The sequence below is a fragment of the Microbacterium sp. NPDC058062 genome (genome assembly GCF_042885375.1).
GTDB classification, from domain to species: Bacteria; Actinomycetota; Actinomycetes; order Actinomycetales; family Microbacteriaceae; genus Microbacterium; species Microbacterium trichothecenolyticum_C.
The window spans coordinates 108385-220416 of record NZ_JBHVSC010000002.1 but is presented as its reverse complement, the minus strand read 5'-3'; the positions used below and the strand labels follow the sequence as shown (position 1 = coordinate 220416).

Here is a 112032-nt window from a genome sequence, read left to right as displayed (position 1 = left end):
GATCTTCCCGGCGGCGTCCAATCACCGGTATGACGCGTCGAGCTTCGACCGCGTCGACCCGCTGCTCGGCGGCGATGAGGCGTACGTCCGGCTGATCGAGGCGGCGCATGCCCGCGGCATCCGTGTCATCGGCGATCTCACGAGCAACCACTCGGGTGATCGGCACGAGTGGTTCCAGGCCGCGCTCGGCCACCCCGGCGCCCCGGAGGAGGAGTTCTACTACTTCACGGATGCCGCGAACACCGAGTACGCGTCATGGCTCGGCGTGCCGACGCTGCCCAAGTTCAACTGGGCGTCGCAGGAACTCCGCGACCGGTTCATCGAGGGCCCCGACTCCGTCGTCGCGAAGTGGCTGAAGCCGCCGTACTCGGCCGACGGCTGGCGCATCGACGTCGCCAACATGACCGGGCGCCTCGGGTCGGTCGATCTCAACGCCGAGGTGCGCCAGCTGCTGCGGCGCACGATGATCGAGATCAACCCCGACACGATCCTGCTCGGGGAGTCGACCAACGACGCCGCGAGCGACCTGCAGGGCGACGGCTGGCACGGCGCCATGACCTACCCGTCGTTCACGCGGCCGGTGTGGGGATGGCTCTCCGAGCCGACCCACGCGCCGTACCTCACATACGACGGCCGCGAGGCGACCGAACCGTGGTTCTTCACGCAGCCGATCGGCGGCATCCCGCGGTACACCGCCCGGCAGTTCGTCGACGCCGTGGTGCGCTTCACCGCCGGCATCCCGTGGCGCGTGCGGCTCGGCAACATGCAGCCGCTCGACACGCACGACACCGGGCGCTTCGCCACCAACGCGGCTCCCGGGACGGTGCCGGTCGCGGCAGGCCTCATGATGACCCTCCCCGGTCTCCCTGTGATCTTCGCGGGCGACGAGTTCGGCCTCGTCGGGGTCGACGGCGAGGCGAGCCGCACGCCGATCCCGTGGGGCACCGAGGGCGAGCCCGAGGTGGCCGAACGGCTCGCGCTCTACCGCGAGCTCGTCGCGCTGCGGCACGCGCACCCTGTCCTGTCGACCGGCGGCCTGCGCTGGGTGCACGTCGACGACGAGTCCGTCGTGTTCGTGCGGGAGGCCGCGGACGAGACGCTGCTCGTCGTGGCGGCGAAGGGCGACGCGGATGCCGAGATCCCGGCGGGCGCCCTCCCGGGCGCCGCTGCGGCCGAGTCGCTCGTCGGCGACGCGACCCTCGCGGTGGCCGACGACGGGGCGGTGCTGCTGTCGGCCGACGGGCCCGCATTCGCAGTCTGGCGGCTCGCGGGTGTCCAGGTGCCCGCACCCGAGCCTGACGCGGCGACGGCGGATGAGGTGTCGCGCGGCGTGGCCTCGGCCGACGAGACCACTCCCGCGGAGCAGGTCGAGTCCGCCTGACGACACCGGCGCGGGCTGTGGACAACCGTGACACGCAGTCGCATCGTTTGACACACTGAGTCCCATGTCAGCGTTGACCACCATCGGCCTGCCCGTGGCCCTCGGAATCATCATGTTCGGGCTCGGCCTGAGCCTCACCCTCGGCGACTTCGCCCGCGTCCTCAAGCAGCCGAAGGCGGTGATCGTCGCCCTGGTGTGCCAGCTCGTGCTGCTGCCCCTGATCTGCTTCGGGCTGGTGCTCGCGTTCCAGCTGCCGCCGATCCTCGCGGTCGGCATGATGATGCTCGCGGCGTCACCGGGCGGCACCACCGCCAACCTCTACAGCCACCTGTTCCGGGGCGACGTGGCCCTGAACATCTCGCTCACGGCCGTGAACTCGGTGATCGCCGTGTTCACGCTCCCGCTCATCACCAACCTCGCGATCCTCTACTTCAACCCGTTCGACGACCAGCTGGGACTGCAGTGGGCGAAGACGATCGAGGTCTTCGCGATCGTGCTGCTGCCGGTGGCGCTCGGCATGATCGTGCGCCGCTTCTGGCCGCGCTTCGCGAAGGCGATGGACAAGCCGGTGCGCATCGCATCGGTCATCATCCTCGTCGTCGTGATCGCCGGCGCCGTCGCGCAGAACTGGGCGCTGCTGCTCGAGAACTTCGGCCGCCTCTCGCTCATCACGATCGTGTTCTGCCTCATCAGCCTCACGATCGGCTACTTCGCGCCGCGCCTGGTGAAGGTCGGCAAGCGCCAGTCGATCGCGTCGTCGTTCGAGATCGGCATCCACAACGCCACGCTCGCGATCGTCATCGCGCAGACCGTCCTCGGCTCGGTCGAGCTGTCGCTGCCGGCAGCCGTGTACGGCGTGCTGATGTTCTTCATCGCCTTCGGGTTCGGCTTCCTGATCCGCGACCGATCGGGCGCCGCCGAGCAGCCCACGCCCGACGCGGTCGACGACGCCGCGACCCCGGCTGCGACGGCCTGACGACAGCGAGGGCGGATGCTGCCGCCTCCGCGTGCGCGAACACGCGGGGTGGCGGCATCCGTCGTCCTTCGTAGACTGGGCGGGCGAGGAGGTGCCATGCGCCCACTGACCGAAGATGAGCTGCGTTCCGCGTTCGTGAACGCCTCCGCCGACGAGCTGCGTCTCGTCACCCTGCCTCACGACTTCGTGCTCACCGACTGGGATCACCTCGACTTCCTGGCGTGGCGCGACCCGCGCACCCGCGGTCGGGGCTACCTGGTCGCCGAGATCGACGGCGAACCCGCCGCGATCGTGCTGCGCGGCGCCGAGGGGTCCTCCCACGCGCGCGCGGCGCTGTGCAACCTGTGCCACACGATGCAGCCCGCCGACCAGGTCACCATGTACACGGCGCGCAAGGCCGGCGAGGCCGGTGTGCACGGCGACAGCGTGGGCACCTACATCTGCGCCGACCTGTCGTGCCACGAGAACGTGCGCCTCGCGCCGCCGCTCGCGCCCAACGAGGTGCGGGCGAGCGTGGACCTGAAGATCGACGGCACGCGCCGGCGCACCGAAGCGTTCGTCGGCCGGGTGCTCGAGACGGCAGGAGCGCGGCGATGACGGTCGTGGTGGTGGGCGACGCGCTCATCGACGAGCTGCGAGACGACCACGGCGTGCGGGAGTTCGTCGGGGGAGCCGCGCTGAACGTCGCGGTCGGCCTCGCGCGGCTCGGCGTTCCGGCGACCCTCGTCGCGATGCTGGGCGACGACGAGCCGGCCTCGCGCGTCAGGCGCTACCTGGCGGACTTCGGCGTCGAGCTCCTGGCGACGCCGTCGCTCCTGGGCACCGCACGCGCCGTGAGCACGCGCTCCGGCGCCGGCGAGCCCGTGTACGAGTTCAACGAGGCGTCGCAGCGCCGGCGGATCCGCTTCGGCGACGCCGAGCGCCAGGCCTTCGCGGACGCCGACCTCGTCGTCGTGAGTTGCTTCGCCTTCGACGACGCCGAGCAGGCCGCGGAGCTGGCCGACGCGATCGCCGGGGCCGAGGCATCCGTCGCTGTCGATCCCAACCCCCGCACCGGCATGATGCACGACAAGGACGAGTTCGTGCGCGGCTTCGAGTCCCTCGCGGCCGGGGCCGCCCTCGTGAAGGTCGGCGAGGACGACGCCGCGCTGCTGTACGACGAGCGGCTCGACGCCCTGCGCGCCCGCCTGATCGATCTCGGTGGCCGCGCGGTGCTGGCCACAGAGGGCGCAGCCGGCGCCACGATCGAGGCCGGCGACGTCGTGGTGACGCGGCCGATCTCGAACCTGCCCGGCCGCATCGTCGACACGATGGGCGCGGGCGACGCCGCCTTCGCCGCGACCGTCGCCGCACTCGTGACGGGGACGCCGGAGAGTGCCGACGACTGGGACACGGTGCTGGTCTCGGCGATGGACGCGGCGGCCGCGACATGCCGTTTCGAGGGGGCGCTGCTGCGAACGCCGAGCGCGCTCGAGAGCCTCGACCTCGACCACATCGGCACCTAGACCGGGCCGATTTCAGACCTCGGGCATCTACGCGTAATATGGTGGATTGCGCCTCCGGTCGTCTGGAAAAGTCGGACGGGTGCGCACCTGGCGAGTTACCCAAGCGGCCAAAGGGATCTGATTGTAACTCAGCTGTCATCGACTTCGGGGGTTCGAATCCCTCACTCGCCACCACCACACGAAGCGCCCCGCACCGCGGGGCGCTTCGTCGTTCCGGGCGGCTAGCCTGAGGCGATGATCTGGACCGCCACCGGCACCCTCACCGCGGAGGCCGCGACGCGGCATCCCGAGCTCGTCAGCCCCGCCGTCGTGAGCGGCCTCGCGCACCTCGATCCCGCCGTCGCGGCGACGGTGGGTGTCGCCGAGATCGACGCCGCGCTCGCCGACACGGCCGCGTTCTGCGAGCGGTACGGCGTCGCGCCGGAAGCGTCGGCCAACTGCGTCGTCGTGAAGGGCAAGCGCGGCGGCGACGTGCGGTTCGCCGCGTGCATGGTGCTCGCGACGACGCGCGCCGACGTCAACGGCGTGGTGCGCCGGCGCCTCGACGTGCGCAGCGCCTCGTTCGCACCGATGGACGAAGCCGTCGCGCTCACCGGCATGGAGTACGGCGGCATCACCCCGATCGGCCTCCCCGGCGACTGGCCGATCCTCGTCGACGCCGCCGTCGCCGCCGCGCCGGAGGTCGTGATCGGCGGGGGTGTGCGCGGCAGCAAGCTGTTCCTTCCCGGCAGCGCACTGCTCGCGCTCCCCGGCGCTGAGCTCGTCGAGGATCTCGGACGCGCCGTGGGCTGAGGCATCCGTTCGGATCCGGGTTCGCGACCCCGCCCGCGATCGCCCGCACGCGCCGCCGGGCGGCATGTCAGGATGGGCGGTGCAGGCACTCCGCCCGCGTCACGAGAGGATCGCCATGACCGCGCCCGACCCGTATGCGACGCCCGCTCCGAGAGCGCAGGACGGGCGGACGGATGCCTCGCCCTCGCCGCTGCTGCGGATCGCGATCTGGGTCGCGATCGGCGCCCTCATCGCCGCGGCGCTGGTCTGCGTCGTCTGGGTGCTCATCGGTGGGCAGAACGGCCTCATCGGACGCGCGTTCCTGACGATCCTGCTGCTCGTCGCGTTCGCCGGGGTGGCCATCCTCGACGCCCACCTCGCACCGCGGCGTCCGGCCTGGTTCGCACTCGCGAGCATGGCCTCGTGGATCATCGCGCTCCTGCTCGGCGCCATCATGATCTGGATGCCGGAGCGGTACTTCTGGATCGGGTTCTCGAAGTTCGTCCAGTTCCTGCTGATCGTCCTGATCCTGCAGCTCGTCCTGCTGCACGTGCGCCTCTACATGAAGGCGCTCCAGCGTCACGACACGGCGTTCACCCGCACCGTGGCGATCATCACGATCGCCCTCGTGGTCGGCCTCGCGGCCCTGCTGATCATTCCGCTGGCGTTCGGCGAGTGGCTCATCCTGGCCGACCTCTACTGGCGCATCGTGGTCGCCGTGGCGATCCTTGCGGCGGTCGGCACGGCGCTCCTGCCGCTCGTGAACGTGCTGCTCGCGCCGAAGCAGCCGCGCGCCCACGTCGCGTACCCGGTCCTCGCGGCCCCGGTCGGCCCCGCCGCCATCGCCGCGCCGGTCGGCGGCCCGGCTTCGCACGAGCTCCTTCCGTGGCCGACGTACGTCGACGGCGCCACGCCGTTGCCGATGCTGCCTGACGGCTCGCCGGACTGGAACGCGTACTACACGGGCTACCCGTCGCCGGGCGCGCACGTCTTCACGCGGATCGAGCCGGCTCCCTCCGCGCAGCTGCCCGCCCCGCAGGCTCCCGCAGCCGCCGAGCCGGTCGCGCCGCAGCAGCCCGCGACGGCGCCGGGGTACGAGGGCTACCCGCCGCCCCCGCCGCTGCCGCCCCGCCCCTGAGCGACGGACCCGCTGCGGGTCACAGCATCCGCCTCCTTCTCCTTCCACAGGTCAACCGGGGTTCTGCCGGGGGTTTCGCGCCGATTCCGTCCTGTGGAACCGCGGTTGACCTGTCGAAGCCAGGTGCGACGCGCTGAACTCGACCTCGGCGTCGCAGGATCAGCGGGGGAGCAGCTCGAGCGCGGCCATGGCGGCGTTGTGGCCGCCGAGGCCGCTGACGGCGCCGCCACGGCGCGCTCCTGACCCGCACATCAGCACGGTCGGATGCTGCGTCGCCACGCCCCAGCGCGCGGCAGGCGTGTCGAGCGGCTCGTCGTCTCCCGCCCACGGCCACGAGAGCGGCCCGTGGAAGATGTCGCCGCCCACCATGCCGAGCGAGTGCTCCAGGTCGGCGGTGGTCCGCGCCTCGACGCACAGCGTGCCGTCGGGAGCCTCGTAGAGGCAGTCGGCGATGGGCTCTGCCAGCACCGCGTCGAGCGAGCGCTGGGCCGCGTCGAGGAGCGCCGCGCGCGCAGCATCCGTATCCCGTCCGTCCACGAGGCGGTGCGGCACCTGGAGGCCGAAGAGCGTCAGGGTGTGCGCGCCCGACGCGCGCAGCTCGGGACCGAGGATGGTCGGGTCGGTGAGGGAGTGGCAGTAGATCTCGGCCGGCAGGGGATCAGGGATGCTGCCGCCCACCGCCGCCCGGTACGCGTCGTCGAGCTGGGTCATGGTCTCGTTGACGTGGAAGGTGCCGGCGAACGCCGCCTCGGGAGCGACGCTGTCGTCGCGCAGACGGGGGAGCCGCTTCAGCAGCATGTTGACCTTCAGCTGCGCGCCCTCGGGCGCCGGCGCGTCGGCGAGAGGGGCGTCCGCGCCGCCGGCGGCGAGCAGTCGCGAGAGAACCGCCGGTCCGACGCCGCTCAGCACCAGCTGCGCGTGCACGACGCCACCGCCGGCGAGCGTGATCTCGCCGTCCGGCGTCACGGCGGTCACCTCGGTCTCGGTACGCAGCTCGGCACCGGCCTCGGTCGCGGCGCGCGACAGTTCGGCCGTCACACGGCCCATGCCGCCGACGGGCACGTCCCAGTGCCCGGTGCCGCCGCCGATCACGTGGTAGAGGAAGCAGCGGTTCTGACGCAGGCTCTCGTCGTCGGCGGAGGCGAAGGTGCCGATGAGACCGTCGGTGAGCGCGATGCCGCGGGCGATGTCGGTGTCGAACGACGACCGGATCACGTCGCCCAGGGGCCGCTCGAAGAGGTCGGACCAGAGCCGGTCGTCGCCGAGCTCGGCCCGCACCTCTCCTTCGCGACGGAGCGGCTGCGTCATCGAGGGGAAGAGGAGCCGCGCGACGGGCTCGATCCGGTCGGAGAAGTCGCCGAAGCGGGTCGCTTCGCCGGTGCTCCCGGTGACGCGCGCGAACGAGTCGGCGGTGGCCGCGGCATCCGCCGTATCGATCAGGATGCCCCGCGGCGGAGCCGCCGGATCGGGCGTGTACGAGGAGTAGCGGCGGCGCAGCAGGCGGATGTCGAGGCCCAGGTCGTCGATGATGCCCTGCGGCAGCAGGCTGACGAGATAGGAGTAGCGCGAGAGCCGTGCGTCGACGCCCTCCCACGGCCGCTCCGACACCGCGGCGCCGCCGACGTGGTCGAGCCGCTCGAGGACGACGACCGAGCGTCCGGCTCGGGCCAGGTAGGCGGCGGCGACGAGGGCGTTGTGACCGCCGCCGACGATGGCGACGTCGTAGCGGGAGGAACGGGCGGCAGCGACCATAGGCTCCACGCTACCCAGGCGTCTGCTCGAACAGCGCGCCGCTTCGTTACCGTGGAGGCATGAGCCTCGAGCACGACCTCGAATCCCTTGCCATCGACATCGCCCGCGAAGCCGGGGAGCTGGCCCGGACGCGGCGCGAAGCGGGCGTCGCGATCGCGGCGACCAAGACGGCCCTCGCCGACATCGTGACGGAGGCCGACCGCGAGGTGGAGGCGCTGATCCGTGCACGGCTGTCGGCTGCCCGCCCCGACGACGGGTTCCTCGGCGAGGAGACCGGCGGCGACCGCGGCGCGAGCGGCGTCACGTGGGTCGTCGACCCGATCGACGGCACCGTGAACTACGCCTACGGCATCCCGTCGTACGCCGTGAGCATCGCCGCCGTCCAGGGCGAGCCCACGCCCGGCGAGTGGGAGGCCCTGGCCGGCGTCGTCTACACCCCGGTGCTCGGCGAGATGTTCCACGCCGCCCGCGGCGAGGGAGCGTGGCTGGGTGTGAACCGGCTCGCCGTCAACCCGGAGGTCGGGGGAGCGGGCGCCCTCCTCGCGACCGGGTTCGGCTACGACCCCGCGACCCGGCCCGGAGACATCGAGCTCATCGGCCGCGTCATGCCCGCCGTGCCCGCGCGCGACCTGCGTCGCGGAGGGTCGGCCGCCAGCGATCTGGCGTTCGTGGCCGCCGGGCGCCTGGACGGCTACTTCGAACGCGGGCTCGCCCCGTGGGACCTCGCTGCGGGGTCGCTGCTCGTCACGGAGGCGGGTGGCAGATTCGGCCGGGCGGAGCCCGACGGCGGTCCGCGCGCCCCCCTCATCGTCGCCGCGACTCCGGCGATCTTCGACCGCCTGGCGGAGGCCGCGGGACTCGCGTGAAGACGCGGTTCTCATCGAATCCTCACCAAACGCGCGTCATGAAATCCGAGCCGCACATGGCATTCCCAGGACACCCGGGGTAGGGTTTACCCGATCGTTACCTTCGCCACCCGAACGGCGGAGGGGTCCTTTTGCCCGAAGACCGCCTTGTCGCGAACACCCCCCTCGCGGCACGACCTGAGAGCCTACTTCCGCTTTGCCTTTCGACGCCCCCCAGGCCGGATCTGCGCCCACGCGCCGCTCCAGCCGACCCTCCGCAGCGCCTGCTCAGGCGACGCCGGAGGCACCCGGGGCAGGCCGTGCGACCGTACGGCGGCAGGTGGCGAGCACCGCTCCCGAGCGTCCCGCGGTCGTATGGGGTCGTCCGGTCGAGTCGAAGCGAACGGATGCTGCCGCCACCCCCGCGGTGAAGCCCGAGGCGACGTCGTACGTCGCGTCGACCCCTGAGGTCGCGGCTCCGGCGACTCCGGTCGCTTCCGTCCCTGTGGCTCCGGCTCCGTCGGCGACGCCGGTCGAGCCCGTCGCCCCGGCGCCGTCCTCTGTCGAGCTTCCCGCGGCGTCCGGCCGCGTCATCGAGCCGGTTGCGCCCCGCGCACGTGCCCGTTCGTCTGCTGCTGCTGCCGCCGCACCCGTCGCCGAGCAGGTGAGCCGACGCTCGCGTCGCTCCCAGACCGCCCCGCAGCCCGTGACCGTCGTGCCGCCGATCGCCCCTGTCGCTCCCGCCGAGCCCGAGCGTCCGACCGCGGCGTTCGAGGCCGGACTGCCGACCCGCGAAGAGCCGGCACCGCTGCTCGATACCGTCCTGGCCCCCGCCGAGCCGTTCGAGCTCCTGGAGCCCGTCGCGATCGCGGAGTCGCCGGCCTCCTCCACCGCTGTTCCGGCGCCCGCCCAGAGTGCGACGCCGGCCGAGGGTGCGTCCACGTGGATGGCCGACTCCTTCGCGAGGCTCCTCGCGGCCGAAGCCGCTGAGACGGTGGCCACGACGGCGCCCGAGGTCGAAGCGGCCGCACCGCAGCCGACCGCGGCCCCCGCTGAGTCTCCGGCACCTGCCCCGACGCAGGCCGAGCCCCGATCGACGGCCGCGCCCCGGGCTGCCGCGCCGTCGCACACGGCGACCACGGCCCAGCCGGAGCCGGTCGCCTCCTCCGGTGCCTCGCAGACCGCCGAGCCGCAGGCGCCGCGCGGACGCAGCGAGCGCCCCCGCACCGAGCGCATCGAGCCGCTGACCGGCCCGATCCCCGCTCCCGCAGCATCCGGAGTCGACGAGTTCGAAGCCGCATCCCGCCTGTTCGCCTTCACCGGCGAGACGCCCGTTCAGCAAGCCCCGGCCGAGGCGGAGCCCGAGGCCGAAGCGACGCCGCACGCGGCGCCGCGCCGTGCGCAGACCCGTCGTGGCTCGGCCTTCAAGCGCGTCGCGACCGCGTCGTTCTCGGTGGGCGTCTTCGGCATCGTCGGGCTGATGGCCGTCGGCATGACGACCCCGGCCGAAGCGGTCGCCGCGGTCAACGGCACGGAGTCCTCGCTGTCGGTGCTCGCCGCAGGCGACGAATCGGTGCCGCTCATGGACGAGGCCGAGATCCAGGCGTACGTCGCTCCTGGCGACGCGCAGAGCGACACCCTCCAGCGCACCGAGAACTACGCGACGACCACCACGGCGCAGCTCGCGTCGGAGGCGGGGATCAAGAACTTCTCGAACCTCTTCCACAACAACCCGAACTCGAACATCCAGTGGCCCTTCGCGGTCGGTGTGACGATGTCGTACGGGTTCGGCATGCGCTCCGGCCGCATGCACGAGGGCATCGACTTCACGCCCGGCAACGGAGCTCCGGTGCAGGCGATCGCCGACGGCACCGTCCGCATCGCGTCCGAGGCCGGCGGCGCCTACGGCGTGCACGTCACCATCGACCACATCGTCGACGGCCAGCTGGTCTCGAGCCACTACGCGCACATGCAGTACGGCTCGCTGCAGGTCACCCCCGGCCAGCACGTCACCGTCGGCACGGTCATCGGCCGCACCGGCAACACGGGCCGCTCGTACGGCGCCCACACGCACTTCGAGATCCTCAAGAACGGCACCACCGCCATCGACCCGTGGCCGTGGCTGCAGGAGTACACCGACGGGACCCACACGGTGGGTTGAGTGGTTCGGAAGGGTGCCACGCCTCTGGTATCCTCTTCTAGTTGCCTGCTTGCAGGCAGCACGCCCCGATAGCTCAGTGGCAGAGCACTTCCATGGTAAGGAAGGGGTCGTCAGTTCAATCCTGACTCGGGGCTCGCAGCATCCATTTCGTGACCGTTGGATGCGTATGGCAGGGTAGCTCAGTTGGTGAGAGCGCACGACTCATAATCGTGAGGTCGCGGGTTCAAGCCCCGCTCCTGCTACAGATCAAATCCTCGGCTCAGCCGGGGATTTTTTCGTGGGCGCGGGCCGGCGGGCCTCCGGCCGCGGGAACGGAGTCAGGAGATGACGAGTCTCACGAACTCCGCGACCCCGTCCCCGTCGTTGACGTAGCTGTACGAGGCATCCGTCGGGTAGGTGGCGTGGCCGCCCGCTTCCAGGGCGATGTCACCGTCGGCGCGCTGGATGATCAGACGGCCGCCGGTGACCAGCACCATCTCGTGCCAGCCGGCGGGGTCGGGCTCCGCGTCGTACCGATCCCCGGGTTCCAGCGCCCAGGTCCACAGCTGCGCCTCCATGGTCGCCGGCGCCGCACCGCACAGGACCGCGATGCTGCCGGGCCCGGCTCCGCGCCACATGACCTCGTCGATGCGGGTGGATGGTGAAGAGGGTTCGGCCACCAGTCGACTGAAGGTGGTGCCGAGAGCTTCTGCGAGGCGATCGACGGCCGACAGGCTGACGTTGGCTTCCCCTGCCTCGAGGTTGATGACGGTGCGCCGGCTGAGCCCCGAGGCTTCGGCGAGGGCCGCCTGGCTCATCGCCACCCGGGTGCGGGCGGCGCGGACGTTCTCACCCACGTGGCGGAGGACGGCCGACTCTCGCTCGATTTGCGTGTGCACAATTCTGCACACTAACATGTGCAGAATGTTGCACAGGCGGTGGTCGGTCTCGCTCAGCAGACAGGAGTGGGCACTCGTCGGCATCACGGCGCTGTGGGGGTCCACCTTCCTCATCGTCCACATCGCCATGCAGCACAGCGGCCCCTGGTTCTTCGTGGGGCTCCGCTTCCTCGTCGCGGCCGTCGCCGCGGCGGTCGTCTTCCGGTCCGCGCTGCGCGGGATCCGGGCGATCGATGTCTGGGCGGGCGTCGCGATCGGGACGACGATCTATCTCGGGTACGGGCTTCAGTCGGCCGGCCTGCAGACGATCAACAGCAGCACGTCCGCCTTCATCACCGCCTTCTACGTGCCGCTCGTTCCGCTTCTCCAGTGGCTGGTGTGGCGCAAGGCCCCGGGGAAGATGACCTTGATCGGGGTCGGACTGGCTTTCATCGGACTCCTCCTGGTGGCCGGGCCGGGCGCACACGGGACCGGTCTCGGCGCGGGCGAGCTCCTCACGATCATCAGCACGCTGGCGATCGCGGGCGAGGTCGTGCTGATCAGCCTCTTCGCACGACGGGTCGACCTCGGCCGGGTCACGATCGTGCAGCTGGCGGTCGCGGGGCTCCTCGCCCTGCTGACGATGCCGGTCGTGGGAGAGGCCGTGCCGGCGTTCTCGTGGGGATGGCTGATCCCCGCGGTCGGTCTCGGCGTCGCGAGCTGCGTCATCCAGCTGACCATGAACTGGGCGCAGAAGTCGGTCTCGCCCACTCGCGCCACGATCATCTACGCGGGGGAGCCGGTGTGGGCGGGCGTCGTGGGCAGGCTGGCCGGCGAGCGCATGGCCCCGATCGCGCTGGTGGGCGCTGCCCTCATCGTGATCGGCATGGTGGTGAGCGAGCTCAAACCCGCCCGGACGCCCTCCTCAGACGTGGTCCCGCCATCCGAGTCCGGTGAGGCGGATGCTGCGGAAGAGGCGACAGCGCGGCCCTGAGGTCGTGCCGGATCACGCTATCTATGTGGTGCGTCGACGACCGCCGCAGTGTGGACTTGGGGGAACATTCTGCAGCTCGTTCGCGAAGGTGGGAGACCGGCGTTGGATGGACCTGAGCTTCTCCGGCGGTTCTGCATCGGCGACCCATCGCTCGCCGACGGTTCCGGCGAACTGTGGTCGCGATGTCTCGACCATCGCACGCGAGACCTCATCCGGATCGGTGCGCTGATCGCGATGTCGGCCCCTCATGTGTCGCTGCAGACCGCCATCGACGATGCGCTCTCGGCGGGCGTCGCACCCCAGGAGATCATCGCCGTGATGGATGGGCTCGTCACGATCGTCGGCCTGCCCCGCGCAGTCGCGGCGGCCCCCCGCATCGCTTCCGCGCTCGGGTACGCCGAGGACCTGCAGGACGACGAGCGCTGAGGCTCTCCGGCAGCGGCCTGTGGCTATCCGCCCAGCAGGCCGATCGCGACGGCGCGCTCTACCGCGCCCCCTCGGGTCGTCACCCCCAGCTTGCGGTAGACCGAGCTGAGCTGGGAGCTCACGGTGTTGCGTGAGACGTAGAGGCGCTGGCCGATCTCGGCGATCGTCAAGTGCGTCTGCAGGTACGGCAGCAGGCGCAGTTCGGCAGGCGAGAGCGGCACCGTTCCTTCGACGTGCGGTTCGACGGCGAGCCCGACCCGGAACTCCTCGATCTGCGTGGCGATGTTCCCGACGTCGGGCCGCTTGCTCAGCAGGCGGTCGCATTCCGCGAGGAGATGGAATGCCGCAGAGCGGTCGCCGAGCATGACATGGGCCTTGGCCAGCTGGAGGCGCACGCGCAGGGACAGCCAAGGGAGCAGATGGGTGCACCCGATCCGAGCCCGCATGCCGCGGGCGAGGAGGCGCTCGCCGCGCTCACGGTCGCCGCTGTGCACCGCGACTCGCGCGGCGACGGCAAGAGCGAGGGCCGTCGTCGGGTACCCCTCCATATGGCTCGCATCGATCGCGTCGACACCGCGCTGGGCGTGGGCGGCAGCGGCGACCCAATGGCCGTCGTCGATCGCGATCAGTGCGAGCTCGGGCTCGCTCAAGATCACGGTGTCGGGGTTCTGCATCTCGGCCGCCAACTCGACGGCTTGCGCGAAGACGTCGCGTGCGGCGCCGACGTCTCCTGACAGGATGAGGGCGGAGCCCCAGAGGTGCAGGGCCTGGTCCCGCCACGGGCTCGTCAGCGGCTCGTGCTCCATGGCGTAGGCGGCATCGACGACGACCTGCCGGAACCCGTGGACGCACATCGCCGCACGCACCATGGCCCGCGCGGATTCGAACAGCACACGGTCCTCGTCGGGGAAGGCGCTCGCGTCGACCTCGTCGAGCAGCCGCGCCCATTTCTCCCCTTCCCGCACCTCGCCGAGCAGGACGGCGGTCCACGCCCTCGACACCACGAGCGCAGGATTCGCGGTGAGCACGTCGTCGCCCAGATCGTCCAGCCACCGCCGCGTCGTCATGACCTGGCCCTGTCCGTACATCGCGAGGCCGAGGTCGGCGACGAGCGCGGCCGCCCGTTCCGATTCGTTCGCCTGGAGGAGGTGCTCGACTGCGAAGGCGGGCGCACCCTGCTCCTCGTGCCAGGTCGCTGCGCGCCGGTGCAGGCCCGCGGCCGCCTCGGAGCCTTCGACGCGTTCCAGTTCGGCGAGCAGGTACTCGCGGAACAACGCGTGGAAGCGGAACCAGCTGCGTTTCCGGTCCATCGGGACGAGGAACAGGTTGGCCCCTTCGAGTTCGTTGAGCCGGCTCCGCGCGTCGTCGATCTGCAGCACGGAGTTGCACGCCTCCGGCGAGACCCGCTCGAGGACGGCGCTGCGGCGCAGGAATCGCTGGGTCGTCTCGGGAAGCCGCGAGATGCACTCGCGGTAGAGGTAGTCCGCGACGTAGCGTTCGTCGCCGGTCACGGTCGTGGCGTCCCCGCCGGCACGCGCGACGAGAGCGCACAGGTACAGACCGGTGGGCCAGCCTTCGCACTTCGCGACGATCCCGGCGAGGTCGGTCGCAGCGACGCCCGACGCGCCGGCCTCCTCGAAGAGCACGCGGGCATCATCGACATCGAGAGACAGATCCTCGGCCGAGATCTCCCAGACGACGCCCTGCGTCCGCAGCCGCGCGAGAAGCGCAGGCGCCTGACGGCCCGCGAGGACGACCTGCGAACCGGCCGGCACTCGCGTGAGGATCACTTCGAGCGCGTCCTGGCATGCCGTCGAGCCGACGAGGTGAAGGTCATCGATGATCAGGACGAAGTCGTCGGGTGCCGAGGCGACGGCTGCCGCCAGAAGCGGGGCGGAGCGACCGAGCGCCGTCGCGCCGATGCCGCGCATCTCGTCGACGACGGCCGCCGCGACCGACGAGAAGCTCGAACACGCCGACGCGACGATCGGCAGCAGGGTCGCGGGGTCGTCGTCGGTGCGCTCCAGTGAAGCCCAGGCGACCTTTCGCGTCTCGGTGGCGGCCCACTCCGCGAGCATCGTGGACTTGCCGTACCCGGCGGGAGCGGCGATGGAGACGACTCGGGCAGCACTGGCGCGGGCGCGGGCGATCTGGCGTTGTCTGCTGACAGCATTCGTTCGCCAGGGTGGAACCCTGGTCTTGCTCTCGAGCAGCACCGCCTGCAGATCGCGTCCCCCCAGGGCCGAGTCTCGGAGCATGTCCGGCACGGTGGGCATCCTATGGGGCCCGGTGAAACCACCACAAACCGGCCGCCCGCGAATGACGACTCGACGAGACCGATACGGTCGTAGTCGGTTGCGGAGCACCTGCTCCGGCCGGAGAACTGAGGGGGAACGATGACGTCCACGCTGCCCGTAGGAGGACTGCCCGAGCTGGAGTGGACGCACCGCCCATCCGAGGCGCGGTACGACGAGCAGACCCGTGCCCTCGAGCTGACCTGCGCCGCCGGCGTCGACTGGACGAACGACGCGGCCGGCGCACCGCCGCAGCACGAGGCATCCAGTCTCTCCTTCGTCGCCCCGGCGTCGCCGTTCACGCTGCAGGCGCGCGTCGAGGTGGTCGGTGAACGCACGACATTCGACGCCGGTGCGCTGACGATCTGGCGCGACAGCGACCACTGGGCGAAGCTCTGCTTCGAGTTCTCCCCACAGGGCGAGGCAATGGTCGTCAGTGTGGTCACGCGCGGCCTGTCGGACGACGTGAACTCTGCGGTCGTCGCGGACCGGGCGGTGTGGCTGCGGATCGCCTCGCTGGGCGGGGATGCCTGGGCCTTCCACGCCTCTCAGGACGGCGTCCGGTGGGACTTCGTCCGGCTGTTCTCGCTCGCCGGCGGCTCCGCGCCCGTTCGGGTCGGCTTCATGGCGCAGGCACCGCTCGGCGACGCTTGCACCGCAGTGTTCGACCAGATCGATCTGCGCGAGACCCTCGTCTCGGATCTCCGCGACGGATCGTAGACGGATGCTGCGCCTATGAGCGGGCGCGCGTGCCGCCGCGTCGGGCGGCCAGGTACTCGGCGGGCATGCCGGGGCCGATGCGGATCGCGACCTCGTCCGCCGGCACGGCTCCGCACTGGTCGCACGTCGCCGTGGCGTGGATCGAGTTGTCGCACACCGAGTGGCGGTAGAGGATCGGGGGATCGATCGGCGACGCCCACTCGTCGCCCCACTCCGTGAGCGCGATGAGCGAGACGGCCAGTGCCCGGCCTTTCGGCGTGAGCACGTAGTCGGCGGCGCCGTCGCGCTGCATGATGCCCGCCCCGACGAACGACTCCAGTCGCGAGGTGAGGACGTTCGTCGCGATGCCCAGGTTGTGCTGGAAGTCGCCGAATCGCGTCACGCGCGCGAACAGCGCGTCGCGGATGATGAGCAGGCTCCAGCGTTCCCCCACCATCTCGAGGGAGCGTGCGATCGAGCACACCTGTGTGTCGTACGTCTTGCCGAGCATGGGTCGAATCTATCACTTGCGTGATGCAAGCAGCAGGGCTATGGTCGCTTGCATCACGCAAGTCATCGATCCGATCGGGTCGCGAGCAAGGGAGCAGGAAGCATGACCGCGAGCTTCACCACGACGATCACCGTGGACGCCTCGGCACAGGACGCGTTCGACGCGATCAACGACGTCTCGGGCTGGTGGGGCCGCACCACCGGTTCGACCACCGAGGTGGGCGGCGAGTTCGTCTACGTGGTCCCGGGACTGCACTACAGCGGATTCCGGGTCACCGAGCTGGAGCCCGGCCGCCGTGTGGCGTGGCTGGTCACCGGCAGTCACCTCGACTTCGTCGCCGACAAGCAGGAGTGGAACGGCACGACCGTCCGCTTCGACATCCTCGAGGGGGAGGGCGGCACCCGCGTCGTCTTCACCCACGACGGGCTCACGTCCGACGACGACTGCTACGACATCTGCACCAACGCGTGGGGGATGTTCGTGAACGGCAGCCTCAAGGCGCGCATCGAGACGGGCGAAGGTGCGCCGTACGTCTTCGGCGGAGACGAGGAGCTCACCGCCGCGGACCACGACGAGCTGCACAGCCAGGTGGCGGCGGCCAAGGCGCGTGTCGGGGGTGCCGTTTAGAGTGCGCCCATGCCGGAGCGGGTGGAACTGTGGTGGGCGAGACGCCAGTTCTCGAAGGGCGTCGACGTGCCGTACCCGGTGGGCACCTACCGGACGCAGTGGGCGGCGTATCCCGCGCTGATCCGGCAGTACCACCCCGATCTGAATGCGGGCATCACCCTCACCCAGGTGCCGCCTGCCGCTGATGTGCTGCTGCTGTGGCAGTGCGAAGCGGGGCACACGTTCGCCGCGACTCCGTCGGAGCAGCGAGACCGGCCAGGCCGCGAGAGACGCCGGTCGGCCTGGTGTCCGGACTGCTCCGCGCTGGCCAGCCCGCCCCGCATCGTCCCCCGGGCGGCGCCCGGCGCGGAACGCGCACCGCGTCGCAAGCCTCCGCGCACACTGTGCGCCAAGACGCCGGATCTTCCCGTGGGGGAGCCGTTCGTGAGCGTGTGCGCGCCGAAGCCGGCGTCGGCGGTGGAAGCGCGGATGCGTGCGGATGTCTTCGCGATGCTGGCCGTGACGCCCGGCTTCACCGCGATCCGGACGCTGCGGCCCTTCTTCGATCACCTCGAGGTGTGGCCCGACATCCTCTTGCCGGAGCTCCGGATCGCGCTCGAGTACGACACCGTCGGCAAGCACGGTCTGGAGCACGTCGGCAAGCGCGAGGAGGCCGACCGGCGCAAAGACCGGGCGGTGCGCGCCGCGGGGTGGGAGATGGTCCGCGTGCGCACCGGCAAGCTCGAGCCGCTCGGTCCGCACGACATCGTGATGTCGGCGTGGACCACGCGAAGCGGGCCGGTCCTCCTCGATGCGCTGCGCGGCATCCGCGGTGCGCTCTTCGTCGATGCCTACCTGAAGTGAGTCCGCGCGTTCGGCGCGCGGGTGTCGGAGGTCGTCGTTACGGTGGTGGGCGGAGGGGACATGAAGACGAAGAGACTCGCCCGCACCGCATCGCGTCTGCCGCGCCGGGGCCACGTTCTGGTGACCGTGTCGGTGGTCGACGAGAACGGGTTCACGTCCCAGTACGAGACCGTCGAGGTGCCCGTCGGGGCGCTGCGCGACGGCGTCGCCGCGATCCATCTCGCCGCGGTCGATGCTGCGGCTGAGGCCGACAGCCGCAGCGCGTAGCCCGAACGCATCCACTGTTGCGCCGGTGCTTCTCGCGTCCTAGAATCGAACATAGATTCGATGAAGGAGGGGCATCATGCGGATGGTGGCACGTGAGGATGTTCAGGTGTGGTGCGAGCATGGGCGGCCGGTGCGACTCGTCGTCGACCATGAGCGGTGGCGCATCATCGACACTCCGACCCGCAGCGACGGCGGCCGGCTCTTCCAGAGCTGGCGGTTCACGGCGCGCAGCGACGTCGACCACCGCACGCGCGTGATGGACGTCGAAGAGGTCGACGGTCACTGGATGCTCGTCGCCGCGTGGGAGTGAGCACAGGCGCCCCGCCACGCGTCAGTCTGCCGAAAGCGAGAAGATCCGGCGAACTTCACTGCTCGGCCTGAGTCAACCCCCTTGAAACCTGAATCGTCCGTCAGGTAACGTCCCGCAGGGCGGTTCCCCACGAGCCGCTTCCGCGCTCTACAAGGAGGTACCAGCGCATGGCATCACCCCAGACACCCCCGGCCTCGATGAAGCAGTCGAGTCTGCGGCGGGTCGTCACGGCCTCGATGGCGGGCACCGTCGTCGAGTGGTACGAGTTCTTCCTCTACGCCACGGCCGCGACGCTCGTCTTCAACAAGATCATGTTCCCGCCGTCGGACGACCCATACGCCCCCATCATCGCGGCGTTCGTCACCTACGCGGTGGGCTTCATCGCCCGGCCCCTCGGCGGCATCGTGTTCGGGCACTTCGGCGACAAGTACGGGCGCAAGAAGCTGCTGCAGTTCGCGATCATCCTCGTCGGCGTGGCGACCTTCCTGATGGGATGCCTCCCCACGTTCGACATGATCGGCTACTGGGCGCCCGCGCTCCTGGTGGCACTGCGCTTCGCGCAGGGCTTCGCCGTCGGCGGCGAGTGGGGCGGGGCCGTGCTGCTCGTCGCGGAGCACTCGCCGAACAAGACGCGCGGTTTCTGGGCATCGTGGCCGCAGGCCGCCGTGCCGATCGGGAACCTGGTCGCGACCGTCGTCCTGCTCGTGCTCAGCCGCACGCTGACCGAGGAGCAGTTCCTCGCGTGGGGCTGGCGCATCGGCTTCTGGCTGTCGGTCGTGATCGTCGCGATCGGCTACTACGTCCGCACGCGGGTGACCGACGCCCCGATCTTCCTCGAGGTCCAGAAGGAGGTCGAGCAGTCCAAGGCGCTGCGCTTCGGCGTGCTCGAGGTGATCAAGCGCTACCCGCGCGGTGTGCTGACGGCGATGGGCCTCCGCTTCGCGGAGAACATCATGTACTACCTCGTCGTGACCTTCTCGATCACGTACCTGGCGGTGGCGCTCGAGGTCGACACGGCAGAGATCCTCGGTCTCCTGGTCATCGCGCACATCGTGCACATGATCGTCATCCCGCTCATCGGCGGGCTGACCGACAGGATCGGCCGCATGCCCGTGTACCTCATCGGCACGCTCGGCGCGGCGGCGTGGGGTTTCGTGGCCTTCCCGATGTTCGACACACGCAACCCGGTGATCATCGTCGCCGCGATCTGCCTCGGCCTGTTCATCCACGCCTTCATGTACGCGCCGCAGCCCGCGATCATGTCGGAGATGTTCCCGACGCGCATGCGGTACTCCGGCGTCTCGCTGGGCTACCAGGTGACGTCGATCGTCGCCGGCTCGCTGGCGCCGATCATCGCGACCGCGCTCCTGGCCAGCACCGGCTCGTACATCCCGGTCGCGGTCTATCTCGCGATCGCCGCCGCGATCACGCTCATCGCGGTCATCTCGATGCGCGAGACGAAGGGGTCGTCGCTGCACGAGCTCGACCGTATCGACGAGGAGAAACTCGCCGCCGAGAAGGAGTCGGTCGGCGCGTGAAGCCCACCCGGACCGCCTCGCCACGTTGTGGCGGGGCGGTCCGCCGTTCCCGCCGGCAGGGCGGCGAGTCGTGCGTCGCTACGCGCCCTGCGGGCTGCGGCGCACGCCCGGCATGGTCTGCGGGCGCAGCACCATCGCGGTCGTGATCCCGAGGAGCACGATGCCGATCGACTCGACGATCACGGTCTGGGGCACGAGGGTGAAGTCCCAGGTCTCGTGGATGCCGAACAGCCCCACGGTGAGCGCGAGGAAGAGCGCCCCGAGCGTGGCGATGAGGAACAGCAGGCTCAGCACGGTCACGAGCTGCAGGAGCCGACCGCGCAGGAGCAGCATCCCCGCCGCGAGGACGAGCCCGGCCACGGCGTTCAGGATGAACATCACCCCCAGCAGGCCTCCGACGCCGTTCAAAGCGAGATAGAGATGGATGCCGCCCGTGGCGAGGAGGGCGATCGCGCTGAGGATGCGCATGGTCCAGAGCGCCCGCCCGCTGGATTCGGTCATGGTCCTACCTGCTCTCTTCCGGAGGCGAGGTCGACGCCTTCTCGAGGGAAACGAGCGGGGCGCCGGCGAGGTTCAAACGCACGAGCCAGAGCACGTCGCGGCCGAAGGACTCGAGGATCAGCAGCAGCGCCGCGACAGCGACGAGGATGTTCAGCGCGGGCGGCAGCAGCTGCGACGCGACGAGGGCGAGAGCGACGCCGCAGGCGGCCGTGACGACCTTTCGCCAGTACCGCGGCGGCAGCGTGTGGTTCATCCACGGCAGCGCGAACCCCGCGACCACGAACGCGTACCTGAGCAGGCCGATCGTGAGCACCCACCAGCCCAGGTATCGCACGTCGTACACGCACAGCACCAGCAGCAGGAACGCGTCGACCTCCATGTCGAAGCGCGCACCCAGTTCGCTCTCGCTGCGGGTGCGGCGCGCCACGTAGCCGTCGACGCCGTCGAGGGCGAGCGCCACGGCGACGAGCGCGACGAGCAGAGCCGTCGGCACCGCGCCCGCGAAGGAGGTCACCACCAGGGCGGTCACGAGTCCCACGAGCATGGACCGCGTCGCGGTGACCGCGTTCGCCGGGCCGAAGCGCTCGACCCCACCTCGACGGATGCCCCTCATCAGGAGCGCCGTCGACACGATGAGGTAGCCGACGCCTGCCGCCCACGCCGCAGCGGGCAGCCGGACCGTCGTCCCGATCGCCGCCAAGCCGGCGATTCCGGCCGCGACCCACCACCAGGGCACCCACTGAACTTTTCCCATGCGCGCTCCGTGTACTCCTCATGGCGGTCACGGGGAACACGACACAGGGACCCGCTGAGGTTCACCGCGAGTTTCCGGATGCAGCGACCGCCTGGTGGACGGTCGGCGCCGGGCGGGGGGAGTTCCGACGCGAGCCGCTGCCCGGCGTGGTCGACGGCGAGGCGTCGGTGCGCACCCTCTTCACCGGCGTCAGCCGCGGCACGGAGGCCCTCGTCGCCCGGGGCGAGGTGCCCGCGTCGGAGCACGAGCGCATGCGCGCACCCTTCCAGGCAGGGGACTTCCCCTTCCCGGTGAAGTACGGGTACCTCAACGTCGGAACCGTCGAACACGGGCCCGCCGCGCTTCGAGGCCGCACCGTGTTCTCGCTGTTCCCGCACCAGTCGCACTTCGTGGTCCCCGCGGAGGCGCTCCATCCGGTCCCCGACGCCGTCCCGCCGCGCCGGGCGGTGCTCGCGGGCGCGGTGGAGACCGCGGTCAACGTGCTGTGGGATGCCGCCCCCCTCGTCGGCGACCGGGTGGTCGTCGTCGGCGCGGGCATGATCGGGTGCGCGATCGCGCGCGTGGCGCGCGGCATCCCGGGTTCCGATGTCACCCTCGTCGACGTCGACCCGGCGCGCGCGGCGACCGCCGCGGCGCTCGGCGTCGGCTTCTCGCTCGCGACGGAGGAGATCGCACCCGCCGACGTGGTGATCGAGGCCAGCGGCGCCGGCGCCGGACTGCAGCTGGCGCTCGGCCTCGCGCCCACCGACGGCGAGGTGATCGTCGCCAGCTGGTACGGCAGCCGCCCGGTCTCGCTGGAGCTCGGCGCCGACTTCCACTCCCGCCGCATCGCCCTCCGGCCGAGTCAGGTCGGTGAGGTCGCCGCACGCCGGAGAGGTTCCCGCACGACGCGCAACCGCCTTGCGCTGGCGCTGCGACTTCTGGAGGATCCTGTGTTCGACGAGCTTCTGGCGGGCGCCTCGACGTGGCGGCAGCTGCCCGAGGTCACCGCCGCGCTCGCCGACGGCACCGCCGGCGAACTGTGCAACACGATCGATTGGACTGCCGAATGAGCTTCAGCGTCACCGTCCGCGACCACATCATGATCGCGCACAGCCTGCGCGGCGACGTCTTCGGCCCCGCGCAGCAGCTGCACGGCGCGACGTTCCTCGTCGACGCGACGTTCCGCGCCGACGAGCTCGACGCGCACGGCGTCGTCGTCGACATCGGCCGCGCGAGCGAGGTTCTTCGCGACATCGTCGGCGCGCTGACCTACCGCAACCTCGACGACGACCCCGACCTGCAGGGGATGAACACCACGACCGAGCGGCTGTGCCAGATCATCGGCGATCGCCTGGCCGCGCGTGTGAAGGACGGTGGCGTCGGCGAGGCCAACCTGAGCGGCATCGTCGTGACACTGCACGAATCGCACGTCGCGTGGGCCTCCTACGAGGTTTCGCTGTGACGGATGCCCCGTCCCTCCGTTTCGTCGTCCCCGCCGGGGTCGACGACCCCCGGCGCGTGAGCGGCGGCAACGTCTACGACCGGCACATCCGAGACGGTCTCCGCCGCCGCGGCTGGGACGTCGACGTGCGTGAGGCGGCGGACGCGGGGGGCGCAGCATCCGTCCTCCGTGACGCGCCCGACGGATCGCGGGTGCTGGTCGACGGACTCGTGGCCGGATGGGCGCCGGCCGCGGTGGAGGAGGCGGCGGGGCGGCTGCGACTGACGGTGCTCGCCCACATGGTGACGGCGGCCTTCGCGGACGCCACGGATGCTGCGATCGACGCCGAACGGCGGGCCTTCGCGTCCGCACACGACGTGATCGTCACGAGTGACTGGACGGCGGACGAACTCGCCCGACGTGGGCTGGCGAACCCGGATCGCACGGTGGTCGCCGTTCCGGGAGCCCGCCCGGCAGAGCCGTCGACGTCGGCCGCCGACGGTGAGCTGCTGTGCATCGGCGTGATCGCCCCGCACAAGGGGCAGGACACGTTGCTCGCCGCGCTCGCCCGAGTGGCCGCCGACGACTGGAACTGCACGATCGTCGGCTCGACAGAGGTCTTCCCTGAGTTCGCGGCGAGGATCGCGCGACAGGCGGCCGCCCTCGGTGGCAGAGTTCGACTCGCCGGCGTGCTCGACGGCCCCGCCCTCGCCGACGAGTACCGGCGCTGCGCACTGCTGATCGCCCCGTCCCGCGTCGAAAGCTCCGGCATGGCGATCGCCGATGCGCGAGCACGGGGGATCCCCGTGCTCGCCGCCGAAACCGGCGGCATCCCCGATGCGCTCGCCGGCGGGGGAGGACTGCTCGTCCGTGCCGGCGACCCGGCCGCCCTCGCCGAGGCGCTGGACGCGTGGCTCTCGGACCCGTCCCTGCGTGCGCGCCTGCGCCGCGAGGCGCTCGCCGCGCGCGCGACCCTGCCGACGTGGCGCGACACCGTGAGTCGTGTGGCCCAGGCACTGGAGGCGGCATGACCACGATCTCGACGGCGACGGCCGGGTGGCTCGCGCTTCGGGCGCCCGCCGACGACGATGCGCGCTCGGCCGACCTCGCCCACGATCTGGCGCGGCTGATCGTGCCTGGCCCGGAGCCGGCGCCGGTCGTGCTGCACGACCTCGGCGCAGGCACCGGTTCGATGACGCGGTGGCTCGCTCCGCGACTGCCGGGGCCCCAGCGGTGGGTGCTCCGCGACGGCGACGCCGACATCGTGGAGCATCTCGACCTGCGCACCGTCGTCGACGAGGTGGGCCGCCCCGTCGCCGCGGACGTGGTCGTCGAGCATCTCGCCTCGCTGCCGATCGACGCCTTCCACGGTGCGGCGGCGGTGACGGCATCCGCTCTCCTCGATGTGCTCACCGAGGCCGAGGCCGCCCATGTCGTCTCCGCCTGCGTCGCCGCGCGTACTCCGGCGCTGTTCAGTCTCACCGTGACCGGCTCCGTGCGGCTCCGTCCCGCCGAGCGTCCGGACGAGGTCGAGCGGGCCATCGAGTCCGCCTTCAACGACCACCAGCGGCGTGACGCGTCGGGGCGACGGATGCTGGGACCCGACGCGGTGGCCGTGGTCGCGGGTCTCTTCGCCGACGCCGGCTGGAACGTCCGCACAGCGGTGACCCCCTGGCGCCTCGCGCATCGCGACACGGCGCTCATCGGCGAGTGGCTGGACGGCTGGATCGAGGCCGCGGCCGAGCAGCGTCCCGAACTCGTGTCCGATGCCGGCGCGTATCGCGAGCGTCGGCTGGCGCAGGCCGCGGCCGGGCGGCTGCGCGTGACCGTCTCCCACCAGGATCTGCTGGCATGGCCGGGCTGAGCAGGATCCCCCCGCGTGTGCGGTCGTGGCTCCGGATCGCTGCGGCGCTGGCCGTCGTCGCCGGCACGATCGCCGTCGTCGGCGTCGGACCGTTTCTGCACGGGCTGGCGTCGATCTCGCCGGCCACGATCCTCGTCGCGGTGGCGCTCGCCGCCGTCGCCACGGCGGCCGCCGCGTGGCGCTGGCGCATCGTCTCGGCGGGCTTCGGCCTGCCGCTCCCGTGGAGCGAGGCCTTCACCTCGTATTACCGGTCCCAGTTCCTGAACACCGTCCTGCCCGGGGGAGTCGTGGGTGACGTCCACCGGGCCTACGTCCACGGACAGCACCACGAACGCGTCGACCTCGCCGCCCGTGCCGTCGCGGCGGAACGCGTGGCCGGGCAGCTCGTCCAGGTCGCGCTCACGCTCGCGATCCTGCTGCCGCTGGGGCTGGCGTCGCCGCTGGCACCGCTCGCGTGGATCAGCGGTGCGATCGTCGTGGTCGCGATCGCCTTCCTGGGAGTGGTCGCCGCGACCCGGCGCGGTCGCGCCGCACTGTCGCGGGAGTACCGGATGCTGCGCCCCGTGCTGACACGGCCCGCCGCGCTGTGCGCGATCGCGGCCGCATCGATCGTCGTGGTCGCCGCGCACGCCACCACCTTCGTCGTCGCGGGGTATGCGGCGGGGGTGCACGCCGGCGCGGACGAGCTCGCCGTCGTGGCGCTGATCGTGCTCGGCGCGGCCGCGATCCCCGTCAACGTCGGCGGCTGGGGGCCGCGCGAGGCGGTCGCCGCCTCGGCGTTCGCGCTCGCGGGACTCGGCGCGGGTGCCGGCGTCGCCGTGTCGACCGCGTTCGGCGTGCTCACCGTGGTCGCCGTCCTGCCGGGCGCGCTCGCGCTGGTCGCCGACCGCTTCCGATCGGTGCCCGCGAGGAGCATCATCGGGAAGAGGAGATCCGCATGAGCGAGCGCCCGTACGTCACCCTCAGCTGCGCGATGTCGATCGACGGATACCTCGACAGTGCCGAGCCGCACCGGCTCGCGATGTCGAACGCCGCCGATCTCGACCGCGTCGACGACGTGCGCGCTCTTCACGACGCGATCATGGTCGGCGCATCGACCGTGCGACGTGACAACCCCCGCCTGCTGGTGCGGGATGCCGCGCGCCGCGCGCGACGGCGGGCTGCGGGGCGTCAGGAGTCCCCGGCGAAGGTGACGGTCACCGCGAGCGGGGACCTGTCGGCCGACGCCGCGTTCTTCACGACGGGCGAGGGGCCCCGCATCGTCTACTGCCCGCGCGAGCGCGCGGCGGAGCTCTCCGCCCGGCTCGGCCATCGTGCGGTCGTGGTGGGGATCGGCGACGAGTGCGTCACGATGGACGCTCTCCTCGACGACCTCGGCGCCCATCACGGGGTGCGCAGCCTCATGGTCGAGGGCGGCGGCACGGTGCTGACCCAGTTCCTCGGTGCCGACCTCGTCGATGAGCTGCACCTCGTGGTCGCACCGTTCTTCGTCGGCGAGACCGGAGCTCCGCGGGTGGTCGGACCCGCCGCCTATCCCTGGACGGCCTCACGTCGCGCGCATCTGGCCGACACGCGTCAGATCGGCGACGTCGTCCTGCTGCGCTACGCGCTGTCCGACCGCTTCGGCATGCTCGACCCGGATCCGGATCCCGAGCCGACGGGAGCCGGACGCGTCGCCGTCGAACACCCGTGAGCACGATGTCCCGCCCGCAGGTCGCCCCGGTCTGGCGCAGACGGCTCGCGCTCGGCGGCGCGATCGCCGCCCTGGTCGTGCTTCCCCTCATCCCGGGTGCCCTCGCGACCGGGTCGGTCGTCGACCTCGTCCGCATCCCGGTCGAATCGATCGTGGTGCTGCTCGTGCTGGCGCTGATTCCGCGCCGGATGCTGCGTCGCGCCGTCGCGGCGGCCTTCGGGGTGTTCGTGGCCGTCGCCGTCCTCCTCGCGAGCATCGATCGCGGCTACGAGGCGGCGCTCGGCATCCATTTCGTTCCGCTCGACTGGCTGCAGCTGGGCGACGCATACGGCGTCGTCGCCTCGGCGATCGGGCCGGCGCCGGCCAGTGCCGTGTTCACCGCGGCCGTCGCCCTGATCGTCGCCGTGGGGTTCGCTGCCGGCTGGGCTGCGCTCCGCGTCGACGCCGCGCTGCGACGTCAAGGCGATCGCGGGCGCACCGTGCTCGCCGCCGTCACCGCGGCCTGGATCGTGATGGCGGCGGTGGCGCCGCCCCTGCGGATCCAGGATCCGGTCGCGGCTGCAGCATCCGCCACATCCGTCGGCTCAGCGGTGTCGCGCACCGTGTCGGCGCTCGAGACCAGGGCCCGGGTCGCCCGCGACGTCGCCGACGATCCATTCGCCGCGGTTCCGGCGCCGGAGCTGCTGACCGCATTGCAGGGCAAGGACGTGCTGTTCGTGTTCGTCGAGAGCTACGGGCGCGTCGCGCTCGAAGGCGACGGCATCTCGGACGGGGTGAACGACGTCCTGCGCCGTGGCGACGAGACGCTCCGGTCCGACGGGTATGCGACGCGGAGCGCCTGGCTGACGTCGCCGACGTACGGCGGAGTGAGCTGGCTGGCGCACTCGACGCTGCAGACGGGGGTGTGGGTCGACTCCCAGGCGGTCTACGACCTGGTGGTGCGGACCGATCGGCTCACGCTGAGCGCGGCGTTCGGCCGCGCGGGCTGGCGCACCGTGAGCGACGTCCCGTCGAATCGGCATCCGTGGGACGTCGGGACGTCGTTCTACCACTACGACACGCTGCTCGACGCGACGAACGTCGGCTACCGCGGCCCTTCGTTCGGCTACGCGCGCATCCCCGACCAGTACACGCTCAAGCACTTCGCCGACCAGGTGCTCGCGCCTTCGGACCTGCCCGTCATGGCGGAGCTCGACCTGGTGTCGTCCCACACGCCGTGGGCGCCGCTTCCCGAGCTCGTGCCGTGGGCCGAGGTGGGAGACGGATCGATCTACGACGACCAGCCCGCGCGGAGTCAGCAGGCGAGCGAGGTCTGGAAGGACCCGAAGACGGTCCAGCGCTACTACGGGAAGTCCGTCGAGTACACGCTCGGGTCGATGCTCTCCTTCCTCGAGAACGTCGACGATCCGAACCTGGTCGTGGTCATGCTCGGCGACCATCAGCCGGCCGCGATCGTGAGCGGCGAGGGCGCCAGTCGCGACGTGCCGATCAGCATCATCGCGAAGGACCCGGCGGTCTTCGACGCGATCGCCGACTGGAACTGGACTGCGGGCCTGCGACCGTCGGACGCGTCGCCGGTGTGGCGCATGGACGCCTTCCGCGACCGCGTCTTCACGGCGTACGGCTCTGCCGGGTGACGCCCCCTGTCCGCGTGCCCCGCCCGCTGGCAGGATGACGGCATGACGTTCACCCTGCGCGTGCCCGAGCCGCGCGACGCGGCCGAGATCGCTGCGCTCCACGTGGCGACGTGGCGAGAGACCTACACCCACCTCCTGCCCGCCGGCTTCTTCGACGACGAGTTCGTGCACGGGCGGCAGAGCATGTGGACGCGCATCCTCGACAACCCCCGCGACGAGTGGCGCGTGTGGATCGCCGAGAGCGAGGGTCGCATCATCGGCTTCGCGACCTCGGGACCGGGCCTGGAGTTCGACGGGGCGCCGGCGCCCTGCGAGCGCCAGCTGTACATGCTCTACGTCGCGGCCGCCGATCACGGCGGAGGAGCAGGGCAGGCGCTGCTCGACGCGGTGCTCGACGAGGGCCCTGCAGTCCTGTGGGTGGCGAAGGAGAACCCCCGCGCCATCGCCTTCTACCGGCGCAACGGCTTCGACTTCGACGGCGCCGAGCAGACCGACCCGATGGTGCCGTCGATCATCGACGTGCGCATGCTGAGGTGACCTGCGGGCGCTCGACCTCAGCCTGAGAAGTCCGAGTCGTCGGTCCAGGCGGCGATGTCGACGCCGTGGTTGTCGGGTGACGTGAGGGTCCACCACTCCGGAGCGTGGGAGTCGTCGGCCATCCGCCCGCCGGCCGCCAGCGCCGCCGCGACGCGCGCCTCGACCTGGTCGCGCGGTACGGAGATGTCGATGTGCGTGCGCCCGCGGCCAGGCTTGGGCGGTTCCAAGGGATGGAACCACACGTGCGGGTTGCGGCGCAGCGGGTCGATCGCGTCTTCGCCCCCGAGCGGGTCATAGCCGAGCGCGGCGCTCCAGAACGGCCGGACGTGGGTATCGGGCCCCTGGGCCACGGCGATGCCGACGACCGTGAGCACCGACGGATCGGCTTCCAGGCCCAGCTCGCGGGCGGCGCGTGACACGGATGCCGCGAGGTCGGCATCCGTCCGGCTCAGCGCCCCGTCGCGGCGGCTGAAGGTCTTGACGAAGACGCCCTCGGGGCGGAGGTCGATGTCGGGATAGTGGTCGAGGCCCTCGGCGATGGCGGCGACCTCGGCGACGAGGCGCGCGCCGTGGGAGAGCGATTCGGCGCGGAAGAAGGCATGAGCGCCCCAGTACAGGACCCGCCAGTCCGCCACCCCCTCGGACGCATGGAAGGCGACCGGGCTGATCGTCTCGACCTCCGGGGCGATGGTGCCGTCGCCGAGCGGCGGCTGCGCGAGGATGATGCGCGCCAGCTGGTGCGGACGCGTCAGCTGCGGCCAGTGCCCGGTCGGCAGGTCGACGTAGGTCACGTCGCGCAGGCGCGCGAACTCCTGCACCGGCGGAGCGCCCGCGTCGATCCAGCTCTGGAGGTCGGCGACCGTGTACTCGGTCGCGATGGCCGTGACGGGGATGTCGAGGCGGCGGTCGTCGCCGAGGCGCTGGATTCCGGTGACGACGCCGGCGGGCGAGGGGATCGCGTACGTGCGGAACGCCGTCATGCCGCCGTCGCCGAGGTCGCGCAGATCGGCCTCTTCGAACTCGTTCCACGGCGGCAGCGGGAGCTCGCCGCCCTCCGTCGCGAACCCGTCGAGGAGCGGATCGCCGTCGGCCGTCGGGAAGCCTCCGATGAGGATGAGCCGCGCCACACGGTCGGGGCGTGCGTCGGCCGCCGCGTACACGATGCCCGCGCCCGCGGAGTGGCCGACGAGGACGACCCGCTCGCCGGGCGCCTCGTCGATGGCGGCCACGACCGCCGCGACGTGGTCGGCGAGGGTGATCGCCGAGCGGTCGGCATCGGCCGATCCCATGCCGGGGAGGGTCAGGGGCACGGGCCGATGCCCTTCACGCTCGAGGGCCGGCGCCACCTCGTACCACGCCCACCCGCCCATCCACAGGCCGGCGACCAGGATGATGTCCATTCGTGCTCCTCGCGACTCCAGGGTGATGTCAGTGTCGCGCGCTCCGCCGACATCCGCCACGATTCGGCGCGAAGGGGAATACCAGCATCGCGGGGTCGATTGAAGTTTATACCCCTAGGGGGTATAACGGAGACGTACTTCGACGAGGAGAACACCGTGACCGATCCGCATCGCGACCATGACCACTCCGGGGACGACCACGCGGGACCTGACCACACTGACCACGATCACGCTGCTCATCAGGCCATGAGCGCGACCGCCACGACGGAGCCCACCCACGCGGCGCACGCCGACCACGCCGGCCACGCTGATCACGCCGATCACGCCGACCACATGGGTCACGGCGGGCACTCCGGCCACGGCGCGGACCACGTCGCCCGCTTCCGCCGGCTGTTCTGGATCAATCTCGCCCTCGCGGTGCCCGTGGTCGCGTTCTCGGGCATGTTCGCGATGGTGCTCGGCTACACGCTGCCCGACGCCCCGTGGGTCCGCTGGATCTCGCCTCTGCTGGGCACCGTCATGTACTTCTGGGGCGGCTGGCCCTTCCTGTCGGGCGCCGTATCGGAGCTTCGCTCCCGCAAGCCCGGCATGATGCTCCTCATCGGCCTTGCGATCACTGTCGCGTTCTTCGCGTCGTGGGGCGCGAGCCTCGGGCTGCTGCACCATGAGCTCGAGTTCTGGTGGGAGCTGGCCCTCCTCATCGTGATCATGCTGCTCGGCCACTGGATCGAGATGCGCTCCCTCGCCCAGACGACGTCGGCGCTGGACTCCCTCGCAGCGCTCCTCCCCGACGAGGCCGAGCGCGTGGAGGGCGACAGCATCGTCACCGTGGCACCGTCCGAGCTGCGGCTCGGCGATGTCGTCGTGGTGCGACCCGGCGGCAGCGTTCCCGCTGACGGCCGCATCGTCGACGGCGGCGCCGACATGGACGAGTCGATGGTCACGGGCGAGTCCCGGCCCGTCGCCCGCGGCGTCGGCGACCACGTGACCGCCGGCACGGTCGCCACGGACTCGGGACTGCGGGTCGAGGTGACCGCGATCGGCGACGACACCACGCTCGCCGGCATCCAGCGGCTCGTCGCCGAAGCGCAGAGCTCGACGTCGCGGGCACAGCGCCTTGCCGACCGTGCCGCCGGCTGGCTGTTCTGGTTCGCCCTCGGCGCCGCGGCGCTGACGGCGATCGTGTGGACCGCGTTCGGTCTTCCCGACGAGGCGGTCGTGCGCACCATCACCGTGCTCGTCATCGCCTGCCCCCACGCACTGGGCCTGGCGATCCCGCTCGTGGTGTCGATCGCCACGGAACGTGCCGCGCGCGGCGGCGTGCTGATCAAGGACCGCCTGGCGCTCGAGAGCATGCGCACGATCGGCGCGGTGCTGTTCGACAAGACGGGCACCCTCACGAAGGGCGAGCCCACCGTGGTCGACGTCGCCGCGATCGCCGGCATCGACGCGGACGGCGTGCTGGCGCTCGCCGCGGCGGCCGAGGCCGACAGCGAGCACCCGCTCGCGAAGGCGATCGTGCGCGCCGCCCAGGAGCGCGGCCTCGCGGTCGCCTCCGCGTCCGGGTTCCAGTCGTCGCCGGCGGTCGGTGTGACCGCGACCGTCGACGGGCACGTCGTGCGGGTGGGCGGCCCGCGCCTCCTCGCCGAGATCGAGGCTGCCGACATCGCCGCTGCGGGCGCGTGGCGCGACCAGGGCTCGATCGTGCTGCACGTCGTGCGCGACGGCTCCGTCGTCGGTGGCCTCGCGCTCGCCGACGAGATCCGCCCCGAGTCGCGCGAGGCCGTCGACGCGCTGCACCGGCTGGGCGTCCAGGTCGTCATGATCACGGGCGATGCCGAGCCCGTCGCACGGTCCGTCGCCGAGGCGCTCGGCATCCGTCGCGTCTTCGCCGGCGTGCGCCCGGAGGACAAGGAGCGGAAGGTCGCGGAACTGCAGAGCGAGGGCCTCAAGGTCGCGATGGTGGGCGACGGCGTCAACGACGCCCCCGCGCTCGCGCGGGCCGACGTCGGCATCGCGATCGGCGCCGGAACCGACGTCGCGATCGGATCGGCGGGAGTCATCCTGGCGTCGAGCGATCCGCGCTCCGTGCTGTCGGTGATCGAGCTGTCGCGGGCGAGCTACCGCAAGATGACGCAGAACCTCTGGTGGGCCGCGGGCTACAACCTCATCTCGGTCCCGCTCGCGGCCGGCGTCCTCGCGCCGATCGGCTTCGTCCTGCCGATGTCGGTGGGCGCGATCCTGATGTCGCTGTCGACGGTCGTCGTGGCGCTCAACGCGCAGCTGCTGCGCCGTCTCGACCTCAGCCCCGAACGGAGCGCCCGCGCCGTCCTCGACCGCTGATTCCCTGAACCGGATGCTGCGCCCCGGCGCCGGGGCGCAGCATCCGTCGTCCGTCTCCCGAGAGGTCGCGGGGATAGGGTTTGAGGATGACGACGACTCCTCCCGGCTGGTACGACGACGGTCACGGCGCGATGCGCTGGTGGGACGGCACGCAGTGGACGGAGCACGTCGCTCAGCCCGACCCGGAGGCGTCGCCGGCCCCGACCGAGGCCGAGATCGTCGCCGGGGCCGAGGCCGTTGAGCCGGGCGCGCCGGAGCTGTTCGCGACGGAGCCCGCCTCCCCGGCGGCGCCGCCGTACGCGGTGCAGGAGGGGTACGCGTCGGCCGAGGGGTATCCGCAGGGCGTGTACCCCGGAACGCCCGCAGGCATCGCCCCCGCCGGCGGCGGCTTCGCCGCGGCGACCGAGCCGCGAAGCACCTCGAAGCTCTGGATCGTGTGGGTGGTGCTCGGCGTGGTGCTGCTCGGCATCGTGATCGCCGCCGCCGTCGTGATCCCGCTCCTGCTGCTCTCGGCGTCGACCGCAAACAGCGCCGGTCAGTCCGATGACGAGCGCGCCGCCGTCGCGACCGTGGGCCTGTACGACGACGCGTGGCAGGAGGGCGACTGCGACTCGTTCACCGCCGCCACGTCCGAGGACTTCCGCGACACCGTCGGGCTGCTCGACTGCGCCACCTTCGAATCCCAGGCGACCGCCTTCGACGAGAACTTCGACGACTACGAGATCAAGGTCACCGACGTGGAGACCATCGGCGACCAGGTCGCGGTGACGACGAACGAGACGTACACCGCACTCATCGACGAGAACGGCCAGCCGACCGACCCCGCGCCCGGCGCCACGGTGTACCACTACACGCTCGTCCAGGCAGACGGCGAGTGGGTCATCGACGACCTGTCGTACGAATGACTCCGCCCGAGACGGCGCGCCCTCTCCACGACGCTCGGTTCTACCTCACCTGCATCGGCATCGGCCTGCTCGCAGGGCTGCTGTCGGGCCTGTTCGGCGTGGGCGGCGGCACGGTCATCGTGCCGTTCCTGGTGCTGTTCCTCCGCTTCGACCAACGGCTCGCCGCAGGCACATCGCTCGCCGCGATCGTCCCCACCGCGACGGTGGGCGTCATCTCGTACGCCGTGCACGGCTCGGTCGCCTGGATCCCCGCGCTGCTGCTGGCGGCGGGTGCGGTGTTCGGCGCCCAGATCGGCACGTGGCTGCTCCCGCGGCTCTCGCTGACGGTGCTGCGGTGGGCGTTCGTCGGCTTCCTCGCCGCGGTGATAGTCAGCCTCTTCATCGTGATCCCGTCGCGCGATGCCGAGTTCTCCCTCACCTGGCTGAGCGGAGTCCTGCTCGTCGTTCTGGGTGTGGTCACCGGCATCCTGTCGGGACTGATCGGCGTCGGCGGAGGGATCATCGTGGTCCCGGCGCTCATGGTGCTGTTCGGCACGAGCGACCTCGTGGCCAAGGGCACGTCGCTGCTCATGATGATCCCGACGGCGCTCTCGGGCACGGTCGGCAACATCCGGCGGCGCAACGTCGACCTCGTCGCGGCGGCGGTCGTCGGGGTGGCGGCGTGCACCACGACGGCGCTCGGCGCGTGGGCGGCGACGCTCATCGACCCCTTCGTCGGCAACATGCTCTTCGCCGCGTACCTCGTGATCATCGCGGTGCAGATGGGCCTGCGGGCCTGGCGCGGGCGCCCTCGCCCGGAGGCCGGCCCGGCCGGGTCGGGGGATGCCGCTCGGTAGGATGGCCTGGTGCCAGTGAACCCCGAGCTCGTCGGCCGCGACTTCCCGCCGACGACCCCCTACCTCGTGGGTCGGGAGAAGGTGCGCGAGTTCGCGCGCGCCGTCTTCGCCGATGACCCGCAGCACACCGACCTCACCGCCGCGCAGGCGCTCGGCTACGCCGACGTCGTCGCGCCGCCGACCTTCGCGATCGTCGTGACCGACGCGACGCTCCAGCAGCTGCTGGGCGAGCCCGACTCGGGCATCGTCCTCAAGAACGTGCTGCACGCCGAGCAGAAGTTCCGCTACTCCCGGCCGATCGTCGCGGGCGACGAGCTCACCGCGAAGCTCTCGGTCACCGGCATCCGTGCCATGGGCGCGGCCGCGATGGTGACGAGCGAATCCGAGATCACGGATGCCGCGGGCGACCACGTCGTCACGACGACGTCCGTCCTGCTCGTGGGGGAGGGCGAGGCATGAGCGCGCTCGAGAACCTGACCGTCGGCGACGTCGTCGCCGAGCGGACCGTGCACCTCACGCGCGAGTCGCTCGTGCGCTACGCCGGCGCCTCCGGGGACTTCAACCCCATCCACTACCGCGATGACGTGGCGTCTGCGGTGGGCCTGCCGGGCGTGCTCGCCCACGGCATGCTCACGATGGGGCTCGCCGTCGGCACGATCGAGTCGTGGGTCGGCGACACCGGCCGCATCCTCGAGTACGGCGTGCGCTTCACCAAGCCCGTCGTCGTCGACCCCGAGACCGGAGCCGACGTGACCGTCGTCGCGAAGGTCGGCGCGGTCGACGAGGAGTCCGCCCGCATCGACCTGACCGTGTCGTTCGAGGGTGCCACCGTGCTCGTCAAGGCGCAGGTGCGCGTCCGGACCATCTGACGCATGCCCGACGTCACCCCCATCCCGCTCGCGCGGCTCACGACGCTGCGCACCGGCGGCACGCCGGAGCGCATGATCGACGCCCACACCGCCGAGGAGCTCGTCGCCGCCCTGCGCGACGTCTGGGCCTCCGGCGACGAGTGGCTCGTGCTCGGCGGCGGGTCGAACCTCTTCGTCGGCGACGAGCCCTTCGACGGCACCGTCGTGCGCGTGCTCACGCAGGGCATCGAACGGATGCCGTCGCCCCTGCCCGGACGCGTGCGGCTCACGGTGCAGGCGGGCCACGACTGGGATGACCTCGTCGGGTTCGCGGTCGCCGAAGGGCTCGGCGGCATCGAGGCGATGTCGGGGATCCCCGGAACCGTCGGCGCCGCCCCCGTGCAGAACATCGGTGCGTACGGCCAGGAGATCGTGCAGACCCTCAGTGAGGTCGAGCTGCTCGACGAGTCGACCGGCGAGGTGTCGACCGTTCCCGCGGCCGAGCTGGGCCTGGGCTTCCGGACCTCCGTCCTCAAGCACCACTACGGCTCGGTGCCCGCGCGGCGCGCGGTGATCCTCTCGGTGACGCTCGACCTCCCCGACATCGGCCAGGGCGCCCGTCGCATCGCCGGCGATCAGCTCCGTACGGCGCTGCGCCTCGGTCCCGACGACGAGACGACCCTCGCGTGGGTGCGTGAGCGCATCCTCGGGACCCGGCGCACCAAGGGCATGGTGCTCGACGCCGACGACCCCGACACGTACAGCGCCGGGTCGTTCTTCCAGAACGCGGTGGTGTCGGCATCCTTCGCCCGCACCCTCCCCGAGGCGTGCCCGCGCTGGCCGGTGCATCCCGACCTCGACCCGGTGCTCGTCATCCCGCTCGCGAACTTCGACGGCTACGTGCCCGCGCCGACCACTGTCGAGTCCGACGTCAAGGTCAGCGCCGGCTGGCTCATCGAGCACGCCGGCGTGCGCAAGGGCTTCAAGCTGCCGCGCTCGCGCGCCGGCCTGTCGACGAAGCACGCCCTGGCGCTCACGAACCGCGGCCATGCGACCGCCGCCGAGCTCGCCGAGCTCGCCCGCTTCATCCAGGGCCGCGTGCAGTCCGAGTTCGGCCTGATCCTCCAGCCCGAGCCCGTCCTGGTGAACGTCGAGCTCTAGCCCCGGGCCGAGGCATCCGCCCGTCCCCTCGTTGGCTCGAGGGTTCGCGGGCGCAGCCAAACTCGAGTCGCCAAGACACGCCGAGCGGGTCGTCCGTTCCTCGGCGTGTTCTGGCTAGTGGCCTCCCGCGCGACCAGGTCCCCGACAGCCGAGTGCGCTCGTGCGCACGGGCGCTCGCGCGCTCCACCGGCGACCCTCAGCATCGTCGGTCGCCAAGACACGCCGGCTCGTCGATCATCATTCCGGCGTGTTGTGGCGACTCGTCGGCGAGGTCGGACCGTGACGTGAGGAGCGACAGAGGGGACGAGGGCGACGGTCAATTGGCGAGATGACGCCGGATGCGCGCAATCACTATGCTCGGGTCGTCGAAGTCTCGCGCGGTCACGACCGTCACGCGATAGCCAAGAGACTCGAGCTCAGCGCGCCGCATCTGGTCCCGGCTCCACTGACCCGGCGTGACATGGTGTTCGCCGTCGTACTCGACCACGACTCGCTCGGAGCGGTACAGCATGTCGACACGCGCGATGAAGCGTCCACGGTGGTAGATCTCGACGTTCGTCTCGGGCATGGGAAGTCCGGCCAGCACGAGTATCGTGCGCAGTTCGGACTCCCGCGGCGACTCCGACCCAGGCGAGCATAGGGACAGGGCCTGCGCGCGGGCGCGGGCACCACTGCCTCGTCCCGCCCGGCTATGCGCCTGCTCGAGCCGCTCGAGCGAGACGACGGGTCGGCGGCGCGAGATGAGATGGTCGGTGACCGCCACGAAGCGAGGCAGGGAGACCGACGTGGCGAGGTCGACCCACGTCCGAGCGGGTGACGTCGCTGGAAGGCCGGCCTTCTCGCACAGGTCGTCGCGGCCGACCTTGAGTGCGCGCCCGGCGACTCCGGCCCGTCGGACCCGATTGGAGGGAAGCGCAACCCCGATCGTCGGCCGCTCGATGGCTTGCCATTCGAGGGCCAAGGGCAGCGGCATCCGGTGAAGGAATGCTGCCGTCGGTCCGCAGGCGAAGGCGTGCATCGGAAGCACCGAGAACAGCAGCGCGAGGCGTTCCAGCTCTGAGAGGGACCGCTGGGCGCGCGCCCCGTGGAAGGGCTTGGCGAGCCGCTTGGCCTGTAGTCGACCGGAGGAGACCCCGAGGCCTCTCGCGCGACGCACGGTGAATGCGTTGCCCAGCTCGGGTGGAAGCTCGCGACTCATGCAGCCAGATTGACGCGCTCGCTGTCCCACGTTCGGCCTGCTCCGGGAAGTCCGTGCAGAGCCCTTCCTTCTCCCCGACTGTGGAGGAGAGCCCCGTCGCGCGCACGTCCTCAGCCTGGGTCTCGCGAGTCGCCAGAACACGCCGGAAGGAGGCCGGACCATACGGCGTGTTGTGGCGATTCGAGGGGCGGCCGAGCCCGGCGGGCGAGGGGGCCGGGTGGGAGGGGCAGGACACAGGACGGGCGGGCGGACAGATAGGAAACGCGGATGCCTCGAGCCCGAGGCATCCGCGTTCCGAAAGGGTTTTACGAGGCGAAGAGGCGCTGCATGCGCTGCACGCCCTCGAGGAGGGCGTCGTCGCCGAGGGCGTACGAGAGGCGCAGGTAGCCGGAGGGGCCGAAGGCCTCCCCGGGGACAACGGCGACCTCGGCCTTCTCGAGGATGAGGTCGGCCAGCTCGAGGGAGGTCGTCGGCGTGACACCCGCCCACTCGCGGCCGAGGAGTCCGCGCACGTCGGGGTAGGCGTAGAAGGCGCCGAGCGGCGTCGGCACCTCGACGCCGTCGATCTTCGACAGCTCGGCGACGATCAGCTGGCGGCGGCGGTCGAAGGCCTGTCGCATCTGTTCGACCTCGTCCTGGGGTCCGGAGAGGGCGGCCAGCGCCGCGCGCTGCGCGATGTTGTTGACGTTCGAGCACAGGTGCGACTGCAGGTTGCCGGCGATCTTGATGGCGTCCTTCGGGCCGACCATCCAGCCCAGGCGCCAGCCCGTCATCGCGTAGGTCTTCGCGACGCCGTTGACGAGGATCGTCTGGCCCGCGGCCTCCGGAACCGCCTCCACGATCGACACGGCGCGCGTGCCTTCGTAGACGAGGTTCTGGTAGATCTCGTCCGAGATGATCCAGATGCCGTGCTCAACGGCCCAGCGGCCGATCGCCTCGGTCTCCTCCAGCGTGTACACCGAGCCGGTCGGGTTCGACGGCGACACGAACACGAGCGCCGTGGTCTTGTCGGTGCGGGCGGCCTCGAGCTGCTCGACGGTGACCTTATAGTCCTGGTCGGCACCGGCGAAGACCTCGACGGGGATCCCGTCGGCCAGGGCGATCGCCTCGGGGTAGGTGGTCCAGTACGGAGCCGGCAGCAGCACCTCGTCGCCGGGGTTCACGACGGTCTGGAAGGCCTGGTAGACGGCCTGCTTGCCGCCGTTGGTGACGATGACCTGCGACTGATCGACCTCGAGACCCGAGTCGCGGAGCGTCTTCGCGGCGATCGCCTCGCGCAGCACGGGAAGACCGGCGGCGGGCGTGTAGCGGAAGTTCGCGGGGTTGTGGAGGGCCTCCGCGGCCGCGTCGACGATGAACTGCGGCGTCGCGAAATCGGGCTCGCCCGCCGCATAAGAGATGACGGGGCGGCCGGCGGCCTGCAGAGCCTTCGCCTTGGCATCGACCTTCAGGGTCGCGGACTCGGCGATGGCGGAGAGCTTGCGGGAGAGCGGTGCGCGTTCTGTCACGGTTCGAGCGTAGTCCGCGTGACGGGAGGCTTCAGCGCCGATTGCGGACGTGTGGCCTGCTCGTGTGCGGGATGCACGTGCGACGCGACGGATCGTCCGATGGGTAAGCGCTCTTCCGGATCGGCCCGGCGACGCGGTACCCTGTGCGTCGTGGACGCCTGGATCTGGGGAGCCGTCGTGCTCGCCATCGTGCTCGTCATCGCCGGTGGGATCGCCTGGTGGCTCGCGCGCGGGTGCGTGCTGACCATCATCGGCGCCACGGGCGCCATCCTCGGCGGCCTCGTCGCCCTGATCAGCCTCGTGCTGCTGCTCGACCCCGACGTCGGTCTGCGCGTCGCGTTCATCGTCACGGTCGGCTCGGGGGTGTGGCTGCTCGCGTGGGCCCTGGCGGGAGGCATCCGCGGTCAGCGCATGCTCCGTGCCGAACAGCGAGCGGATGCCGAGGCTCGCGCAGTGCCGGTCCCGGTGATGGTCGCCTCGCGCCACTGATCCGCGTCACGCCGCCGCGCGGCAGCGAGGTGGACGGTGGCATCCACCGAATGGGGGATGCCGTCTCCTGCGGATGACCGCTGGGCGCAGCATCCGTCATCCGTGACGCTGGAAGCATGCAGACACAAGCGGTGCGGGTGCGGAACCTGCGCAAGACGTACGGTGACCGCACGGTCGTCGACGGGGTGTCGTTCGAGATCGAGCGCGGCGAGACCTTCGCCCTCCTCGGGCCGAACGGCGCCGGCAAGTCGACGACCGTCGAGATCCTCGAGGGGTACCGGCGCCGCACGGGCGGCGACGTCGAGGTGCTCGGCGTCGACCCGGCCACGGGTGGGCTCGACCTCAAAGCCCGGCTCGGCATCGTGCTCCAGTCGACCGGCCAGTCCGGCCTCGTCACCGTCCGCGAGCAGCTGCGGCAGTTCGCGGGCTTCTACCCGGACCCGCGCGACGTCGACGAGGTGATCGCGGCCGTCGGCCTCGAGGCGCAGGCGAAGACGCGCATCTCGAAGCTCTCGGGCGGGCAGCAGCGCCGCGTCGATGTGGCCCTCGGCATCATCGGTCGCCCGGAACTGCTCTTCCTCGACGAGCCCACGACGGGCTTCGATCCGCACGCGCGTCGCGAGTTCTGGGAGCTCATCCGCCGACTGCAGGCCGAAGGCACGACCATCGTGCTGACCACGCACTACCTCGACGAGGCGGCGCAGCTCGCCGATCGGGTCGCGGTGATCGCGGACGGGCGGCTGCGCGCGATCGGACCCGTCGCGGGGTTCGGCGGCGCGGCCGCCCGCGTTCCCATCGTGCGCTGGGTGGAGGACGGGATGCTGCGGCACGAGCGCTCCGAGGACCCGTTCGCGTTCGCGACCGCCCTGGCGGCGCGGCTGGGCGAGGCGCCCGCCGAGCTCGAGATCGTGCGGCCGAGCCTCGAGGACGTCTACCTCGAGATGGTCGGTGACACCACCGCGGATGCCGCCGCGGGTGCGGCCGTCGAGAAGAAGGGAGCGGTGCGATGAGCGCCACCGTCGAGAAGACCCGCGCCGCGGGCGCGCGTCGGCGGCGCGCCCGCCGCAACGTCCTGAGCGTGGGCGTCTGGCGCACCCGGTTCGAGCTGATGCAGTACTTCCGCTCGGGCGACACGCTGTTCTTCACGTTCCTCTTCCCGGTCTTCATGCTGGGGCTGTTCAGCGTCGCCTTCGGCTCGGACGGCGACGTGCAGATCGCCCCCGGCGTGCCGCCGATCTCGATGGCCGAGCTGTACCTGCCCGGCATGATCGCCGCGGGCCTGCTGCTGTCGGGGTTCCAGAATCTGGCGATGGACATCGCGATCGAGCGGTCCGACGGCATGCTCAAGCGTCTGGGTGGCACGCCGCTGTCGCCGGTGAGCTACTTCATCGGCAAGATCGGTCAGGTGCTGGTCACCGGAGTGCTCCAGTCCGCCCTGCTGCTGGTGTTCGCGTCGACCGTGCTCGGGGTCGAGCTGCCCACGGAGCCGGCGCGCTGGGCGACGTTCGCGTGGGTGTTCGTCCTCGGCATCACGACGTCGGCCCTGCTCGGCGTCGCGCTGTCGTCCGTGCCGCGCACCGCGAAGAGCGCGACCGCCGTGGTCGTGCCCATCGCCCTCGCGCTGCAGTTCATCTCCGGCGTGTACCTCACGTTCTCGCAGCTGCCGGAGTGGCTGCAGAACGTCGCGGGCCTCTTCCCGCTCAAGTGGATGGCGCAGGGCATGCGCGCGGTGTTCCTGCCCGAGGACTACGCGACGCTCGAGCAGAACGGCGAGTGGAACCTCGCCGGCGTCGCGATCGCGCTCGGCATCTGGCTGATCGTGGGTCTGGTGCTCTCGCGGATCACCTTCCGCTGGATCCGGCGCGACGCGTAGCCTGCGGGTGGGCCGAGGGGAAGAGGGACGATGCTGACGAAGCGCGGGTGGGACGCGATCGTGTCGATCGTGTCGGCCGTCATCGCGATCGCGCTCGTCTTCCTCTTCCCACCGGTCACCCCGGCCCGCACCGTGATCGCGCTCGCCGCCATCGGCCTCTTCGCCCTGGGCTACGCCCTGATCGGCCGCGACGCGATCGAGCCGCCGCGCGCGGCGTGGCGGTACCCCGCCTTCCTGTCGGTGGCGGCCGTCGCGGCCGGGATCGGCGCCGGTGCGGCACCCTTCATGGCGATGCTCCAGACCCTGGCCTACCCGCTGGTGTGGGTCATCGGCGATTCGCGCAAGCGCGGAATCGGCGGCTCGGCCGTCATCGCCGGCAGCGTCTTCGTCGGGGCGAGCTTCGGGTACGGACCGAACCTTGACTCTCTCCTCGCGGGTGCCACCACCGCGGTCTTCTCGCTCTCGTTCGCGATCGCCATCGGCCTCTGGATCGCCCGCATCGCCGAGTACGGCGAGGAGCGCGAACGCCTGCTCGCCGAACTGACGGCGGCGCAGACCGAGGTCGAGGCGCTCAGCCGGGAGCGCGGCGCCTCCGCCGAGCGCGAGCGCCTGGCCCGCGACATCCACGACACCCTGGCGCAGACCCTCGCGGGGCTGGTGATTTTCGCCGAGCGCGCAGGCCGTCAGTCTCGGGAAGGCCAGACGGATGCTGCGGCCACGACGATCGCGACGGTCGAGCAGGTCGCCCGCGACGCCCTCGCCGAGTCCCGTGCGCTCGTCGCCCGCACGGCGGCCGTTCCCCGCGAGGCGGCCTTCGGCGCCGCGGTCGAGCGCCTCATCGAGCGGTTCCGGGAGCACGGGACGGCGCGCATCGCCCTCGACACCGCCGGCGTGGAGGGCGAGCTCGACCGCGAGGCCCAGGTGGTGCTGCTGCGCTGCCTGCAGGAGGCGCTGTCGAACGTGACCAAGCACGCGGCCGCGGCGGAGGTGACGGTGCGCGTCGAGGTCGCGGCGGACGGCGCCGCCGTGCTCGACGTGACCGATGACGGACGCGGCTTCGACACCTCGCGGCCCACGAGCGGGTTCGGGCTCGACGGCATGCGCGAGCGTGTGGCGCTCGCAGGCGGCACGTTCGACGTCGCTTCGACCCCTGGCCACGGCGCGACCCTGACGGTCAGGCTTCCGGCGGTGTCGCAGGACGAACGGGGTGCCGGAGCGCCGGTGCCGGTCATGCCCGCCACGATGGGAGATGCGCCGGCCGAGGCCGTGCGGACGAAGGGAGATCGCCTGTGATCCGGCTGCTGATCGCCGACGACCACCCGGTGGTGCGCGCCGGCCTCGCCGGACTGCTCTCGGATGAGCCCGGCTTCGAGGTCGTGGCCGAGGCATCCGACGGCGATGAAGCCGTGCGTCTCGCGGGCGCGACCCGCCCCGACGTCGTGCTGATGGACCTGCGGATGCCGCACGTCGACGGTGTCGCCGCCACCGCCCGGATCGCCGGGGGAGAGGCGGGCGACCCGCCGCCGCGCGTGCTGATCCTCACCACCTACGAGTCCGACGACCAGATCCTCGCCGCCATCGAGGCCGGAGCGACGGGGTACCTCCTGAAGGCCGCACCGCAGGCCGAGATCGTCGCCGGCATCCGCTCGGTGGCGGCGGGGCAGTCGGCCCTCTCGCCCCAGGTGGCGGTGCGGCTCGTCGAGCGCATGCGGCGGCCGGAACCCGAGACGGTGCTGACCGCGAGGGAGCTCGACGTGCTGCGGCTGGTCGCGACGGGCCACAGCAACAAGCAGATCGCGGTCGTCCTGGGCATCGGCGAGTCGACGGTCAAGACGCACCTGCTCAAGGTGTTCGAGAAGCTCGGCGTCGCCGACCGCACGCGCGCCGTGACCCTCGCGATGGAGCGCGGACTGCTCGTCCAGCGCTGACGACGCGAACGACGGATGCTGCGACCCGGCCGGGTCGCAGCATCCGTCGTTCTCCAGGCTCAGCCGAACTGGTTCATCGTGTTGTGCTGACCGCCGGCCTTGAGGGCGGCGTCGCCGGCGAAGTACTCCTTGTGGTTGTCGCCGATGTCGCTTCCCGCCATGTTCTGGTGCTTCACCGTGGCGATGCCCTCGCGGATCTCGCGACGCTGGACGCCCTTCACGTAGGCGAGCATGCCCTCGTCCCCGAAGTAGCCCTTCGCGAGGTCATCGGTCGACAGGGCCGCCGTGTGGTACGTCGGCAGGGTGATCAGGTGGTGGAAGATCCCGGCGCGGGCGGCGCCGTCACGCTGGAAGGTGCGGATCTTCTCATCGGCCACCCGCGCGAGCTCGGTGTCGTCGTACGCGACGTTCATCAGGTCGCCACGGTCGTAGGCCGAGACGTCCTCGCCCTGCTCGGCCAGGAGGTCGTACGCCTGCTGCCGGAAGTTGAGCGTCCAGTTGAACGACGGGCTGTTGTTGTAGACGAGCTTCGCGTTCGGGATGACCTCGCGGATCGCGTCGACCATGCCGGCGATCTGCTCCACGTGCGGCTTCTCGGTCTCGATCCACAACAGGTCGGCGCCGTTCTGCAGCGACGTGATGCAGTCGAGCACGACGCGCTCCTCTCCGGTTCCCGGACGGAACTGGTACAGGTTGCTCGCGAGCCGCTTCGGGCGCAGCAGCGTGCCGTCGCGCTTGATGACGACGTCGCCGTTGCCGAGGTCGGCGTCCGAGATCTCCTCCACGTCCAGGAACGAGTTGTACTGGTCGCCGAGGTCGCCGCTCTGGTGCGTGACCGCGAGCTTCTGCGTGAGCCCGGCGCCGAGCGAGTCGGTGCGGGCCACGATCACGCCGTTCTCGATGCCGAGCTCGAGGAAGGCGTAGCGGACCGCGTTGATCTTCGCGATGAAGTCCTCGTGCGGGACCGTGACCTTGCCGTCCTGGTGGCCGCACTGCTTCTCGTCCGACACCTGGTTCTCGATCTGGATGGCGCACGCGCCCGCCTCGATCATCTTCTTCGCCAGCAGGTACGTGGCCTCGGGGTTGCCGAAGCCCGCGTCGATGTCGGCGATGATCGGCACCACGTGGGTCTCGTAGGTGTCGATCTGCGACTGGATGAACTCGACCGCGGTGTCGTCGCCGGCGGCGCGCGCGTCGTCGAGCTGCGTGAAGAGCAGATCGAGCTCACGGGCGTCGGCCTGACGGAGGAACGTGTAGAGCTCCTCGATGAGCGCCGGGACCGCCGTCTTCTCGTGCATCGACTGGTCGGGAAGCGGCCCGAACTCGGAGCGGAGCGCGGCGACCATCCACCCCGACAGGTAGAGGTAGCGCTTGTTCGTGGACTTCAGGTGCTTCTTGATCGAGATGAGCTTCTGCTGCCCGATGAAGCCGTGCCAGACGCCGAGCGACTGGGTGTAGACCGACGAGTCCGCGTCGTACTCGGCCATGTCGCGGCGCATGATGTCGGCCGTGTACTGGGCGATCTCGAGTCCCGTGCGGAAGCGGTTCTGCGCCCGCATGCGGGCGGCGGACTCGGGGTCGATGGCATCCCAGCTCGAGCCGTGCCGCTCTTTGAGCGCCCGGATGGCTTCGATGTCGTCCTGGTAGGCAGTCATGTTCGTTTCCTTGTTGGTCTCGGGGAGCGGGGGATCAGTCGGTCTCGACGAGGTACTTCGCATAGGCGGGGAGCGTCAGGAACGCCGGGAAGTCCTGGCCGAGCGCGACTTCGCGGAAGATGTCCGCGGCGTCGTCGAACCGGTCGCCCTCGCGGCGATCCGCCTCGGCCAGCACCTGCGTGACGAGTGCCTCGATCGACTCCCGCGTGATCAGCGTGCCGTCCTCGGTGGTGCGGTCCTGGTGGATCCACTGCCAGACCTGGCTACGGCTGATCTCGGCGGTCGCGGCATCCTCCATGAGGTTGTCGATGGCGACGGCGCCGAGGCCGCGCAGCCACGCCTCGATGTAGCGGATGGCCACCGACACGTTGCCGTGCACGCCCGCCGTCGTGATCGGGCGTCCGATGTGGACGTCGATCAGATCGGACGCCGCCACCTCGACCTCGGGACGCTGACGGTCGAGCTGGTTCGGGCGATCGCCCAGCACGGCGTCGAACTCGGCGCGGGCGACCGGGATGAGGTCGGGGTGCGCGACCCACGTGCCGTCGAAGCCGTCGCCGGCCTCGCGCTTCTTGTCGGCCGCGACCTTCTCGAACGCGCGCTCCGTGACCTCCGGGTCGCGGCGGTTCGGGATGAAGGCGCTCATGCCGCCGATCGCGAAGGCACCGCGCTTGTGGCACGTCTTCACGAGCAGCTCGGTGTACGCCCGCATGAACGGAACGGTCATCGTGACCTCGCTGCGGTCCGGCAGCACGAACCGGGCACCGCGACCGCGGTAGTTCTTGATGATCGAGAAGATGTAGTCCCAGCGACCCGCGTTCAGGCCCGCGATGTGGTCGCGCAGCTCGAAGAGGATCTCCTCCATCTCGAACGCGGCCGGCAGCGTCTCGATCAGCACCGTCGCGCGGATGGAGCCGTGGGGGATGCCCACGTACTGCTCGCTGAACGTGAACACGTCGTCCCACAGCTTCGCCTCTTCGCTCGACTCGAGCTTGGCGATGTAGAAGTAGGGGCCGCGGCCGTTCGCGATCAGCTGCTTCGCGTTGTGGAAGAAGTACAGGCCGAAGTCCACGAGCGAGCCGGACGCGGCCATCGTGCGGCCGGTGCGGTCGGTGAAGCGGATGTGCTGCTCGGGCAGGTGCCATCCACGCGGACGCATCACGATGGTGGGCGTCTCGGTCGCCGTGACCTCGTAGCGCTTGCCCTCGGGGCTCGTGAACGACAGCTCGCCGCGGATCGCGTCGCGCAGGCTCAGCTGGCCCTCGATGACGTTCTTCCAGGTCGGGCTGGTGGCGTCCTCCTGGTCGGCGAGCCACACCTTGGCGCCCGAGTTCAGCGCGTTGATCGTCATCTTCGGGTCGGTCGGGCCCGTGATCTCGACGCGACGGTCCTCCAGGCCGGGGCCGGCGCCGGCGACCTTCCACTCGGCATCCTCGCGGATGTGGCGCGTGTCGTCGCGGAACTGCGGGTCGTGGCCGTTGCCGATCTCGAAGCGGCGGCGCATGCGGTCGGCGAGCCGGTCGTGGCGGCGGGCGCCGAAGCGGTGGTGCAGCTCGGTGAGGAATGCGAGCGCCTCGGGCGTCAGGACCTCGTCGTAGCGGGGGCCGAGGCGGCCGGCGATCTCGATCGAGGGCTCGTGGGTCTGGGTGGGGATGGGGCCGGTGCGCGTACGCATCGGGGTGGCGGTCGCAGGTGTCATGTCCCTGCCTTCCTGTGATCGACGGCGTTGAGTGTGTGGGGGATGCCTCTGCCCGGCGTGTGGGCCGGGTCGAGGCATCCGGTGATCCGCGTTCTGTGTGGATCGGTGGTGGGGCGTGAGACCACTTTGGGGTGAAGTTCGGGGGTGTACCCGACGAATCGGGGTGTGAAGTTTTCCGGTATTTCTGCTTTCGTGACAGAATCGCCGCATGACGACGACGTTGACCTCGGATGTGCGCGGTGAAGTCCCGGACGATGAGGAGGTGGATCCCCTCACCATCGGACGCCGCATCCGGCAGCTGCGCACCGACCGCGGCATGACGCTCGAAGAGCTCGCTTCCGCGGTAGACCGCGCCCCGAGCCAGCTGTCCATGATCGAGAACGGACGCCGCGAGCCGAAGCTGACGCTGCTGCAGGCGATCGCGCGGGCACTGGGTTCGTCGATCGACGCGATCCTCGAGTCCGAGCCGCTCGACGAGCGTGCGACGCTCGAGATCTCGCTCGAGCGGGCGATGCGCGGGCAGACGTTCCAGGCGCTGGGCATCCCGCCGTTCCGGATCGGCAAGACGGTGCCGACCGAGGCGCTCAAGGCGATGCTGGCGCTGCAGGGCGAGATCGAGAGGCTGCGCGACGAGCGCGCGGCGACTCCCGAAGAGGCGCGACGCGCGAACGTGGCGCTGCGCAAGCTCATGCGCACGCAGAACAACTACTTCGCCGAGCTCGAGCAGCAGGCTCGCGGCATCCTCGATGCGGTCGACCACCCCGGCGGTCCGTTGACCCAGCGCACGGCCTCCGACATCGCCGCGCACCTCGGCTTCACCCTGCACTACGTGCCCGATCTTCCGCAGACGACGCGGTCGGTCGCCGACATCAAGAACGGCCGGCTGTACCTGTCGAGCCGTCTCGCCACCAAGGGCGACCCGCGCACGGCGGTGCTGCAGGCGCTGTCGAGCCGCATCCTCGGGCACCGCGAGCCGACCTCGTATGCGGACTTCCTGCGTCAGCGCGTCGAGACGAACTACCTCACCGGCGCGCTGCTCATCCCGGAGGCGCACGCCGTGCCGTTCCTGCAGGAGGCCAAGGCGGACCGCTCGCTCTCGATCGAGGACCTCCGCGACGCGTACTCGGTGTCGTACGAGACGGCCGCGCACCGCTTCACGAACCTCGCGACCGTGCACCTGGGCCTGCCGGTGCACTTCCTGAAGGTGCACGAGTCGGGCGTCATCACGAAGGTCTACGAGAACGACGACGTGAACTTCCCGACCGACCGCCTCGGCGCGATCGAGGGGCAGATGTGCTGCCGCAAGTGGACCTCGCGCGTCGTCTTCGACGTCGACGACCACTTCAACCCGTACTACCAGTACACCGACACCGGCAACGGCACCTACTGGTGCACGGCCCGCGTCGAGCTCTCGAGCGAGGGGGCGCACTCGATCAGCGTCGGCGTGCGCTTCGACGACACCAAGTGGTTCCTCGGCCGCGACACCCCGAACCGCGGGGTCTCGAAGCACTCGGTCGAGGTGTGCTGCCGGCGCGCTCCCGCCGAGCTCGAGGCGTCATGGCGCGAGCAGTCGTGGCCCAACGTGCGCACGCCGCGCACGCTGCTGGCGACGCTGCCGACGGGTTCCTTCCCCGGCGTCGACACGACCGACGTCTACGAGTTCCTCGAGGCCCACGCCCCGCGCTGAGCACCTGTCAGTGGCGGCCCGCGACGACGTCCGCGACGTGGGCGGGCCACGCCGTGCGGTCGGACGATCCGGATGCCTCGACCCGGTCCGCCATCCGATACGCGGTGTAGATCGCGTTCACGGCGGTCCACCGTAGCGGCTCGACCTCCCAGCGCCGCGCGCGGTGGCCGACCCAGGGGAGACGGGTGAGCTCGGTGTCGCGCTCCAGCACGAGGTCGGCGAGCGTGCGGCCGGCGAGGTTCGTCGCGGTGACGCCGGTGCCGACGTAGCCGCCCGCCCAGCCGAGGCCCGTCGCCCGATCGTGGACGACGGTCGCGGCCCAGTCGCGCGGGACGCCGAGCACGCCGGCCCAGGCGTGCGCGATGGGCGTCCCCGCGGCATCCGGGAAGAACTCGCGCAGCAGCCGCGTGAGCGAGGCGATCGTGCGCGCCTGCGTCGTGCCCTCGGTGTCGACGCGCGACCCGTAGCGGTAGGGCACGCCGCGGCCGCCGAAGGCGATGCGGTCGTCGGCCGTGCGCTGCGCGTACATGTACACATGGGCGAAGTCGCCGAGCGTCTCGTACCCGTCCCAGCCGACCGCGTCCCAGAACGAGGCCGGCAGGGGCTCGGTCACGATCATCGACGAGTTCATCGGCAGCCACGTGCGGTGCTCGCCGCGGAGGTCGGCGGTGAAGCCCTCGGTGGCGCGCAGCACGTGGGTCGCGCGCACGGTCCCTCGGTCGGTGAGCGCACGGCCGGGCGCGATCTCCCGCACGTGCGTCGCTTCGTAGATCGGCACGCCGAGCCGCTCGACGGCGTCGGCGAGCCCGCGCACGAGCTTTGCGGGGTGCACCCGGGCGCAGTGCGGATGCCACGCGGCGCCGAGTGATCCGGCGATCTGGATACGGGATGCTGCAGCCGCAGCATCCAGCAGCTCCACATCCGTGTGCGGCCAGGCCTGTTCACCTGCGACGGACGCCCGCAGGCGCGCGAGCTGGGCCGGCGTGCGGGCGACGCCGTACTCGCCGCCCTTCACGATGTCGGCGTCGATGCCCTCGCGCGCGGCGACGGCGATGACCTCGTCGACGGTGTCGTTGAGCGCGCGCTGCTGCGCGATCGCCGCATCGCGGCCGTGCGTCTCGGCGTAGCGCTCGCGCCCGCCGGTGACGGTGTTGGTCAGCCACCCGCCGTTGCGACCGGACGCCCCGAACCCGGCGAAGCGCTGCTCGAGCACGACGATTCGGAGGTCGGGCTGCGCGCGCTTCAGGTAGTACGCGGTCCAGAGTCCGGTGTAGCCGCCGCCCACGATGGCCACATCGACGTCGAGGTCGCCGGCCAGGGGAGCGCGCGGGGTCGGCGTGCCGCCGAGGCTCCGCCACCACCACGAGACGTCGCCGTTGGGCACGTCGGCATTGTCTCGGGCGGTGGTCGACACGGGCCACAGGCTATCGCCGCACCCTGTCCCCGGCATCGGGCGGGATGCGTCGATTCGTCCGATCCTCGTGTTCGTTCGTCACAGATGTACGGCGGATGCCCGCAGGTGCGTACCTCTGTGGCGAACGAACGGCAGGGGGTGGGGTTCTCAGGAGGCCAGGGCGCGCAGCGCCGCCCACAGCTCGGCGCGGGTCGCGAACGACGAGAGATCGCGGCTGAGCACGCGCTCGATGAGGGCGAGGCGCGTGCGCACGGTGTGGCGGTGCACGCCGAGCGCCTGCGCGGTGGCCTCGTGCGAGCAGTCCTCGTCGAGCCACACCTTCAGCGTGTCGACGAGGTGCGTGCCCTGCGCGGCGTCGTGGTCGTACAGCGGTGCGAGCTCCGCTCGCGCCAACGCGCGGGCCTCGTCCGTGAGCGCCGAGAGGACGCCGGCGCGGGCGACCTCGGCGAACTCCGTCACCGGACGGATGCCGCGGTCCCGCGCGACGCGGGCCTGACCGAGCGCGGCGGCGAAACCGTCGTAGCCGGTCGGGTCCGACAGCCCGACGCGCACCTCGAAGCGGGCGACGAGCTCATCGACGCTGGAGCGGTCGCCCTGGGGCACGACCAGCACGAGGCCGTCCTCGCCGCGACCGAAGAACAGCGCGCCGCGGCGCTCGTCGGCCCAGAGCTCGAGCAGCTCGGCGATGCCGTCGACACGTGCGGCCGCGGCATCCGTCACCCCCACGACGACGGGGGCGGAGGGAAGCGGTCCCCACAGCTCGCGCGAGGTGCGGCGGGCGAGGGCGGGGTCCCCCGTGAGCAGCGACTGCACGAGGCCGGCGCGCAGCGCGTTGCGTGCGCGGCCGAGCCCCTGCTGCTGCTCGAGCGCAAGACCTGCCATCGCGATCACGGCGGTGACGACGACGCGGCCCTCCTGGTCGAGGTCTCCGGCGGCGATCGCGATGACGCCGCGCAGGTGGCCGCCGCGGCCGAGGGTCTGCAGCGAGAACGGCGTCTCGCCGATGTGCAGCGACGAGCCCGCCCGCGCACCGCGGTGCAGCACGCCGGTCACCTCGCGCTGGAGCGCCGCGGCCGTCTCGCCGTCGAGCCCGCCGACGGGGTGCTCACGGGAGAGTTCGCCCGCCGCGTCGAACATCCCGACCCACGTGTCGAGCTGCTTCGCGAGCTCCGCGACGGTGGCGCCGAGCCCGTCGGGCCGCAGGGCGGCCAGCGCGATCGCCCGCTGCGCGGCGAGCGCCCAGCTGCGCCGCGCGTACGCTTCGGCGGCGATCGCCTCGGCGTTGGCCCGGGCCACGGCGATGAAGGGCGTGCGGTACGGCACCTCGAACAGCGGCATCCGTTCGTCCCGGCACGCGTCGACGAGAGCGGGCGGGATGCCGGCGCGGACGACTTCGGTGCCGAAGCCGAGGCCCACGACGCCCCGGGTCGCGAGGCGATGGACGTACGAGCGGTAGACCGCCGCCGCGTCGGCGTCGTCGCCCTGCGGGAACTGCGTGCCGGTGGTGAGCAGCACCAGGCCCTCGGAGAGGAACGGCGTCGGGTCGGCGAGATCCGAGCTGTGGACCCAGCGGATGCCGCGGTCCAATGCCTGCGGACCGAGGTCGTCGCCGGCGAGCGCGAGCTTCAGATCCCGGCGGGCGAGGAGGGCGCGAAGAGTGGGGGCGTCGGCGTCCATGATGCTCCGAGTGTACGGCCCGTACAGCGGGCCGGACAGAATGTACACGGGGGCGGGTGCGGGCGTTCCCGGCGACGAAATACGCTCCCCAGCATGAGCAGCGCAGCCGACACCCTCACTGAAACGCCCCTCGGCGGTCCGACCCTTCCGCAGGAGCGCCGCCTGGTCACCAGCATCCCCGGTCCCCGTTCGCAGGAGCTCCTCGACCGCAAGGCCGACGCTGTCGCCGCCGGTGTCGGCCACACCGCGCCCGTGCAGGCCGTCGCGGCCGGCGGAGGCGTCATCGTCGACGCCGACGGCAACTCGCTCATCGACCTGGGCTCGGGCATCGCGGTCACGACGATCGGCAACGCGCACCCCAAGGTCGTCGCGGCCGTGCAGGCGCAGGTGGCCCAGTTCACCCACACGTGCTTCATGATCGCGCCGTACGACTCGTACGTCTCGGTCGCCGAGGCCCTCAACCGCATCACGCCGGGCGACCACGCCAAGAAGAGCGCCCTGTTCAACTCGGGCGCCGAGGCGGTGGAGAACGCGGTCAAGATCGCCCGCAAGTACACCGGCAAGCAGGCCGTCGTCGCGTTCGACCACGGCTACCACGGCCGCACCAACCTCACGATGGCGCTCACCGCGAAGTCGATGCCCTACAAGAGCGGCTTCGGACCGTTCGCGTCGGAGATCTACCGCGCCCCGCTGTCGTACCCCTACCGCGACGGGCTCGACGGCGGCCTCGCGGCCAAGAAGGCCATCTCGATGATCGAGAAGCAGGTCGGCGCCGACAACCTCGCCGCGATCATCATCGAGCCGATCCAGGGTGAGGGCGGCTTCATCGTCCCCGCCGACGGCTTCCTGCCCGCCCTCGTCGAGTGGTGCCGCGCCAACGATGTGGTGTTCATCGCCGACGAGATCCAGACCGGCTTCGCTCGCACGGGGGAGATGTTCGCGAGCGACCTGTTCGGCATCGTGCCGGACCTGATCACGACCGCCAAGGGCATCGCGGGGGGCCTGCCCTTGGCGGCCGTGACGGGCCGGGCCGAGATCATGGACGCCTCGCATGCGGGCGGCCTCGGCGGAACCTACGGCGGCAACCCGATCGCCTGCGCCGCCGCGCTCGCCGCCATCGACGTGTTCGAGAACGACGGGATGCTCGAGCGCGCCCGCGAGATCGAGACCATTCTGAAGGGCCGCCTCAAGGACCTGCAGGCCGCCGACCCCCGCGTCGGCGACGTGCGCGGCCACGGCGCCATGATCGCCGCCGAGTTCGTGGACCCCGCGACGGGCGAGCCGGACGCCGCGCTCACCGCTGCGGTCGCGAAGGCGTCCATCACACAGGGCGTCATCGTGCTCACCTGCGGCACCTACGGGAACGTGATCCGCTTCCTCCCGCCGCTGTCGATCACCGACGACCTGCTCCACGAGGGCATGGACGTCGTCGCCGCAGCACTCGCGGCTTCTTGATCAGGGATGCTGCGACCGCCGCACGCGCGGCGGTCGCAGCATCCGTCTCCCGCACTTCACAGAAGACCAACGCAACCTCGCCTGACGAAGGAGTCCGAATGACCGAGCTGACCCGTGACGTCGTCATCGTCGGCGCCGGCGCCGCCGGCACGACCGCTGCCAACGAACTGAAGAAGGCGGGCCTCTCGGTCGTCGTGCTCGAGGCGCGCGACCGCGTCGGCGGGCGCCTGTGGACCGACGTCGTCGACGGCGCGATGCTCGAGATCGGCGGGCAGTGGGTGTCGCCCGACCAGGACGCGCTCAAGGAGACCATCGCGGAGCTGGGGCTCGAGACGTACAGCCGCTACCGCGAGGGCGACTCGGTCTACATAGGCCAGGACGGCGAGCTCACCCGCTTCACGGGCGAGATCTTCCCCGTCGCTCCGGAGACCGAGAAGGAGATCGTGCGTCTCATCGAGGTGCTCGACGGCCTCGTCGCGCAGGTCGACCCCGACAAGCCGTGGGAGCACCCCGACGCCGAGGCGCTCGACCGCATCTCGTTCGAGGCGTGGCTCGAGGAGCAGACCGACGACCAGGAGGCGCGCGACAACATCGCCCTCTTCATCGCGGGTGCGATGCTCACCAAGCCCGCCTACGCGTTCTCGGCGCTTCAGGCCCTCCTCATGGCGGCCAGCGCCGGCAGCTTCTCGCACCTGGTCGACGCGGACTTCATCCTCGATGAGCGCGTCGTCGGCGGCCTGCAGCAGGTTCCCCTGCTCCTCGCCGAGCGGCTGGGCGACGACGTCATCCTGGGTCAGCCGGTGACCGAGGTGCACTGGTCCGAGGACGGCGTCCGCGTCGTCACCGACAACGGCCTCGAGGTGCGCGCCCGCTTCGTGATCCTCGCGCACGCGCCGATCCTCTACCCGTGGATCGAGTTCGCGCCGCCGCTGCCGCGCCTCAAGCAGCAGATGCACCAGCACATCTCGATGGGCTTCGTCATCAAGGTCCACGCGGTCTACGACCGCCCGTTCTGGCGCGAGCAGGGCCTGTCGGGCACCGCCTTCAGCCCGTACGAGATCTCGCACGAGGCATACGACAACACCAACCACGACGACGAGCGCGGCACCCTGGTCGGCTTCGTGTCGGACCGCAACGCCGACGACCTGTTCCGCGTGTCGGCGGAGGAGCGCAAGGCGCGCATCCTCGAGTCGCTGTCGCACTACTACGGCCCCGAGGCCAAGACCCCGCTCGTCTACTTCGAGAGCGACTGGGGCGCCGAGGAGTGGACCCGCGGCGCGTACGCCGCGAGCTTCGACCTGGGCGGCCTCGCCCGCTACGGCGCGGACCTCCGCACCCCCGTCGGCCCGATCCACTTCGCCTGCAGCGACATGGCCGGCGCCGGGTACCAGCACGTCGACGGCGCCATCCGCATGGGGCGCCTGGTCGCCGCGAACATCGTCGAAGCGGCGCGGCGATGAGCGACCGCATCGTCGTCGGGTACACCGCGACGGATGCCGGCGCCGACGCCGTCGCCCTCGGCGCACGTCTGGCCGCGGCCATGGACGCTCCGCTCGACCTCGTGCTGGTGCTCCCCGCCGAGGACCGCAGCGTCATCACCCCGCCCGACGCGGGCTACGACCGCTTCCTCGTGACGCAGGCCGAGGCCTGGCTCGCCGAGGCGGCCGCGAAGATTCCGGATGCGGTGACCCACGCGTCGCACGTGCGGTTCGGCGACTCCTTCGCGGAGGGCCTGATCGTCGCCGCGCACGAGCTCTCGGCATCCCACATCGTCGTCGGCGCCGCCAACGGCGGACTCCGTGGGCGCCACCGTCTCGGCACCGTCGCCAACGAACTGCTGCACTCGTCGGACGTGCCGGTCGTGCTGGCCCCTGAGGGCTCGCGACGTCTCGAGCCGTCGACGGGCATCACGCGGATCACCGCCGCGATCGGCACGCGTCCCGGCGCCGACGTCCTGCTGGAGGAGAGCGTCGCCCTCGCCGCCGCGACCGGGGCGGGCCTGCGGCTGCTCTCGCTCGCCGCGGTGGACATGCCGCCGAGCCTCGAGGCGATGGAGTTCGGCGCCCGGCACGCGGACGACGTCTTCGTGCACGTGCGGGCCGCCCTCCCGAAGGACATCGAGACCGACGCGGTGGTCGGTCTCGGCGACAGCGTCGAGGACGCCGTCTCGCACCTGAGCTGGGAGCCCGGCGAGCTCGCCGTGGTCGGCTCCAGCCGGCTGGCCCGCCGCCGCCGTCTCTTCCTCGGCTCGACGGCGGCGAAGATGCTGCACGAGCTTCCCGTACCCATGGTCGTGGTGCCCCGCACGCGCGGCAAGAAAGGCGCACGCTGATGAGCGCTTCCGAAAGCCGCGGCGCAGCGCCGCTGGCCCCGTCGACCGGCGCGCACGCCGGTGAGCTGTCCAAGAAGGGCCTGAGCGCCGGCGCCGTCGGCGTGCTCGGCGCCGTCGTCATCGGCGTCTCGACGATCGCGCCCGCCTACACGCTCACCGCGTCGCTCGGGCCGACCGTGTCGGTGGTCGGCACCCAGGTGCCCGCGATCATCCTCGTCGGCTTCATCCCGATGCTGCTGACGGCGTTCGGCTACCGCGAGCTCAACCGTGCGATGCCCGACTCGGGCACCTCGTTCACGTGGGGCGTGCGGGCCTTCGGCCCGTGGATCGGCTGGATGACCGGCTGGGGCCTCGTCGCCGCCACCGTCATCGTGCTGTCGAACCTCGCCGGCATCGCCGTGGAGTTCCTGTTCCTCCTGATCTCGCAGCTGAGCAACAACCCCGAGATCGCGGAGCTCGCGTTCAACCCGTTCATCAACGTGGTCGTGTGCCTGCTGTTCATGCTGGGCGCCACGCTCATCTCGTACCGCGACATGCAGACCACCCAGAAGTTCCAGTACATCCTGGTGACGTTCCAGGTCGCCGTGCTCCTGCTCTTCGCCGTCGTGGCCATCGTCAAGGCGGTGTCGGGCGACGCCCCCGACCCGACGGCGTTCTCGTGGTCGTGGTTCAACCCCTTCGAGGTGCCGACGTTCAGCGCGTTCGCCGCGGGGCTGTCGCTGTCGATCTTCATCTTCTGGGGCTGGGACGTCGTCCTCACCATGAACGAGGAGACCAAGAACCCGGCCAAGACGCCGGGCCGCGCGGCCATGCTCACCGTCGTGATCGTCGTCTCGCTGTACCTCCTGCTCTCGATCGGCCTGATCATGTTCGCGGGCGTCGGCGACGGTCCGCTCGGACTGGCGAACGAGGACATCTCCGCGAACGTCTTCTTCGCGCTGTCGGACCCGATCCTCGGGCCGCTCGCGTTCCTGGTGTCGCTCGCGGTGCTGTCGAGCTCGGCCGCGTCGCTGCAGTCGACCGCGGTGGGACCTGCCCGCACCCTCCTCGCGATGGGGCACTACGGCGCCCTGCCGGCGAAGTTCGCCCGCGTGAGCCCGCGGTTCTTCACGCCCGGCTACGCCACCGTGGTGTCCGCGATCGTCGCGTCCGTGTTCTACGCCGTCATGCGCGTGATCAGCGAGAACGTCCTCACCGACACGATCCTGTCGCTCGGCATGATGATCTGCTTCTACTACGGCCTCACCGCGTTCGCGTGCGTCTGGTACTTCCGCAAGCAGTGGTTCGACTCGGTGCGCAGCTTCTTCTTCACGTTCCTGTTCCCGCTCGTCGGCGGCGCGATCCTCGCGGTGCTGTTCGTCACGACGCTCATCGACTCGATGGACCCGGCCTACGGCAGCGGGTCGAGCATCGGAGGCCTGGGCCTCGTGTTCGTGCTGGGCGTCGTCGTCATCCTGGCGGGCGTCGTGATCATGATCTGGCAGGCGATCAAGCGTCCGGCGTTCTTCCGCGGTGAGACACTCAGTATCGACGCTCCCGAAAGCCTTCGTCGCGCCCGCCGCCGGCAGGCAGACTGACCCCCAACCATCCCGATCGGAGAGTAAGCATGACCGACTACGCCGTCGTCAACCCGGCCACGGGCGAGACCCTGGCCACGTATCCGACCATCACCGACGAGGCCCTCGAGGCCGCGCTCGCGGGAGCGGATGCTGCGTACCGCACCTGGCGCGACCGGCCGGTCGTCGAGCGCGCTGCGGCCATCCGCAAGGTCGCGGAGCTGCATCGCGAGCGCCGCGATGATCTCGCCGCGATCATCGTGCGCGAGATGGGCAAGCCGCTCGAGGCCGCGCTCGGCGAGGTCGACTTCGCCGCCGACATCACCGAGTACTACGCCGACCACGCCGAGAAGATCACCGGCGACCAGCCGATCGACATCGACGGCGACGGCACGGCGGTCATCCGCCGCTCGCCCCTGGGCGTGCTGCTGGGCATCATGCCGTGGAACTTCCCGTACTACCAGGTCGCCCGCTTCGCGGCGCCCAACATCGTGGTCGGCAACACCATCCTTCTCAAGCACGCCCCGCAGTGCCCGGAGTCGGCCGCCGCCATCGCGGCGATCTACGCGGACGCCGGCCTCGAGGGCGTCTACACGAACGTCTACGCGACGAACGACCAGGCGGCGACGATCATCGCCGACCGCCGCGTGCAGGGCGTCTCGGTGACCGGCTCGGAGCGCGCGGGCGCCGCCGTGGCCGAGATCGCGGGCCGCAACCTCAAGAAGGTGGCGCTCGAGCTCGGCGGGTCCGACCCGTTCATCCTGCTCTCGACCGACGACCTCGACGGGGCCGTGGAGGCCGCGGTCGCCGCGCGCCTCGACAACACCGGGCAGTCGTGCAACGCCGCCAAGCGCTTCATCGTGGTCGACGGCCTGTACGACGCGTTCCTCGAGAAGTTCACCGCCGCGATGTCGGGCGCGAAGGTCGGCGACCCGTTCGCCGACGACACCGTCCTCGGCCCGCTGTCGTCGCTCACCGCGGCGGAGCGCCTCGCGGAGCAGGTCGACAAGGCCGTCGCGCAGGGCGCGACGCTGGTCGCCGGCGGACAGCGCGACGGCGCCTTCTACCCGGGAACCGTCCTCACCGACGTCACGAGCGACATGGACGCCTACCGCGAGGAGTTCTTCGGCCCCGTGGGCGTCGTCTACAAGGTCGCCGACGAGGACGCCGCGGTCGCTCTCGCCAACGACACCAGCTACGGCCTCGGCTCGTACGTATTCACGACGGACGAGGAGCAAGCCAAGCGCGTCGCCGACAAGATCGACGCCGGCATGGTCTACGTCAACGTGGTCCTCGCCGACGAGCCCGGGCTGCCCTTCGGCGGCGTGAAGCGCTCCGGCACCTCGCGCGAGATGGGACTTCTGGCCGCCGACGAGTTCGTCAACAAGAAGCTGATCCGCGTCGGCGCCTGACGATCACCCCTCGCCGAGCGCCTCACGGGCCTCGGCGAGGGCTTCGTCGGCCCACTGGACCTGCTGCGGCGTGCCCCAGCGGGTCGCAGCATCCCGCGCCGCCTCGAACTCCGTGATCGCGCCCTCGACGCGGCCGGCGTCGAAGAGCCGCCAGCCGGCGTTGTTGTGCAGGGAGACGTTCCAGCGGAGGGTGCGGGGATCCGTGGCGCCTTCGAGCGCGCCGAGGGCCGCGGAGGTCCACTCCTCGGCCTGGTCCGGCTCTGCGATGGCGAGCATGTGCAGCGCGTCGACCTGCAGGAATGTCAGTCCGGCTCCGGACGCGGCATCCACGGCAGCGAGGAAGTACGGGACCGCCGCCTCGGGGTCGCCCTGGGAGTTCCGCACGCGACCCCGCTCCAGCGCGGCTCGCGCCGCGACGGCGGCATCCTCGATCGCGACGGCGTCGAGCGCCGCGTCGGCCTCGTCGAACCGCTCCTGCAGGCCCAGAGCCCGCGCGACCTGCGTCTCGAGCTCGGCGCGGGCGGCAGCATCCGTCTCGACGGCCGCCGCCGCGCGCAGGCGCGCCTCGGAGCCGGCCGCGTCGGAGAAGTCCCAGAGCTCGTCGAGCCGGGTCTGCGCAAGAGTCATGCCGGAATGGTAATGCCGTCATCCGGGGGTGTCGCGGACGGAGCGCGAGCGCAAGGATGGAGTCATGGCAGACACACCGGACCCCGTCGTCTCCCTGTCCGATGAAGAGTGCTGGGAGCGCCTGCGCACGCAGGAGCTCGGCCGCCTCGTCACGCATGTCGGCGACGTGCTCGACATCTTCCCCGTGAACTACGTCGTCGACGGCGAGAGCGTGCTCTTCCGCACCGCGCAGGGGAGCAAGCTGTTCGAGCTCACGGTCAACGACGAGGTGCTCTTCGAGGTCGACGACCACACCGACACCGACGCGTGGAGTGTGATCCTGCGCGGTCGCGCGCATCCGCTGGACCGATCTGCGGACGTGGAGCGCGCCGACGGCCTGGGCCTTCGACCCTGGATCCCTACGCTCAAGTACACCTATGTGCGGGTCGAGGCGACGTCGCTGTCGGGGCGCGCCTTCGAGCGCTCGGCCGAGCCCGACCGGTACGGCGTGCAGCAGTACTGATCCCGTGTGCGCGCGTGTGCGGAGCCGCCTCGGTTCGCGGGGCCCGCGGGCATGCCGTACACTGGATCGTGCAGTCGAAGTCTGCATTCTTTCGCTGTGCCCGGTCCTCGGGTACGGATCCTCAAGCCGCGGTGAGAGGGGAAGAGTGCGGGTTCCGCGAGACCTCCGGGTCTCTAGGGCGGTAGCTCAATTGGCAGAGCAGCGGTCTCCAAAACCGCAGGTTGCAGGTTCGATTCCTGTCCGCCCTGCGCGTCAGCGCAACGCCGGTGACATGCTGGTGGTTGACAACACAGTGTGCCGATCCGTGTCGGCTCACGGAAGGTAATCAGGTGGCATCGATGGTTCAGGACGAGCCGAAGGGCGAAGTCGTCCCCGCAGAGGGAACGGCCGCGCCTCGCGAGAAGAAGCCCAACGTCTTCGCTCGTATCGCCCTGTTCGTCCGTCAGGTCTTCGCCGAGCTTCGCAAGGTCGTCACGCCGACGCGCCAGGAGCTGCTGAAGTACACGGCGGTGGTGCTGGGCTTCGTCGTCGTGATGATGGCGCTCGTCTACGGTCTGGACGTGCTGTTCGTGTGGATCACGTCGTACGTCTTCGGAGTGCCCGGCGCCTGATCCCGAGCGCCTCCGGCTCGCAGCGGAGGCATGACACGGGCGGACCGCAGGTCCGGCAGCGGACGGAACGGAAGAGAACTCACGTGACTGAAAGATATGTCGACGACGCCGATTGGGCGACGGCCGCAGAGCAGTCGTCGGAGGACGACGAAGCTCAGGAGGGCAACGTCCTCGCCGCGGAGGAGCGGTCGGTGGAGGCCGCCGAGCACGTCGCGATCCACATCGTCGACGACTCCGATGAGGACGACGCCGACCTGGACGACATCGACATCGACGACCCGGAGGCGGACGCCATCGTGAACGACGCTCTCAACCTGGACGAGACCGCAGAGACCGAGGCCGCGGCCGAGGTCATCAACGACTCCATCGCGGAGGAGGTCGCCGAGCGCGAGGCCGAGGCCGCCGACGAGGTGACCCCCTACGACGGTCCCGACGTGAACGGCGATGAGGACGAGCCCGAGCTCGACGAGGACTTCGTCGCAGAGGTGGACGCCGCAGCCGCCGTCGTCGACGACGTCGAGGCATCCGTCTCGCCGGCCGACGCCGCAGAGGCCCCCGAGAGCGACGACGAGGACGACGACGAGGACCCCTTCGAGGCGTTCCGCGCAGACCTGCGCACCCTCCCGGGCAAGTGGTACGTCATCCACTCCTACGCCGGCTTCGAGCGCAAGGTGAAGGCCAACATCGAGCAGCGCAAGTCGACGCTCGAGGTCGAGGAGGAGATCTACCAGATCGAGGTCCCGATGGAGGACGTCGTCGAGATCAAGAACGGTCAGCGCAAGATGGTCACGCGCGTCCGTATCCCCGGCTACGTGCTCGTGCGCATGGAGCTCAACGAGGACACCTGGTCGGTCGTCCGCCACACGCCCGGTGTCACCGGCTTCGTCGGCAACGCCCACAACCCGACGCCGCTGCGCTTCGAAGAGGCCTTCAACATGCTGAAGAGCCTCGTCGAGGTCAAGGAGGTCGCCGGCGCCAAGGGCGGTGCGGCCAAGAAGGGCGCCGCCGCCGCGGCCCGCGTCATCCCCGCCGAGGTCGACTTCGAGGTCGGCGAGACCATCACGATCAAGGAAGGCTCGTTCGCGGGCCTGCCCGGCACGATCAGCGAGATCAAGCCCGAGAGCGGCAAGCTCACGGTCCTCGTCTCGCTCTTCGAGCGCGAGACCCCGGTCGAGCTGTCGTTCGACCAGGTCACCAAGCTCTGATCTACCACCTGGTAGACTCTGCAGGTTTGCGCGCGCCTTGAGCGTGCGCGTCTGACACCGCGTTCCGGAACCGCCGGATTCGCGGGAGAACCGGCTGCTCCGGCAGCCGTCGTTCGACGAAAGGAAGAAGAATGGCACCGAAGAAGAAGGTGACCGGCCTGATCAAGCTTCAGATCAACGCCGGTGCAGCCAACCCGGCGCCGCCGATCGGCCCCGCGCTCGGTCAGCATGGCGTCAACATCATGGAGTTCTGCAAGGCGTACAACGCCGCGACCGAGTCGCAGCGCGGCAACGTCATCCCCGTGGAGATCACCGTCTACGAGGACCGCAGCTTCACGTTCATCCTGAAGACCCCGCCGGCCGCTGAGCTCATCAAGAAGGCTGCGGGCGTCCAGAAGGGCTCCAAGACCCCTCACACGGTCAAGGTCGCCAAGCTCACCAAGGAGCAGGTGCGCCAGATCGCAGAGACGAAGCAGCCCGACCTGAACGCGAATGACATCGAGGCCGCCTCGAAGATCATCGCCGGCACCGCCCGTTCCATGGGCATCACGGTCGAGGACTGAGGGGGATAGGAAACATGGCTACCAAGTCCAAGGCCTTCCGGGCCGCCGCCGCCAAGATCGAGGCGGACAAGTTCTACAGCCCCACCGAGGCCGTCGCGCTCGCGAAGCAGACCGGCTCGGCGAAGTTCGACTCGACCGTCGAGGTCGCGCTCAAGCTCTCCGTCGACCCTCGCAAGGCCGACCAGATGGTGCGCGGCACCGTCATCCTCCCGCACGGCACCGGCAAGACCGCCCGCGTCATCGTGTTCGCGACGGGTCCGGCCGCTGAGGCCGCGATCGCCGCGGGTGCGGACGAGGTCGGCGGCGCCGAGCTCATCGAGAAGGTCGCCGGCGGCTGGACCGCGTTCGACGCGGCCGTCTCGACGCCCGAGCTCATGGGCCAGGTCGGTCGTCTCGGCAAGGTGCTCGGCCCCCGCGGCCTCATGCCCAACCCGAAGACCGGCACCGTGACCCCCAACCCGGCCAAGGCCGTCGAGGAGATCAAGGGCGGAAAGATCGAGTTCCGCGTCGACAAGCACGCCAACGTGCACTTCGTCGTCGGCAAGGCCTCGTTCTCGGCCGAGCAGCTGGACGAGAACCTGAAGGCCGCGCTCGAGGAGATCGTCCGCCTCAAGCCGTCGAGCTCGAAGGGCCGTTACATCCAGAAGGGCGCCGTGTCGACCACGTTCGGCCCCGGCATCCCGCTGGACGTGAACAGCATCGTCTGACGCTTCGACAAGCTCAGCGACCCAGAGTCGCCGAAGGCCCCACCCGTCCGGGTGGGGCCTTCGTCGTTCCCGCGTAACTCCGAGCCGCGGGAGCTCGGGGCGGGAGTAGCGTCTGAGGCATGTCGAAGACGCTCCAGGACCTGTTCGGAATCGACGCGCCGATCGTGCTCGGCCCTTTCGGGGGACTGTCGTCGATCGAGCTGACGGCTGCGGTGAGCGAGCTCGGCGGACTCGGCTCGTACGGGCTGTACGGCTATTCCGCCGACCGCATCAGCGACACCATCGCCGCGCTCCACTCCGCGACGCGGCGTCCGTTCGCCGTCAACCTCTGGCTGCCGACGGGCGACGAGGTCACGCCGGGCGACGTCGACCTGGGGCCGGCGATCGAGGCGGTCGCGCCCCTGTACGACGAGCTGGGTCTCGCCCACCCGACGCCGCCGATCGAGTTCCTGCCCGATCTCGACTCCCAGCTCACGGCGGTGATGGATGCTGCGCCCGCGGCGTTGAGCGTGGTCTTCGGCGTGCCGTCGGAGCACGTGGTCGCGGCGGCGCGGAGCCGAGGCATCCGTATCATCGGCACCGCCACCACGGTCGCGGAAGCCGTCGCGCTCGAAGCGGCCGGGGTGGACGCCATCGTCGCGACCGGGGCCGAAGCGGGCGGTCACCGGGTGTCGTTCCTGCGGCCCGCCGAGCAGTCGCTCGTGGGCACGTTCGCGCTCGTGCCGCAGGTGGTCGACGCGGTGGAGGTGCCGGTCATCGCGGCCGGCGGCATCGGAGACCGACGTGGCGTCGCGGCGGCGTTCGCCCTCGGCGCGTCGGGGGTGCAGGTGGGCTCGGCGTTCCTCCGCACGCGCCAGTCGGCCGCCACCGACGTGCACCGGCAGGCCATCGCCGACGCCGCCGACACCGCCACCGTGCTCACCCGCGCGATGAGCGGGCGCCTGGCCCGCGGCATCCCGAATCGGGCGATGCGCGAGATCGAGACGACGGGGATCATCGCCCCGTTCCCGGCGCAGAACTGGCTCACCGGCCAGTTCCGAGCCGAGGCCGGGCGCCGCGGCGACGGCGACCTCGTGTCGCTGTGGGCCGGACAGGCGGCCGGGCTCGCGCCCAGCGACGACGCGGCCGAGGTGTTCGCCGAGCTCGCGGCCGGCCTCCCGGACTGACCCCTTCGCCGTTCACCTGTCACGAAGTGTCGTCGCGGGCGACGGATTGCGACAGGTGAGCGGGTGCGTCACTGGGTGGGGCGCACCTCGAAGCCGCGTTCGCCGGTGGTGGCGGCATCCGTCACCGTCGCCTGCGCAACGCGCGAACCGGGCGGGCCCTCGGCCATCCACGCCAGCACCTCGTCGACCTGACCGGGGGTGCCCTCGACCTCGGCTTCGACCGATCCGTCGCGGCGGTTGCGCACCCAGCCCGCCGCGCCGGCCTCACGCGCGACGATGAGCATGGTGTAGCGGTAGCCGACGCCCTGCACGTCGCCGCGGACCGTCACGTGCACGCGTCTCATGCCGCCCATCTTGCCGCCGCACGCGCCTTGCCGCGACCTGGGGAAGTCGGCCAGGATGCCGACATGGGTACCGTCGACGAACTCCTGGAAGAACTCGACGCGGCCGACCGGCCGTCGGTCGAGCGGATCTACGCCATCGCGCGAGAAGAGGCGCCCGACGCGGAGCAGGGCCGCGGGTACGGGATGCCGGCGCTGGTGTACCGCGGCAAGCCGCTCCTCTCGGTGATGCGGGCGAAGAAGCACATCGGCGTGTACCCGTTCAGCCCCGACGCGGTGTCGGCGGTCGCGGATGCGCTCGCCGGGCACCCCGGCATCGGCCTCGACAAGGGGACGATCCGCTACCAGCCGGAGCACCCGCTCCCCGACGATGTCGTGCGCGCCCTCGTGCTCGCCCGCAAGGAGCAGATCGACGGCTGACCGGCCACGGCCTCGGTCAGTGCGGGAGCACGAGCGAGACGCCGAGTGCGATCATCACGACCGCGATCACCGCGTCGAGGATGCGCCAGGCGCGGGGGGTCGACAGCCAGCGTCCGAGCAGGCGCGCGCCGAACGCGAGGCCGAAGAACCAGATGACGCTCGCGGCCATGGCACCTGCGGCGAAGAGCCAGCGGGAGTCGCCGTGCGTGTTCGCGACGGTGCCGAGGAGGAACACGGTGTCGAGGTAGACGTGCGGGTTGAGCCACGTCAGCGCCAGGCAGGTGAGCAGCACCGGGATCAGCCGGGCGTGCGCCGCGGGCGTGGCGGCGGTGCGGATGTCGCTGCGCACCGCGGAGGCGGACGCGTCGGGTTCGAGCGCCTCACCCGTGTGGGTGTGCGCGGGGGGTGCGGGCGCGGACGCACCCGAGGATGCCGACGGGTCCGAGTCCGCAGCGCCGGCACCGAGCGTCTCACCCGACGGGCGCCAGGCGCGCCGTGCCGCCAGCACGCCGTACGCCACCAGGAACAGCGCACCCGCCCACCGCACCACGTCGACGAGCCACGGCACGGCCTGCAGCACGAACCCGATGCCCGAGACGCCGAGCGCGATGAGCACGGCGTCCGAGATCGCGCAGATCGCCGCGACGGCGAGGACGTGCTCGCGGCGCAGGCCCTGGCGCAGCACGAACAGGTTCTGGGCGCCGATCGCGATGATGAGGGAGAAGCCGAGGCCGAGGCCAGCGAGGACGGGGGAGAGCACGAGTCGACGCTACGAGCCGCAGCATCCGTAGTCCAGCTCATGGATCTTCAGTACCATTAGCCCTACTTAATATGAGGATCCCGTTCGAGCTGGCTGAGACCCTCGCCGTCGTCGTCGACGAGGGCACGCTCGACGCTGCCGCACGCCGCCTGCATATCACGCCGTCGGCGGTGAGCCAGCGGATCAAGGCCCTCGAGGAGCAGCTCGGGCGGCTGGTGCTGGTGCGCTCCAAGCCCGTACGGCCGACGGAGGCCGGCATGTCGGTGATCCGGCTCGCGCGGCAGACGGCGCTGCTCGAGCACGACGCGCTCGCGGAGCTCGGCGCCGGCGACGACGAGGCCGCGCTCGCCGTCGTACCGCTCGCCGTCAACGCCGACTCGCTGGCCACGTGGTTCCTCGAGCCGCTCGCGCGGCTGGCGGAGCAGCATCCCGTCGTCTTCGATCTGCACCGCGACGACCAGGACTTCACCGCGGGACTGCTCGAGTCGGGGACTGTCATGGGCGCCGTCACCTCGCGCGCCGCGCCGGTCGCCGGATGCCGCAGCTCGGCGCTCGGGGCGATGCGCTACGAGGCGGTCGCCACGCCGGCGTATGCGGCACGGTGGCTCGGCGGGGACCGCGCGACGGCACTCGCGCACGCGCCGCTCGTGGACTTCGACCGCCGCGACGACCTGCAGAACGAGTGGCTGGCTCAGCAGGGCGTCGACCCGGCCGTGCCGCCGCGGCACTACGTGCCCGCGTCGAGCGACTTCGCGTCGGCGGTGCGGCTCGGCCTCGGCTGGGCGATGCTGCCGCGATTCCAGTCCCACGAGGCCCTCGAGCGCGGCGAGCTCGTGCTGCTGGGCGGCCCGCCGGTCGACGTCGCGCTGCACTGGCAGCAGTGGAATCTCCGCTCACCGCTGCTCGACGCCATCGCGGACGCGATCGTCGCCGAAGGAAGGCGCGTGCTCGCGCCTTTGCGCTGACGGGGCCGACGCGGGTCAGCCGTCGCTCACGCGGAGCACGACTTTGCCGCGCGTGTGTCCGGTCTCGATGGCGCGATGCGCGGCGGATGCCTCGGCGAGGCCGAACACCTGCTCGATGTAGACCTGCACCGAGCCGGAGTCGAGGAGGCGCCCGATGGTCGCCAGCGCGCCGCCGTCGGGGATCACCTTGTACGAGGTGGTGCGCACGCCCGCCTCGGCCGCCGCTTCGGCATAGCCCGGCCACGAGCCGGTCGGCACCAGCACGTAGAGCCCACCGGGTCGCAGCACCTCGAGCGAGCGCGTCCCGGTCTCGGCGTGGACGTTGCCGACCAGGTCGATGACGACGTCCACTTCGCCGACGACCTCTTCGAACCGCGTGGTCGTGTAGTCGATGACGACGGCGGCACCGAGTTCGCGCAGCCATGAGGCGTTGCGGCCGGAGGCTGTCACGGTGACGTGCGCGCCGAAGTAGGCGGCGAACTGCACCGCGAAGTGTCCGACGCCGCCGCTTCCGGCGTGGATCAGCACGCGCTGCCCCTCGTGCGCGTGCGCGGTCTCGACCACGAGTCCCCAGGCGGTGAGCGCGGCGAGCGGCACGCCGGCGGCCTCGACGTGCGACAGCGACGCGGGCTTGCGTGCGACCGAGAGCGACGGCGCCACGACGTACTCGGCGTACGAGCCGCCGGTGCGCGGGAAGGAGGCCATGCCGAACACCTCGGTGCCTGGGGCGAGCGGGTGCGCCTCGTACGGGCTCTTCACGACGATGCCGCTGAAGTCGTACCCGAGGGTCGCGGGGTACGCCGCGATGGCTCCCGACACGCCCCGGCCGCTGCGGGTCTTGGCGTCGATCGGGTTCACCCCGGCGGCGACGACGCGCACCAGCACCTCGCTCAGCACGGGGGAGGGGACGGGAACGGATGCTGCGTGCAGCGCGTCCGCGTCGCCCGGGGCGTCCACCACCATCGCCTGCATCTCGGCGGGCGGCGCCTCGACGGGGGCGAGCGGGGTCTCGGGTGCCGATCGCAGCGGTCGGATCCTCATCGTGCGCTCCTTCCGCGGGTGTGCCGCCTTCGGCACCAGAACTGAACTCCCGTGGCTACAGTCAACCCTGCCTTCGTCTCGCCCGTGTTACGCGGGTGCTACCGCTGTCGCAAAACGTCGAGCCGGCGATCAGGCTCGGGCGGCGCGGAGTTCGACCGCCGAGGGCGAGAGCACCTGCTGGGTGACCATGATCGCCGCCCCCAGCACACCGGCCGTCTCGTCGGCCTGGGACTGCACGATGCCGAGGTGCTGCGTGGCGAGCGGGATCGAGCGGCGGTAGACGACCTCGCGCACTCCCGCGAGCAGGTGCTCGCCGGCGCGGGCGACGCTGCCGCCGATCACGATGACCGACGGATTGAGCATGTTGACGACGGTCGCGAGCACTTCGCCGACCTCGCGGCCGGCCTGCCGCGTCGCGGTGATGGCGGCCTGGTGCCCCGCGCGGACGAGGGCGACGACGTCCGCGCTCCCGGCGGCGTCGATGCCCTGCGCGCGCAGGTCGGCCGCGATCGCGGTGCCGCTCGCGATCGCCTCGAGGTCTCGCTGGTCGCCGGGCGGCCGCGGCGAGTCGTGACTGTAGGGCACCTGCACGTGCCCCATGTCGCCGGCCGACCCCTGGGCGCCGCGCTGCAGCGCGCCGCCGGAGATGATGCCGGCGCCGATGCCCGTCGACACCTTGACGAAGATCAGGTCGGCGACGCCGGGCCAGCTGAGCGCCTGCTCGCCGAGCGCGAGGATGTTGACGTCGTTGTCGACGAGGACCGGCACGTCGAAGGTGCGCTGCACGTAGTGCGGCACGTCGAAGCGGTCCCAGCCCGGCATGATCGGCGGGTTCGTCGGACGCCCCGTCGAATGCTCGACGGGCCCCGGCACGCCGATGCCCACGCCGACGACGTGGGAGGCGGCGATGCCCTGCTGCTCCAGCAGAGCCGCGCCCTCCGAGATCACGGCGTCGAGCACCGCCTCCGGGCCGTCGGCGATGTCGAGGGGATGCGTGTTCGATGTGAGGATGCTCGCGGCGAGATCGGCGACGGCGATCGTCGCGTGGGTCGCGCCGAGGTCGACCGCGATCACGACCCCGGCCGACGGATTGAAGGCGACCCGCGCCGGCGGGCGCCCGCCGGTGGACACGGCCTCGCCCGCGGGGCGCAGGAGTCCGGCGGCCAGCAGGGTGTCGACGCGACCGGAGACCGTCGACCGGGCCAGGCCCGTCAGGGTCGCGAGCTCCGCTTTGGTGCGCGCATGGCCGTCGCGGAGGATCTGGAAGATCTCGCCCGCGCCGTTGCTTCCGACGGCTCCGCTGCCGCGCACTGCATCGACCATGGCGACAGTAAAGCACGGCCTTCTGACTGAAGTCAGCAGGACTTAAGATCACGGCACGATTACTTTTGACGAAGGTCTAGCAAAAGTCGGATGCTGCGTGCCATGATCGCCGCATGACTACGGAAGTCATCGACACTGTCGTCGGCACGGTCCGCACCGGACTCGTCGGCGGCGGATTCATGGGGCGGGTCCATGCGGCCGCCGCGCGGCGGGCAGGTGCCCGACTGGCGTCGGTGGCCTCCTCCAGCCGGGACCGCGCCGAGGCGGTGGCTCGAGAGCTCGGCGTCGCGCGTGTCGAGGACGACGCCGCCGGCGTGATCGCAGCATCCGATGTCGACGTGGTGCACATCTGCACCCCCAACGCCACCCACGCGGCGCTCGCCGAGGCGGCCCTCGCCGCCGGCAAGCACGTCGTATGCGAGAAGCCGCTCGCGACCTCCGTCTCCGACGCGCGGGCGCTCGCCCGGCACGCCGCCGCGACCGGCGTCGTCGCCGCGGTTCCCTTCGTCTATCGCTACCACCCGATGGTCCGCGAGGCCCGCGCGCGCGTCGCCTCCGGCCGGATCGGAACCCTGCTCTCGCTCGACGGCTCGTATCTGCAGGACTGGATGCTGCGGCAGAACGACGACGACTGGCGAGCCGATGCCGCAGCCGGCGGTCCGTCGCGCGCCTTCGCCGACATCGGCTCGCACCTGTGCGACCTGGTCGAGTTCGTGACCGGGGAACGCATCGCCCGCATGGCCGCCCGCACCCGCCGGGTGTTCGACGAGCGCGCGGGCCGGTCGGTCACGAACGAGGATGTGGCCGCGCTGCTGGTCGAGACCGAGTCCGGCGCGCTGGGCACGCTGCTCGTGTCGCAGATGGCCCCCGGCCGCAAGAACGCGCTCGTCCTCGAGCTGCACGGCACCCGCCGGAGCCTGCGCTTCGACCAGGAGCGCCCCGAGGAGCTGTGGGTCGGGGCGCGCAAGGGCTCCCGGCTCGTGCTGCGGGATCCCGCCGCCGACCACCCCGACTCGGCGCGGCTGCAGACCGTGCCCGCCGGGCATCCCATGGGATACCAGGACGCCTTCGACGGGTTCGTCGCCGACGTCTACGCCGCCATCGGCGGGGCACGGCCGGACGGGATGCCGACGTTCGCCGACGGCCTGCGCGCGGCCGTCCTGACCGCGGCCGTGCTCGAATCCGCCCAGACCCGAACCTGGATCGAGGTGCTGGCATGACCGACACGATGCTCGCCGACACACCGGTGCCACCGGGCGGCTCGGACGTGGTGCTCCGCGCCCGCGGCATCTCGAAGTCGTTCTTCGGCGTGCGCGTGCTCTCGGACGTCGACCTCGACGTGCGCCGCGGAGAGGTCCACGGGCTCGTCGGCGAGAACGGCGCCGGCAAGTCCACGCTCATGAAGGTGCTCGCCGGCGTCCACCACGCCGACGGAGGGTCGGTCGAGTTCGAGGGGCAGCCGGTCGCGTGGGGCCACCCGCGGCAGGCGATGGACGCGGGCCTCGTGACGGTCTTCCAGGAGTTCAACCTGCTGCCCGAGCGCACCGTCGCACAGAACGTGTTCCTCGGTCGCGAGCCGCGACGCGCCGGCTTCATCGACAAGAAGGGCATGCAGCGCCGCACGCGCGAGCTGCTCGACGGTCTCGGCGTCTCGTTCATCGATCCGGGCGCCCGCATCTCGTCGCTGACGGTCGCCGAGCAGCAGATCGTCGAGATCGTCAAAGCCCTCTCGTTCGACGCGCGCGTGATCTCGATGGACGAGCCGACCGCGGCGCTCAGCGACCACGAGGTCGAGCTCCTCTACGCGATCATCCGTCGGCTCACCGCACGGGGCGTCGCCGTCATCTACGTCTCGCACCGGCTGAAGGAGATCTTCGACCTGTGCGATCGCATCACGATCCTGAAGGACGGCGCGCTGGTGTCGACGGATGCCGCGACCGACCTCACCGACGCGGAGCTGGTCCGTCGGATGGTGGGCCGGCCCCTGCAGTCGTACTTCCCGGGCCCGGTCGAGGGCACGACGCTCGGCGGCCCGCGGCTGGAGCTGACCGACTGCGGCAACGAGTACGTGGACGGGGTCTCCCTCACTCTGCGCGCCGGCGAGATCGTGGGACTCGCCGGACTTCAGGGGTCGGGTCGCACCGAACTCGTCGAGGGCATCTTCGGCGTGCACGGCTTCACGCGCGGCGGCATGACCCTCGACGGACGATCGGTGCGCTTCACGAGCCCGCGAGCGGCGGTCCGGGCGGGACTCGCGCTCGTGACCGAGGACCGGAAGGCGCAGGGCCTCGCGCTCGGCCAGTCCGTGCTCGACAACTCCCTGCTCGTGGTGCGCAGCGTCTTCGCCGGACGCACCGGCACCTCGCGCAGGCGCGTGCCGGGCATCCTGAGCTCGCTCGAGGTGTCGTCGCGCGGCGTCGATCAGGAGGTGCGGTTCCTCTCCGGTGGCAACCAGCAGAAGGTCGTGCTCGCGAAGTGGCTCGTCACCGACCCGCAGATCGTGCTGTTCGACGAGCCGACGCGGGGCATCGACGTCGGCGCGAAGGTCGCGGTCTACCAGCTCATGCGTCAGCTCGCCGCCGAGGGGAAGGCCGTGCTCATGGTGTCGAGCGAGCTGCCCGAGGTCATCGGGATGAGCGATCGCATCCTCGTCATGCGCGACGGCGAGCTGGCCGCGGAGCTCGCGGCGGGTTCCGCCGAGCACGAGGTGCTGGCGGCCGCCACCGGCTCCGCGGACGCGGAGGACCTGCCCGACGATCCGCGCACCGACGACGAGGGGAGCCGCCCGTGAAGCGCATGCGTGTCGACTCCACCGTGATCGTGCTCGGCATCCTGATCCTCGTGATCGCGATCGGCGCGATCCTCGTGGCGACGGTCGGCCGCAGCTTCTTCAGCCCCGGCAACATCCGCGACATCCTCACCGGCATGAGCGTCCTGGGCCTCGTCGCGATCGGGCAGACGCTCGTCATCCTCGGCGCGTCCCTCGACCTCTCGGTCACCTACGTCATCAGCCTCGCGAGCCTCATCGCAGCCACCACGATGAACGGGAATCCGGCGAACATCCCCTGGGCGGTGACGCTCACGCTGCTGGTGTGCGCCCTCATCGGCCTCGCGAACGGGCTCATCGTCACCGTGCTGAAGGTCAACGGGTTCATCGCCACTCTCGGCGTCGGGCTCATCCTGCAGGGGGTGCTGAACACGAACTTCCAGGGGAGCGCCGGATCGGTGCCGTGGGCGTTCCAGCTCATCGGCGCGACGGGCGTCGGGCCGGTGCCGGTGTCGACGATCATCATGATCGCGCTCGCCGCCCTGGTCTGGTTCCTGCTCGACCGCACCCGCACCGGCGCGCACCTGTTCGCAGTCGGCGGCGATCCCGAGGTCGCCCGCCTGTCGGGCGTGCGCACGCGTCCGCCGCTCATCGCGGCACACGTGATCTGCTCGGTCTTCGCCGGGCTCGCCGGGCTGCTGCTCGCGAGCAGGCTCGGCGTCGGCAGTCCGACCGTGGGCCAGCAGGGCGGCTACGCACTGCTGTCGATCGCGGCGGTCGTGCTCGGGGGGACCCTGCTCCTGGGCGGCCGGGGGTCGGTCTGGGGCACGATCGGCGGCGTCGCGATCTTCGCGGTCGTCGACAACGTCATGAGCGTCATGCAGGTGAACCCGTTCCTCAAGGACGTCGTGCGCGGCGTCGTCATCGTCGCCGCGGTCGCCGTGTACAGCCGCCGGGCGATCGTCCGCCGGCGCACGCGGTTCGGCCCGGGCGGGACGAGGACCGGGGGCGACGCCCAGGCCGAGGCCGCCGCCCCGGCGATGGTCGCGGCATCCCACGCCCTCGAGGCGGATGCCGACGCGGCCGAAGGCGGCGCCGCGACCCAGGGAGGTGTGCGATGAGGTTCCTGAAGGCGCTCGTGAGCCCGCGCGGTGCGGTGTTCCTGCTGCTCGTGATCCTGCTCGTGGCCATCATGCTGCTGAACCCGAACTTCGCCGAACCCGGCCAGATCATGCGGTACATCCAGCGGGTCGCGCCCGTCGCGATCGTCGCGATCGGTCAGTACTTCGTCATCATCGCGGGGGAGTTCGACCTCTCGCAGGGCTCGCTCATCACCGCGCAGGTGATCGTGGCGGGCAACCTCGTCGGCCAGGACGACTCGCGCACCGTGCCGGTCCTCGCCCTCATGATCGTGCTCGGCCTGTTCGTCGGGCTCGTGAACGGCTTGCTCACGACCCTCCTCAAGGTGCCGTCCTTCATCGTGACGCTCGGCATGAAGCTCGCCCTCCTCGGCCTGGTGCTGTGGTGGACGGGCGGGGCGGCGACGGGCAATCCGGCCGACAGCTTCCGTCAGATCGGCCGCGGAGGCCTCCGCGATCTGCCGGTGATCGACTTCCTGCCGTGGTCGGTGCTGGTCCTCGCGGTGTGGCTCGCTCTCGGCATCTGGACCACCAAGCGCCCGCTGGGCAAGCTCCTGATCGCGATCGGCGACAACGCCCGCGCGACGCGTTACTCCGGAGCGCGCGACTGGTGGGTCACGACGCGCGCCTTCATGATCTCGTCGCTGTCGGCGACCGTCTCGGCCGTGCTGCTCGTCGGCTACGCGGGCGTCCACCCGTCGGTCGGACGCGGCTACGAGTTCGTCGCGATCACCGCCGTCGTGCTCGGCGGGGTCGTGCTGGGCGGCGGTCGTGGGTGGATCGTCGCCGCCGTGGCCGGCGCCTTCGTGCTCGAAGCCCTCTTCCTGCTGCTCAACATCGCCGGAGTGCCGTCGTCGCTGCGCGACGCGGTCCAGGGCGTCATCATCATCGCCGCCGTCGCCTACTCGGGACTGGTGTTCCGGTCCCGGCGGCGCAGCGGCCCACAGACCCCTCCCTCACCGGGGAAGGAACCCGACGCGCCCGACGGCGCCGAGGAGTCGTCCGCAACACCGGCCCTCGCAGGCGAGGGCGCAGCACACAACAACAGGAGCTAGCAATGCGACGATCAGTGAAGATCGCCACCACCGCGGTGGCGCTCGTCGGCCTCTTCGCCCTGGCAGGGTGTACGACCGACCCGAACGTGGCCCCGCCGGACTCGTCCGCCGCGCCGACCGAAGAGGGCGGCGCCAACGAGTGGTTCGACCAGGCGCTGTTCGACACCCAGATGGCCCAGCGCGAGGTGGTGCCCGAGGGCCCCGAAGACGAGCCGTACCTGCAGTACATCGACGCGGAGATGGTCGACACGTCGCAGTACGCGAGCAGCGGGCCGAAGAAGGCGTGCTTCGCGAACGCGTCGATCTCGAACCCCTGGCGCCAGACGGGCTGGATCACGATGAACCAGCAGCTGAAGGTGCTGCAGGAGTCGGGTGCGATCAGCGAGATGGAGACCCGCGACGCCCAGGACTCCGACGACACGCAGATCGCCGACATCGACTACTTCATCTCGGACGGCAACTGCGACGTCTTCATCATCTCGCCGAACAGCACGGCGGCGATGACGCCGGCCGTCGAGCGCGCGTGCGACACCGGCAAGCCGGTGATCGTGTTCGACCGCGGTGTCGAGACCGACTGCCCGGTGACGTTCATCCACCCGATCGGCGGCTTCGCGTGGGGCATCGACACGGCGGAGTTCCTCATCGACAACCTCGAAGAGGGTGACAAGGTCGTGGGCCTCCGCATCCTCCCGGGCGTCGACGTGCTCGAGCAGCGGTGGGCCGCAGCCGAGAAGCTGTTCGCTGACGCGGGCATCGAGGCGGTCGACTACTTCACCGGCGCAGACCCGGCCGAGATCAAGAGCATCATCTCGGACGAGCTCGCCAAGGGCGACGTGGCGGGCATCTGGATGGATGCCGGTGACGGCGCCGTCGCCGCCATCGAGGCCTTCGAGGACGCCGGCGTCGACTACCCCGTCATGACGGGTGAGGACGAGATGAGCTTCCTGCGCAAGTGGAAGGAGACGGGCCTCACCGGCCTCGCTCCGGTCTACTCGAACTTCCAGTGGCGCACCCCGCTGCTGGCGGCGCAGAAGATCTTCGCGGGCGAGGAGATCCCGAAGGAGTGGGTGCTCCCGCAGAGCCCGATCACGGCCGAGGAGGTCGACCAGTACCTCGAGGCCAACGACGGCATGCCCGACGGGCACTACGCCAAGTTCGGCGGCGAGAACCTGCCGGGCTACCCCGAGGTCTGGCAGCAGCGCCAGATCCCGTAAGCACCGATCCGATCCCGTCCTCCCCGCGAGGGGAGGACGGGATCATCCCTGACAGGAGAGTCATGCAGCGCACGATCGGCGTCAACACCTGGGTGTGGACCTCGCCGCTGACCGACGAGTCGCTCGCCGAGCTCGCGCCGAAGATCGCGCGCATGGGCTTCGGCGCGATCGAGCTGCCCCTCGAGAACGCGGGGGACTGGGATGCTGCGCGCGCGGGCGATCTGCTCGGCTCGCTGGGTCTCGTTCCCGTCGTGATCGGCGCGATGGGCCCGGGGCGTTCGCTCGTCGATCGGGCGGGCAACGTCGCCGCGACCCAGGCGTACCTGCGCACGTGCCTGTCCGCAGCGCGCGGGGTCGGGGCATCCGTCGTCGCCGGGCCGTTCTATGCGCCCACGGGAGTCACCTGGCGCATGACGGCGGGCGAGCGGACCGAGGTTGTCGCGCAGCTGCGCCGCAACCTGCAGCCCCTCGTCGACGAAGCGGTGGAGGAAGGCCTCGCGCTCGCCGTCGAACCCCTCAACCGGTACGAGACGAGCGTCATCAACACCGTCGAACAGGGACTCGAGGCGCTGGCGCCGCTGTTCGGGCCGGGGCTCGGCCTCGCGCTCGACACCTATCACCTCAACATCGAGGAGAAGCGACCGGATGCTGCGATCCGCGCCGCCGCCGGGAACATCGCGCACGTCCAGGTCTGCGGGAGCGATCGCGGGCCGGTCGGCGACGATCACACCGACTGGCCGGGGACTCTCGCCGCCCTCGACGACGCCGGGTACGCCGGCATCCTGGGGCTGGAGAGCTTCACCGGCGAGAACGCCACGATCGCGGTGGCCGCGTCGGTGTGGCGGCCGCTCGCGGCGAGCCAGGACGATCTGGCCGAGCGCTCGCTCCGGTACCTGACGGCACTGCAGGCGTCGCGCTGAGCGCTCACGGGCGAACCTGGGCGTCCGCCGTGGCCCCGGGCCGCCGATGATGCGGAAGACTCGGAGCATGCCGATTCAGCACACCGTCGTCTTCCGCCTCGCCCACCCCGCCGGTTCGCCCGAGGAGACGGCCTTCCTCGCCGACGCGCGCGCGGCGCTCACGTCGATCCCCGGCGTCGAGGATTTCCGCATCAACCGGCAGGTGAGCGCGAAGAGCGAGCTCGCGCACCAGTTCTCGATGGTGTTCCAGGGCGACGCCGAGTACCAGGCCTACAACGACCACCCCACCCACGTCGCGTTCGTCGCCGAGCGCTGGGTCCCCGAGGTGGCGGAGTTCCAGGAGTACGACTTCGTCGAGGCCTGAGCCGCGTCAGGAGGCCGGGCGCTCGCCGATCGTGAGCGCGTGCAGCAGCCGCGTGAGGTTGAGGATGTCGTCGACGGGCCACTCCTCGAGCGCGTCGACGAGCAGGCTCTCCTGCGGAGCGCGCGCCTCGGCCAGGCGCTCCAGGCCGAACTGCGTGGGGGAGAGCAGGCTCGACCGGCCGTCGTCCGGATCGGGCGTGCGCTGGATGAGACCGAGCTGCTCGAGCTCGCGCACCGTGCGGCTGATCTGGCCCTTGTCCGACATGAGCGACTCGGCCAAGCCCGAGAGCGTGATGCCCTCGCGGCGCACGATGGTGGTGAACACCTTGTAGGCGCCCGGCAGCATGCCGGGGCTCACGCGGTTGGCGTTCTCGGTGATGATCCGCCGGAAGCGGTTGATCAGCTCCCCGAACTCCGCCTCGAGGGCGCGCACCGCCTCGGTGCGCGCCGCTCGGGTGTCGTCGGAGGTCATCATGTTCGACATTAGCGTCGGGTGACGGTCCCCACGGCCCCTCCACGAGCCGCTGGCGCGTCTCGCGGAGCCTCCGGCCGCGTGGGCCCAGCCTCGTCCGCGGCGTCTGCGGCCGGGGCCGCAGCATCCGTCTCCGCCGTCGCTGCCGGCGCGAGCGTCTCCATGCCCTCGGCGACCGAGACGGTCGCGAGGTCGGCCTCGCTCGCCTGCACGCGCTCGCTCGTCGTCATGCGGGTGAGCGGCTTGTTGGGCAGGAAGATGATCGCGATGAGGCTGACCACGGCCAGGGGCACGGCGATCAGGAACGAGTGGGCGATGGCCTGCGCGTAGATGTCCTCGACGATCACGCGGATCGACTCGGGCAGCGCCGAGACCTGCGGGATGGTGCCCGATGCGAGCTGCTGGCCGATGGCCGCGCCCTTCTCGCCGAGCGCCATGAGCGCGGCGCCGATGTCGTCCTTGCGGTCGGTGAACAGGTTCGTCGCCGAGGTCGCGAGGGCAGCACCCATCACCGAGACGCCGATCGTGCCGCCGAGGCTGCGGAAGAACGTGACCCCCGAGCTCGCGACGCCGATCTCCGACGGCTTCGAGGTGTTCTGCACGATGAGCACGAGGTTCTGCATCGTCATGCCGACACCCGCGCCGAGCAGGAACATGTACAGCGAGACCAGCACGAAGTTCGTGTCGTAGTGGATGGTCGACAGCAGGTACGAGCCGGCGATCAGGAGCACGCCGCCCACGATCAGGTACGGCTTCCAGTGCCCGGTGCGGGTCACGAGACCGCCGATCACGATCGAGGCGAGCAGGAGTCCGCCGATCATCGGGATCGTCATCAGGCCCGCCTCGGTCGGGGTCGCGCCGCGCGCCAGCTGCATGTACTGGCTGAGGAACACCGACGTGCCGAACATCGCGATGCCGATGGAGATCGACGCGATGACCGCGAGCGTGAAGGTGCGGTTGCGGAACATCGTGAGCGGGATGAGCGGCTCCTTCGAGCGCAGCTCGACGATCACGAAGAGCACGGCTGCCAGCAGCGCGCCGCCGACCATCAGGATGGTCTCGGTGCTCCACCAGTCGTAGTCCTTGCCCGCGTTGGTGACCCAGATGAGCAGCAGCGACACGGCCGTCGACAGCAGCACGATGCCGAAGTAGTCGATGCGCGCCTTCTTCTTGGGCCGCGGCGGCAGGTGGAGCGTCCGCTGCATGATGATGAGGGCGGCGACAGCGAACGGCAGCGCGATGAAGAAGTTCCAGCGCCAGTCGATCGTGTCGGTGATGAAGCCGCCGAGGAGCGGGCCGCCGACGGTCGCGACCGCCATGACCGCGCCGAACAGGCCCATGTACCGGCCGCGCTCGCGCGGGCTGATGATGTCGGCCATGATGACCTGGCTGAGCGCCGCGAGACCGCCGGCGCCGATGCCCTGCACCGCGCGGAAGGCGATGAGCGTGCCCGGATCCTGCGAGAAGCCGGCGGCCGCAGTGGCGAGCACGAAGATCACGATCGCGATCTGGATGAGCAGCTTGCGGTTGAAGAGATCGGCGAGCTTGCCCCAGATCGGGGTCGAGATCGCGGTGGTCAGCAGGGTCGCGGTGACGACCCACGTGAACGCCGCCTGGTCGCCGCCCAGGTCGTGGACGATCACGGGGAGCGACGTCGACACGACGGTCGACGCGAGCATCGACACGAACATGCCGAGCAGCAGGCCGGTGAGCGCCTGCAGGATCTTGCGGTGCCGGCGCTTCTCGTCGGTGCTGATTCTGCTGCCAGCGGCTTGGGTGGCGACCGACCCGGTCGCGGGGGTGGACGTGGCCATAGGAATCCTTAGAGCGTGCAGTTTTGCGGATGCGCGGCGACGTTGGCGCGGAAAAGTTGACATGAGTCAACAGTTGATTTGGGTCAACTATACGTCAATGGTTGACGTGCGTCAACTATCAGTCGGAATGAAGGATGCGGCGGCCCGGCCGGGCGGCCCGGCGGCTGCGCCCCCGGCGGCCACATCACGTGTTCTCACCGAGACCACCCGTTGTGCGCGTGCAGAGCGTGTGGTCTCGGTGAGATCACGTGATCTGAACGGGGTGGGGAAGGGGATGCCGGTGGCCGAGGCATCCGCTCCTCCACAGGTGGGGGTGGGCTGCGGCCGTGCACAGGTGGGCGAAGGGGAGGCGCAGCGCAAGAGTGGCAGGGGCGAGGGTGAGGCCATGCAACGACACTTGGACTTCGATGAGGCGATGGCCGCGGTGCGCAGCCGCGACGATCTGCGCGCGGGTGGGATGACCGCCCGCGCGATCGGCGACGCGGTGGCGCGGGGAGACGAGCGACGGCTGCAGCGCAACCGGTACGTCCCGGGGCCGCTGTGGAAGGACCTGTGGCCGGAGTCGCGCCACCTGCTCCAGGTGTGCGCCGCCGTCCTCGAGATGCGCGAACGGCGCGACGGCGTCGTCGCCTCGTACGAGTCGGCCGGCGTGCTGGCGGGGCTGCCGCTCTATCGTCACGAGCCGTCGGCGGTCCATGTCATCACGCCCGAGAAGGCCCGCGCGTCCAGCCGCGCGGGGCTGCGGCGTCACACGGATCGGCTCGCAGACGACGACATCACGGTGGTCAACGGGATCCGGTGCACGACTCTGGAGCGGACGGTCTTCGACATGGCCCGCACGCTCAGTCTGGAGGCGGCGATCGCCGTGGCCGACGCAGGGCTGCGGCGCGAGGCGATGCAGGGACACGAATACGACGAACGCGCGGCCGAGCTCTGGCGCGAGCGGATGCTGCAGCGCTGCGCGGCCGACCCGGGCGGGCGGGGCATTCGCCAGGCAGAGGCCGCGATCCGCTTCGCGGACGGGCGTTCGGAGTCCCCGGGCGAGTCGGTGAGTCGCCAGCAGTTGAGCCGTCTCGGCTTTCGCGAGCTGCGGCTCCAGGTTCCCGTGGCCGGACCCGAAGGGCGGAGCTTCCGCGTCGACATCGGCATCGAGGACGTGCGGAGCTTCTACGAGTTCGACGGGCTGAGCAAGTACACCGACCTCGCGATCGCGACGGGCAAGACCGTCGAGCAGGTCGTGCTCGAAGAGAAGCGCCGCGAGGATTGGATACGAGGCACGACGCAGCGCCGCTTCGTACGCGCCGAAGCCGCGCACATCCTGACCCCGGCTGCTCTCGGTCGCCGCCTCGCGTCCTTCGGGATCACCCCGCCCCGCGCATGAGCCCGCGTGTCCACATCACGTGTTCTCACCGAGACCACACGTCATGCGCGGGCAGAGCGTGTGGTCTCGGTGAGATCACGTGATCTGAACGGGGCGGGGAGGGGGATGCGCGGCGCCGGCGTCAGGCGGGCTGGGCCACGCGCTCGGCGGAGCGGATGACCGCCTCGACGCCGAGCATGAAGAGCTCGCGGTCCTTCAGGTCCAGGAGCTGCGCGGACATCTGCGCGATGTGGGGGTGCTTGATCGGGTCGACGAGCAGCGGGCCCTCGAACCACGGGCTGGAATCCGCGGGGGCCGTGGTGGCGCGCTCGGCCCGCGCGCGGGCGACGCCGGCGGCGATCGACAGCACGTGGGTCGCCATGAGCGCGTAGTGCTGCACCAGGGCATCGCCGGTGAGGCCTGCTCGCGAGAACGCGTCGAGCATCAGCTCGATGGCGTCGAGCTCTCCGGGGCCGTGGGTGGTGAGGACGATCGCCTCCTGCCCCACGGCGGGGTAGCGGGCGAACTCGGTCAGCGTCGCCGACGCGAGCTGGCGGAGGCGCTCCTGCCACTCGTCGGGGTCGGCGGTGACGGCGGCCAGGCTTCGCAGGGTGAGCTCGTCGAGCAGCGCCCTCATCAGCTCTTCCTTGCCGCGGAAGTGGCGGTAGACGGCGGTCGGGTCGGTGCCGAGCTTCGCGCCGAGGTCGCGGATCGAGAGGGAGGCCGATCCGGTCGTCTCGGCGAGCTCGAGGCCCGCCGAGATGATCGTGGCCCGGTCCAGGCGCTTCGCGCCCGGCTTCTCGGGCGTCGCCCCGGTGCGTGCCGCCATGATCCCCGCTTTCGCCGTCGCGTCCATCGTGCCACGCACCCCTTGTCTCGGCGTCGTGACGTCCCGAGCCTAGTCGGTGTGTCATCACTTCTGTCAACACTGTTGACAGGGTTGATGACAGCGGTCTATCGTCAAGCGACCCGTTCGACGACGAAGGAGAGGTCCCGTGGCCGCTGCCGTTCCTGCAGATGCAGACACCCCGTACGCAGACACCGTGTTCATCCGAGGCGCGCTGTTCAGCTCCGACCTCATGCGGGCGGGAAGCGCCGAAGCAATCAGTGACGTGGCCGTCGCCGTGCGCGGCGGACGCATCGCGGCGGTGTGCGCCGAGGACGAGGCATCCGTGTTCATCGGTCCCGACACCGAGGTCGTCGACCTCGCGGGGGCGCTGCTCGCTCCGGGGTTCCAGGACGCCCACGTGCACCCGATGTCGGGCGGCGTCGAGCTGCTGCAGTGCAACCTCACCGGCTCGGAGGACGCCGCCGATACGCTCGCCACGATCGCGCGCTACGCCGCCGAGAACCCCGACGTCGAGTGGATCGTGGGCGGCGGATGGTCGATGGACCACTTCGCGGGCGGTGCACCGCTCCGCGGCGCGCTCGACGCGATCGTGCCCGACCGCCCGGTGCTGCTCGCGAGCCGCGACCACCACTCCGCGTGGGCGAACACCGCGGCGATGCGCGCGGCCGGCGTCGACGCGGCCACGGCCGACCCGGCCGACGGGCGCATCGAGCGCGAGGCCGACGGGTTCCCGGCCGGCACCTTCCACGAGGGGGCGGCCGACCTGTTCGCCGAGGCGCGTCCGAAGGTCTCGGAAGACCTCGCCTACGCAGGGCTGCTGCGCGCGCAGGACGACCTCATCGCGCAGGGCATCACGGGCTGGCAGGACGCCCTCGTCGGGAACTTTCCCGGGATCCCCGGCGGGCTCGCCTCCTACCGTCGTGCGCTCGCCGAGGGAACGCTCAAGGCGCACGTCGTCGGGGCCCAGTGGTGGGAGCGCGGCGAGGGGATCGAGCAGCTCGAGGGCATGATCCGCACCCGCGACGAGGTCGCCGCGCTCGGCCGCCCGGACCGCTTCTCGCTCGGCTCGATCAAGTTCATGGTCGACGGCGTCGCCGAGAACCACACGGCCGCCATGCTCGAGCCGTACCGCGACGGGCACGGGCACTCGACCGACAACCGCGGCCTGTCGTTCATCCCGGCCGAGCGCCTGCGCGAGTACGCCATCGCCGCCGATGCCGCGGGCTTCCAGCTGCATTTCCACGCTCTCGGCGACCGGGCCGTGCGCGAAGCGCTCGACGCGGTCGAGGCGGCGGCGGAGGTCAACGGCGCGACCGACGGGCGCCACCACCTCGCCCACATCCAGGTGGTCGACGCGGCCGACGTGCCGCGCTTCGCCGCGGCCGGCGCCGTGGCGAACATGCAGCCCCTGTGGGCGTGCCACGAGGACCAGATGGACGAGCTCACGCTGCCGTTCCTCGCCGAGTCCGCCGCGTCGCGCCAGTACCCGTTCGGCGATCTGAAGAGGGCCGGGGTGCGCCTCGCCGGCGGCAGCGACTGGCCGGTCTCGAGCGCGGATCCGCTCGCGGGCGTCCACATCGCCGTCAACCGCGTCGCCCCGCTGTCCGACGACGAGCCGCTGGGCGGCCCCCACCAGCGCCTCGACCTCGCCACCGCGCTCGCCGCCTACACGTCGGGCACGGCGTACGTGAACCACCGCGACCACGACACCGGTTACGTCCGCGCCGGCTACCTCGCGAACCTCGTCGTCGTCGAGCCGAACCCGTTCACCGTCCCCGTCGAGGACCTCTACCTGTGCCGCGTCGCCTCGACGTGGATCGACGGCGAGCGGGTCTACGCCCGCGCCGACGCCGACGCCGACGCCGACGCCGACGCCGACGCCGACGCCGACGCCGGCGCGGACGCCGAGGCCGAGGCCGAGGCCGCAGCATCCGTCCTGTCCTGAGTTCCTTCTCCACCACCCGACACCGTCGTCAGAACCCGAGGAGCACCATGATCCGCACCCGACGCACCGCCCGTCGCCTGCTCGCCGTCGCGGGCGTCGGCGTGGCCGGCGCGCTCGTCCTGTCCGCGTGCAGCGCCGACACGTCGAGCCCCGACGCCACCGCCGCCCCCGAGTGGGAGTACACCGCCCAGACGGCCGCGCCGTCGGGCGACATCGACTCGTACTCGTGGGTGAGCTACTCCGAGCCGTACTCGCTCGACTACGCCTACGCGTTCGACTACGCCGACAACCAGGTGCTCGCCAACGTGTGCGAGTCGCTGCTGCGGCTGAACCCCGATTTCACGCTCTCGCCCGGACTGGCGGAGGCGTTCGACCACCCGACGCCCGAGACGTGGGTCTACACGATCCGCGACGGTGTGACGTTCCACGACGGCACGCCGCTCACGGCTGCTGACGTCGTGGCGTCCATGAGCCGCCATCTCGACCCCGAGGTCGGCTCGTCGTGGTACTCGGTGTACCAGAACGTCGCGTCGATCGAGCAGACCGGCGACCGGCAGGTCACGGTGACGATGAACGGCCCGGACTCGCAGTTCAACCTCGCGATGGGCGGGTCGGCGGGTGTCGTCGAGTCCGCGGCGACCCTGGCCGAGAAGGGTGCCGACTACGGCAACTCGACGGGGCTCGTCAACTGCACCGGCCCCTTCGCGCTCACCGAGTGGAAGTCGGGGGAGTCGGTCACGCTCACCCGCTACGACGACTACTGGGACGACACGCTGCACGCCCGCGCCGGCGAGGTCGACATCCTCTTCATGACCGACCCCAACGCGCGTGTCAACGCGCTGAAGTCGGGCGAGGTCGACGGCGGGTGGATGATCCCGGCCGACGCGATCGGGCAGCTGCAGGACTCCGGCAAGGGCGACATGTACTTCGGCCTCAACACCGCGGTCGGCAGCCTCATCGTGAACAACCTGGAGGGTCCGCTCGGCGACGAGCGCGTGCGCCGGGCGCTACTCATGGCGATGGACCGGCAGGGGATCCTGGATGCTGCGGCCAAGGGCTACGGCGATGTCACGAACGCGCTCACCACCGAGTCGGTGTGGGTCGGCGCGAGCGACGCGGGCGTGAAGGAGGCGTTCGACGGGCTCGAGGAGTATCCGTACGACATCGAAGCGGCCAAGAAGCTCATCGACGAGGCGGGCGTCGCGGGCGAGGAGATCGTGATCGCCACCGCGCCGATCAGCAACGACTTCACCGTCATCTCGCAGGGCGCGGCCGCCGCCGCACAGTCGATCGGCCTCAAGGCGACCATCGAGACGGTGAGCCCGAGCGCGTACACGGCGCTCTTCTCCGACCCGACCGCGCGCGAGGGCATCGACCTCTTCTACACCTCGTGGTACCTGTCGAGCCCGGATCCGCTCGAGATGTACAGCGTGCTGCGCACCGGCGAGTTCAGCAACTACGGCAACTGGAGCGACCCCGAGTTCGACTCCCTCGTGAACGAGGCCGTCACCATCGATGACCCCGCGGCGCGCAGCGAGGTCACCGCTCAGGCTCAGCGCATCGCGAACGAGCAGCTGCCGTGGCTGCCGCTGTTCCAGGGCCCGATGACGCTGTTCCTCGGCGACCGGGTGACCGGCGTCGCCCCGTCGGTGGCGTTCATGTACTACCCGTGGGCGGCGACCATTGGCTCCCGTTGACGTGAGCGCGGGCCCGGCGGTCGCCGCCGGGCCCCGCCCGGATCGGCGGCGGGCCGGAGGGGGCGGAGGAGCGATGATCGCCGTCCGCCGGATCGCCGGCAAGCTCGGCGGGCTGCTGCTCACGCTGTTCCTGGCATCCGTGCTCGTCTTCTTCTCGCGCTTCCTGGTGCCGGGCGATCCGGTGGCGTTCCTGCTGCGGGGGCGCAAGCCCAGCCCCGAGGCGGTGGCCCAGGTCACCGCGCAGTACGGTCTCGACCTGCCGCCGTGGCAGCAGTACCTCAACTGGGTCGCAGGGCTCCTCCACGGCGACCTGGGCCGGTCGCTGCAGTACCGGCAGGACGTCACCGTGGTGCTCGGCGAGCGGCTGCCCGTCACCCTCGGGCTGGTCGTGATGGCGGGCACGATGATCGCGGTCGTCGGCCTCATCGCCGGCGCGGTCGCCGCCCTCCACCGCGGACGCCTCGCGGACCGCTCGATCCTCATCGGGCTCACCGTGCTCGGCGCCATCCCGTCGTTCGTCGGATCCATCGTGCTCATCGCGGTGTTCGCGGTGCAGCTCGGCTGGTTCCCGTCGTTCGGGTCGGGCGAGGGGTTCTGGGACACGGTCTACCACCTCGTGCTTCCGTCGATCGCCCTCGCGATCGTGTTCGTCGTGCTGGTGGGCAAGGTGACGCGTTCGTCGATGATCGACCAGCTCGACCGTGAGCACGTCGAGGTCGCGATCAGCCGTGGCATCAAGCGCGGCACCGTGATCCGCCGTCACGTGTTCCGCAACGCCGTCGGGCCGATCCTGACGGTGAGCGGGATGCTGGTGGCCGGCCTCCTGGTCGCCAGCTCCATCGTCGAGGCGGCCTTCGGCCTCGCCGGCATGGGCTCGCTGCTCGTGCAGTCGGTCGACCGCCTCGACTTCCCGGTCGTGCAGGCGATCGTCCTCCTCGTCGTGACCGCGTTCGTGCTCGTGAACGCCGTGATCGACGTCCTCGAACCCTGGATCGATCCGCGATCCGCTGCCGGAGCCGGTGCCCGATGACGACAACGCCCACCCTCGCCGTGAAGGTGCTGCGCGCACCACGGCTGCCCCGCACCAGCCTGACGTTCGCGATCGCACTCGGAGTCCTCGCCGCGATGACGCTGGCCGCGATCTTCGCCCCGTTCCTCGCGCCGTACAACCCCGACGCCGTCGACTTCGCCGCGGTGAACGCGCCGCCGAGCGCCGCGCACTGGCTGGGCACCGACGGCCTCGGCCGCGACACACTGAGCCGCCTCATCTACGGTGCGCGCACGGCCCTGCTCGGTCCGCTCCTCGTGGTGATCGCGTCGACGGTGCTCGGCATCCTCCTCGGGCTCATCGCCGGCTGGCGCGGCGGCTGGATCGACTCCGTGCTCGGTCGCCTGTTCGACGTGCTGTTCGCCTTCCCGTCCCTGCTCATCGCGATCATGGCGGTCGCGCTCTTCGGCAAGGGGCTGGTCGCTCCCGTCATCGCGATGAGCATCGCGTACGCGCCGTTCGTCGCGCGCCTCACGCGCTCGCTCATCGCGGCCGAGCGCACCCGGCCCTACGTCGCGGCGTATCGCGTGCAGGGCTTCGGCGGTGCATGGATCGCGCTGCGGCGCGTGCTGCCGAACGTCACGCCCATCGTGGGCGCGCAGTCGACGCTCAACTTCGGGTACGTGCTCGCCGAGCTCGCCGCCCTGTCGTTCCTCGGCCTGGGCGTGCAGCCGCCCACCGCCGACTGGGGCGCGATGATCAACGAGGCGCAGGCCGGGCTCATCGGCGGGCACTTCCTGCCCGCGATCGTCCCGGCGGTGGCCGTCGTCGTGGTCGTCGTGGCCGTCAACATCATCGGAGAAGAGCTCTCCGACCGCATCGGTGGGGAGATCCCGGCATGAACGCAACCGAGACCGTCGCCGATCCTGCCGTGGCGCCGATCGCGCCGAATCCGGCACTGCTCGACATCCGCGACCTCACGCTCGACCTGCCCGACGGCACGCGGCTTCTGGACGGCATCACGCTGTCGGTGGCCGCGGGCGAGACCGTCGGCCTCGTCGGCGAGTCCGGGTCGGGCAAGTCGCTGACCGCCCGCACCGTGCTGGGGCTCGTGCCCGACCGCGCCTCGATCACCGGCGAGGTCGTGCTGGACGGCGCCGGAGTGCTCACCGCCCCCGCACCCGAACTCCGGCAGCTGCGTCGCCACGGCGCGGCGATGATCTTCCAGGATCCGCGGGCGGGCATCAATCCGATGCGGACGATCGGGGATCACCTCACAGAGGCGCTCCGCCTCGCAGAGGGATGGTCGACGGATGCTGCGCGCGCACGCGCCGTCGAGCTGCTCGAGGCGGTGCGCCTGCCCCGCCCCGAAGACCACCTGCGCCAGTATCCGCACGAGTTCTCGGGCGGGATGCTGCAGCGCGTCATGATCGCGGGAGCCCTGACGACGTCGCCGAAGCTCCTCGTGTGCGATGAGCCCACGACCGCCCTCGACGTGACCACCCAGGCCGAGATCATCGGCGTGCTCGCCGAGCAGCGCGCGAGCCGCGGCATGGGCATGCTCTTCATCACGCACGACCTCAACCTCGCCGCCTCGCTGTGCGACCGCGTGTATGTGATGAGCGGCGGGCAGGTTGTCGAGCAGGGCCGCGCGCACGACGTGCTGCGAGCCCCGCGGGCCGAGTACACGCGGCGCCTCGTCGCCGCGACCCCGACGCTGGTCGGCGCCGCACCGGGCGCGACCGCGGGTCACCGCATCGGAGGCTCTGCGGAACACGCCGGGCCGCAGCATCCGTCCACCGGCGTGTCGTCGGAAATCTCCGATTCTGTGCACGGCGAGCGGGGGACGGATGCTGCGCCCCCGGCGGGAACCGCAGCCGCCATGCTCGAGGCGGCAGGGGTGTCGAAGACGTATGTGCGCCGGGGCAAGGAGCCTGTGCGCGCGGTGATCGACGCGTCGGTCGCGGTGCCCCGCGGCGGCGCGTTGGGGGTGGTGGGGGAGTCGGGGTCGGGCAAGTCGACGCTCGCGCGCATGATCGTGGGGCTCGAGGCCGCCGACACGGGCGACATCCGCATCGACGGTCGCGAGCGCACCGCGGTCCCTCGCAACAGGCGCGAGCGGCTGGCCCACGCACGCAGCGTGCAGATGGTGTTCCAGGATCCGTACCTGTCGCTCGACCCGCGCATCACGGCGGGCCGGGCCATCGAGGACGCCCTGCGCCTGCACACCCGGCTGAGCGCGACCGAGGCACGGTCGCGGGTGCTCGACCTGCTCGCCCAGGTCGGACTGGGGGAGAAGCACGCCGCCGCGCGGCCGCGGACCCTCTCGGGCGGTCAGCGGCAGCGCGTCGCGATCGCCCGTGCCCTCGCGATCGAGCCGGACGTGCTCGTGATGGACGAGGCGACGAGCGCGCTCGACGTCTCGGTGCAGGCGCAGGTGCTCGACCTCGTCGACCGCATCCGGCGGGAGCGCGGACTCACCGTGCTCTTCATCAGCCACGACCTCGCCGTCGTCCGGCGCGTCTGCGACGAGACCGTCGTGATGCGCCGCGGCGAGATCGTCGAGCGCGGTCGCACGGCGGAGCTCCTTGCCGCCCCGCAGCACGAGTACACGCGGCTGCTCATCGACTCGGTGCCGAAGCCCGGGTGGGACGCCGAGGCGGCAGGTGCCGAGGTCGAGGCCGCGGGTGTCGACGGCGGCGCACCGGACGCGGGTGCGGACGACGGCGATGCGGAGGCCGCAGCGGTGGAGACGGCGAAGGCCGAGGCGGCCGGGCAGGCACGGTGACCCGCGTCCGGCGCAGGACGCCGGCGCGCGGGAGGATGGAGGGGTGTTCAGCGTCGAACTGATTCCGGATGCCGAGATCGACCGCGTGGTGCGGGAGGACTGGGACCGGCTGCTCGGCGCGGACCTGCCGAGCTCGGGACGCAACCCGGCGCCCAGCAACCGCCCCCACGTCACGCTCGCGGTGCGGGAGCATCTCGAGCCGTCGGCCTTTGCCGGAATCGCCGAGATGCTTCCCGTTCCCCTCGAGCTCGGAGGAGTGCTGCTCCTCGGCCACCGGGATCGGTACGTGCTCACGCGGCAGGTCGTCGCGACCTCCGCCCTGCTGGAGGTCCACCGCGTCGTGGCCGAGCTCGCCGGCAGACCCGAGCCCCGCTATTCGACCACGCGCATCGACCACTGGACGCCGCACATCACCCTCGCGCGCGGGCTGACCGCGGTGCGGCTGGCGACGGCGATGCGCACGATCAGAGCCCCGCACATCAGCGGCGAGGCCGTCGGCGCGCGGGTGTGGGATGCCGAGAACCGGCGCGTCATCACGATCCGGTGAGAGCGGTGCCCGCTGCGCGAGCGGTCAGTCCGCGAGGGCGAGCGCGCGGAACGGCTCTCGCGGCGCGGCGGGCGGCTGCGGGGTCCGTGCCGGCTGCTGCCGTGCGCGCATGGTGCGCAGGTAGAGCTCGTCGATGAGAGAGGTCGCGAGGCGCACGAGCTTCGCGATCTCGGCGTCGTCGCGGTCGACCCACGCGCACCGGGGCTCGTCGTCGACGGGTACGAAGCCGTCGTGCTGCTCCCACGCGACCAGCGTGCGCTCCGCGCCCAGCACGTGCTGCTGCCACCACACCTGGCGGAGGTAGCCCCGCGGGATGCTGCGCCACGCCTTGTTCGTCGTCTTGATCTCGGCGAGGGTGATGCGGCCCACGCTGTCGACCGCGATGCCGTCGGGGGTCGCGAGGTGGCGCTTCTCGACGACGGCGTGGAAGAGCGCGGACGACGGCTGGATGCCGTGCGTCGCCGCGACCCACGCCGCGATCTCCGGCTCGCGGGCACGTCCGTGTGCGGTGTACGCGTTGCCCGAGAAGCCCGAGCCGAGGAGCTTCGCATCGGCCGCGCGGGCGATCGCCCTGTCGGAGGTGAGGGTGGCGACGTCCGTCGCGGTGATGCCCCGGGACCGCGCGCGCACCCAGGCCACCCGGTCGCGGGAGTCCGCGACGATGCGGGCGGCCACCTCCGGTGCCTGCTCCGCGAGCCCCGACGGGTGCGCGACGGAGGGAACGGGATTCACCCTTCGAGGCTACGCCGCCGATGAGACATCCGCCGCCTGCGACGCACCGCGGCCGACGGACCTGCGGCGCGCAAGGGGGGGTTGCGGTCGGCGGTCACGGTGGCATCCTCGGGGCATGGACACCATGACGAGAGACGAGTTCCGCGCGTTCCCCGGTGTCGAGGACTGGCATCCGCGCGTGACCGGGGCGTTCGCGCTGTTCCGCACCGGCACGTTCGCCGCGGGGGCGCAGTTCTTCGGCGCGATCGCCGAACTGGCCGAGGCGGCCGACCACCATCCCGACGTCGACGTGCGGTACACGTCCGTGCGCGTGCGGCTCATGACGCACTCGGCCGGGGGGCTGACGGAGAAGGATGCCGCGCTGGCCGCGCAGATCTCGCAGGCCGCGCGCGAGCTCGACATCCCGGCCGACACCGGGCGCATGCTCGACGTGATGCTCGCCGTCGCCACACCCGACCCGGGGGCGGTCGTGCCGTTCTGGAAGGCGGCGACCGGCTTCTCGGAGGTGCGCGACGGCGTCCTCTTCGACAAGGACGGCCGCGGCCCGCTCATCTGGTTCCAGCCGGTCGACAAGCCGCTGCGGGGTCGGTCGCACCTCGACGTCAACGGACCCCGCGACATCATCGAGAAGCGGCTCGACGCCGCGCTCGCCGCGGGCGGCGTCATGGTCGACGACTCGCACGCGCCCGAATGGTGGACGCTCGCCGACGCCGACGGCCACAAGGTCGACCTCTGCCCCTGGCGCACCTGACGTCGCCGCGGCGCCGCCTGGCGGCCGAGGTGTCAGAACGCCGCGGCGCCGGCCTCCGCGACGGTCTGGTCCTGCTCGCCCGAGCCTCCGCTGACGCCCACCGCACCGACGACCTTGCCGTCGCGGCTGAGCGGCACACCGCCGGCGAAGATCGCGACGCCGCGGCCGTGCGCGTTGGTGGTGTGGATGCCGAAGAACTGCTGCGTCGGCTGCGAGTTGTCGCCGAGGTCCTTCGTCGAGATGTCGAACGCCTTCGACGTCCAGGCCTTGCTCATCGAGATCTCGATGCTGCCGATCCAGGCGCCGTCCTGGCGCACGTGCGCGACGAGGTTGCCGCCCGCATCGACGACGGCGATGTTCATGGGCTGGCCGATCTCGTCGGCGCGCTTCTCAGCGGCTTCGATCACACGACGGGCGTCTGCGAGGGTCACGGACATGGGGAGTTCCTTTCATTGCGGGACGGATGCCTCGGGCCGAGGCGCGGTCAAGCGGTCTGGATGTAGCCGTTGGGGTTGAGCACGTACTTCTTCGCGGCACCGTGGTCGAAGTCGGCATAGCCCTGCGGGGCGTCTTCGAGGCCGATCGGGGTCGCACCGACGGCGTCAGCGATGTGGACCTTGTCGTGGAGGATCGCCATCATGAGCTGCCGGTTGTACTTCATGACCGGGCACTGACCCGTGGTGAACGACAGCGACTTGGCCCAGCCGAGGCCGAGGCGCAGCGACAGGGAGCCGACCTTGGCGGCCTCGTCGATCCCGCCCGGGTCGCCCGTGACATAGAGCCCGGGGATGCCGAGTGCGCCGCCGGCCGCAGTGAGGTCCATCAGCGAGTTGAGCACGGTCGCGGGCGCCTCGTGCGAGGCATCCGATCCGTGTCCTCTCGCTTCGAAGCCGACGGCGTCGACGCCCGAGTCGACCTCGGGGACGCCGAGGATCTGCTCGATCTGGTCTTTGGGGTCGCCCTGGGAGACGTCCACGGTCTCGCAGCCGAACGAGCGGGCACGGGCCAGGCGGTCGGCGTTGAGGTCGCCCACGATGACGACGGCCGCACCGAGCAGCTGCGCCCCGACGGCGGCAGCCAGCCCGACAGGTCCGGCGCCGGCGATGTAGACGGTCGAACCCGGCCGGACGCCGGCGGTGTAGGCACCGTGGAAGCCGGTGGGGAAGATGTCGGAGAGCATCGTGAGGTCGAGGATCTTCTCGAGCGCCTGGTCGCGGTCGGGGAACTTGAGGAGGTTCCAGTCGGCGTAGGGGACGAGGACGTATTCGGCCTGTCCGCCGACCCAGCCGCCCATGTCGACGTAGCCGTAGGCGCTGCCGGGGCGGTCGGGGTTGACGTTGAGGCAGATGCCGGTCTTGCCCTCCTTGCAGTTGCGGCACCGGCCGCAGGCGATGTTGAACGGGACCGACACGATGTCGCCGACCTTGATGAACTCGACGTCGGGGCCGACCTCGACCACTTCGCCGGTGATCTCGTGGCCGAGCACGAGGCCCGCGGGTGCGGTCGTGCGGCCGCGCACCATGTGCTGGTCAGAGCCGCAGATGTTCGTCGACACGGTCTTGAGGATCGCGCCGTGGGGCACCTTCCTGCCGACGTTCGCCGGGTTGACGCCCGGTCCGTCCTTCAGTTCGAACTCGGGGTAGTCGGTGTCGATCACTTCGACCTCGCCCGGCCCCTTGTAGGCCACCGCTCGGTTGGCAGACATCGTCGTCCTCTCCGTCGCTCGAGACACGGTCGTGCGACTCTCGTGCTGCAGGCTCGCTGAGAGCCTTCTCCTTCCGGAGTGCTCGCGCAATGGGGCCGGGCATGCGGACGGTTCTGGCGCATCCCGCTCGATTTGGCGGAGACGCCGGGATCACGTACCCTTGTCGGAGCCGAAGACCGCCGGTCATCGACGTGCGTGCGAACGCATCGAGATCGAAGCACTGCTTACGCAGAGGCCCGCGCAGGTGTCACGAACGATTCTCCTGGATCAGGAATCCCGCTCCGTGCGCTTGCGCCGGAGCTTTTTTGTTGCCGTGACGAGAAGATGAGCGGATGCCTCCGGCCGGCGCCCCGCCACCGCGGAGCGTCTCACACACACAAGGAGTGACCATGGCGCAGAAGGACGCATCGGTTGCCGAGCTCACGAAGAACTTCGAGGACTCGAACGCCGTTCTGCTGACCGAGTACCGCGGTCTGACGGTTGCCCAGCTCAAGCAGCTGCGCAACAGCATCCGTCAGGACGCGGAATACGCCGTGGTGAAGAACACGCTGACCAAGATCGCCGCGAACAACGCGGGGATCACGTCGCTGGACGAAGACCTCAAGGGTCCGTCGGCCATCGCGTTCGTGCACGGCGACTTCGTCGCCACCGCGAAGGCTCTGCGTGACTTCGCCAAGGCCAACCCGCTTCTCGTGATCAAGGGCGGCGTTTTCGAGGGCAACTCCCTCAGCGCCGACGAGGTCAACAAGTACGCCTCGCTCGAGAGCCGTGAGGTTCTGCTGGCGAAGGCTGCGGGCATGATGAAGGCGACGATGGGCAAGGCTGCCGCGACCATCGACGCGCTTCGCGAAAAGCTGGAGACCGCCGAGGCCGCGTGAGCGACCGGCGATCTTTTCTCACAACCCCATCTATCTAGGAGATACATCATGGCGAAGCTCACCACTGAGGAACTGCTGCAGCAGTTCGCCGACCTCACCCTCGTCGAGCTCAGCGAGTTCGTGAAGGCGTTCGAGGAGAAGTTCGACGTCACCGCTGCTGCTCCCGTCGCCGTTGCCGGCGCCGGTGGCGCGGGCGCCGAGGCTGCTGCCGAGGAGGAGAAGGACTCGTTCGACGTCATCCTCGAGGCTGCCGGCGACAAGAAGATCCAGGTCATCAAGACGGTCCGCGAGCTCACCTCGCTGGGCCTCGGCGAGGCCAAGGCCGTCGTCGACGGTGCTCCGAAGGCCGTCCTCGAGGGCGCCAACAAGGAGACCGCCGACAAGGCGAAGGCCGCTCTCGAAGAGGCCGGCGCGACGGTTACCCTCAAGTAATCCCGCGCTGCTTCTGCAGCGATTCCACGAAGGCCCCGGATGCTCGGCATCCGGGGCCTTCGTCGTATCGCCGGCCCGCCTTCGTCCATGAGACTGCGCATTCTGTGAAACCCCTTTCTCGGGCTTCTGGCGCAGATTCCGGTTGATTTCACGGAAGCACTTGCGCTTCCGCATCCGTTCTGACAAGAATGAGAAAGCGCATTCCAGAAAGCGCATTCTCACCCTCGAAGACGAGACCGGAGGATACGGTGACGACGACGCACCGCCCTAGAACGCTGCCGCCGGGCCGCGCACGCGGAGGCACCGCATGAGCGCGATCGGCGAGCTCGGCAAGCTCAAGTCCGCGAAGAGCGACGGCAAGAAGCAGAACAAGGCCGCCTACCTCTTCCTCGCCCCCTGGTTCGTCGGGCTGATCGTCATCACGATGGGGCCGATGGTCGCCTCGTTGGGCCTCTCGTTCACCCGCTACAACCTGCTCAGCGCCCCGAAGTGGATCGGGCTCCAGAACTACGCCCGCATGTGGGAGGACGAGCGGCTCCACTCGGCGCTCCAGGTCACCTTCACGTATGTGTTCGTGTCGCTGCCGCTGCAGCTCGCCGTCGCGCTGTTCCTGGCGATCGTGCTCGACCGGGGCCTGCGCGGTCTGGCGTTCTACCGCTCCGCCTTCTACCTGCCGTCGCTGCTCGGAGCGAGTGTCGCGATCGCGATCCTGTGGCGCCAGATCTTCGGTGTCGACGGCCTCGTCAATCAGGTGCTCGCGGTCTTCGGCATCCAGGGGCAGGGGTGGATCTCGAACCCCGACACCGCACTCGGCACGCTCATGATCCTGAACGTGTGGACCTTCGGCTCGCCGATGGTGATCTTCCTCGCGGGCCTCCGTCAGATCCCGACGATGTACTACGAGGCGGCGGACGTCGACGGCGCCAGCCGGCGGCAGCAGCTGTTCCGCATCACGATCCCGCTGCTCACCCCGATCATCTTCTTCAACGCCGTGCTGCAGCTCATCGGCACGTTCCAGTCGTTCACGCAGGCGTACATCGTCTCGGGCGGCACCGGCGGGCCGGTCGACTCCACGCTCTTCTACACGCTGTACCTGTACCAGCAGGGCTTCACGAACTACAACATGGGCTACGCGTCGGCCATGGCGTGGCTGCTGCTGGTCATCATCGGCATTCTGACCGTCCTGATGTTCTGGACCTCGAGATTCTGGGTTTTCTACGATGACCAAGATTGACGACGCCGCCGCCACGACGGCCCCGCTCGCGACCGAGACGATCGTCACCGGCCGCCCTCCGCTCGCCCGCCGGCGCAGTCCGTTCCGCAAGCCCATGGCGAGCGTCGTGCGACACGTCCTGCTCATCGCCCTGGCGCTCGCGATGCTCTACCCCGTGATCTGGATGGTCGTCAGCTCGCTGCGGCCGAACGACGAGATCTTCCGCGATCCCAGCATCATCCCCGACAGCTTCGAGGTCTCGAACTACACCGACGGGTGGAACGCGCTCGCGTATCCGTTCAACGTCTACATGTGGAACTCGGCGCTGATCGTGATCGGCTGCATCGTCGGCAACCTGGTGTCGTGCTCGATGGCGGCCTACGCGTTCGCCCGCCTGTCGTTCAGCGGCAAACGGTTCTGGTTCGCGGTGATGCTCCTGAGCATCATGCTCCCGATCCACGTCATCATCGTTCCGCAGTACGTGCTGTTCTCCCAGCTGGGCTGGGTCAACACGTTCCTGCCGCTGATCGTGCCGAAGCTGCTGGCCACGGATGCGTTCTTCATCTTCCTGATGGTCCAGTTCATCCGGGGCATCCCGAAGGAGCTCGATGAGGCCGCGCGGATCGACGGGGCGGGCCACCCGCGGATCTTCCTGCAGATCATCCTCCCGCTCATGGTGCCGGCACTGGCGACGACCGCGATCTTCACCTTCATCTGGACCTGGAACGACTTCTTCTCCCAGCTGATCTTCCTGACCAAGCCCGAGCTGTACACCGTGCCCCTGGCGCTGCGGTCCTTCGAGGACGCGCAGAGCTCGACCAACTACGCCCAGATGTTCGCGATGAGCGTCGTGTCGCTCATCCCGATCTTCCTGATCTTCCTGTTCGGCCAGAAGTTCCTCATCAAGGGGATCGCGACGACCGGGATCAAGTGACGCTCGCGTCACGCACCTCTTCGCGGGCCGCAGGGCCCACCCTCATCACACCGCACCAACACCACTCACCGACTTCGGTCGAAAGGATGCAAGACATGCGACGCACCACAACCGCACCGCGCTGGTTGCTGCTGACCTCCGTCGGCGCAGCGACGATGCTGACGCTGACCGCGTGCGCGGGTTCGACGGAGACCCCCGCCACCGGACCGACCCTGTCAGACGAGCCCGTGACGCTCAGCTTCACCTGGTGGGGCAACGACGTCCGCCACGGCATCACGGAGGAGCTCATCGCGGCCTTCGAGGCCGAACACGAGAACATCACCATCGAACCGCAGTACACGGATTGGGCCGGCTACTGGGACAAGCTCGCCACCACGGTGGCTGCCGGCGATGCTCCCGACATCATCCAGATGGACGAGAAGCAGCTGTCGACGTACGCCGCCAATGGCGTGCTGCTCGATCTCGGCACCCTCGGCGACCAGCTGCCGACCGGTGACTTCCCGGAGTCCGTGCTCGGCACCGGCGCGCTCGACGGCACGCAGTACGGCATTCCTGTGGGCATCAACACCTACACCTACATGGCGAACGTGGATGTGCTGGACAGCCTCGGCATCGAGCTGCCCGACGACGAGACGTGGTCGTGGGACGACCTCAACAAGGTGGCCGAGGAGGTGACCGCCGCCAGCGGCGGCGCGGTCGTCGGCTCGCAGTCCTGGGGCTTCGAGGACGGCGGCCTCAACAACTGGCTGCGTCAGCACGGCGAGTCGCTGTACGCCGACGACGGCTCGCCCGAGGTGACCGCGAGCGAGAAGACGCTCGCCGCCTGGTGGCAGAACCTGCTCGACGTGACCGAGGCGGGCGGCACGCCCGTCCCCTCCGCGACGATCGAGCGCGAGTCGGCCGGACTCGCGGAGTCGTTCACGGCGACCAACCAGTCCGCCTTCGGCCCGTGGTGGTCGAACCAGGTCGCCGCCCTCCGCGACGCGAGCGGCCAGAACCTCGTCCCGCTCATGGTGCCGACACCGGACGAGGGCGACGACGCCGCCGCGTACTACAAGCCCTCGATGTTCTGGTCGGCGTCGGCCAAGACCGAGCACCCTGCCGAGGTCGCACTGTTCCTCGACTTCCTCGCCAACAGCGAGGACGCGGCGGACCTGCTGCTCGCCGAGCGCGGCGTGCCCGCGAACGACAAGATCCGCGCGTACATCACCCCGAAGCTCGACGAGGTCAATCAGGAGGTCGTCGACTTCCTCGACAAGATCGCGCCGCGGGTCGGCGACGCGCCGCCGGCGACCCCTCCGGGCGGCGGTGCGATCGAGACGATCATCGACCAGCACACGCAGCGCGTGCTGTTCGGTGAGGTGACGCCCGAGGACGCGGCCGCCAGCTTCATCGCGGAGCTGCAGCAGGCGCTCGACGACGCGGCGATCTAGCCGACGCGGGGTCGCGACACCGAGCGCGCGACCCCGTCGTCCCCAGGACTGTCCGGGGCCGGACCGAAGTGATGAGGGGTCCGGTCCCGGGCGGGCGCGCCGCGATGACGGAAGTCGTGCGGTCGAATGCGCCCCACCGCGCCCGTCGGCGCCCAAGATTGAGAGAGGAGGGGGATTCCTTGAGCGAGGTCACGTCGCGCCCGATCACGATGGCGCAGGTCGCACAGTATGCGGGTGTGTCGCAGGCATCCGTGTCGCGCGTCCTCAACGGCGTCGCCACCGTCGATCCCGCCATCGTGGCGAAGGTCAACCGCGCGGTGGCTGCGCTGAACTATTCGCCGAGCGAGGCGGCGCGCAGTCTCGTGCGGGGGAGCAGCCACACCATCGCGCTGCTGGTTCCCGACCTCGAGAATCCGATGTTCCAGGGCGTGCTGAAGGGACTCACCGTCGCCGCAGCGCGCGACGGCTACCGCGTGCTGGTCGCCGACAGCGCCGAGGCGGTCGGCGTCGAGGCCGACATCGCGAGCGAGGCGCGGAGCAAGTGCGATGCGCTGGTGCTAGTGTCGCCACGGATGCCGGACGCCGAGCTCCGCGACCTCATCCAGCGCACCACGCCGGTCGTGGTGGTGAACCGCCGCGTCGACGACACCGCGGCGGCGCAGCTTTCGGTCGACTACGCCACGGCTGTCAAGGAGCTGGGGATGCACCTGCGGGGCTTCGGCCACCGCCGCATCGCCTACGTCGCGGGTCCGGCCCTCAGCTACGCGAACGAGCAGCGGGCGCTGGGGCTCGGGGAGCTGGCGCGGGACCACCCCGACCTCGAGTTCCTCACCATTGCGGCGGGATCGAGCATGGAAGCGGGCTACGACGCCGCCGACGCCGTCCTCGAGACCGGGGCCACCGCCGCCATCGCCTTCAACGACCTCGTCGCGCTCGGGCTCATGTCGCGCCTGCGCGAGGTCGGCGTGGAGGTGCCCGAACAACTCTCCATCGTCGGGATCGACGACATCCCGCAGTCTCGTTTCGCCGCCCCTCCGCTGACGACCATGTCGGTCCCGCGGATCGAGATCGGGCGGCAGGCTTGGAATCGCATGCGTCACGCACTGGACGGCGAGAGCGCCGACCACCCCCTGTTCTACCGGCCCGTCCTCGTGGCGCGCCGGAGCTCCGGTCCGGCATCCCACGCCAGCGGCTGGGTGGGTCCGGCCCGTCCGGTCCTGCGGCTCGGGTCCACCGTCGTCGCCCAGTACGAGGAGGGCGTGAACGTCGACTCGGTGCTGTCGCCGCGCCCGTACCTCGACGCGGTGATCTCCCGTACCGGGACGCCGCTCACGGTGACCGAGCCGACCGACCACCCTCACCACCTCGGTGTGAGCCTCGCCATCGCCGACGTCAACGGCACGTCCTACTGGGGCGGGCGCACGTACGTGCGTGGCGAGGGGTCGGTCATGGTCCCCAACCACGGACGCCAGCGCCGGGACCGCCTGCACATCGAGGGGCACGCGCTCGACGAGCGGCTCAGCTGGGTGGACGAGCACGGCACGACGCAGCTCGTCGAGGTGCGGGAGCTCCGCTCCGCCGAGCTGGCGAACGGCTGGGCGCTCCGGTGGCGCAGCCACCTCAAGGCGACGCTCGACGCGATCACCTTCGGGTCCCCGGCGACGAACGGGCGCGACGGCGCCGGGTATGGCGGCATCTTCTGGCGGTTCGCCCCCGAGATCGCCCGGGTCTTCAGCCCCGCCGGCGACACCGAACGGGACGTGCACGGGGCGGCGACGCCGTGGATCGCCTTCACCTTCCCCGAGCGGGGCACCACCGTCGTGCTGACGCAGGGCGACGAGCGGCTGCCGTGGTTCGTCCGATTCGCCGAGTATCTCGGCGCCGGGCCCTCGGTGGCCTGGGACGAGCCGCGCACGATCCCCGAGGGCGGCGAGCTCGACCTCGAGCTGACGGCATACGTGCTCGACGAAGAGCTCGCCGACGCCGCGGCCGTCGAGGCCGCGCTTCCCGCGCTGCGCGCCGAGGCCGGCCTGTGACGGAGCGCCTTCGCGTGGGCGTCGCCGGCGTCCACGGCCACGGGCGCGGCCACGTCGACGCGGTGCTGGGCGCCGCGGACCTCGAACTCATCGCCGTCGCCGACCCCCGGGGCGGCGGCGACGTCCCCTCCGCGACGCGGGCGTTCACCGACGCCGTCGCGATGATCGACGCCGTCGATCTCGACGTCGTCGTGCTCAGCACCCCGATCCCCACCCATGCGGGCCTCGCGGGCCTCGCGCTCGCTCGTGGCGCCCACGTGCTGCTCGAGAAGCCGCCGGTGGCATCGGTCGCCGATCACCACGCGCTGGTCCGGGCGACGGATGCCGCCTCCCGCGCCGTGCAGGTGGGATTCCAGTCGCTCGGCAGTGCCGGAGTGGCGGCGACGACGGACGCCGCGGCGTCCGGGGTCATCGGCGAGGTGCTCCACTACGGCGCGGTCGGGCTCTGGTCACGGTCGGAGGAGTACTGGCGACGCGCGCCGTGGGCGGGGCACCGCGTGATCGACGGGCGACCGGTCGCCGACGGCGTCGCGACCAACCCGCTGGCCCACGCTCTCGCGACGGCGTTCGCGATCGCCGGCGCCGCGGCCCCCGAGGACGTCGTCGCGATCGACGCCGACCTCCGGCGCGCGAACGACATCGCCACCGACGACACGTCTTCGCTCGTCGTCGGACTGCGCGGGGGAGCCCGGGTGGCGGCCGGTCTGGCGGTGACCGCCGCGACACGTCACGAGCCGTACGTGCTCGTAAGGGGCACGCGCGGATTCCTCGTGTACGTCTACACGCTCGACTCGCTCCACGTCCACCGTGATGGAGCGGCGCTGCCGCGCACGTACGCGTTCGAGCGCACCGGCCTGCTCGACAACCTCGTCCGCCACGTCCGCGCCGGGGACGCTCTGCTCGCCCCGCTGGCACGCACCGGTGCTTTCACCCGCGTGCTGGAGGAGATCGTCACCGGCCCGCCGGCAACCCCGATCGCTCCGCGGCTGGTACGGGTCGAGGCATCCGCCGGCGAGACGTTCCGCACGGTGATCGGCGTCGAAGAAGCGGTCGAGCGCGTGGCGTGGGAGGCGCGCACCTTCCGCGACCTCGACCTGCTCTGACGCGTCGGCGTCAGCCGGTGCCGAGCGGGCCGACGCCGATGATCGCGGAGGCGTCGTCGTCGACCGGGGCGGTGGAATTGCGCACCACGAGCGGTGACGACTCGTACATGCGGTGGGTGGGGGCGTCGGGGTCGTCGAGCTGCCACATGAGCAGCTGCACCGCGGCGCGCCCCTGCTGGTGCGGCCGCTGCTGCAGCGTGGTCAGCGAGAACATGTCGGCGTAGGCGTGGTCGTCGATGCCGACCACGCTGAGCCGCTCCGGAACCCGGATCCCCAGCCGTCGTGCGGCGATAATCGCGCCGACCGCGACCTCGTCGCACACCCCCACGATGGCGGACGGCCGGGTGCGACGATCGCCGAGCAGCTCGACGGCCGCACCGTACCCGCCGGGCATCGTCACCTCGGACTGGACATGGCGGGCGGATGCCTCGAACCCGGCGTCGCGCATCGCCGAGAGATATCCGTCCAGGCGCCGGCCGTCGCCGAAGCTGGTGCGGCGTCCGTCGGGGTCGCCCCCGAGGAAGACGATCTCGTGGTGCCCCAGGCCGATGAGGTGGTCGGTGGCGATCCGGGCGGCCGCCTCGTCGTCGATCGAGACGGCATTGGTGCCGACGTCGTAGCCGCCGACGGCGACGACCGGCTTGCCGAAGGCGACGAGCCGCTCGAGCTCGCGCGCGCTGGGTTCGATGCCGACCGCGATCAGCCCGTCGAACCTCTTGCGGGCGAGGAAATGCTCGAACATCTCGCGGCGAGCGGCCGACTCGGGTGGCGCGCCGTAGAGGGCGAGGTCGTACCGCCGTTCGAGCAGCGCGTCCTGGATGCCTTCGAGAACCTGGGCGAAGAACCACCGGTCCAGCGACGGCATGACGACACCGACGGTCTGGGTGCGTCCTGTCACCAGGCTCACGGCGCTCGTCGTGGGGACGTAGCCCAGGGCGGTCGCAGCATCCCTCACCCGCTGGCGAGTGGCGGCGGAGACGTACCCCGAGCCGGTGAGAGCACGCGAGGCCGTCGACTTCGAGACGCCTGCCGCCCGCGCAACATCGGCGATGCCCGCCATCGGGTCCTCCTCGCGCCCCCGGGGACGCCGCCGTCACCCGGGATTCTGGAACCGGTTCCAGGGGTCATCATGCCGTGATCGCGCATCCGGCACCAGTCCCGGTGGCGGTGTTTACCGAGTTGTGACCCCGGGTCATTGTGCGCTCTGGCGGCATCCCCTAGTTTGAGCATGGAATCGGTTCCCGATCTCACATCTGTGGAGCCCGAGAGGCGTGGCTCCGCGAACTCAAAGAGGAGGCAGACACATGACTGCACTGCGATCACGTCGTCGACACGGCTACATCGCGCTGGGACTGACGGCCGTCGCGGCACTCACACTCGCCGGCTGCGCCGAGGGCGGCGACGACGGTGGCGACAGCGGCTCGGTCGAAGGAGAGACCGTCGAGATCGCCGGTGGCATCACCGGCTCGGAGGCGGAGAACCTCCAGAAGACCTTCGAGCAGTTCGAGAAAGACACCGGCATCACCGTCAACTACACCGGTGACAAGGGATTCGAGGGCAACATCGTCACCAAGGTGGCGGGCGGCTCCGCTCCCGACATCGCCATCGTTCCCCAGCCGGGGCTCTTCCGCTCGCTGGTCGACACCGGCGAGGTGAAGGAGGCCCCCGCCGACGTCGAGGCCAACGTCGACCAGTACTGGTCCGAGACGTGGAAGAAGATCGGCACGGTCGACGACACGTTCTACGCGGCGCCCATGCTCGCGAACCTGAAGGGCTACGTCTACTACTCGCCCAAGAGCTTCGCGGAGTGGGGTGTCGAGATCCCGACGACGTGGGACGAGCTCATCACGCTGACCGACACGATCCGCGAGAAGACGGGCACCACGCCGTGGTGCGCGGGATTCTCTTCGGAGGCTGCCTCGGGCTGGCCGGGCACGGACTGGGTCGAGGACCTCGTCCTGCGGCAGGCCGGACCGGACGTCTATGACAGCTGGGCAGACGGCGACACACCGTTCACCGACCCGGACATCGAGGCGGCGTTCGACTCCGTCGGCGAGATCCTGCTCAACCCCGACTACGTCAACGCCGGATTCGGCGACGTCAAGAGCATCAACTCGACCGCGTTCGGCGACCCGATCGCCGCGGCCGTGGCCAACGGCACGTGTGCGCTGACCCACCAGGCGTCGTTCCTGACGGCGAACTTCCTCACCGCGCAGACGGCGGACGGGCAGACCCCGACGGTCGCGCCTGACGGCGACGTCTACGCGTTCATCCTTCCTGGCCCGGAGGCGGGCGAGCTCGCGGTCGAAGGTGGCGGTGAGCTGGTGACGGCGTTCTCGGATGACGCGGCCACGCAGGCGGTGCTCGAGTTCATGTCGACGCCGGAGTTTGCCGACGCCCGCGTGAAGCTCGGCGGTGCGATCTCGGCCAACACGGGCGCCGACCCGACGCTGGCATCGAGCGAGTTCCTCACCGAAGCCATGAAGATCGTGCAGGACCCGAACACCGTGTTCCGGTTCGACGCCTCCGACCTGATGCCGGCGACCGTCGGTTCGGGTTCGTTCTGGCGCGGCATGGTCGACTGGATCGACGGCAAGCCGACGCCGCAGGTGCTGGAAGACATCCAGGCGGGGTATCAGGACTGATCCACCGCATCCTGGTGCCGGGTCCGCGCGTCCGCCGCGCGGACCCGGCGCCGGGGTGATTCATCCGTCGACGTCGACGGGGGAAGGCAGAACATGTCTCAGACCACAACATCGGCGGCCGATGAGGCGCAGGGGACGCCGCCGCCGGAACGCGGAGGAAGGAAGCCTCCGTCACGGAGGACGACGCTGCTCGTGGTCACGATCGGGTTCATCCTGATCGCGGCACTGGTGGTCTTCCTCCTGCTCAGCCCCGCCAACCCCGACGCCAGGCCGGTGTCACTGGGGTTCTCGTACAACTCCTTCTTCCAATGGATCGGCAACCTGGGGCCGATCGTCCAGATCCCGATCATCCTGCTGGTCTTCGCCGCCGTGGTCGCGATCCTGCTCGTGCTCATCGAATTCGCGCCCCGCCAAGGCAGGGGCTACTTCTGGCTGCGGCTCATCTCGTGCTTCGCCATCCCGTTCCTCGCCTTCATGCTGCTGCGTCCCTATCAGGGGGCGGTCATCTACGTGATCGCCATCGCCCTGATCGCGGGCGGCCTGTTGTTCTGGGCAGACCTGCGGGCCCGCGAGGGAGCCGGCTACCTCTACCAGCTCACCCTCTTCATGGCCCCGGCGGCGATCGCGATCCTCGTCGGTCTCGTCTATCCGAGCATCGCGACCATCATCCAGTCGTTCTACGACAAGACCGGCGAGAACTTCGTCGGCATGGAGAACTACGTCTGGGCGTTCACCAACCCGCAGGGGTTCTGGTCGATCATCAACACCCTCATCTGGGCGATCTTCGCCCCGATCTTCGCGACGATCGTGGGTCTGGCCTACGCCGCGTTCATGGAGCGGGCGCGCGGTGAGCGGCTGCTCAAGGTGCTGGTGTTCATGCCGTTCGCGATCGCGCCGGTGAGCATCAGCCTGATCTGGAAGTTCGTCTACGACTACCGTCAGGGCGACCAGATCGGCATCCTCAACGCCGTCGTCGTCGCCTTCGGCGGCGAGCCGGTCCGGTGGCTCGACACCTGGCCGCTGGTGAACACGTTCTGTCTGCTCTTCGCGTTCGTGTGGGCGCAGACCGGGTTCGCGATGGTCGTGCTCTCCGCGGCGATGAAGGCGGTGCCGGTCGAACAGCTCGAGGCCGCCCAGCTCGACGGCACGTCGGCCTGGCAGCGGTTCATCAACGTGACGGTGCCCGGCATCCGCACCTCGATCATCGTCGTGCTGACGACCATCACGATCGCCGCGCTGAAGCTGTACGACATCGTGGCCGTGATGACCGGTGGCCGGTCGAACTCGACCGTGCTCGGCTTCGAGATGGTGAACCAGCAGCAGCGGTTCCAGAGCTACGGTCACGCGGCGGCGCTCGCCGTGCTGATCTTCGTGTTCGTGACGCCGCTGATCGTCTACAACGTCATGCAGCTGCGCAAGCAGAGGGAGGTGCGATGATGACCGCCGTCGACTCCAAGACCACGCCGCAGTTCAGCAAGGCGGACGCGCGGAAGGTGGCGCGCGAGACGCGTCGCAACGAGGCGCTGGCACACAAGCGGCTGACGTCGCCGGTCGCCACAGTGATCGCGATCGCGATCGCGTTCCTGTGGACGATCCCGACGCTGGGACTCTTGATCACGTCGTTCCGGCCGGGCGCCGCCTCGGCGACGACGGGCTGGTGGACGGTCTTCACCAATCCCGACTTCACGCTCGGCAACTACCAGGACGCGCTGACGTCCGGTGGCACGGCGCTGACGCTCGGCGAGTCCTTCCTCAACTCCCTGGCGATCACGATCCCGGTCACGATCTTCGCCCTGGCTGTCGCGTCGCTCGCCGCGTACGCGTTCGCCTGGATGGACTTCAAGGGCCGCGGGTTCCTGTTCGTCGCGGTGTTCGCCCTGCAGATCGTCCCGATCCAGATGGCACTCGTGCCGCTGCTGAGCCTCTTCTCGAGGGGGCTCCAGATCGGCGACGTGCAGATCTTCCCCGGCCTCGAGATGCGCGACGTCGATCACAGCTTCGCGACGGTGTGGATCGCCCACGTCATCTTCGCGATGCCGCTGGCGATCTTCCTCCTGCACAACTTCATCTCGGAGATCCCCTCCGACGTGATCGAGGCGGCTCGCGTCGACGGCGCCGGGCACGGGCAGATCTTCTTCCGGATCATCCTGCCGCTCGCGACGCCGGCGCTCGCGTCGTTCGCCATCCTCGAGTTCATCTGGGTGTGGAACGACCTGCTCGTCGCGACGATCTTCGCCCCGACGACATCGCTGCCGATGACGCAGACGCTGAATTCGTTGTCCGGCACGTGGGGCAACCAATGGTTCCTCGTGTCGGCCGGAGCGTTCCTGGTGCTGTTCGTCCCGATCATCGTGTTCCTCGCGCTGCAGCGGTTCTTCGTGCGCGGACTCATGGCCGGCGCGACGAAGGGCTGATCGACCACAGATGACGGATGCCGCGAGCCTGCGTCTCACGCAGGGTCGCGGCATCCGTTTCTGGTGCTGTCGTCGCTCTCCGCGGTCAGCCGGTGCAGCCGAGGCGGGTCTGGATCGATTCCATCGCGTCGATCTCGGCGGTCTGGCCGTTCTTGATCGCGGTGGCGACCTCGAGGGCGCGCGGGTCGGTGCCGAGCTCGAGGAGAGCCTCCGCCATCGGGATCGCGCCCTCGTGGTGGCGGATCATGAGCGTGAGGAACTGGCAGTCCGCCGCAACACCCGTCGCCGCCTGGAGCGCGGCGATCTCGTCGGCCGACGCCATCCCCATCGCCGCGTGTGCCTCTTCGTCGGTCATGGGCTTGGCGGACGAGCCACCGTGCGCGTGGCCCGCGTCCGAGGCATCCATCCACTGCATCATCGGCCCGCCGGACTGGGAGAGCCCCCACTGGACGAGCCAGTCGAACATCTCGCCGCGCTGGCCGGCCTGACCGGTGGCGATGTCGTATGACAGCACGCGGAGCTCGTCGTCGTCGGTCTTGCGATAGATCTCCATCGCCATCTCGATCGCCTGCGCGTGATGCACCTGCATGTCTCGCGAGAACCCGGCCTCAGGCGAGTTGGTGCCGGGACTCGACGCAGCCGCCTGTGAGCCGAACGTCGAGAAGCGCCCCACCGCGAACGCGAGGCCCGCGATGAGGATGAGCGCCACGGCGACGACGAACCATCGCCGGGAGCTTCCCGTCGAGGGCTCGTCCGACACGCCGCGACCTACTTCTTGCCGGGAGCGTCGTACGCGCCGGTGCAGGCGGCGTTCGGCTCGGGGGCGTTGGTGCTCTTCCAGTACGCCTTGATGAACTCCTCGATGCGCGCGTCGTCCGCCGAGTCGACCTTGAGCTGGGCGTTCCACGCGCTCAGCGCGATGGGGGTGTCCATGTCGTCGTAGGGCGAGAGCACCGTGTAGGTCGAGGGCAGTTCGCCCTCGAGCTTGGCGATGTCGTCGGCGGACACCTGCGCGGGGTCGTACGTGACCCACACCGCACCGTGCTCGAGCGCGTGCACGGCGTTCTCGTTCGGGACGGGCTCCGTGTACACGCCGCAGTTGAGCCACATGGCGTTGTGGTCGCCGCCGGCCGGGGGAGTCTGCGGGTACTCGACCGCGCCCTCGACGTGGTTCGCCGTGTTCGTGAAGGTCTCGACGCCCTCGATGCCGCTGCCGTCGCTGTCGCCGCGGGCGTACGACGGGGCGGGGGCCGGCGCGAAGACGATCGAGGCGACGATCGCCGCCACGACCAGGACGGCGGCGGTCGAGCCGACGATCCACCACACGAGCTTGCTGCGCTTGCGCTTCGCGAGCTGCTTCTGGTACTCGGCGAGCTTCTCCTGGCGCTTCTGCTCGCGCTGCTGCTTGACCGTGAGGTCGATCTTGGCCTGGGTGGCGGGGTTGCCGCTCTTGCGCTGGTCGTCGGGGGTCGGGGTCATGCTCGTGATCTCTGCCAATCGATGAACAGGGGTCTGGGCGCCCGGCGCGCACCGCTCGGGGGCGGCTGACGGGTTGTCCTCATCCTATGCGAGTGCATGAGTCGGCCCCCTGGGAAGGAGCCGACAGCGGCGCCTCGGATGGCTGGCCGCCACAGCCGCGGGATACCGCTTGCGGGCGGGCCGGAGGCATCCGTTATCATGGAAACTCGAATCGATTCGACCTCCACGGTCGATCGTGCGGGCCCCGGTGCCGATCGGCAGCGCTGGACGACCCGCGTCATCTCGGTCCGTTCCTCCCTGCGCGCCGAGACCGGCTCAGCCGGTGTCGACGCCGTTCCGCCTCGCCCGCCGCCCGTCGAACCCCTTGCCACGAAACGAAGTCCACTGTTGCTCGACACCGCCTCCATCCCCACGCAGAAGCCCGAAGCCCACCTCCCCGCCGCGCCGAAGCCCCAGCCGACGTCCACGGGTGCCATCCGCACGCTCGGCAGCAACCCGGCCACCGCGCCGATCGTCCTCCACCCGGGCGACTCGATCCCGCACCGCCGTCGCGTCCTCTACATCGTGCTGCTCGGAGCGCTCACCGCGCTCGGCCCGTTCACGATCGACCTCTACCTGCCGGCGTTCCCGGTGCTCGAGGCGGACTTCCAGACCACGGCCGCCATGATCCAGCTGACCCTCACGGGCACGATGATCGGCTTCGCCCTGGGACAGCTCATCGTCGGCCCGCTGAGCGACAAGGTCGGTCGGCGCATCCCGCTGCTGTCGGTGACCGCGCTGCACGTCGTGGCCAGCGTCGGGGCAGCGCTCGCGCCCACGCTCGAGCTGCTGTCGGTGGCCCGCGTGCTCCAGGGCGCCGGCGCCGCGGCCGGTGGTGTCGTCGCCGCCGCGATCGTCCGCGACCTGTTCGGTGGGCGCCGCCTGGTGGTCATGCTCTCCCGACTCGCGCTCGTGTCGGGTGTCGCGCCGGTGCTCGCGCCGCTCGTCGGCTCGGCGCTGCTCGCGGTCATGCCGTGGCGTGGGGTCTTCGTCGTGCTCGCGGTGTACGGCGCGGTCATGCTCGTCGCCTCGATCTTCCTGCTTCCCGAGACGCTGCCGCCCGCGCGTCGCCACGACAAGGGCGCCACGACCGTCTGGCAGCGCTACCGGAGCGTCTTCAGTGACCGCGTCTTCATCGGCGTGCTCATCATCGGCGGCATGACCTTCTCGGGCCTGTTCTCGTACCTGTCGAGCTCGTCGTTCCTCTTCCAGCTGAGCTACGGCCTCTCCGCGCAGCAGTACGGGCTGATGTTCGCCGTCAACTCGCTGGGCGTCGTCGTGGGTGTGCAGACGGCGTCGCGGCTGGCAGCGCGGTTCGGCCCGCAGTGGGTCATGGCCTGGTCGACCGCGGTGCTCGTGGTCGCCGCATCCGCCATCATCGTCACCGACCAGCTCGGCCTGGGCCTGTGGGGCACGATCGTGCCGCTCTTCGTTTTCATGACCGCGTGCGGATTCACGTTCCCCTGCGTGCAGGTGCTCGCGCTCGACCGCCACGGCAAGGCCGCGGGCACCGCGCAGTCGATCATCGGCGCGACGAACTTCGGCGTCGCCGGCCTCATCTCGCCGCTGGTGGGCTGGATCGCGAAGGACGCCGGCATCACCGCCACCACGATGGCCGCGGTCATGGTCGGGTGCGCCGTGATCGGCGTGCTGTCGCTGTGGTTCATCGTGCGCCCGCGCACCGTGGAGCGCCTCGCGCCCTGAGCCGGCGTCAGGCCGGAGGCCGCACAGGCTGCAGGCGGAAGAGGCGGACGGTGCGCCCGGACTCCCGCTCGTAGTTGCGGTAGCCGGGCCACTGGGCCTCGATGCGCGCCCACACCGCGTCGCGCTCGGCGTCCGGCACCGGCGTGGCGCGGACGGGCATGCGCCGCCCGCGCACGGTGATCGCGGCGTCGGGGTGGGCGAGCAGGTTCGCGGTCCAGGCCGGGTGGTGGACACCGGCGAAGTTGGTGCCGGCCACGATCGCGCGGCCGCGCCCGTCGGGCGTGTACATGAGGGGCACGTCCCGCGGCTCACCGGACTTCGCGCCGACGGTGTGGAGCACGAGCGACGGCACCAGCAGCGCGCTCACCTGCACGCGTCCGTGCGACACCCAGGCGACCACGCGCTCGATCGGCGGCAGGAATGCCGGACCGATCACGCGGCGGAACACCCGCGTGCGCGTGAGCGGTGCGATGAGCCTGCGCACCACGTCGACCACCGATGCCACCCGGACCTCCTCGCGCTCGCCGATGAGACCGCACGATAGCACCGGGCTGCGTTCGTACCCGGTGCGTTCGTGCGGTCCCGCGAGGATCGGCGGCCTCGCCGGACCGGTCGCGGCCTCGCCGGACCGGTCGCGGCCACGGGGCGTGCCATGCGGCGCGCCGGGTCCGCAAGGGGGTGGCGGGGATGAACCCTCCGGGCAGAATGGGTCGATGACGACAGTCCAGCGGCGCGTGGCCACGCCGGTCATCGCCTATCTCGCGGTGGGATCGGCGCTGGTCGTGCTGTCGTGCCTGTTGGGCTGGTGGATCTTCGCGCGCGGCGACGAGCCGTTCGCCATCGACACGGCGTGGAATCTGCTCGTTGCCGAGCTGTGGCATCCGGCCCTGACCGGGTTCTCACACGTCATGGACTTCCTGGGCGGAGGGTGGGTCGGCGTCCTCGCGGTGCCGATCGGCGGGGCGATCGCGCTCGTCGTGCTGCGGCGGCCGTGGGCTGCCGCGTACTTCCTCGCCGCTGAGGCGGTGTCGGCGGCGGGGGTGCAGGTGCTGAAGCACCTCTTCGGCCGCGTGCGCCCCGAAGACATCCTCGTCATCTCCGACTACGGTTCATACCCGTCGGGGCATGTGGCCAACGCCGCCACGATCGCGGTCGCTGCGGTGATCATCTTCCCGCGCGTCTGGGTGGGCGTCGTGGGTGCCGCGTGGGTCGTGCTCATGGCCTTCAGCCGCACCTATCTGCATGCGCACTGGCTGAGCGACACCGTCGGCGGAGCGCTCCTCGGCGCCGGCGCGGCGCTGCTCGTGGCGGCGGCGTTCGCCGTTCCGATGACGCGGGAGGGGATGGATGCCTCGGCGAAACGCCCGTGGCTAGGCTGAGCGCATGACCTCCGCCGTGCCCGATTCGCCCGCGTCCGATCCGGCCGTCGTCGCCGCCGAGGCGGAACTCGCGCGACTTCGCGCCGAGGCCGAGGCCGCCGAGGCCCAGCTGAAGGCCGCCCAGGCCAAGGCCGCGCTCGCCGCCGCCGAGGCCGCCGCCGCGAAGGCCAAGGCCACCGCCGCACCCGCGCCCACGGCATCCTCATCTGAGGACGAGAGCCGAAATGCGGAGGCTTCGGGCGGAACTGCTCCTCAGCTCGGCGCAGATCCTCAATCGAGGACGCAGGGGGCGGCGGGTTCGCAGGCCCAGGGGCCCGCGGGAGCGCCCGCCTCGGACGCCACCACGCGGGAACAGAATCCGAGCGAACCAGCCACGCAGCCGACGCAAGACGGCCCTCTCGCCGCACCGGAGGTCGAGAAGGTCACGGCCGGGTACACCTTCGACGCCGGCACCGCGACGCTCGATCTGGGCGCCCTTCTCAACGGGGACCCTGTTCCGTCGGCGCAGATCCGCATCCCGCTGCCGATGATGAACCGCCACGGGCTCGTCGCGGGTGCGACCGGCACGGGCAAGACGCGCACCCTGCAGGGGCTCGCCGAACAACTCGCGGCGAAGGGCGTGCCCGTGTTCGCCGCCGACATCAAGGGCGACCTGTCGGGGGTCGCGACGCCGGGGGAGCCGAGCGAGAAGCTGCTCGCACGCACCCGGGCGATCGGTCAGGACTGGAAGCCCGAGGCATCCGTCACCGAGTACTTCGCGCTGGGCGGGGTGGGCAAGGGCGTGCCGGTGCGGGCGACGGTGTCGGGCTTCGGCCCGCTGCTGCTCAGCAAGGTGCTCGGCCTCAACGACACGCAGGAGTCGAGCCTCGGCCTCGTCTTCCACTACGCCGACGCGAACGGCTTGGCGCTCGTCGACCTGTCGGACCTCCGCGCCGTGCTCACGCACCTCACGAGCGACGAGGGCAAGGCCGAGCTCAAGGAGCTCGGCGGACTGTCTGCGGCGACGGCCGGAGTGATCCTGCGCGAGCTCATCACCTTCGCGGATGCCGGAGCCGACGTGTTCTTCGGCGAGCCCGAGTTCGACGTGGCCGATTTCATCCGCACGGCGCCCGACGGCCGCGGTGTCATCAGCCTGCTCGAGGTACCCGGCGTCATCGACAAGCCGGCGCTGTTCTCGACGTTCCTGATGTACCTGCTGGCGGAACTGTTCGAGATCCTCCCCGAGGTGGGGGATGCCGACAAGCCGAAGCTCGTCTTCTTCTTCGACGAGGCGCACCTGCTGTTCAAGGACGCCTCGAAGGACTTCCTCGCCGCCATCGTGCAGACGGTGCGGCTCATCCGGTCGAAGGGCGTCGGCGTCTTCTTCGTGACGCAGACCCCGAAGGACGTGCCGTCCGATGTGCTCGGCCAGCTCGGCTCGCGTGTGCAGCACGCCCTGCGGGCCTTCACGCCTGACGACGCCAAGGCGCTGCGCGCGACGGTCGGCACCTACCCGAAGTCGGGCTACGACCTCGAGCGCGTGCTGCAGGAGCTCGGCACGGGTGAGGCGATCGTCACCGTGATGAGCGAGAAGGGCGCGCCGACGCCGGTGGCCTGGACGCGGCTGCGCGCGCCGCAGGGCCTCATGTCGCCGACGCCGGAGCCGGCGATCGTCGCGGCCGTGAACGCCTCGCCGCTGCTGGCCAAGTACGGCACGGCGATCGACCGCGAGTCGGCGCGCGAGATCCTCGCGAAGAAGATGCAGGCGGCCGACGACGCGGCCGCCGCCGAGGACGCCGCAGTCGCCAAGGCGAAGGCCGATGCCGAGTACGCGAAGCAGAAGGCGGCGATCGACAAGCAGCAGGCCGCCGCCGACAAGGCGAGCGCCGCCGCCGAGAAGAAGGCGCAGCAGGAGTACGAGCGCCTGCTCAAGAAGACCGCCGGCACGACGCGCACGTCGCGGTCCTCGCAGAAGTCGCCGATCGAGCAGATTCTCAACTCGAAGTCGACCCAGACGATACTGGGTGGGGTGATCCGCGGGATCTTCGGCACCGGTAAGCGCTGACGCATCCCGACCCCGGCGGGTCGCTCCCGATCCGGAGGTCTCGCGTGCGCCGCAGAGTGGTTCTCGTCGCCCTGCTGACGCTCGCCCTGGCGACGGCGGCGGTCGGTGTGTGGCTCGCGATCGCCGCGACGGCCGGGAACACGGATGCTGCGCCTTCGGCGCCCGCGTCACCCTCGGCGTCGGCCGGGGCCCCGGTGACCGCCGACGACTATTGCTACGTCGAGGCGATGATCTACTACCGCGTCAAGGAGCAGGAGCTCGCGGAGACGCTGCTCCGCAAGGACGGCATCGACGCCGGGGCGCTGGGATTCGCCACCGGCATCGCCGCCCGGAACGAGGACGAACTCGACGATCTGCGCGCGTGGTACCTCTCCTGGGCGGACGCGCGTCCGGCCGAGCCGCCGACGGACGGCCCGTGCGGCGGCCACGGATCCGACCACGCGCAGATGCCCGGCATGCCGTCGTGGAGCACGCTGCAGGGATTCGTGGACGCGCAGCACCCCGATGCCGAGCGGCGGTTCGCCGAGATCCTCCAGGCTCAGAATGCGGGCATGATCGCGCTGGTCACGCTCATCCTCGAGGGCGATCCGCATCCGGCGGTGGCGGAGTCCGCCGAGGATGTGCTGAAGCAGGCCGAAGCCGACCAGGAGACGCTGCAGGGGATCCTCGACGCCCTGCCGTGACCTGCGACCCCGCCGGCGTTGACGGATGCCGCGGTCGCAGCATCCACATCCCCCTCCTTCGACAGGTCAACCGGGCTTCGGCCGGAATGGGAAGCGCGATCCGGTCCGGCGGAAGCCCGGTTGACCTGTTGAAGAGGAGGGCATAGGAGCACGGAGGTCACCAGGCGCGGAGAGCGGCGAGGGATCTGATGCGAGCGGAGCGCCACCAGGTGCGCTGCGAGCGGCGAGGGATGCGATGCGAGCGAGCGTCACCAGCCGCTGAGCGAGCCGAGGGGAGCGAGGGCCCGGGCTGCGTCGCGTAGCGCGCCGACGTGGCGGGCCGCCACGGAGAGGCGCGAGATCGAGGTCGAGAGCGTCACCGCCCCGACCGGGCGGGCCGCGTCGTCGTGGATCGGCACCGCGAGGCAGCCCCGATCGGAGGTGAGCAGGGCGACCTGCTCGGTGTACCCGCGCACGGCGTACGCCTCGTGGATCGCGCGCACCTCGTCCGCCGGCGGGGCGACGCGCCAGTTCGGTGCCTGCGGCAGCCGGCGGTCGGGGTGAGCGACGAGCCAGAGATGCCCGATCGCCGAGCGCGTGGGGTCGGCGAGGAGGGCGT

General features: G+C 70.7%; 107 protein-coding genes and 4 tRNA genes (2 of these 111 cut by a window edge). 82 read left to right on the top strand and 29 right to left on the bottom strand.

Annotated elements, in window-relative coordinates; translation table 11 throughout:
• The 7 genes from ACFVSU_RS05730 to ACFVSU_RS05700 all read left to right on the top strand — a co-directional run.
• Positions 1-1381 carry the 3' portion of a glycoside hydrolase family 13 protein gene (locus tag ACFVSU_RS05730; RefSeq protein ID WP_387139319.1) on the top strand. 596 nt of this gene lie to the left of the window's left edge, so 1381 of the gene's 1977 nt are visible here — the last part of the coding sequence; the start codon falls outside the window, past its left edge; the stop codon is at positions 1379-1381.
• A 64-nt stretch (positions 1382-1445) separates the two neighbouring features.
• Positions 1446-2357 (top strand): bile acid:sodium symporter family protein, encoded by a 912-nt coding sequence (locus tag ACFVSU_RS05725; RefSeq protein WP_387139317.1) that lies wholly within the window; start codon positions 1446-1448, stop codon positions 2355-2357.
• Between the two features lie 96 nt (positions 2358-2453).
• Positions 2454-2954 carry an FBP domain-containing protein gene (locus ACFVSU_RS05720; protein ID WP_387139314.1) on the top strand — a complete coding sequence of 167 codons (501 nt, stop codon included), beginning with the start codon at positions 2454-2456 and terminating at the stop codon, positions 2952-2954.
• Positions 2951-3862, top strand: coding sequence for a PfkB family carbohydrate kinase (locus ACFVSU_RS05715; RefSeq protein WP_387139311.1), 912 nt, complete (start codon positions 2951-2953; stop codon positions 3860-3862). Before ACFVSU_RS05720 ends, ACFVSU_RS05715 begins: the two co-directional genes overlap by 4 nt.
• A gap of 89 nt (positions 3863-3951) precedes the next feature.
• Positions 3952-4036, top strand: a tRNA-Tyr gene (locus tag ACFVSU_RS05710).
• A 60-nt stretch (positions 4037-4096) separates the two neighbouring features.
• Positions 4097-4654 (top strand): YbaK/EbsC family protein, encoded by a 558-nt coding sequence (locus ACFVSU_RS05705; protein ID WP_387139308.1) that lies wholly within the window; start codon positions 4097-4099, stop codon positions 4652-4654.
• A 115-nt stretch (positions 4655-4769) separates the two neighbouring features.
• On the top strand, positions 4770-5771 hold the full coding sequence (locus ACFVSU_RS05700; RefSeq protein WP_387139305.1) for a hypothetical protein: 1002 nt from the start codon (positions 4770-4772) through the stop codon (positions 5769-5771).
• Positions 5772-5930: 159 nt separating this feature from the next.
• On the opposite strand, the gene ACFVSU_RS05695 is transcribed toward ACFVSU_RS05700, so the two are convergent.
• Positions 5931-7523, bottom strand: coding sequence for a phytoene desaturase family protein (locus tag ACFVSU_RS05695; RefSeq protein WP_387139302.1), 1593 nt, complete (start codon positions 7521-7523; stop codon positions 5931-5933).
• A 59-nt stretch (positions 7524-7582) separates the two neighbouring features.
• On the opposite strand from ACFVSU_RS05695, the gene ACFVSU_RS05690 reads away from it, so the two are divergent.
• The 4 genes from ACFVSU_RS05690 to ACFVSU_RS05675 all read left to right on the top strand — a co-directional run bounded on the left by ACFVSU_RS05690 (position 7583) and on the right by ACFVSU_RS05675 (position 10771).
• Positions 7583-8389 (top strand): inositol monophosphatase family protein, encoded by an 807-nt coding sequence (locus ACFVSU_RS05690; protein WP_387139299.1) that lies wholly within the window; start codon positions 7583-7585, stop codon positions 8387-8389.
• A 319-nt stretch (positions 8390-8708) separates the two neighbouring features.
• Positions 8709-10529 (top strand): peptidoglycan DD-metalloendopeptidase family protein, encoded by a 1821-nt coding sequence (locus tag ACFVSU_RS05685; protein WP_387139296.1) that lies wholly within the window; start codon positions 8709-8711, stop codon positions 10527-10529.
• A 62-nt stretch (positions 10530-10591) separates the two neighbouring features.
• A tRNA-Thr gene (locus tag ACFVSU_RS05680) sits at positions 10592-10663 on the top strand.
• Between the two features lie 34 nt (positions 10664-10697).
• Positions 10698-10771: transfer RNA gene (locus ACFVSU_RS05675), tRNA-Met, on the top strand.
• A 75-nt stretch (positions 10772-10846) separates the two neighbouring features.
• Here ACFVSU_RS05675 and ACFVSU_RS05670 read toward each other — a convergent pair.
• A complete protein-coding gene (locus tag ACFVSU_RS05670) occupies positions 10847-11407 on the bottom strand; it encodes a helix-turn-helix domain-containing protein (protein ID WP_387139293.1) in 561 nt (186 codons plus the stop codon).
• Between the two features lie 25 nt (positions 11408-11432).
• Between ACFVSU_RS05670 and ACFVSU_RS05665 the strand changes: the two genes are divergently transcribed.
• Together ACFVSU_RS05665 and ACFVSU_RS05660 are read left to right on the top strand one after the other, a co-directional pair.
• Complete coding sequence (locus ACFVSU_RS05665) at positions 11433-12380, top strand: DMT family transporter (RefSeq protein ID WP_387139290.1); 948 nt, start codon at positions 11433-11435, stop codon at positions 12378-12380.
• 48 nt (positions 12381-12428) lie between these two features.
• On the top strand, positions 12429-12806 hold the full coding sequence (locus ACFVSU_RS05660) for a carboxymuconolactone decarboxylase family protein (protein WP_387139286.1): 378 nt from the start codon (positions 12429-12431) through the stop codon (positions 12804-12806).
• 23 nt (positions 12807-12829) lie between these two features.
• Here the strand turns inward: ACFVSU_RS05660 and ACFVSU_RS05655 are convergent, their stop codons facing one another.
• Positions 12830-15064 carry a LuxR C-terminal-related transcriptional regulator gene (locus ACFVSU_RS05655; protein ID WP_387141252.1) on the bottom strand — a complete coding sequence of 745 codons (2235 nt, stop codon included), beginning with the start codon at positions 15062-15064 and terminating at the stop codon, positions 12830-12832.
• A 138-nt stretch (positions 15065-15202) separates the two neighbouring features.
• Between ACFVSU_RS05655 and ACFVSU_RS05650 the strand changes: the two genes are divergently transcribed.
• On the top strand, positions 15203-15820 hold the full coding sequence (locus ACFVSU_RS05650) for a DUF1349 domain-containing protein (protein ID WP_387139283.1): 618 nt from the start codon (positions 15203-15205) through the stop codon (positions 15818-15820).
• 13 nt (positions 15821-15833) lie between these two features.
• On the opposite strand, the gene ACFVSU_RS05645 is transcribed toward ACFVSU_RS05650, so the two are convergent.
• A complete protein-coding gene (locus ACFVSU_RS05645) occupies positions 15834-16310 on the bottom strand; it encodes a winged helix-turn-helix transcriptional regulator (protein ID WP_387139280.1) in 477 nt (158 codons plus the stop codon).
• Between the two features lie 102 nt (positions 16311-16412).
• Here ACFVSU_RS05645 and ACFVSU_RS05640 point away from each other — a divergent pair, with 102 nt between their 5' ends.
• From ACFVSU_RS05640 to ACFVSU_RS05620, 5 genes are all read left to right on the top strand, one after another.
• Positions 16413-16937 (top strand): SRPBCC domain-containing protein, encoded by a 525-nt coding sequence (locus ACFVSU_RS05640; RefSeq protein WP_387139277.1) that lies wholly within the window; start codon positions 16413-16415, stop codon positions 16935-16937.
• A 9-nt stretch (positions 16938-16946) separates the two neighbouring features.
• Entirely contained in the window at positions 16947-17780 is an 834-nt protein-coding gene (locus tag ACFVSU_RS05635; RefSeq protein ID WP_387139274.1) for a zinc-ribbon domain-containing protein, read from the top strand.
• 60 nt (positions 17781-17840) lie between these two features.
• Positions 17841-18047: a hypothetical protein gene (locus ACFVSU_RS05630; RefSeq protein WP_310244012.1), complete on the top strand. Its 207-nt coding sequence runs from the start codon at positions 17841-17843 to the stop codon at positions 18045-18047.
• A 76-nt stretch (positions 18048-18123) separates the two neighbouring features.
• A complete protein-coding gene (locus ACFVSU_RS05625) occupies positions 18124-18357 on the top strand; it encodes a hypothetical protein (protein ID WP_045300447.1) in 234 nt (77 codons plus the stop codon).
• 167 nt (positions 18358-18524) lie between these two features.
• Positions 18525-19895, top strand: coding sequence for an MFS transporter (locus ACFVSU_RS05620; RefSeq protein ID WP_387139269.1), 1371 nt, complete (start codon positions 18525-18527; stop codon positions 19893-19895).
• Between the two features lie 78 nt (positions 19896-19973).
• Here the strand turns inward: ACFVSU_RS05620 and ACFVSU_RS05615 are convergent, their stop codons facing one another.
• Both ACFVSU_RS05615 and ACFVSU_RS05610 read right to left on the bottom strand, forming a co-directional pair.
• Positions 19974-20396 carry a hypothetical protein gene (locus ACFVSU_RS05615; RefSeq protein WP_387139266.1) on the bottom strand — a complete coding sequence of 141 codons (423 nt, stop codon included), beginning with the start codon at positions 20394-20396 and terminating at the stop codon, positions 19974-19976.
• A gap of 4 nt (positions 20397-20400) precedes the next feature.
• On the bottom strand, positions 20401-21150 hold the full coding sequence (locus tag ACFVSU_RS05610; RefSeq protein ID WP_387139263.1) for a CDP-alcohol phosphatidyltransferase family protein: 750 nt from the start codon (positions 21148-21150) through the stop codon (positions 20401-20403).
• 20 nt (positions 21151-21170) lie between these two features.
• Between ACFVSU_RS05610 and ACFVSU_RS05605 the strand changes: the two genes are divergently transcribed.
• The 8 genes from ACFVSU_RS05605 to ACFVSU_RS05570 are packed head-to-tail and all read left to right on the top strand — an operon-like array spanning position 21171 to position 28304.
• Entirely contained in the window at positions 21171-22202 is a 1032-nt protein-coding gene (locus ACFVSU_RS05605) for a zinc-binding alcohol dehydrogenase (protein ID WP_387139260.1), read from the top strand.
• Entirely contained in the window at positions 22199-22594 is a 396-nt protein-coding gene (locus ACFVSU_RS05600) for a 6-pyruvoyl tetrahydropterin synthase family protein (protein WP_387139257.1), read from the top strand. The genes ACFVSU_RS05605 and ACFVSU_RS05600 overlap by 4 nt, the downstream gene beginning before the upstream one ends.
• Positions 22591-23604, top strand: a complete 1014-nt coding sequence (locus ACFVSU_RS05595; RefSeq protein WP_387139254.1) for a glycosyltransferase family 4 protein — start codon at positions 22591-22593, stop codon at positions 23602-23604. The genes ACFVSU_RS05600 and ACFVSU_RS05595 overlap by 4 nt, the downstream gene beginning before the upstream one ends.
• Positions 23601-24437 (top strand): SAM-dependent methyltransferase, encoded by an 837-nt coding sequence (locus ACFVSU_RS05590; protein ID WP_387139252.1) that lies wholly within the window; start codon positions 23601-23603, stop codon positions 24435-24437. The genes ACFVSU_RS05595 and ACFVSU_RS05590 overlap by 4 nt, the downstream gene beginning before the upstream one ends.
• Positions 24425-25378 (top strand): lysylphosphatidylglycerol synthase transmembrane domain-containing protein, encoded by a 954-nt coding sequence (locus tag ACFVSU_RS05585; protein ID WP_387139249.1) that lies wholly within the window; start codon positions 24425-24427, stop codon positions 25376-25378. Before ACFVSU_RS05590 ends, ACFVSU_RS05585 begins: the two co-directional genes overlap by 13 nt.
• Positions 25375-26130 (top strand): RibD family protein, encoded by a 756-nt coding sequence (locus ACFVSU_RS05580; protein WP_387139245.1) that lies wholly within the window; start codon positions 25375-25377, stop codon positions 26128-26130. Before ACFVSU_RS05585 ends, ACFVSU_RS05580 begins: the two co-directional genes overlap by 4 nt.
• Positions 26127-27767 carry a CDP-alcohol phosphatidyltransferase gene (locus ACFVSU_RS05575; RefSeq protein WP_387139242.1) on the top strand — a complete coding sequence of 547 codons (1641 nt, stop codon included), beginning with the start codon at positions 26127-26129 and terminating at the stop codon, positions 27765-27767. The genes ACFVSU_RS05580 and ACFVSU_RS05575 overlap by 4 nt, the downstream gene beginning before the upstream one ends.
• A gap of 42 nt (positions 27768-27809) precedes the next feature.
• Positions 27810-28304 (top strand): GNAT family N-acetyltransferase, encoded by a 495-nt coding sequence (locus ACFVSU_RS05570; protein ID WP_387139239.1) that lies wholly within the window; start codon positions 27810-27812, stop codon positions 28302-28304.
• 17 nt (positions 28305-28321) lie between these two features.
• On the opposite strand, the gene ACFVSU_RS05565 is transcribed toward ACFVSU_RS05570, so the two are convergent.
• On the bottom strand, positions 28322-29704 hold the full coding sequence (locus ACFVSU_RS05565; protein WP_387139236.1) for an alpha/beta fold hydrolase: 1383 nt from the start codon (positions 29702-29704) through the stop codon (positions 28322-28324).
• 246 nt (positions 29705-29950) lie between these two features.
• Here ACFVSU_RS05565 and ACFVSU_RS05560 point away from each other — a divergent pair, with 246 nt between their 5' ends.
• The 6 genes from ACFVSU_RS05560 to ACFVSU_RS05535 all read left to right on the top strand — a co-directional run bounded on the left by ACFVSU_RS05560 (position 29951) and on the right by ACFVSU_RS05535 (position 35797).
• Complete coding sequence (locus tag ACFVSU_RS05560; protein ID WP_387139233.1) at positions 29951-32047, top strand: heavy metal translocating P-type ATPase; 2097 nt, start codon at positions 29951-29953, stop codon at positions 32045-32047.
• Positions 32048-32133: 86 nt separating this feature from the next.
• Positions 32134-32952, top strand: a complete 819-nt coding sequence (locus tag ACFVSU_RS05555; protein ID WP_387139230.1) for a DUF2510 domain-containing protein — start codon at positions 32134-32136, stop codon at positions 32950-32952.
• The gene (locus ACFVSU_RS05550) at positions 32949-33788 is read left to right on the top strand and encodes a sulfite exporter TauE/SafE family protein (RefSeq protein ID WP_387139227.1); all 840 of its coding nucleotides are present in this window, start codon (positions 32949-32951) and stop codon (positions 33786-33788) included. Before ACFVSU_RS05555 ends, ACFVSU_RS05550 begins: the two co-directional genes overlap by 4 nt.
• Positions 33789-33797: 9 nt before the next feature.
• A complete protein-coding gene (locus tag ACFVSU_RS05545) occupies positions 33798-34247 on the top strand; it encodes a MaoC family dehydratase N-terminal domain-containing protein (protein WP_387139224.1) in 450 nt (149 codons plus the stop codon).
• Positions 34244-34657: a MaoC/PaaZ C-terminal domain-containing protein gene (locus ACFVSU_RS05540; RefSeq protein WP_387139221.1), complete on the top strand. Its 414-nt coding sequence runs from the start codon at positions 34244-34246 to the stop codon at positions 34655-34657. Before ACFVSU_RS05545 ends, ACFVSU_RS05540 begins: the two co-directional genes overlap by 4 nt.
• A 3-nt stretch (positions 34658-34660) precedes the next feature.
• A complete protein-coding gene (locus ACFVSU_RS05535; RefSeq protein WP_387139218.1) occupies positions 34661-35797 on the top strand; it encodes a UDP-N-acetylmuramate dehydrogenase in 1137 nt (378 codons plus the stop codon).
• Positions 35798-36113: 316 nt separating this feature from the next.
• Here ACFVSU_RS05535 and ACFVSU_RS05530 read toward each other — a convergent pair whose 3' ends face one another.
• Positions 36114-37025: an endonuclease domain-containing protein gene (locus tag ACFVSU_RS05530; RefSeq protein ID WP_387139215.1), complete on the bottom strand. Its 912-nt coding sequence runs from the start codon at positions 37023-37025 to the stop codon at positions 36114-36116.
• A 275-nt stretch (positions 37026-37300) separates the two neighbouring features.
• Positions 37301-38503, bottom strand: a complete 1203-nt coding sequence (locus tag ACFVSU_RS05525; RefSeq protein ID WP_387139212.1) for a pyridoxal phosphate-dependent aminotransferase — start codon at positions 38501-38503, stop codon at positions 37301-37303.
• 150 nt (positions 38504-38653) lie between these two features.
• Between ACFVSU_RS05525 and ACFVSU_RS05520 the strand changes: the two genes are divergently transcribed.
• The 5 genes from ACFVSU_RS05520 (at position 38654) to ACFVSU_RS05500 (ending at position 42793) form a co-directional block, all read left to right on the top strand.
• Positions 38654-38992 (top strand): hypothetical protein, encoded by a 339-nt coding sequence (locus tag ACFVSU_RS05520; RefSeq protein WP_310285167.1) that lies wholly within the window; start codon positions 38654-38656, stop codon positions 38990-38992.
• A gap of 116 nt (positions 38993-39108) precedes the next feature.
• Positions 39109-40002 (top strand): ABC transporter ATP-binding protein, encoded by an 894-nt coding sequence (locus tag ACFVSU_RS05515; RefSeq protein ID WP_387139209.1) that lies wholly within the window; start codon positions 39109-39111, stop codon positions 40000-40002.
• A complete protein-coding gene (locus ACFVSU_RS05510) occupies positions 39999-40865 on the top strand; it encodes an ABC transporter permease (protein ID WP_387139206.1) in 867 nt (288 codons plus the stop codon). Before ACFVSU_RS05515 ends, ACFVSU_RS05510 begins: the two co-directional genes overlap by 4 nt.
• A gap of 30 nt (positions 40866-40895) precedes the next feature.
• Positions 40896-42158: a sensor histidine kinase gene (locus ACFVSU_RS05505; protein ID WP_387139203.1), complete on the top strand. Its 1263-nt coding sequence runs from the start codon at positions 40896-40898 to the stop codon at positions 42156-42158.
• On the top strand, positions 42155-42793 hold the full coding sequence (locus ACFVSU_RS05500) for a response regulator (RefSeq protein ID WP_387139200.1): 639 nt from the start codon (positions 42155-42157) through the stop codon (positions 42791-42793). The genes ACFVSU_RS05505 and ACFVSU_RS05500 overlap by 4 nt, the downstream gene beginning before the upstream one ends.
• 59 nt (positions 42794-42852) lie before the next feature.
• Here ACFVSU_RS05500 and ACFVSU_RS05495 read toward each other — a convergent pair whose 3' ends face one another.
• Complete coding sequence (locus ACFVSU_RS05495) at positions 42853-44448, bottom strand: isocitrate lyase (RefSeq protein ID WP_387139197.1); 1596 nt, start codon at positions 44446-44448, stop codon at positions 42853-42855.
• A 34-nt stretch (positions 44449-44482) separates the two neighbouring features.
• Positions 44483-46123, bottom strand: a complete 1641-nt coding sequence (gene aceB, locus ACFVSU_RS05490; RefSeq protein WP_387141249.1) for a malate synthase A — start codon at positions 46121-46123, stop codon at positions 44483-44485.
• 232 nt (positions 46124-46355) lie between these two features.
• Here aceB and ACFVSU_RS05485 point away from each other — a divergent pair, with 232 nt between their 5' ends.
• A complete protein-coding gene (locus ACFVSU_RS05485; protein ID WP_387139194.1) occupies positions 46356-47834 on the top strand; it encodes a helix-turn-helix domain-containing protein in 1479 nt (492 codons plus the stop codon).
• Between the two features lie 7 nt (positions 47835-47841).
• Here ACFVSU_RS05485 and ACFVSU_RS05480 read toward each other — a convergent pair whose 3' ends face one another.
• Both ACFVSU_RS05480 and ACFVSU_RS05475 read right to left on the bottom strand, forming a co-directional pair.
• The gene (locus tag ACFVSU_RS05480) at positions 47842-49248 is read right to left on the bottom strand and encodes an NAD(P)/FAD-dependent oxidoreductase (RefSeq protein WP_387139191.1); all 1407 of its coding nucleotides are present in this window, start codon (positions 49246-49248) and stop codon (positions 47842-47844) included.
• A 147-nt stretch (positions 49249-49395) separates the two neighbouring features.
• Positions 49396-50925, bottom strand: coding sequence for a PucR family transcriptional regulator (locus ACFVSU_RS05475; RefSeq protein ID WP_387139188.1), 1530 nt, complete (start codon positions 50923-50925; stop codon positions 49396-49398).
• 93 nt (positions 50926-51018) lie between these two features.
• Between ACFVSU_RS05475 and gabT the strand changes: the two genes are divergently transcribed.
• From gabT to ACFVSU_RS05450, 5 genes are all read left to right on the top strand, one after another.
• Positions 51019-52380 (top strand): 4-aminobutyrate--2-oxoglutarate transaminase, encoded by a 1362-nt coding sequence (gabT, locus tag ACFVSU_RS05470; protein WP_387139185.1) that lies wholly within the window; start codon positions 51019-51021, stop codon positions 52378-52380.
• A 98-nt stretch (positions 52381-52478) separates the two neighbouring features.
• Positions 52479-53840 (top strand): NAD(P)/FAD-dependent oxidoreductase, encoded by a 1362-nt coding sequence (locus ACFVSU_RS05465; protein WP_310285157.1) that lies wholly within the window; start codon positions 52479-52481, stop codon positions 53838-53840.
• Positions 53837-54712: a universal stress protein gene (locus ACFVSU_RS05460; protein ID WP_387139181.1), complete on the top strand. Its 876-nt coding sequence runs from the start codon at positions 53837-53839 to the stop codon at positions 54710-54712. Before ACFVSU_RS05465 ends, ACFVSU_RS05460 begins: the two co-directional genes overlap by 4 nt.
• Positions 54712-56289: an APC family permease gene (locus ACFVSU_RS05455; protein ID WP_387139178.1), complete on the top strand. Its 1578-nt coding sequence runs from the start codon at positions 54712-54714 to the stop codon at positions 56287-56289. Before ACFVSU_RS05460 ends, ACFVSU_RS05455 begins: the two co-directional genes overlap by 1 nt.
• A 29-nt stretch (positions 56290-56318) precedes the next feature.
• On the top strand, positions 56319-57680 hold the full coding sequence (locus ACFVSU_RS05450; protein ID WP_387139175.1) for an NAD-dependent succinate-semialdehyde dehydrogenase: 1362 nt from the start codon (positions 56319-56321) through the stop codon (positions 57678-57680).
• A 3-nt stretch (positions 57681-57683) separates the two neighbouring features.
• On the opposite strand, the gene ACFVSU_RS05445 is transcribed toward ACFVSU_RS05450, so the two are convergent.
• On the bottom strand, positions 57684-58307 hold the full coding sequence (locus ACFVSU_RS05445; RefSeq protein ID WP_387139172.1) for a hypothetical protein: 624 nt from the start codon (positions 58305-58307) through the stop codon (positions 57684-57686).
• Between the two features lie 64 nt (positions 58308-58371).
• Here ACFVSU_RS05445 and ACFVSU_RS05440 point away from each other — a divergent pair, with 64 nt between their 5' ends.
• The 7 genes from ACFVSU_RS05440 (at position 58372) to ACFVSU_RS05410 (ending at position 63061) form a co-directional block, all read left to right on the top strand.
• Complete coding sequence (locus ACFVSU_RS05440) at positions 58372-58809, top strand: pyridoxamine 5'-phosphate oxidase family protein (RefSeq protein ID WP_375871002.1); 438 nt, start codon at positions 58372-58374, stop codon at positions 58807-58809.
• A gap of 175 nt (positions 58810-58984) precedes the next feature.
• A tRNA-Trp gene (locus ACFVSU_RS05435) sits at positions 58985-59057 on the top strand.
• A 90-nt stretch (positions 59058-59147) separates the two neighbouring features.
• Complete coding sequence (gene secE, locus ACFVSU_RS05430; RefSeq protein WP_045300625.1) at positions 59148-59420, top strand: preprotein translocase subunit SecE; 273 nt, start codon at positions 59148-59150, stop codon at positions 59418-59420.
• Positions 59421-59503: 83 nt separating this feature from the next.
• Positions 59504-60625 (top strand): transcription termination/antitermination protein NusG, encoded by a 1122-nt coding sequence (gene nusG, locus ACFVSU_RS05425; protein ID WP_387139169.1) that lies wholly within the window; start codon positions 59504-59506, stop codon positions 60623-60625.
• Positions 60626-60756: 131 nt separating this feature from the next.
• Entirely contained in the window at positions 60757-61188 is a 432-nt protein-coding gene (gene rplK / locus ACFVSU_RS05420; RefSeq protein ID WP_045247325.1) for a 50S ribosomal protein L11, read from the top strand.
• A 14-nt stretch (positions 61189-61202) separates the two neighbouring features.
• Complete coding sequence (rplA, locus tag ACFVSU_RS05415; protein WP_310285150.1) at positions 61203-61895, top strand: 50S ribosomal protein L1; 693 nt, start codon at positions 61203-61205, stop codon at positions 61893-61895.
• A gap of 119 nt (positions 61896-62014) precedes the next feature.
• The gene (locus ACFVSU_RS05410) at positions 62015-63061 is read left to right on the top strand and encodes an NAD(P)H-dependent flavin oxidoreductase (protein WP_387139165.1); all 1047 of its coding nucleotides are present in this window, start codon (positions 62015-62017) and stop codon (positions 63059-63061) included.
• A 68-nt stretch (positions 63062-63129) separates the two neighbouring features.
• Here ACFVSU_RS05410 and ACFVSU_RS05405 read toward each other — a convergent pair whose 3' ends face one another.
• Positions 63130-63405 carry an acylphosphatase gene (locus ACFVSU_RS05405; RefSeq protein ID WP_387139163.1) on the bottom strand — a complete coding sequence of 92 codons (276 nt, stop codon included), beginning with the start codon at positions 63403-63405 and terminating at the stop codon, positions 63130-63132.
• A gap of 63 nt (positions 63406-63468) precedes the next feature.
• Here ACFVSU_RS05405 and ACFVSU_RS05400 point away from each other — a divergent pair, with 63 nt between their 5' ends.
• The gene (locus tag ACFVSU_RS05400; protein ID WP_310285143.1) at positions 63469-63822 is read left to right on the top strand and encodes a DUF1801 domain-containing protein; all 354 of its coding nucleotides are present in this window, start codon (positions 63469-63471) and stop codon (positions 63820-63822) included.
• A 16-nt stretch (positions 63823-63838) separates the two neighbouring features.
• Here the strand turns inward: ACFVSU_RS05400 and lysE are convergent, their stop codons facing one another.
• Complete coding sequence (gene lysE / locus ACFVSU_RS05395; RefSeq protein WP_387139160.1) at positions 63839-64582, bottom strand: L-lysine exporter; 744 nt, start codon at positions 64580-64582, stop codon at positions 63839-63841.
• Between the two features lie 71 nt (positions 64583-64653).
• Between lysE and ACFVSU_RS05390 the strand changes: the two genes are divergently transcribed.
• On the top strand, positions 64654-65547 hold the full coding sequence (locus ACFVSU_RS05390) for a LysR family transcriptional regulator ArgP (RefSeq protein ID WP_387139157.1): 894 nt from the start codon (positions 64654-64656) through the stop codon (positions 65545-65547).
• A 15-nt stretch (positions 65548-65562) separates the two neighbouring features.
• Here ACFVSU_RS05390 and ACFVSU_RS05385 read toward each other — a convergent pair whose 3' ends face one another.
• Positions 65563-66588 (bottom strand): NADP-dependent oxidoreductase, encoded by a 1026-nt coding sequence (locus ACFVSU_RS05385; RefSeq protein ID WP_387139154.1) that lies wholly within the window; start codon positions 66586-66588, stop codon positions 65563-65565.
• Between the two features lie 129 nt (positions 66589-66717).
• Complete coding sequence (locus ACFVSU_RS05380) at positions 66718-67911, bottom strand: ROK family protein (protein WP_387139151.1); 1194 nt, start codon at positions 67909-67911, stop codon at positions 66718-66720.
• 113 nt (positions 67912-68024) lie between these two features.
• Between ACFVSU_RS05380 and ACFVSU_RS05375 the strand changes: the two genes are divergently transcribed.
• The 7 genes from ACFVSU_RS05375 (at position 68025) to ACFVSU_RS05345 (ending at position 75370) form a co-directional block, all read left to right on the top strand.
• Entirely contained in the window at positions 68025-69131 is a 1107-nt protein-coding gene (locus ACFVSU_RS05375; RefSeq protein ID WP_387139148.1) for a Gfo/Idh/MocA family protein, read from the top strand.
• Complete coding sequence (locus ACFVSU_RS05370) at positions 69128-70702, top strand: sugar ABC transporter ATP-binding protein (RefSeq protein ID WP_387139146.1); 1575 nt, start codon at positions 69128-69130, stop codon at positions 70700-70702. The genes ACFVSU_RS05375 and ACFVSU_RS05370 overlap by 4 nt, the downstream gene beginning before the upstream one ends.
• Positions 70703-70707: 5 nt before the next feature.
• Positions 70708-71799, top strand: a complete 1092-nt coding sequence (locus tag ACFVSU_RS05365) for an ABC transporter permease (protein WP_387141246.1) — start codon at positions 70708-70710, stop codon at positions 71797-71799.
• Complete coding sequence (locus ACFVSU_RS05360; RefSeq protein WP_387139143.1) at positions 71796-72872, top strand: ABC transporter permease; 1077 nt, start codon at positions 71796-71798, stop codon at positions 72870-72872. Before ACFVSU_RS05365 ends, ACFVSU_RS05360 begins: the two co-directional genes overlap by 4 nt.
• A gap of 2 nt (positions 72873-72874) precedes the next feature.
• Positions 72875-74086: a substrate-binding domain-containing protein gene (locus ACFVSU_RS05355; RefSeq protein ID WP_387139139.1), complete on the top strand. Its 1212-nt coding sequence runs from the start codon at positions 72875-72877 to the stop codon at positions 74084-74086.
• 62 nt (positions 74087-74148) lie between these two features.
• The gene (locus ACFVSU_RS05350; RefSeq protein ID WP_387139136.1) at positions 74149-75006 is read left to right on the top strand and encodes a sugar phosphate isomerase/epimerase family protein; all 858 of its coding nucleotides are present in this window, start codon (positions 74149-74151) and stop codon (positions 75004-75006) included.
• Positions 75007-75073: 67 nt separating this feature from the next.
• Positions 75074-75370, top strand: a complete 297-nt coding sequence (locus ACFVSU_RS05345; protein ID WP_387139133.1) for a Dabb family protein — start codon at positions 75074-75076, stop codon at positions 75368-75370.
• 6 nt (positions 75371-75376) lie between these two features.
• Here ACFVSU_RS05345 and ACFVSU_RS05340 read toward each other — a convergent pair whose 3' ends face one another.
• On the bottom strand, positions 75377-75841 hold the full coding sequence (locus ACFVSU_RS05340) for a MarR family winged helix-turn-helix transcriptional regulator (RefSeq protein ID WP_387139130.1): 465 nt from the start codon (positions 75839-75841) through the stop codon (positions 75377-75379).
• A gap of 11 nt (positions 75842-75852) precedes the next feature.
• Positions 75853-77655, bottom strand: a complete 1803-nt coding sequence (locus ACFVSU_RS05335) for a DHA2 family efflux MFS transporter permease subunit (RefSeq protein WP_387139127.1) — start codon at positions 77653-77655, stop codon at positions 75853-75855.
• Between the two features lie 385 nt (positions 77656-78040).
• Here ACFVSU_RS05335 and ACFVSU_RS05330 point away from each other — a divergent pair, with 385 nt between their 5' ends.
• On the top strand, positions 78041-79036 hold the full coding sequence (locus tag ACFVSU_RS05330; protein WP_387139124.1) for a hypothetical protein: 996 nt from the start codon (positions 78041-78043) through the stop codon (positions 79034-79036).
• Between the two features lie 121 nt (positions 79037-79157).
• Here the strand turns inward: ACFVSU_RS05330 and ACFVSU_RS05325 are convergent, their stop codons facing one another.
• Complete coding sequence (locus ACFVSU_RS05325) at positions 79158-79844, bottom strand: TetR/AcrR family transcriptional regulator (RefSeq protein WP_387139121.1); 687 nt, start codon at positions 79842-79844, stop codon at positions 79158-79160.
• 250 nt (positions 79845-80094) lie between these two features.
• Here ACFVSU_RS05325 and ACFVSU_RS05320 point away from each other — a divergent pair, with 250 nt between their 5' ends.
• The 6 genes from ACFVSU_RS05320 to ACFVSU_RS05295 all read left to right on the top strand — a co-directional run bounded on the left by ACFVSU_RS05320 (position 80095) and on the right by ACFVSU_RS05295 (position 87830).
• A complete protein-coding gene (locus tag ACFVSU_RS05320) occupies positions 80095-81810 on the top strand; it encodes an amidohydrolase (protein ID WP_387141243.1) in 1716 nt (571 codons plus the stop codon).
• Between the two features lie 47 nt (positions 81811-81857).
• Positions 81858-83507: an ABC transporter substrate-binding protein gene (locus ACFVSU_RS05315; protein ID WP_387139119.1), complete on the top strand. Its 1650-nt coding sequence runs from the start codon at positions 81858-81860 to the stop codon at positions 83505-83507.
• Positions 83508-83580: 73 nt separating this feature from the next.
• Entirely contained in the window at positions 83581-84537 is a 957-nt protein-coding gene (locus ACFVSU_RS05310) for an ABC transporter permease (RefSeq protein WP_387139116.1), read from the top strand.
• Entirely contained in the window at positions 84534-85397 is an 864-nt protein-coding gene (locus ACFVSU_RS05305) for an ABC transporter permease (RefSeq protein WP_310285105.1), read from the top strand. Before ACFVSU_RS05310 ends, ACFVSU_RS05305 begins: the two co-directional genes overlap by 4 nt.
• Entirely contained in the window at positions 85394-87283 is a 1890-nt protein-coding gene (locus ACFVSU_RS05300) for a dipeptide ABC transporter ATP-binding protein (RefSeq protein ID WP_387139113.1), read from the top strand. The genes ACFVSU_RS05305 and ACFVSU_RS05300 overlap by 4 nt, the downstream gene beginning before the upstream one ends.
• A gap of 43 nt (positions 87284-87326) precedes the next feature.
• Complete coding sequence (locus tag ACFVSU_RS05295) at positions 87327-87830, top strand: 2'-5' RNA ligase family protein (RefSeq protein WP_375871025.1); 504 nt, start codon at positions 87327-87329, stop codon at positions 87828-87830.
• A 24-nt stretch (positions 87831-87854) separates the two neighbouring features.
• On the opposite strand, the gene ACFVSU_RS05290 is transcribed toward ACFVSU_RS05295, so the two are convergent.
• Positions 87855-88562: a YqaJ viral recombinase family protein gene (locus tag ACFVSU_RS05290; RefSeq protein WP_387139110.1), complete on the bottom strand. Its 708-nt coding sequence runs from the start codon at positions 88560-88562 to the stop codon at positions 87855-87857.
• Between the two features lie 115 nt (positions 88563-88677).
• Here ACFVSU_RS05290 and ACFVSU_RS05285 point away from each other — a divergent pair, with 115 nt between their 5' ends.
• Complete coding sequence (locus ACFVSU_RS05285; protein WP_387139107.1) at positions 88678-89313, top strand: 4a-hydroxytetrahydrobiopterin dehydratase; 636 nt, start codon at positions 88678-88680, stop codon at positions 89311-89313.
• Positions 89314-89345: 32 nt separating this feature from the next.
• Here the strand turns inward: ACFVSU_RS05285 and ACFVSU_RS05280 are convergent, their stop codons facing one another.
• Positions 89346-89750 (bottom strand): heme-binding protein, encoded by a 405-nt coding sequence (locus ACFVSU_RS05280; RefSeq protein WP_310245123.1) that lies wholly within the window; start codon positions 89748-89750, stop codon positions 89346-89348.
• Positions 89751-89797: 47 nt separating this feature from the next.
• Positions 89798-91018 carry a formaldehyde dehydrogenase, glutathione-independent gene (gene fdhA, locus ACFVSU_RS05275; RefSeq protein WP_387139103.1) on the bottom strand — a complete coding sequence of 407 codons (1221 nt, stop codon included), beginning with the start codon at positions 91016-91018 and terminating at the stop codon, positions 89798-89800.
• Positions 91019-91407: 389 nt separating this feature from the next.
• On the opposite strand from fdhA, the gene rplJ reads away from it, so the two are divergent.
• The 7 genes from rplJ to ACFVSU_RS05240 all read left to right on the top strand — a co-directional run bounded on the left by rplJ (position 91408) and on the right by ACFVSU_RS05240 (position 99047).
• Positions 91408-91896 (top strand): 50S ribosomal protein L10, encoded by a 489-nt coding sequence (gene rplJ / locus ACFVSU_RS05270; RefSeq protein WP_310285091.1) that lies wholly within the window; start codon positions 91408-91410, stop codon positions 91894-91896.
• A 48-nt stretch (positions 91897-91944) separates the two neighbouring features.
• Positions 91945-92328, top strand: a complete 384-nt coding sequence (gene rplL / locus ACFVSU_RS05265; RefSeq protein ID WP_387139100.1) for a 50S ribosomal protein L7/L12 — start codon at positions 91945-91947, stop codon at positions 92326-92328.
• Between the two features lie 307 nt (positions 92329-92635).
• On the top strand, positions 92636-93562 hold the full coding sequence (locus ACFVSU_RS05260) for a carbohydrate ABC transporter permease (protein ID WP_387139097.1): 927 nt from the start codon (positions 92636-92638) through the stop codon (positions 93560-93562).
• A complete protein-coding gene (locus ACFVSU_RS05255) occupies positions 93549-94475 on the top strand; it encodes a carbohydrate ABC transporter permease (RefSeq protein ID WP_375871031.1) in 927 nt (308 codons plus the stop codon). The genes ACFVSU_RS05260 and ACFVSU_RS05255 overlap by 14 nt, the downstream gene beginning before the upstream one ends.
• 95 nt (positions 94476-94570) lie before the next feature.
• Entirely contained in the window at positions 94571-95908 is a 1338-nt protein-coding gene (locus ACFVSU_RS05250) for an ABC transporter substrate-binding protein (protein ID WP_387139094.1), read from the top strand.
• A gap of 179 nt (positions 95909-96087) precedes the next feature.
• Positions 96088-97944: a DUF6807 family protein gene (locus tag ACFVSU_RS05245; protein WP_387139091.1), complete on the top strand. Its 1857-nt coding sequence runs from the start codon at positions 96088-96090 to the stop codon at positions 97942-97944.
• Positions 97941-99047 (top strand): Gfo/Idh/MocA family protein, encoded by a 1107-nt coding sequence (locus ACFVSU_RS05240; RefSeq protein ID WP_387139088.1) that lies wholly within the window; start codon positions 97941-97943, stop codon positions 99045-99047. Before ACFVSU_RS05245 ends, ACFVSU_RS05240 begins: the two co-directional genes overlap by 4 nt.
• Positions 99048-99057: 10 nt before the next feature.
• Here the strand turns inward: ACFVSU_RS05240 and ACFVSU_RS05235 are convergent, their stop codons facing one another.
• Positions 99058-100107, bottom strand: a complete 1050-nt coding sequence (locus ACFVSU_RS05235) for a LacI family DNA-binding transcriptional regulator (RefSeq protein WP_387139084.1) — start codon at positions 100105-100107, stop codon at positions 99058-99060.
• 244 nt (positions 100108-100351) lie between these two features.
• On the opposite strand from ACFVSU_RS05235, the gene ACFVSU_RS05230 reads away from it, so the two are divergent.
• The 3 genes from ACFVSU_RS05230 (at position 100352) to ACFVSU_RS05220 (ending at position 104106) form a co-directional block, all read left to right on the top strand.
• Positions 100352-101692, top strand: coding sequence for an ABC transporter substrate-binding protein (locus tag ACFVSU_RS05230; RefSeq protein ID WP_387139080.1), 1341 nt, complete (start codon positions 100352-100354; stop codon positions 101690-101692).
• Positions 101693-101785: 93 nt separating this feature from the next.
• On the top strand, positions 101786-103129 hold the full coding sequence (locus ACFVSU_RS05225) for a carbohydrate ABC transporter permease (protein WP_387139077.1): 1344 nt from the start codon (positions 101786-101788) through the stop codon (positions 103127-103129).
• A complete protein-coding gene (locus ACFVSU_RS05220; RefSeq protein ID WP_387139074.1) occupies positions 103129-104106 on the top strand; it encodes a carbohydrate ABC transporter permease in 978 nt (325 codons plus the stop codon). Before ACFVSU_RS05225 ends, ACFVSU_RS05220 begins: the two co-directional genes overlap by 1 nt.
• Before the next feature lie 85 nt (positions 104107-104191).
• On the opposite strand, the gene ACFVSU_RS05215 is transcribed toward ACFVSU_RS05220, so the two are convergent.
• The gene (locus tag ACFVSU_RS05215; protein WP_387139071.1) at positions 104192-104866 is read right to left on the bottom strand and encodes a DUF305 domain-containing protein; all 675 of its coding nucleotides are present in this window, start codon (positions 104864-104866) and stop codon (positions 104192-104194) included.
• Between the two features lie 8 nt (positions 104867-104874).
• Complete coding sequence (locus ACFVSU_RS05210; RefSeq protein ID WP_387139068.1) at positions 104875-105585, bottom strand: DUF3105 domain-containing protein; 711 nt, start codon at positions 105583-105585, stop codon at positions 104875-104877.
• Between the two features lie 387 nt (positions 105586-105972).
• Here ACFVSU_RS05210 and ACFVSU_RS05205 point away from each other — a divergent pair, with 387 nt between their 5' ends.
• Complete coding sequence (locus tag ACFVSU_RS05205; RefSeq protein WP_387139065.1) at positions 105973-107328, top strand: multidrug effflux MFS transporter; 1356 nt, start codon at positions 105973-105975, stop codon at positions 107326-107328.
• A gap of 7 nt (positions 107329-107335) precedes the next feature.
• Here ACFVSU_RS05205 and ACFVSU_RS05200 read toward each other — a convergent pair whose 3' ends face one another.
• Positions 107336-107833, bottom strand: a complete 498-nt coding sequence (locus tag ACFVSU_RS05200) for a nitroreductase family deazaflavin-dependent oxidoreductase (protein WP_387139062.1) — start codon at positions 107831-107833, stop codon at positions 107336-107338.
• 208 nt (positions 107834-108041) lie between these two features.
• Between ACFVSU_RS05200 and ACFVSU_RS05195 the strand changes: the two genes are divergently transcribed.
• The 3 genes from ACFVSU_RS05195 to ACFVSU_RS05185 are packed head-to-tail and all read left to right on the top strand — an operon-like array spanning position 108042 to position 111434.
• Complete coding sequence (locus tag ACFVSU_RS05195) at positions 108042-108707, top strand: phosphatase PAP2 family protein (protein ID WP_387139059.1); 666 nt, start codon at positions 108042-108044, stop codon at positions 108705-108707.
• A gap of 4 nt (positions 108708-108711) precedes the next feature.
• Positions 108712-110751 (top strand): helicase HerA-like domain-containing protein, encoded by a 2040-nt coding sequence (locus ACFVSU_RS05190; RefSeq protein ID WP_387139056.1) that lies wholly within the window; start codon positions 108712-108714, stop codon positions 110749-110751.
• A gap of 44 nt (positions 110752-110795) precedes the next feature.
• Positions 110796-111434, top strand: a complete 639-nt coding sequence (locus ACFVSU_RS05185; RefSeq protein WP_387139054.1) for a DUF305 domain-containing protein — start codon at positions 110796-110798, stop codon at positions 111432-111434.
• 248 nt (positions 111435-111682) lie between these two features.
• Here the strand turns inward: ACFVSU_RS05185 and ACFVSU_RS05180 are convergent, their stop codons facing one another.
• Positions 111683-112032, bottom strand: the end of a protein-coding gene (locus tag ACFVSU_RS05180) for an IclR family transcriptional regulator (protein ID WP_387139051.1). Its footprint extends 397 nt past the window's final position; the window shows 350 of its 747 coding nt (coding positions 398-747); the start codon falls outside the window, past its right edge; its stop codon occupies positions 111683-111685.

Excerpts from the sequence above, each read along its gene's own strand:
- ACFVSU_RS05725 (WP_387139317.1), top strand. The coding sequence starts at position 1,446 with ATGTCAGCGTTGACCACCATCGGCCTGCCCGTGGCCCTCGGAATCATC.
- ACFVSU_RS05720 (WP_387139314.1), top strand. The coding sequence starts at position 2,454 with ATGCGCCCACTGACCGAAGATGAGCTGCGTTCCGCGTTCGTGAACGCC.
- ACFVSU_RS05715 (WP_387139311.1), top strand. The coding sequence starts at position 2,951 with ATGACGGTCGTGGTGGTGGGCGACGCGCTCATCGACGAGCTGCGAGAC.
- ACFVSU_RS05705 (WP_387139308.1), top strand. The coding sequence starts at position 4,097 with ATGATCTGGACCGCCACCGGCACCCTCACCGCGGAGGCCGCGACGCGG.
- ACFVSU_RS05700 (WP_387139305.1), top strand. The coding sequence starts at position 4,770 with ATGACCGCGCCCGACCCGTATGCGACGCCCGCTCCGAGAGCGCAGGAC.
- ACFVSU_RS05695 (WP_387139302.1), bottom strand. The coding sequence starts at position 7,523 with ATGGTCGCTGCCGCCCGTTCCTCCCGCTACGACGTCGCCATCGTCGGC.
- ACFVSU_RS05690 (WP_387139299.1), top strand. The coding sequence starts at position 7,583 with ATGAGCCTCGAGCACGACCTCGAATCCCTTGCCATCGACATCGCCCGC.
- ACFVSU_RS05665 (WP_387139290.1), top strand. The coding sequence starts at position 11,433 with ATGTTGCACAGGCGGTGGTCGGTCTCGCTCAGCAGACAGGAGTGGGCA.
- ACFVSU_RS05655 (WP_387141252.1), bottom strand. The coding sequence starts at position 15,064 with ATGCTCCGAGACTCGGCCCTGGGGGGACGCGATCTGCAGGCGGTGCTG.
- ACFVSU_RS05650 (WP_387139283.1), top strand. The coding sequence starts at position 15,203 with ATGACGTCCACGCTGCCCGTAGGAGGACTGCCCGAGCTGGAGTGGACG.
- ACFVSU_RS05645 (WP_387139280.1), bottom strand. The coding sequence starts at position 16,310 with ATGCTCGGCAAGACGTACGACACACAGGTGTGCTCGATCGCACGCTCC.
- ACFVSU_RS05640 (WP_387139277.1), top strand. The coding sequence starts at position 16,413 with ATGACCGCGAGCTTCACCACGACGATCACCGTGGACGCCTCGGCACAG.
- ACFVSU_RS05635 (WP_387139274.1), top strand. The coding sequence starts at position 16,947 with ATGCCGGAGCGGGTGGAACTGTGGTGGGCGAGACGCCAGTTCTCGAAG.
- ACFVSU_RS05630 (WP_310244012.1), top strand. The coding sequence starts at position 17,841 with ATGAAGACGAAGAGACTCGCCCGCACCGCATCGCGTCTGCCGCGCCGG.
- ACFVSU_RS05625 (WP_045300447.1), top strand. The coding sequence starts at position 18,124 with ATGCGGATGGTGGCACGTGAGGATGTTCAGGTGTGGTGCGAGCATGGG.
- ACFVSU_RS05620 (WP_387139269.1), top strand. The coding sequence starts at position 18,525 with ATGGCATCACCCCAGACACCCCCGGCCTCGATGAAGCAGTCGAGTCTG.
- ACFVSU_RS05615 (WP_387139266.1), bottom strand. The coding sequence starts at position 20,396 with ATGACCGAATCCAGCGGGCGGGCGCTCTGGACCATGCGCATCCTCAGC.
- ACFVSU_RS05610 (WP_387139263.1), bottom strand. The coding sequence starts at position 21,150 with ATGGGAAAAGTTCAGTGGGTGCCCTGGTGGTGGGTCGCGGCCGGAATC.
- ACFVSU_RS05605 (WP_387139260.1), top strand. The coding sequence starts at position 21,171 with ATGGCGGTCACGGGGAACACGACACAGGGACCCGCTGAGGTTCACCGC.
- ACFVSU_RS05600 (WP_387139257.1), top strand. The coding sequence starts at position 22,199 with ATGAGCTTCAGCGTCACCGTCCGCGACCACATCATGATCGCGCACAGC.
- ACFVSU_RS05590 (WP_387139252.1), top strand. The coding sequence starts at position 23,601 with ATGACCACGATCTCGACGGCGACGGCCGGGTGGCTCGCGCTTCGGGCG.
- ACFVSU_RS05585 (WP_387139249.1), top strand. The coding sequence starts at position 24,425 with ATGGCCGGGCTGAGCAGGATCCCCCCGCGTGTGCGGTCGTGGCTCCGG.
- ACFVSU_RS05580 (WP_387139245.1), top strand. The coding sequence starts at position 25,375 with ATGAGCGAGCGCCCGTACGTCACCCTCAGCTGCGCGATGTCGATCGAC.
- ACFVSU_RS05570 (WP_387139239.1), top strand. The coding sequence starts at position 27,810 with ATGACGTTCACCCTGCGCGTGCCCGAGCCGCGCGACGCGGCCGAGATC.
- ACFVSU_RS05565 (WP_387139236.1), bottom strand. The coding sequence starts at position 29,704 with ATGGACATCATCCTGGTCGCCGGCCTGTGGATGGGCGGGTGGGCGTGG.
- ACFVSU_RS05560 (WP_387139233.1), top strand. The coding sequence starts at position 29,951 with ATGAGCGCGACCGCCACGACGGAGCCCACCCACGCGGCGCACGCCGAC.
- ACFVSU_RS05555 (WP_387139230.1), top strand. The coding sequence starts at position 32,134 with ATGACGACGACTCCTCCCGGCTGGTACGACGACGGTCACGGCGCGATG.
- ACFVSU_RS05550 (WP_387139227.1), top strand. The coding sequence starts at position 32,949 with ATGACTCCGCCCGAGACGGCGCGCCCTCTCCACGACGCTCGGTTCTAC.
- ACFVSU_RS05540 (WP_387139221.1), top strand. The coding sequence starts at position 34,244 with ATGAGCGCGCTCGAGAACCTGACCGTCGGCGACGTCGTCGCCGAGCGG.
- ACFVSU_RS05535 (WP_387139218.1), top strand. The coding sequence starts at position 34,661 with ATGCCCGACGTCACCCCCATCCCGCTCGCGCGGCTCACGACGCTGCGC.
- ACFVSU_RS05515 (WP_387139209.1), top strand. The coding sequence starts at position 39,109 with ATGCAGACACAAGCGGTGCGGGTGCGGAACCTGCGCAAGACGTACGGT.
- ACFVSU_RS05510 (WP_387139206.1), top strand. The coding sequence starts at position 39,999 with ATGAGCGCCACCGTCGAGAAGACCCGCGCCGCGGGCGCGCGTCGGCGG.
- ACFVSU_RS05505 (WP_387139203.1), top strand. The coding sequence starts at position 40,896 with ATGCTGACGAAGCGCGGGTGGGACGCGATCGTGTCGATCGTGTCGGCC.
- ACFVSU_RS05495 (WP_387139197.1), bottom strand. The coding sequence starts at position 44,448 with ATGACTGCCTACCAGGACGACATCGAAGCCATCCGGGCGCTCAAAGAG.
- aceB (WP_387141249.1), bottom strand. The coding sequence starts at position 46,123 with ATGCGTACGCGCACCGGCCCCATCCCCACCCAGACCCACGAGCCCTCG.
- ACFVSU_RS05485 (WP_387139194.1), top strand. The coding sequence starts at position 46,356 with ATGACGACGACGTTGACCTCGGATGTGCGCGGTGAAGTCCCGGACGAT.
- ACFVSU_RS05475 (WP_387139188.1), bottom strand. The coding sequence starts at position 50,925 with ATGGACGCCGACGCCCCCACTCTTCGCGCCCTCCTCGCCCGCCGGGAT.
- gabT (WP_387139185.1), top strand. The coding sequence starts at position 51,019 with ATGAGCAGCGCAGCCGACACCCTCACTGAAACGCCCCTCGGCGGTCCG.
- ACFVSU_RS05465 (WP_310285157.1), top strand. The coding sequence starts at position 52,479 with ATGACCGAGCTGACCCGTGACGTCGTCATCGTCGGCGCCGGCGCCGCC.
- ACFVSU_RS05460 (WP_387139181.1), top strand. The coding sequence starts at position 53,837 with ATGAGCGACCGCATCGTCGTCGGGTACACCGCGACGGATGCCGGCGCC.
- ACFVSU_RS05455 (WP_387139178.1), top strand. The coding sequence starts at position 54,712 with ATGAGCGCTTCCGAAAGCCGCGGCGCAGCGCCGCTGGCCCCGTCGACC.
- ACFVSU_RS05450 (WP_387139175.1), top strand. The coding sequence starts at position 56,319 with ATGACCGACTACGCCGTCGTCAACCCGGCCACGGGCGAGACCCTGGCC.
- ACFVSU_RS05445 (WP_387139172.1), bottom strand. The coding sequence starts at position 58,307 with ATGACTCTTGCGCAGACCCGGCTCGACGAGCTCTGGGACTTCTCCGAC.
- ACFVSU_RS05440 (WP_375871002.1), top strand. The coding sequence starts at position 58,372 with ATGGCAGACACACCGGACCCCGTCGTCTCCCTGTCCGATGAAGAGTGC.
- secE (WP_045300625.1), top strand. The coding sequence starts at position 59,148 with ATGGTTCAGGACGAGCCGAAGGGCGAAGTCGTCCCCGCAGAGGGAACG.
- rplK (WP_045247325.1), top strand. The coding sequence starts at position 60,757 with ATGGCACCGAAGAAGAAGGTGACCGGCCTGATCAAGCTTCAGATCAAC.
- rplA (WP_310285150.1), top strand. The coding sequence starts at position 61,203 with ATGGCTACCAAGTCCAAGGCCTTCCGGGCCGCCGCCGCCAAGATCGAG.
- ACFVSU_RS05410 (WP_387139165.1), top strand. The coding sequence starts at position 62,015 with ATGTCGAAGACGCTCCAGGACCTGTTCGGAATCGACGCGCCGATCGTG.
- ACFVSU_RS05405 (WP_387139163.1), bottom strand. The coding sequence starts at position 63,405 with ATGAGACGCGTGCACGTGACGGTCCGCGGCGACGTGCAGGGCGTCGGC.
- ACFVSU_RS05400 (WP_310285143.1), top strand. The coding sequence starts at position 63,469 with ATGGGTACCGTCGACGAACTCCTGGAAGAACTCGACGCGGCCGACCGG.
- ACFVSU_RS05390 (WP_387139157.1), top strand. The coding sequence starts at position 64,654 with ATGAGGATCCCGTTCGAGCTGGCTGAGACCCTCGCCGTCGTCGTCGAC.
- ACFVSU_RS05385 (WP_387139154.1), bottom strand. The coding sequence starts at position 66,588 with ATGAGGATCCGACCGCTGCGATCGGCACCCGAGACCCCGCTCGCCCCC.
- ACFVSU_RS05380 (WP_387139151.1), bottom strand. The coding sequence starts at position 67,911 with ATGGTCGATGCAGTGCGCGGCAGCGGAGCCGTCGGAAGCAACGGCGCG.
- ACFVSU_RS05375 (WP_387139148.1), top strand. The coding sequence starts at position 68,025 with ATGACTACGGAAGTCATCGACACTGTCGTCGGCACGGTCCGCACCGGA.
- ACFVSU_RS05370 (WP_387139146.1), top strand. The coding sequence starts at position 69,128 with ATGACCGACACGATGCTCGCCGACACACCGGTGCCACCGGGCGGCTCG.
- ACFVSU_RS05365 (WP_387141246.1), top strand. The coding sequence starts at position 70,708 with ATGCGTGTCGACTCCACCGTGATCGTGCTCGGCATCCTGATCCTCGTG.
- ACFVSU_RS05360 (WP_387139143.1), top strand. The coding sequence starts at position 71,796 with ATGAGGTTCCTGAAGGCGCTCGTGAGCCCGCGCGGTGCGGTGTTCCTG.
- ACFVSU_RS05355 (WP_387139139.1), top strand. The coding sequence starts at position 72,875 with ATGCGACGATCAGTGAAGATCGCCACCACCGCGGTGGCGCTCGTCGGC.
- ACFVSU_RS05350 (WP_387139136.1), top strand. The coding sequence starts at position 74,149 with ATGCAGCGCACGATCGGCGTCAACACCTGGGTGTGGACCTCGCCGCTG.
- ACFVSU_RS05345 (WP_387139133.1), top strand. The coding sequence starts at position 75,074 with ATGCCGATTCAGCACACCGTCGTCTTCCGCCTCGCCCACCCCGCCGGT.
- ACFVSU_RS05340 (WP_387139130.1), bottom strand. The coding sequence starts at position 75,841 with ATGACCTCCGACGACACCCGAGCGGCGCGCACCGAGGCGGTGCGCGCC.
- ACFVSU_RS05335 (WP_387139127.1), bottom strand. The coding sequence starts at position 77,655 with ATGGCCACGTCCACCCCCGCGACCGGGTCGGTCGCCACCCAAGCCGCT.
- ACFVSU_RS05330 (WP_387139124.1), top strand. The coding sequence starts at position 78,041 with ATGCAACGACACTTGGACTTCGATGAGGCGATGGCCGCGGTGCGCAGC.
- ACFVSU_RS05325 (WP_387139121.1), bottom strand. The coding sequence starts at position 79,844 with ATGGCGGCACGCACCGGGGCGACGCCCGAGAAGCCGGGCGCGAAGCGC.
- ACFVSU_RS05320 (WP_387141243.1), top strand. The coding sequence starts at position 80,095 with ATGCGGGCGGGAAGCGCCGAAGCAATCAGTGACGTGGCCGTCGCCGTG.
- ACFVSU_RS05315 (WP_387139119.1), top strand. The coding sequence starts at position 81,858 with ATGATCCGCACCCGACGCACCGCCCGTCGCCTGCTCGCCGTCGCGGGC.
- ACFVSU_RS05310 (WP_387139116.1), top strand. The coding sequence starts at position 83,581 with ATGATCGCCGTCCGCCGGATCGCCGGCAAGCTCGGCGGGCTGCTGCTC.
- ACFVSU_RS05305 (WP_310285105.1), top strand. The coding sequence starts at position 84,534 with ATGACGACAACGCCCACCCTCGCCGTGAAGGTGCTGCGCGCACCACGG.
- ACFVSU_RS05300 (WP_387139113.1), top strand. The coding sequence starts at position 85,394 with ATGAACGCAACCGAGACCGTCGCCGATCCTGCCGTGGCGCCGATCGCG.
- ACFVSU_RS05285 (WP_387139107.1), top strand. The coding sequence starts at position 88,678 with ATGGACACCATGACGAGAGACGAGTTCCGCGCGTTCCCCGGTGTCGAG.
- ACFVSU_RS05280 (WP_310245123.1), bottom strand. The coding sequence starts at position 89,750 with ATGTCCGTGACCCTCGCAGACGCCCGTCGTGTGATCGAAGCCGCTGAG.
- fdhA (WP_387139103.1), bottom strand. The coding sequence starts at position 91,018 with ATGTCTGCCAACCGAGCGGTGGCCTACAAGGGGCCGGGCGAGGTCGAA.
- rplJ (WP_310285091.1), top strand. The coding sequence starts at position 91,408 with ATGGCGCAGAAGGACGCATCGGTTGCCGAGCTCACGAAGAACTTCGAG.
- rplL (WP_387139100.1), top strand. The coding sequence starts at position 91,945 with ATGGCGAAGCTCACCACTGAGGAACTGCTGCAGCAGTTCGCCGACCTC.
- ACFVSU_RS05260 (WP_387139097.1), top strand. The coding sequence starts at position 92,636 with ATGAGCGCGATCGGCGAGCTCGGCAAGCTCAAGTCCGCGAAGAGCGAC.
- ACFVSU_RS05255 (WP_375871031.1), top strand. The coding sequence starts at position 93,549 with ATGACCAAGATTGACGACGCCGCCGCCACGACGGCCCCGCTCGCGACC.
- ACFVSU_RS05250 (WP_387139094.1), top strand. The coding sequence starts at position 94,571 with ATGCGACGCACCACAACCGCACCGCGCTGGTTGCTGCTGACCTCCGTC.
- ACFVSU_RS05235 (WP_387139084.1), bottom strand. The coding sequence starts at position 100,107 with ATGGCGGGCATCGCCGATGTTGCGCGGGCGGCAGGCGTCTCGAAGTCG.
- ACFVSU_RS05230 (WP_387139080.1), top strand. The coding sequence starts at position 100,352 with ATGACTGCACTGCGATCACGTCGTCGACACGGCTACATCGCGCTGGGA.
- ACFVSU_RS05225 (WP_387139077.1), top strand. The coding sequence starts at position 101,786 with ATGTCTCAGACCACAACATCGGCGGCCGATGAGGCGCAGGGGACGCCG.
- ACFVSU_RS05220 (WP_387139074.1), top strand. The coding sequence starts at position 103,129 with ATGACCGCCGTCGACTCCAAGACCACGCCGCAGTTCAGCAAGGCGGAC.
- ACFVSU_RS05210 (WP_387139068.1), bottom strand. The coding sequence starts at position 105,585 with ATGACCCCGACCCCCGACGACCAGCGCAAGAGCGGCAACCCCGCCACC.
- ACFVSU_RS05195 (WP_387139059.1), top strand. The coding sequence starts at position 108,042 with ATGACGACAGTCCAGCGGCGCGTGGCCACGCCGGTCATCGCCTATCTC.
- ACFVSU_RS05190 (WP_387139056.1), top strand. The coding sequence starts at position 108,712 with ATGACCTCCGCCGTGCCCGATTCGCCCGCGTCCGATCCGGCCGTCGTC.